The 112688-nt window shown below is 66.3% G+C and carries 92 protein-coding genes, 1 tRNA gene, 2 rRNA genes and 5 pseudogenes (2 of these 100 running past the window's edge); 43 read left to right on the forward strand and 57 right to left on the reverse strand.

What is annotated here, in order from left to right:
• The 13 genes from NBE95_RS00545 to NBE95_RS00605 all read left to right on the forward strand — a co-directional run.
• Nucleotides 1–49: the 3' end of a PLP-dependent aminotransferase family protein gene (locus tag NBE95_RS00545; protein ID WP_289893978.1), read on the forward strand. The gene continues 1337 nt to the left of window position 1, outside the view; 49 of the gene's 1386 nt are visible here — the last part of the coding sequence; its start codon lies beyond the left edge, outside the window; it ends in the stop codon at nucleotides 47–49.
• A gap of 96 nt (nucleotides 50–145) precedes the next feature.
• Nucleotides 146–931 (forward strand): ectoine/hydroxyectoine ABC transporter ATP-binding protein EhuA, encoded by a 786-nt coding sequence (gene ehuA / locus NBE95_RS00550; RefSeq protein ID WP_289893979.1) that lies wholly within the window; start codon nucleotides 146–148, stop codon nucleotides 929–931.
• A gap of 23 nt (nucleotides 932–954) precedes the next feature.
• Nucleotides 955–1776 (forward strand): ectoine/hydroxyectoine ABC transporter substrate-binding protein EhuB, encoded by an 822-nt coding sequence (gene ehuB / locus NBE95_RS00555; protein WP_289893980.1) that lies wholly within the window; start codon nucleotides 955–957, stop codon nucleotides 1774–1776.
• A 58-nt stretch (nucleotides 1777–1834) separates the two neighbouring features.
• Nucleotides 1835–2491: an ectoine/hydroxyectoine ABC transporter permease subunit EhuC gene (gene ehuC, locus NBE95_RS00560; protein WP_289893981.1), complete on the forward strand. Its 657-nt coding sequence runs from the start codon at nucleotides 1835–1837 to the stop codon at nucleotides 2489–2491.
• Nucleotide 2492: 1 nt separating this feature from the next.
• A complete protein-coding gene (gene ehuD / locus NBE95_RS00565) occupies nucleotides 2493–3152 on the forward strand; it encodes an ectoine/hydroxyectoine ABC transporter permease subunit EhuD (RefSeq protein ID WP_289893982.1) in 660 nt (219 codons plus the stop codon).
• The gene (locus NBE95_RS00570) at nucleotides 3149–3892 is read left to right on the forward strand and encodes an ectoine utilization protein EutA (protein WP_289893983.1); all 744 of its coding nucleotides are present in this window, start codon (nucleotides 3149–3151) and stop codon (nucleotides 3890–3892) included. The genes ehuD and NBE95_RS00570 overlap by 4 nt, the downstream gene beginning before the upstream one ends.
• Nucleotides 3889–4839, forward strand: a complete 951-nt coding sequence (gene eutB / locus NBE95_RS00575) for a hydroxyectoine utilization dehydratase EutB (protein ID WP_289893984.1) — start codon at nucleotides 3889–3891, stop codon at nucleotides 4837–4839. The genes NBE95_RS00570 and eutB overlap by 4 nt, the downstream gene beginning before the upstream one ends.
• Complete coding sequence (locus tag NBE95_RS00580) at nucleotides 4836–5813, forward strand: cyclodeaminase (RefSeq protein WP_289893986.1); 978 nt, start codon at nucleotides 4836–4838, stop codon at nucleotides 5811–5813. Before eutB ends, NBE95_RS00580 begins: the two co-directional genes overlap by 4 nt.
• 11 nt (nucleotides 5814–5824) lie before the next feature.
• The gene (gene doeA / locus NBE95_RS00585) at nucleotides 5825–7006 is read left to right on the forward strand and encodes an ectoine hydrolase DoeA (RefSeq protein ID WP_289893987.1); all 1182 of its coding nucleotides are present in this window, start codon (nucleotides 5825–5827) and stop codon (nucleotides 7004–7006) included.
• A gap of 4 nt (nucleotides 7007–7010) precedes the next feature.
• Nucleotides 7011–8021, forward strand: coding sequence for a N(2)-acetyl-L-2,4-diaminobutanoate deacetylase DoeB (gene doeB / locus NBE95_RS00590; protein WP_289893988.1), 1011 nt, complete (start codon nucleotides 7011–7013; stop codon nucleotides 8019–8021).
• Nucleotides 8018–9469 carry an NAD-dependent succinate-semialdehyde dehydrogenase gene (locus NBE95_RS00595; RefSeq protein WP_289893989.1) on the forward strand — a complete coding sequence of 484 codons (1452 nt, stop codon included), beginning with the start codon at nucleotides 8018–8020 and terminating at the stop codon, nucleotides 9467–9469. Before doeB ends, NBE95_RS00595 begins: the two co-directional genes overlap by 4 nt.
• The gene (locus NBE95_RS00600) at nucleotides 9469–10839 is read left to right on the forward strand and encodes an aspartate aminotransferase family protein (RefSeq protein ID WP_289893990.1); all 1371 of its coding nucleotides are present in this window, start codon (nucleotides 9469–9471) and stop codon (nucleotides 10837–10839) included. The genes NBE95_RS00595 and NBE95_RS00600 overlap by 1 nt, the downstream gene beginning before the upstream one ends.
• 33 nt (nucleotides 10840–10872) lie before the next feature.
• The gene (locus tag NBE95_RS00605; RefSeq protein WP_289893991.1) at nucleotides 10873–11985 is read left to right on the forward strand and encodes a zinc-binding dehydrogenase; all 1113 of its coding nucleotides are present in this window, start codon (nucleotides 10873–10875) and stop codon (nucleotides 11983–11985) included.
• A gap of 25 nt (nucleotides 11986–12010) precedes the next feature.
• On the opposite strand, the gene NBE95_RS00610 is transcribed toward NBE95_RS00605, so the two are convergent.
• The 7 genes from NBE95_RS00610 to NBE95_RS00640 form a co-directional block, all read right to left on the reverse strand.
• Nucleotides 12011–12457 carry a VOC family protein gene (locus NBE95_RS00610; RefSeq protein ID WP_289893992.1) on the reverse strand — a complete coding sequence of 149 codons (447 nt, stop codon included), beginning with the start codon at nucleotides 12455–12457 and terminating at the stop codon, nucleotides 12011–12013.
• Between the two features lie 361 nt (nucleotides 12458–12818).
• The gene (gene glyA, locus NBE95_RS00615; RefSeq protein ID WP_289893993.1) at nucleotides 12819–14114 is read right to left on the reverse strand and encodes a serine hydroxymethyltransferase; all 1296 of its coding nucleotides are present in this window, start codon (nucleotides 14112–14114) and stop codon (nucleotides 12819–12821) included.
• Between the two features lie 22 nt (nucleotides 14115–14136).
• Nucleotides 14137–16788, reverse strand: coding sequence for a phosphoenolpyruvate carboxylase (locus NBE95_RS00620; protein WP_289893994.1), 2652 nt, complete (start codon nucleotides 16786–16788; stop codon nucleotides 14137–14139).
• A gap of 1 nt (nucleotide 16789) precedes the next feature.
• Nucleotides 16790–17761: a D-glycerate dehydrogenase gene (locus NBE95_RS00625; RefSeq protein WP_289893995.1), complete on the reverse strand. Its 972-nt coding sequence runs from the start codon at nucleotides 17759–17761 to the stop codon at nucleotides 16790–16792.
• A gap of 10 nt (nucleotides 17762–17771) precedes the next feature.
• On the reverse strand, nucleotides 17772–18653 hold the full coding sequence (gene sucD / locus NBE95_RS00630; protein WP_289893996.1) for a succinate--CoA ligase subunit alpha: 882 nt from the start codon (nucleotides 18651–18653) through the stop codon (nucleotides 17772–17774).
• Nucleotides 18653–19849 carry a malate--CoA ligase subunit beta gene (locus tag NBE95_RS00635; protein ID WP_289893997.1) on the reverse strand — a complete coding sequence of 399 codons (1197 nt, stop codon included), beginning with the start codon at nucleotides 19847–19849 and terminating at the stop codon, nucleotides 18653–18655. Before NBE95_RS00635 ends, sucD (NBE95_RS00630) begins: the two co-directional genes overlap by 1 nt.
• A gap of 25 nt (nucleotides 19850–19874) precedes the next feature.
• Nucleotides 19875–21122: an aminotransferase class V-fold PLP-dependent enzyme gene (locus NBE95_RS00640; protein ID WP_289893998.1), complete on the reverse strand. Its 1248-nt coding sequence runs from the start codon at nucleotides 21120–21122 to the stop codon at nucleotides 19875–19877.
• Nucleotides 21123–21309: 187 nt separating this feature from the next.
• Between NBE95_RS00640 and NBE95_RS00645 the strand changes: the two genes are divergently transcribed.
• The 3 genes from NBE95_RS00645 to NBE95_RS00655 all read left to right on the forward strand — a co-directional run bounded on the left by NBE95_RS00645 (nucleotide 21310) and on the right by NBE95_RS00655 (nucleotide 24293).
• Nucleotides 21310–21951, forward strand: a complete 642-nt coding sequence (locus tag NBE95_RS00645) for a response regulator transcription factor (protein WP_289894875.1) — start codon at nucleotides 21310–21312, stop codon at nucleotides 21949–21951.
• A gap of 108 nt (nucleotides 21952–22059) precedes the next feature.
• The gene (locus NBE95_RS00650; RefSeq protein WP_289893999.1) at nucleotides 22060–23034 is read left to right on the forward strand and encodes a CoA ester lyase; all 975 of its coding nucleotides are present in this window, start codon (nucleotides 22060–22062) and stop codon (nucleotides 23032–23034) included.
• On the forward strand, nucleotides 23031–24293 hold the full coding sequence (locus NBE95_RS00655) for a DUF4147 domain-containing protein (RefSeq protein ID WP_289894000.1): 1263 nt from the start codon (nucleotides 23031–23033) through the stop codon (nucleotides 24291–24293). The genes NBE95_RS00650 and NBE95_RS00655 overlap by 4 nt, the downstream gene beginning before the upstream one ends.
• A gap of 93 nt (nucleotides 24294–24386) precedes the next feature.
• Here NBE95_RS00655 and NBE95_RS00660 read toward each other — a convergent pair whose 3' ends face one another.
• The 11 genes from NBE95_RS00660 to NBE95_RS00710 form a co-directional block, all read right to left on the reverse strand.
• Nucleotides 24387–26177 (reverse strand): APC family permease, encoded by a 1791-nt coding sequence (locus NBE95_RS00660; protein ID WP_289894001.1) that lies wholly within the window; start codon nucleotides 26175–26177, stop codon nucleotides 24387–24389.
• Nucleotides 26178–26361: 184 nt separating this feature from the next.
• The gene (locus tag NBE95_RS00665) at nucleotides 26362–27408 is read right to left on the reverse strand and encodes a DUF3445 domain-containing protein (RefSeq protein ID WP_019352493.1); all 1047 of its coding nucleotides are present in this window, start codon (nucleotides 27406–27408) and stop codon (nucleotides 26362–26364) included.
• Between the two features lie 10 nt (nucleotides 27409–27418).
• Nucleotides 27419–28366, reverse strand: a complete 948-nt coding sequence (locus tag NBE95_RS00670; protein WP_289894002.1) for a PDR/VanB family oxidoreductase — start codon at nucleotides 28364–28366, stop codon at nucleotides 27419–27421.
• Complete coding sequence (locus NBE95_RS00675) at nucleotides 28363–28977, reverse strand: dimethylamine monooxygenase subunit DmmA family protein (protein ID WP_289894003.1); 615 nt, start codon at nucleotides 28975–28977, stop codon at nucleotides 28363–28365. The genes NBE95_RS00670 and NBE95_RS00675 overlap by 4 nt, the downstream gene beginning before the upstream one ends.
• Nucleotides 28978–29051: 74 nt before the next feature.
• Nucleotides 29052–30185 (reverse strand): aminomethyltransferase family protein, encoded by a 1134-nt coding sequence (locus tag NBE95_RS00680; protein WP_289894004.1) that lies wholly within the window; start codon nucleotides 30183–30185, stop codon nucleotides 29052–29054.
• A 659-nt stretch (nucleotides 30186–30844) separates the two neighbouring features.
• Entirely contained in the window at nucleotides 30845–31729 is an 885-nt protein-coding gene (gene purU / locus NBE95_RS00685) for a formyltetrahydrofolate deformylase (protein WP_289894005.1), read from the reverse strand.
• 83 nt (nucleotides 31730–31812) lie between these two features.
• Nucleotides 31813–32715, reverse strand: a complete 903-nt coding sequence (folD, locus tag NBE95_RS00690; RefSeq protein WP_289894006.1) for a bifunctional methylenetetrahydrofolate dehydrogenase/methenyltetrahydrofolate cyclohydrolase FolD — start codon at nucleotides 32713–32715, stop codon at nucleotides 31813–31815.
• 2 nt (nucleotides 32716–32717) lie between these two features.
• Entirely contained in the window at nucleotides 32718–33284 is a 567-nt protein-coding gene (locus NBE95_RS00695) for a sarcosine oxidase subunit gamma (protein ID WP_289894007.1), read from the reverse strand.
• Entirely contained in the window at nucleotides 33277–36207 is a 2931-nt protein-coding gene (locus NBE95_RS00700; protein ID WP_289894008.1) for a sarcosine oxidase subunit alpha family protein, read from the reverse strand. Before NBE95_RS00700 ends, NBE95_RS00695 begins: the two co-directional genes overlap by 8 nt.
• Complete coding sequence (locus NBE95_RS00705; protein WP_289894009.1) at nucleotides 36204–36488, reverse strand: sarcosine oxidase subunit delta; 285 nt, start codon at nucleotides 36486–36488, stop codon at nucleotides 36204–36206. Before NBE95_RS00705 ends, NBE95_RS00700 begins: the two co-directional genes overlap by 4 nt.
• Before the next feature lie 7 nt (nucleotides 36489–36495).
• On the reverse strand, nucleotides 36496–37746 hold the full coding sequence (locus NBE95_RS00710) for a sarcosine oxidase subunit beta family protein (RefSeq protein ID WP_289894010.1): 1251 nt from the start codon (nucleotides 37744–37746) through the stop codon (nucleotides 36496–36498).
• Between the two features lie 126 nt (nucleotides 37747–37872).
• Between NBE95_RS00710 and NBE95_RS00715 the strand changes: the two genes are divergently transcribed.
• Nucleotides 37873–38856 carry a GlxA family transcriptional regulator gene (locus tag NBE95_RS00715; RefSeq protein ID WP_289894011.1) on the forward strand — a complete coding sequence of 328 codons (984 nt, stop codon included), beginning with the start codon at nucleotides 37873–37875 and terminating at the stop codon, nucleotides 38854–38856.
• 41 nt (nucleotides 38857–38897) lie between these two features.
• Here NBE95_RS00715 and glnT read toward each other — a convergent pair whose 3' ends face one another.
• From glnT to NBE95_RS00740, 5 genes are all read right to left on the reverse strand, one after another.
• The gene (gene glnT, locus NBE95_RS00720) at nucleotides 38898–40154 is read right to left on the reverse strand and encodes a type III glutamate--ammonia ligase (protein WP_289894876.1); all 1257 of its coding nucleotides are present in this window, start codon (nucleotides 40152–40154) and stop codon (nucleotides 38898–38900) included.
• A gap of 219 nt (nucleotides 40155–40373) precedes the next feature.
• On the reverse strand, nucleotides 40374–41699 hold the full coding sequence (locus NBE95_RS00725; RefSeq protein ID WP_289894012.1) for an FMN-binding glutamate synthase family protein: 1326 nt from the start codon (nucleotides 41697–41699) through the stop codon (nucleotides 40374–40376).
• Between the two features lie 10 nt (nucleotides 41700–41709).
• Nucleotides 41710–42366 (reverse strand): protein GlxC, encoded by a 657-nt coding sequence (locus NBE95_RS00730; protein ID WP_289894878.1) that lies wholly within the window; start codon nucleotides 42364–42366, stop codon nucleotides 41710–41712.
• 70 nt (nucleotides 42367–42436) lie between these two features.
• Nucleotides 42437–43324: a glutamine amidotransferase family protein gene (locus tag NBE95_RS00735; protein WP_289894013.1), complete on the reverse strand. Its 888-nt coding sequence runs from the start codon at nucleotides 43322–43324 to the stop codon at nucleotides 42437–42439.
• 152 nt (nucleotides 43325–43476) lie between these two features.
• Entirely contained in the window at nucleotides 43477–44124 is a 648-nt protein-coding gene (locus NBE95_RS00740) for an XRE family transcriptional regulator (RefSeq protein WP_289894014.1), read from the reverse strand.
• A 260-nt stretch (nucleotides 44125–44384) separates the two neighbouring features.
• Here NBE95_RS00740 and NBE95_RS00745 point away from each other — a divergent pair, with 260 nt between their 5' ends.
• A complete protein-coding gene (locus NBE95_RS00745) occupies nucleotides 44385–44789 on the forward strand; it encodes a group II truncated hemoglobin (protein ID WP_019352359.1) in 405 nt (134 codons plus the stop codon).
• 55 nt (nucleotides 44790–44844) lie between these two features.
• Nucleotides 44845–45201 (forward strand): cupin domain-containing protein, encoded by a 357-nt coding sequence (locus NBE95_RS00750; protein WP_019352360.1) that lies wholly within the window; start codon nucleotides 44845–44847, stop codon nucleotides 45199–45201.
• Nucleotides 45202–45303: 102 nt separating this feature from the next.
• Here the strand turns inward: NBE95_RS00750 and NBE95_RS00755 are convergent, their stop codons facing one another.
• Together NBE95_RS00755 and NBE95_RS00760 are read right to left on the reverse strand one after the other, a co-directional pair.
• Nucleotides 45304–46671 carry an ammonium transporter gene (locus NBE95_RS00755; RefSeq protein ID WP_289894015.1) on the reverse strand — a complete coding sequence of 456 codons (1368 nt, stop codon included), beginning with the start codon at nucleotides 46669–46671 and terminating at the stop codon, nucleotides 45304–45306.
• A 700-nt stretch (nucleotides 46672–47371) separates the two neighbouring features.
• Entirely contained in the window at nucleotides 47372–49285 is a 1914-nt protein-coding gene (locus NBE95_RS00760) for an aminomethyltransferase family protein (protein ID WP_289894879.1), read from the reverse strand.
• Here NBE95_RS00760 and NBE95_RS00765 point away from each other — a divergent pair.
• On the forward strand, nucleotides 49284–49991 hold the full coding sequence (locus NBE95_RS00765; RefSeq protein WP_354670352.1) for a hypothetical protein: 708 nt from the start codon (nucleotides 49284–49286) through the stop codon (nucleotides 49989–49991). The genes NBE95_RS00760 and NBE95_RS00765 overlap by 2 nt on opposite strands.
• Here NBE95_RS00765 and NBE95_RS00770 read toward each other — a convergent pair.
• Nucleotides 49954–50685, reverse strand: coding sequence for an FCD domain-containing protein (locus tag NBE95_RS00770; RefSeq protein ID WP_289894016.1), 732 nt, complete (start codon nucleotides 50683–50685; stop codon nucleotides 49954–49956). The genes NBE95_RS00765 and NBE95_RS00770 overlap by 38 nt on opposite strands.
• A 173-nt stretch (nucleotides 50686–50858) precedes the next feature.
• Here NBE95_RS00770 and NBE95_RS00775 point away from each other — a divergent pair, with 173 nt between their 5' ends.
• From NBE95_RS00775 to NBE95_RS00840, 14 genes are all read left to right on the forward strand, one after another.
• On the forward strand, nucleotides 50859–52325 hold the full coding sequence (locus NBE95_RS00775) for a sodium:alanine symporter family protein (protein WP_289894017.1): 1467 nt from the start codon (nucleotides 50859–50861) through the stop codon (nucleotides 52323–52325).
• Nucleotides 52326–53115: 790 nt separating this feature from the next.
• Nucleotides 53116–54792: a formate--tetrahydrofolate ligase gene (locus NBE95_RS00780; protein WP_289894018.1), complete on the forward strand. Its 1677-nt coding sequence runs from the start codon at nucleotides 53116–53118 to the stop codon at nucleotides 54790–54792.
• Nucleotides 54793–54898: 106 nt separating this feature from the next.
• Nucleotides 54899–55798 (forward strand): bifunctional methylenetetrahydrofolate dehydrogenase/methenyltetrahydrofolate cyclohydrolase FolD, encoded by a 900-nt coding sequence (folD, locus tag NBE95_RS00785; protein ID WP_289894019.1) that lies wholly within the window; start codon nucleotides 54899–54901, stop codon nucleotides 55796–55798.
• Nucleotides 55799–55839: 41 nt separating this feature from the next.
• Entirely contained in the window at nucleotides 55840–56820 is a 981-nt protein-coding gene (locus NBE95_RS00790) for a CoA ester lyase (RefSeq protein ID WP_289894020.1), read from the forward strand.
• On the forward strand, nucleotides 56820–58085 hold the full coding sequence (locus NBE95_RS00795; protein ID WP_289894021.1) for a DUF4147 domain-containing protein: 1266 nt from the start codon (nucleotides 56820–56822) through the stop codon (nucleotides 58083–58085). The genes NBE95_RS00790 and NBE95_RS00795 overlap by 1 nt, the downstream gene beginning before the upstream one ends.
• Before the next feature lie 129 nt (nucleotides 58086–58214).
• The gene (locus NBE95_RS00800; protein WP_289894022.1) at nucleotides 58215–59456 is read left to right on the forward strand and encodes an aminotransferase; all 1242 of its coding nucleotides are present in this window, start codon (nucleotides 58215–58217) and stop codon (nucleotides 59454–59456) included.
• A gap of 19 nt (nucleotides 59457–59475) precedes the next feature.
• Nucleotides 59476–60672: a malate--CoA ligase subunit beta gene (locus NBE95_RS00805; protein ID WP_289894023.1), complete on the forward strand. Its 1197-nt coding sequence runs from the start codon at nucleotides 59476–59478 to the stop codon at nucleotides 60670–60672.
• Nucleotides 60672–61562: a succinate--CoA ligase subunit alpha gene (gene sucD, locus NBE95_RS00810; RefSeq protein WP_289894024.1), complete on the forward strand. Its 891-nt coding sequence runs from the start codon at nucleotides 60672–60674 to the stop codon at nucleotides 61560–61562. The genes NBE95_RS00805 and sucD (NBE95_RS00810) overlap by 1 nt, the downstream gene beginning before the upstream one ends.
• Before the next feature lie 9 nt (nucleotides 61563–61571).
• A complete protein-coding gene (locus NBE95_RS00815) occupies nucleotides 61572–62543 on the forward strand; it encodes a D-glycerate dehydrogenase (protein WP_289894025.1) in 972 nt (323 codons plus the stop codon).
• A complete protein-coding gene (locus tag NBE95_RS00820) occupies nucleotides 62543–65176 on the forward strand; it encodes a phosphoenolpyruvate carboxylase (RefSeq protein WP_289894026.1) in 2634 nt (877 codons plus the stop codon). The genes NBE95_RS00815 and NBE95_RS00820 overlap by 1 nt, the downstream gene beginning before the upstream one ends.
• Before the next feature lie 22 nt (nucleotides 65177–65198).
• On the forward strand, nucleotides 65199–66494 hold the full coding sequence (gene glyA, locus NBE95_RS00825; protein ID WP_289894027.1) for a serine hydroxymethyltransferase: 1296 nt from the start codon (nucleotides 65199–65201) through the stop codon (nucleotides 66492–66494).
• A gap of 69 nt (nucleotides 66495–66563) precedes the next feature.
• The gene (locus NBE95_RS00830) at nucleotides 66564–68138 is read left to right on the forward strand and encodes a Re/Si-specific NAD(P)(+) transhydrogenase subunit alpha (RefSeq protein WP_289894028.1); all 1575 of its coding nucleotides are present in this window, start codon (nucleotides 66564–66566) and stop codon (nucleotides 68136–68138) included.
• 13 nt (nucleotides 68139–68151) lie between these two features.
• Nucleotides 68152–69591, forward strand: a complete 1440-nt coding sequence (locus NBE95_RS00835) for an NAD(P)(+) transhydrogenase (Re/Si-specific) subunit beta (RefSeq protein ID WP_289894029.1) — start codon at nucleotides 68152–68154, stop codon at nucleotides 69589–69591.
• 192 nt (nucleotides 69592–69783) lie between these two features.
• A complete protein-coding gene (locus NBE95_RS00840) occupies nucleotides 69784–71088 on the forward strand; it encodes a sigma-54 dependent transcriptional regulator (RefSeq protein ID WP_289894030.1) in 1305 nt (434 codons plus the stop codon).
• Nucleotides 71089–71106: 18 nt separating this feature from the next.
• Here the strand turns inward: NBE95_RS00840 and NBE95_RS00845 are convergent, their stop codons facing one another.
• Together NBE95_RS00845 and NBE95_RS00850 are read right to left on the reverse strand one after the other, a co-directional pair.
• Nucleotides 71107–73080 carry an ATP-binding protein gene (locus tag NBE95_RS00845; RefSeq protein WP_289894031.1) on the reverse strand — a complete coding sequence of 658 codons (1974 nt, stop codon included), beginning with the start codon at nucleotides 73078–73080 and terminating at the stop codon, nucleotides 71107–71109.
• Entirely contained in the window at nucleotides 73073–74443 is a 1371-nt protein-coding gene (locus tag NBE95_RS00850; RefSeq protein WP_289894032.1) for a sigma-54 dependent transcriptional regulator, read from the reverse strand. Before NBE95_RS00850 ends, NBE95_RS00845 begins: the two co-directional genes overlap by 8 nt.
• Nucleotides 74444–74821: 378 nt before the next feature.
• Here NBE95_RS00850 and NBE95_RS00855 point away from each other — a divergent pair, with 378 nt between their 5' ends.
• A complete protein-coding gene (locus tag NBE95_RS00855; protein WP_289894033.1) occupies nucleotides 74822–76483 on the forward strand; it encodes an OFA family MFS transporter in 1662 nt (553 codons plus the stop codon).
• Nucleotides 76484–76567: 84 nt separating this feature from the next.
• Here the strand turns inward: NBE95_RS00855 and NBE95_RS00860 are convergent, their stop codons facing one another.
• The 15 genes and pseudogenes from NBE95_RS00860 to NBE95_RS00930 all read right to left on the reverse strand — a co-directional run bounded on the left by NBE95_RS00860 (nucleotide 76568) and on the right by NBE95_RS00930 (nucleotide 91412).
• Nucleotides 76568–77425 carry a DUF2189 domain-containing protein gene (locus tag NBE95_RS00860; RefSeq protein ID WP_289894034.1) on the reverse strand — a complete coding sequence of 286 codons (858 nt, stop codon included), beginning with the start codon at nucleotides 77423–77425 and terminating at the stop codon, nucleotides 76568–76570.
• A 259-nt stretch (nucleotides 77426–77684) separates the two neighbouring features.
• A pseudogene (locus NBE95_RS00865) lies at nucleotides 77685–77786 on the reverse strand (electron transfer flavoprotein subunit alpha/FixB family protein); the annotation flags it as partial.
• Between the two features lie 8 nt (nucleotides 77787–77794).
• Nucleotides 77795–80239: an FAD-dependent oxidoreductase gene (locus NBE95_RS00870; protein ID WP_289894035.1), complete on the reverse strand. Its 2445-nt coding sequence runs from the start codon at nucleotides 80237–80239 to the stop codon at nucleotides 77795–77797.
• A gap of 23 nt (nucleotides 80240–80262) precedes the next feature.
• A complete protein-coding gene (locus NBE95_RS00875) occupies nucleotides 80263–82704 on the reverse strand; it encodes an FAD-dependent oxidoreductase (protein WP_289894036.1) in 2442 nt (813 codons plus the stop codon).
• A gap of 227 nt (nucleotides 82705–82931) precedes the next feature.
• On the reverse strand, nucleotides 82932–83300 hold the full coding sequence (locus tag NBE95_RS00880) for a cupin domain-containing protein (protein ID WP_289894038.1): 369 nt from the start codon (nucleotides 83298–83300) through the stop codon (nucleotides 82932–82934).
• 41 nt (nucleotides 83301–83341) lie between these two features.
• A complete protein-coding gene (locus NBE95_RS00885; RefSeq protein ID WP_289894039.1) occupies nucleotides 83342–84568 on the reverse strand; it encodes an ABC transporter permease subunit in 1227 nt (408 codons plus the stop codon).
• On the reverse strand, nucleotides 84565–85371 hold the full coding sequence (locus NBE95_RS00890) for an ABC transporter ATP-binding protein (RefSeq protein ID WP_289894040.1): 807 nt from the start codon (nucleotides 85369–85371) through the stop codon (nucleotides 84565–84567). Before NBE95_RS00890 ends, NBE95_RS00885 begins: the two co-directional genes overlap by 4 nt.
• 58 nt (nucleotides 85372–85429) lie before the next feature.
• Nucleotides 85430–86419 carry an ABC transporter substrate-binding protein gene (locus tag NBE95_RS00895; protein ID WP_289894041.1) on the reverse strand — a complete coding sequence of 330 codons (990 nt, stop codon included), beginning with the start codon at nucleotides 86417–86419 and terminating at the stop codon, nucleotides 85430–85432.
• Nucleotides 86420–86688: 269 nt separating this feature from the next.
• Nucleotides 86689–87234, reverse strand: a complete 546-nt coding sequence (locus tag NBE95_RS00900) for an XRE family transcriptional regulator (RefSeq protein WP_019352231.1) — start codon at nucleotides 87232–87234, stop codon at nucleotides 86689–86691.
• Nucleotides 87235–87504: 270 nt separating this feature from the next.
• A complete protein-coding gene (locus NBE95_RS00905) occupies nucleotides 87505–87747 on the reverse strand; it encodes a hypothetical protein (RefSeq protein ID WP_289894042.1) in 243 nt (80 codons plus the stop codon).
• Nucleotides 87748–87772: 25 nt separating this feature from the next.
• A complete protein-coding gene (locus NBE95_RS00910) occupies nucleotides 87773–88630 on the reverse strand; it encodes a DUF364 domain-containing protein (protein ID WP_289894043.1) in 858 nt (285 codons plus the stop codon).
• Complete coding sequence (locus tag NBE95_RS00915; RefSeq protein WP_289894044.1) at nucleotides 88627–89634, reverse strand: ABC transporter substrate-binding protein; 1008 nt, start codon at nucleotides 89632–89634, stop codon at nucleotides 88627–88629. The genes NBE95_RS00910 and NBE95_RS00915 overlap by 4 nt, the downstream gene beginning before the upstream one ends.
• Complete coding sequence (locus tag NBE95_RS00920) at nucleotides 89624–90061, reverse strand: ABC transporter ATP-binding protein (RefSeq protein ID WP_354670357.1); 438 nt, start codon at nucleotides 90059–90061, stop codon at nucleotides 89624–89626. Before NBE95_RS00920 ends, NBE95_RS00915 begins: the two co-directional genes overlap by 11 nt.
• Complete coding sequence (locus tag NBE95_RS00925; protein WP_289894046.1) at nucleotides 89944–90426, reverse strand: ABC transporter ATP-binding protein; 483 nt, start codon at nucleotides 90424–90426, stop codon at nucleotides 89944–89946. The genes NBE95_RS00920 and NBE95_RS00925 overlap by 118 nt, the downstream gene beginning before the upstream one ends.
• The gene (locus NBE95_RS00930) at nucleotides 90423–91412 is read right to left on the reverse strand and encodes an iron ABC transporter permease (RefSeq protein ID WP_289894047.1); all 990 of its coding nucleotides are present in this window, start codon (nucleotides 91410–91412) and stop codon (nucleotides 90423–90425) included. Before NBE95_RS00930 ends, NBE95_RS00925 begins: the two co-directional genes overlap by 4 nt.
• A 745-nt stretch (nucleotides 91413–92157) precedes the next feature.
• Here NBE95_RS00930 and NBE95_RS00935 point away from each other — a divergent pair.
• Complete coding sequence (locus tag NBE95_RS00935) at nucleotides 92158–92955, forward strand: YggS family pyridoxal phosphate-dependent enzyme (protein ID WP_289894048.1); 798 nt, start codon at nucleotides 92158–92160, stop codon at nucleotides 92953–92955.
• Nucleotides 92956–93063: 108 nt separating this feature from the next.
• Complete coding sequence (gene modD, locus NBE95_RS00940; RefSeq protein WP_289894049.1) at nucleotides 93064–93930, forward strand: ModD protein; 867 nt, start codon at nucleotides 93064–93066, stop codon at nucleotides 93928–93930.
• Here the strand turns inward: modD and NBE95_RS00945 are convergent.
• Nucleotides 93911–94774 (reverse strand): ABC transporter ATP-binding protein, encoded by an 864-nt coding sequence (locus NBE95_RS00945; RefSeq protein ID WP_289894050.1) that lies wholly within the window; start codon nucleotides 94772–94774, stop codon nucleotides 93911–93913. The genes modD and NBE95_RS00945 overlap by 20 nt on opposite strands.
• 42 nt (nucleotides 94775–94816) lie before the next feature.
• Between NBE95_RS00945 and modA the strand changes: the two genes are divergently transcribed.
• Nucleotides 94817–95539: a molybdate ABC transporter substrate-binding protein gene (gene modA / locus NBE95_RS00950; protein WP_289894051.1), complete on the forward strand. Its 723-nt coding sequence runs from the start codon at nucleotides 94817–94819 to the stop codon at nucleotides 95537–95539.
• Nucleotides 95536–96228: a molybdate ABC transporter permease subunit gene (gene modB, locus NBE95_RS00955; protein ID WP_289894052.1), complete on the forward strand. Its 693-nt coding sequence runs from the start codon at nucleotides 95536–95538 to the stop codon at nucleotides 96226–96228. The genes modA and modB overlap by 4 nt, the downstream gene beginning before the upstream one ends.
• Nucleotides 96229–96252: 24 nt before the next feature.
• Here modB and NBE95_RS00960 read toward each other — a convergent pair whose 3' ends face one another.
• From NBE95_RS00960 to NBE95_RS00985, 6 genes and pseudogenes are all read right to left on the reverse strand, one after another.
• Nucleotides 96253–97293, reverse strand: coding sequence for a glycine betaine/L-proline ABC transporter ATP-binding protein (locus NBE95_RS00960; RefSeq protein WP_289894053.1), 1041 nt, complete (start codon nucleotides 97291–97293; stop codon nucleotides 96253–96255).
• Nucleotides 97294–97304: 11 nt separating this feature from the next.
• A complete protein-coding gene (locus NBE95_RS00965) occupies nucleotides 97305–98354 on the reverse strand; it encodes an ABC transporter permease subunit (RefSeq protein WP_289894054.1) in 1050 nt (349 codons plus the stop codon).
• A gap of 40 nt (nucleotides 98355–98394) precedes the next feature.
• Entirely contained in the window at nucleotides 98395–99381 is a 987-nt protein-coding gene (locus tag NBE95_RS00970; RefSeq protein WP_289894055.1) for a glycine betaine ABC transporter substrate-binding protein, read from the reverse strand.
• A gap of 54 nt (nucleotides 99382–99435) precedes the next feature.
• Entirely contained in the window at nucleotides 99436–100425 is a 990-nt protein-coding gene (locus NBE95_RS00975) for an MDR family oxidoreductase (protein ID WP_289894880.1), read from the reverse strand.
• Between the two features lie 237 nt (nucleotides 100426–100662).
• Nucleotides 100663–101253, reverse strand: a pseudogene (locus NBE95_RS00980) (enoyl-CoA hydratase/isomerase family protein); the annotation flags it as partial.
• Nucleotides 101243–103390, reverse strand: a complete 2148-nt coding sequence (locus NBE95_RS00985; protein WP_289894056.1) for an acetate--CoA ligase family protein — start codon at nucleotides 103388–103390, stop codon at nucleotides 101243–101245. The pseudogene NBE95_RS00980 and the gene NBE95_RS00985, both read right to left, overlap by 11 nt.
• Between NBE95_RS00985 and NBE95_RS00990 the strand changes: the two genes are divergently transcribed.
• Both NBE95_RS00990 and NBE95_RS00995 read left to right on the forward strand, forming a co-directional pair.
• A complete protein-coding gene (locus tag NBE95_RS00990) occupies nucleotides 103379–104404 on the forward strand; it encodes a LysR substrate-binding domain-containing protein (protein WP_289894057.1) in 1026 nt (341 codons plus the stop codon). The two genes, NBE95_RS00985 and NBE95_RS00990, sit on opposite strands and share 12 nt — an antisense overlap.
• Before the next feature lie 141 nt (nucleotides 104405–104545).
• Nucleotides 104546–105298 (forward strand): annotated as a pseudogene (locus NBE95_RS00995) (IS5 family transposase).
• Between the two features lie 667 nt (nucleotides 105299–105965).
• On the opposite strand, the gene NBE95_RS01000 reads toward NBE95_RS00995, so the two are convergent.
• Nucleotides 105966–106283 (reverse strand): hypothetical protein, encoded by a 318-nt coding sequence (locus tag NBE95_RS01000; RefSeq protein WP_289894058.1) that lies wholly within the window; start codon nucleotides 106281–106283, stop codon nucleotides 105966–105968.
• A 13-nt stretch (nucleotides 106284–106296) separates the two neighbouring features.
• Here NBE95_RS01000 and NBE95_RS01005 point away from each other — a divergent pair, with 13 nt between their 5' ends.
• Together NBE95_RS01005 and NBE95_RS01010 are read left to right on the forward strand one after the other, a co-directional pair.
• A complete protein-coding gene (locus NBE95_RS01005) occupies nucleotides 106297–106953 on the forward strand; it encodes a hypothetical protein (RefSeq protein WP_289894059.1) in 657 nt (218 codons plus the stop codon).
• Nucleotides 106943–107686 carry an ATP-binding protein gene (locus NBE95_RS01010; protein WP_289894060.1) on the forward strand — a complete coding sequence of 248 codons (744 nt, stop codon included), beginning with the start codon at nucleotides 106943–106945 and terminating at the stop codon, nucleotides 107684–107686. The genes NBE95_RS01005 and NBE95_RS01010 overlap by 11 nt, the downstream gene beginning before the upstream one ends.
• Before the next feature lie 347 nt (nucleotides 107687–108033).
• Here NBE95_RS01010 and NBE95_RS01015 read toward each other — a convergent pair whose 3' ends face one another.
• The 6 genes and pseudogenes from NBE95_RS01015 to NBE95_RS01040 form a co-directional block, all read right to left on the reverse strand.
• Nucleotides 108034–108321, reverse strand: a complete 288-nt coding sequence (locus tag NBE95_RS01015) for a hypothetical protein (RefSeq protein WP_289894061.1) — start codon at nucleotides 108319–108321, stop codon at nucleotides 108034–108036.
• 205 nt (nucleotides 108322–108526) lie between these two features.
• Nucleotides 108527–109242: pseudogene (locus NBE95_RS01020) on the reverse strand (ATP-binding protein).
• Nucleotides 109232–110194 (reverse strand): annotated as a pseudogene (locus NBE95_RS01025) (IS21 family transposase); the annotation flags it as partial. The pseudogenes NBE95_RS01020 and NBE95_RS01025, both read right to left, overlap by 11 nt.
• Nucleotides 110195–110420: 226 nt before the next feature.
• A tRNA-Met gene (locus NBE95_RS01030) sits at nucleotides 110421–110497 on the reverse strand.
• A 53-nt stretch (nucleotides 110498–110550) separates the two neighbouring features.
• Nucleotides 110551–110665: ribosomal RNA gene (gene rrf, locus NBE95_RS01035) — 5S ribosomal RNA — on the reverse strand.
• An 88-nt stretch (nucleotides 110666–110753) separates the two neighbouring features.
• A 23S ribosomal RNA gene (locus NBE95_RS01040) occupies nucleotides 110754–112688 on the reverse strand; it runs 897 nt beyond the window's last position.

Here is a 112688-nt window from a genome sequence, read left to right on the forward strand (position 1 = left end):
GGCCGAGACCCTGGGCAGCACGGCGGAACCGCTGCTGCCGCTGATCTGACGGGCAGGACAAAGTAAAAATTGTCATGATATTATTTTAATATTGACCTGATTTATTCGGGCTGCAAAAGTTCACCCATCAGCAAGGGGGACGCCTTTGGACCAGCCGATCATCCGCATCCAGGACCTGCGCAAATCCTTCGGGACGCTGACCGTCATCGACGGGCTGAACTTCGACGTGATGAAGGGCGAGAAGCTGGCGCTGATCGGTCCCTCGGGCTCGGGCAAGACCACCATCCTGCGCATCCTGATGACGCTGGAGGGCATCTCGGGCGGGCGCATCGAGGTTTGCGGCGAGCCGCTTTACCACATGCAAAGACACGGCGCCGAGGTGGCGGCGGACGAGACGCATCTGCACAAGATGCGCCGCCATATCGGCATGGTGTTCCAGCACTTCAACCTGTTCCCGCACAAGTCGGTCTTGCAGAACATCACGCTCGCGCCGATGCTGACCAAGGGCGAGACCCGGGCCGTGGCCGAGAAGCGGGCGCGCGGGCTTTTGGACATGGTGGGACTGGCCGACAAGGCCGATTACATGCCCAGCCAGTTGTCCGGCGGCCAGAAGCAGCGCGTCGCCATCGCCCGCGCGCTGGCGCTGCAGCCGCAGATCATGCTGTTCGACGAGGTGACCTCGGCGCTGGACCCGGAACTGGTCGAGGAGGTGCTGGAGGTGATGAAGCGCCTGGCCGCCGAAACCGACATGACCATGCTGCTGGTCACGCATGAGATGGGCTTCGCCCATGATTTCGCCGATCGCGTGCTGTTCTTCGACAAGGGCCGCATCGTCGAGCAGGGCCCGCCCGCCCAGATCTTCACCGCGCCGCAAGAGGACCGCACGAAGTCCTTCCTGCGCAAGATCATCGCCGCCGGACAGCGCGTGTGATGCCAACCCGACAGGAGAGAATGATGAAGAAATGCCTGATTGTCGCGGCGCTGCTGGCCGCGCCGCTGCCCGCCCTGGCCGACAAGCTCGACGACCTGAAGGAACAGGGCTATGTCCGCATCGCCATCGGCAACGAGCCGCCCTATACCGCCGTCGCCTCGGACGGCAAGGTCTCGGGCGCGGCGCCGGACGTGGCGCGCGCGGTGTTCGAGAAGCTGGGGATCAAGGATCTGGAGGCCTCGATCGCCGAATATGGCGCGATGATCCCCAGCCTGCAGGCCGGCCGCGTCGATGCGATCACCGCCGGCCTGTTCATGAAGCCCGAACGCTGCAACGCCGTCGCCTATTCCGAACCGATCCTGTGCGATGCCGAGGCGCTTCTGGTGCCCAAGGGCAATCCCAAGGGCTTCAAATCCTATTCCGACATCGCGAATGACGCCGCGGCCAAGCTGGGCGCGCCCGGCGGCGGCACCGAGGAAAAGCTGGCGCTGGATGCCGGCGTGCCGCGCGACCGGCTGATCGTGGTGCCCGACCCGCAATCCGGGCTGAAGATGGTGCAGGACGGCCGCATCGACGCCTATTCGCTGCCGGTGCTGTCGCTGAACGACCTGCTGGCGAAGTCGGGCGACGCCAATCTGGAGGTCTTCGCCCCGGTCGAGGGCGCCCCGGTCTATTGCGACGGCGCCGCCTTCAACAAGAACGACACCGCCCTGCGCGACGCCTTCGACGTGGAACTGGCCAAGCTGAAGGAATCCGGCGAATTCGCCAAGATCGTCGAGCCCTATGGTTTCTCGGCCGCCGCGGCGATGTCCACCACGCGCGACAAGCTCTGCGCCGCGCAGTGACCACCCGGGCGGGGCCCGGCCCCGCCCTTCCATCAGCGAAAGAGGCAGGCTTCGGCGCATGGGCGACTGGGCAGGATATCTGACACTCATCCTTCAGGGGGCATGGGTCACCGTCAAGCTGACCCTGATGGGCTCGGCCCTGGCGCTGGTGGTGGCCTTCATCGCCGGGCTGGGCCGCATCTCGCGCCGCGCCCCGGTGCGCTGGCTGGCGACCGCCTATATCGAGTTCTTCCGCGGCACCTCGATCTTCGTGCAGCTGTTCTGGATCTATTTCGTGCTGCCGATGACCGGGGCGGAGCTGACGCCGATGCAGGCCGGGGTGATGGCGCTGGGGCTGAATGTCGGCGCCTATGGGGCCGAGGTGGTGCGCGGCGCCATCCTGGCCGTGCCGCGCGACCAGCTTGAGGCTTGCGTCGCCGTCAACCTGACCCGCTTCCAGCGCATGCGCCATGTCATCCTGCCGCAGGCCCTGCCGCTGATGCTGCCCACCTTCTGCAACAATGCCATCGAGCTTTTGAAGGCCACCTCGGTCGTGTCGCTGATCTCGCTGTCGGACATGACCTTCCAGGCGCAGGTGGTGCGTTCGCAGACCGGCAGCACGCTGATGCCCTTCGTCACCATCCTGCTGCTGTATTTCGCCATGTCCTCGGCGGTTTCCTTCGGCATGCGCCGGCTGGAGCGGCGGGTGACGCGCGGCCTGGACGGGGTGCGCTGAGATGGAATGGGATTGGAATTTCGCCTGGTCGATCATGCCGACCCTGCTGGCCGGCTTTCGCATCACCCTGGTCACCACCGCGCTTGGCGCCATCGTCGCGGCGGTGCTGGGGCTGGTCTTCGCCATCCTGCGCCGCTCGCCGAACCGGCTGGTGGCGCGCGGCACCGGCTTCGTGGTCGAGTTCATCCGCGGCACGCCGCTGCTGGTGCAGCTGTATTTCATCTTCTACGTGCTGCCCGATCTGGGGCTGCGCCTGCCGGCGCTGACCGCAGGCGTGATCGGCATGGGGCTGCATTACGCCACCTATGCCGCCGAGGTCTATCGCGGCGGCATCGAGGCGGTGCCGCGCGGGCAATGGGAGGCCGCGAAGGCCACCAACCTGACCACGCGCCAGACCTGGCTGCATGTGGTGCTGCCGCAGGCGGTGCCGCCGATGATCCCGGCCATGGCGAACTATCTGCTGGCCATGTTCAAGGAAACGCCGCTGCTGTCCGCGATCACCGTGCTGGAGCTGATGAACCAGGCCAAGTCGGTGGCCAACAGCTCTTATCGCTATGTCGAGCCGATGACGCTGGTCGGGGTGATGTTCCTGGTCGTCAGCCTGATCTCGGTGGTGGCGCTGCGCTGGCTGGAACGCCGTTATGGGAGGATTTCGCGGTGACTGTCCTGTCCGTTCCCCTTGCTCTGGACGACCGGCCGCTGCCGCGCCGCGTCGGCCTGGTGACGCTGGCCACCGATCACACGACCGAGGTCGATTTCGCCGCCCTGCCGGCGCATGGCGTCGGCGTCTATGCGACCCGCATCCCCTTCGCCAACCCGGTGACGCCCGAGACGCTGGCCGCCATGGCCCGCGACGTGACGGCGGCGGCGGCGCTGATCCTGCCCGAGGAGGAACTGGACGCGGTGGTCTATAGCTGCACCTCGGCCTCGGTGGTGATCGGCGACCGGGCGGTGCGGGACGCGATCCGGCTGGGCAAGGCTTCGGCGCAGCCGATCACGCCGATCTCGGCCGGTTTCGCGGCGCTCAGGGCGCTGGGGGCGGATCGGATCACCCTCTTGACCCCCTATACGCCGCGCACGACGCAACCGATGGCGGATTGTTTCGAAACCGGCGGCTTCGCGCTGCAAGGCGTCTCCTGCCTGAACCTGACCGACGACCGCGAGATGGCGCGGCTGTCGCACGCCAGCATCGTCGAGGCCGCGCGCACCGCGCTGGCACCGGGCAGCCAGGCGCTGTTCGTCGCCTGCACCGCCCTGCGCGCCTGCGCGATCATCGACCGGATCGAGGATGCGGTGGGCGTGCCGGTGGTCTCGGCCAATTCCGCCACGCTCTGGGCGGCGGCGCGGGCCTGCGGCGTGACCGGGCCGGTGGCGCCCGGCCAGTTGATGGGGCTGGCATGAGCGTGACCCTGAACGATATCCGCGCCGCCGCCCGGCGCATCCGCGGCCATGTGGCGGAAACGCCGCTGCTGCGCGACGAGGTGCTGTCGGCGCGGCTGGGCCAGCCCATCTGGCTGAAATGCGAATACCGCCAGACCACCGGCGCCTTCAAGCTGCGCGGCGCGACCAATGCCATCCTGTCGTTGCCGCCCGAGGCGTTGGCGCGCGGCGTCGTCACCGCCTCGACCGGCAATCACGGCCGGGCGCTGGCCCATGCCGCCCGGGCGCTGGGCGTGCCCGCCACCGTCTGCCTGTCGCGGCTGGTGCCCGAGAACAAGGTGCAGGCGATCCGCGACCTTGCCGCCCAGGTCCGCATCACCGGCGCCAGCCAGGACGAGGCCATGGCCGAGGTCGCCCGCGCCGTGGCGCAGGAGGGCATGACCGAGATCCCGCCCTTCGACCATGAGGCGGTGGTGACGGGCCAGGGCACCATCGGCCTGGAAATCGGCACGCCCGAGGCGGTGCTGGTGCCGCTTTCTGGCGGCGGCCTTGCCGCCGGGGTCGCGGTGGCGATCAAGGCGCTGTCGCCGGCAACCCGCGTCATCGGCCTGACCATGGAAAACGGCGCCGCCATGGCCGCGAGCCTGGCCGCCGGCCATCCGGTGGCGGTCACCGAAAGCCCCAGCCTGGCCGACAGCCTCGGCGGCGGCATCGGCTTGCAGAACCGCGTGACCTTCGCCCTGTGCCGCGACCTGCTGGACGATGTGATCCTGCTGACCGAGGCCGAGATCGCCGCCGGCATCCGCCATCTCGGCCGCGCCGGCCATGTCGTCGAGGGCGCGGCCAGCGTCGGCAGCGCCGCGCTGCTGGCCGGCAGGTTCGTCCCGCGGGGCCCGACCGTCTGCATTCTTTCCGGCGCGAATATCGACCCCGCGCTGCACAGCCGCATCATGGCGGAGGCCGCATGAGACCGCCCGTGACCATCCTGACCGAGACCGAATTGCGCGCCCTGGTGCCGCTGGACGCCCAGGCCGTGGCCTGCATCCGCGAGGGTTTCGTGGCGCTGGCGACGAAACCCGTGGCCATGCCGCCGATCCTGCGCCTGGACATCCCCGAGCACCGGGGCGAGGTCGATGTGAAAACCGCCTATGTCCCGGGGCTTTCGCATTTCGCCATCAAGATCTCGCCCGGCTTCTTCGGCAACCCGGCGCTTGGCCTGCCCTCGACCAACGGCATGATGGTGGTGCTGTCCGCGACGACCGGGCTGGTCGAGGCGCTGCTGCTGGACAACGGCTACCTGACCGATGTGCGCACCGCCGCCGCAGGCGCAGTGGCCGCCGATGCGCTGGCCCGGCCGGATGCGACCACGGCGGCGATCCTGGGCGCCGGGATGCAGGCGCGGATGCAGCTGCAGGCGCTGGCGCTGGTGCGGCCGCTGACCGGGGCGCGGGTCTGGGCCCGCGATCCGGCCAAGGCGCAGGCTTTCGCGGCCGAGATGACCGCCGCCCTGCGCATCCCGGTGATCGCCGCCGGCACCGTGGCCGGCGCCACGCGGGCGGCCGATCTGGTGGTCACCACCACGCCTTCCGAACGGCCCATCCTGACCGCCGCCGACATCGCCCCCGGCACCCATGTCACCGCCATGGGCTCGGATGCCCAGCACAAGAACGAGATCGCGCCGGAGCTGATCGCGCGCGCCCATTACGTCGCCGACCGCCTGTCGCAGACCCGCGAACTGGGCGAGCTGCGCCATTCCCCGCTGGTCGCGCGGGATTTCCCCGAGCTTGGCCAGATCCTTGCCGGGCAGCGCCCCGGCCGCACCGATTCCGAACAGATCACCCTGGCCGACCTGACCGGCACCGGCATCCAGGACACCGCCATCGCCACCCTGGCACTGGCCCGCGCGGGCCAGGCCGGGGCCGGCCGCTCCTTCACCCTGTAAGAGAAACCGCCATGACAGATGTCGCATTGAAATTCACCCGCGAGGAATATGCCGAGCGCCTCGTCAAGACCCGCCGGGCGATGGAACAGAAGGGCGTCGATCTGCTGATCGTCACCGACCCGTCTAACATGAACTGGCTGACCGGCTATGACGGCTGGTCCTTCTATGTGCATCAATGCGTGGTGGTGCCGCCCGAGGGCGAGCCGCTCTGGTTCGGCCGCGGACAGGACGCGAACGGCGCCAGGCTGACCGCCTATCTGCGCCCCGAAAACATCGTCGGCTATCCGGACCATTACGTGCAGAACCCCGAGATGCATCCGATGGATTACCTGTCGGGCATCCTGAAGGACAAGGGCTGGGGCGCGAAGCGCATCGGCGTCGAGATGGACAATTACTGGTTCACCGCCGCCGCCTTCGCCAGCCTGACGCGGAACCTGCCGGATGCGCGCTTCAGCGATTGCACGGCGCTGGTGAACTGGCAGCGCGCGGTGAAATCGCCGCAGGAGATCGCCTATATGCGCAACGCCGCCCGCATCGTCGAGGCGATGCACGCCCGCATTCTCGACAAGGTGCAGGTCGGGATGCGCAAATGCGACCTGGTGGCCGAAATCTATGACGCCGGCACCCGCGGCGTGGACGGCATCGGCGGCGACTATCCGGCCATCGTGCCGCTGCTGCCCTCGGGCCGCGATGCCTCGGCCCCGCACCTGACCTGGGACGACAGGCCGATGAAATCGGGCGAAGGCACCTTCTTCGAGATCGCCGGCTGCTATCACCGCTATCACGTGCCGCTGTCGCGCACGGTGTTCCTGGGCCGGCCGACGCAGGCTTTCCTGGATGCGGAAAAGGCGACGCTGGAGGGGATGGAGGCCGGGCTTGCCGCCGCGAAGCCCGGCAATTCCTGCGAGGACATCGCCAAGGGCTTCTTCGAGGTGCTGGCCAAATACGGCATCGTCAAGGACAACCGCACCGGCTACGGCATCGGCGTCAGCTACCCGCCGGATTGGGGCGAGCGCACCATGTCGCTGCGCCCCGGCGACCGCACCGTGCTGCAGCCCGGCATGACCTTCCATTTCATGACCGGCCTCTGGCTGGAGGACATGGGGCTGGAGATCACCGAGTCGATCCTGATCACCGAGACCGGCGTGGAATGCCTTGCCAATGTCCCGCGTCAGCTGTTCGTGAAGGATTAGCGCCATGTTGCAGATGCAGCTTGCGCCCTCGCCCATCGCGGCGACGGTGGATTTCGCGGCGCCGGGGGTGAGCCACGGCTTCCTGCGCCTGCCGCATTCGCGCGACGATGCGGCCTGGGGCTCGGTCATGACCCCGATCACCGTGGTCAACCACGGCGAGGGCCCGACGGCGCTGCTGACCGGCGCCAACCACGGCGACGAATATGAAGGGCCGATCGCGCTTTTCGACCTGGCCGCAACGGTGCGGGCCGAAGAGGTGACCGGCCGGCTGATCATCGTGCCGGCGATGAACTATCCGGCCTTCGCCGCCGGCACCCGCACCTCGCCCATCGACAGGGGCAACCTGAACCGCAGCTTTCCGGGCCGGCCCGACGGCACGGTGACGCAGAAACTCGCGGATTATTTCCAGCGCGTGCTGCTGCCGATGGCGGATGTGGTGCTGGATTTCCATTCCGGCGGCAAGACCCTGGATTTCCTGCCCTATTGCGCCGCCCATATCCTGCCCGACAAGCGGCAGGAGGCGGCGGCCTTCGATCTTGTGCGCGCCTTCGGGGCGCCCTGGTCGGTCAGGATGCTCGAGATCGACGCGGTCGGCATGTATGACACCGCGGCCGAGGAAATGGGCAAGACCTTCGTCACCACCGAACTGGGCGGCGGCGGCACCGCCAGCGCCCGCACCGCGGGGATCGCCAAGCGGGGCCTGCGCAACCTGCTGGTCGCGGCCGGGGTGCTGCGGGGCGAGGTGGCGGCGCAGCCGACGCGCTGGCTCGACATGCCCGACGCGGATTGCTTCACCTTTGCCGAGGATGGCGGGCTGATCGAGTTCCTGGCCGATCTGGGCGATGCGGTCGAACAGGGCCAGCCCGTCGCCCGCATCTTCCCGGTGACCCGCACCGGCCTGGCCCCGGTCGCGGTCCATGCCCGCCGCGGCGGCCTGATGATGGCGCGGCATTTCCCCGGCATCGTGAAACCCGGCGATTGCGTCGCCGTCATCGGCGTGGAGGTTCAGCCATGATTACCGACAAGACCCTGATGCGCGAGGATGCCTTCGTGAACGGCGCCTGGCTGGGCGGGCCGCGCTTTCCCGTCACCGACCCCGCGACCGGCGAGCCCGTGGCGCAGGTGGCGCGGCTGGACGCCGCGCAGGCCCGCGCGGCGGTGGATGCGGCGCAGGCGGCCTTTGCCGGCTGGTCGGCGCTGCTGCCGCAGGAACGCGCCGCGGTGCTGATGCGCTGGCACCGGCTGATCGTGGAATCGCGCGAGGATCTGGCGCGGATCATGACCGCCGAACAGGGCAAGCCGCTGTCGGAAGCCCGCGGCGAGATCGACTATGCCGCCAGCTTCGTCGAGTTCTATGCCGAGGAAGCCAAGCGCCCGAATATCGAAAGCGTGACCTCGCACCTGTCCACCGCCGAAATGGAGCTGTGGCGCGAGCCGCTGGGCGTTGCGGCGCTGGTCACGCCCTGGAATTTTCCCTGCGCCATGATCACCCGTAAGGCGGCGGCGGCGCTGGCGGCGGGCTGCACCGTAGTGGTGCATCCCTCGGCCGAGACGCCGCTTTCCGCCACCGCGCTGGCGGAACTGGCGGATCGGGCGGGGTTCCCTGCCGGCGTCTTCAACGTGGTGACCGGCGAGGCGCCCGAGATCGTCGCCGAATGGTGCGCCGATCCGCGCGTGCGGGCGCTTTCCTTCACCGGCTCGACCCGTGTCGGCAAGCTGCTCTATCGCCAAAGCGCCGATACGGTAAAGCGGCTGGTGCTGGAACTGGGCGGGCACGCGCCCTTCATCGTCTTCGCCGATTGCGATCTCGATCTGGCGGTGGACGAGGCGATCAAGGCCAAGTTCGCCACCTCGGGCCAGGATTGCCTGGGCGCCAACCGTTTCCTGATCGAGCAGCCGGTCTATGACGAATTCTGCCGCCGCTTCACCGCCGCCGCCGCCGCGCTGACGCTGGGGCCGGGCATCGAGGATCGCGACCTGGGCCCGCTGATGAACGAAGGCGCGGTCCAGAAGCAAGAGGAGCATGTGGCCGACGCGCTGGCCAGGGGCGCGCGCCTTCTGACCGGCGGCGACCGCGACCCGCAGGGGCCGCTGTTCTATCGCCCGACCGTGCTGGCCGACGTGCCCGCCGAGGCGCTGATCTTCCGCGAGGAGACCTTCGGCCCCGTCGCCGCCATCGCCGCCTTCGACACCGAGGACGCGGCGGTGCACATCGCCAATGCCACCGAATACGGCCTTGTCGCCTATGTCCACAGCCGCGACCCGCGCCGCATCTATCGCCTGTCCCGCGCCCTGGAATTCGGCATGGTCGCGGTGAACCGCACCAAGGTCACCGGCGCGCCGATCCCCTTCGGCGGCATGAAGCAATCGGGCCTTGGCCGCGAGGGCAGCCGCCACGGGCTCGAGGCCTTCACCGAAATCAAATACGTCTGCCGCGACTGGGCAGAGACAAGGAGAGCATGATGCTGACCAATGACCAGCTGTCCAAATGGGACCGCGAAAGCCTGTTCCACCCCTCGACCAATCTGGGCCAGTTCGCGCGTGGCGAAGGTGCGCAGCGCATCGTCTCGGGCGCGGAAGGCGTCTACATCACCGACCGCGACGGCAACCGGCTGCTGGACGGCTTCGCCGGGCTTTATTGCGTGAACGTGGGCTATGGCCGGCCCGAGATCGCCGAGGCCATCGCCAAACAGGCGCGCGAACTGGCCTATTACCATGCCTATGCCGGCCATGGCTCGGAAGCCTCGATCACGCTGGCCAAGATGGTCATGGACCGGGCGCCCGGGCACATGGCGCGGGTCTATTTCGGCCTCGGCGGTTCGGATGCCAATGAGACGAACATCAAGCTGGTCTGGTATTACAACAATATCCGTGGCTTGCCGCAGAAAAAGAAGGTCATTTCGAGGTGGCGGGGCTATCACGGCTCGGGGCTGATGACCGGTTCGCTGACCGGGCTGGAGCTTTTCCACAAGAAATTCGACCTGCCGCTGGCGCAGGTGATCCATACCGAGGCGCCCTATTACTATCGCCGCCAGGACGCCGGCATGTCCGAGGAACAGTTCAGCGCCCATTGCGCCGAGGAGCTGGAAAGGCTGATCACGGCCGAGGGCGCCGACACCATCGCCGCCTTCATCGGCGAGCCGGTGCTGGGCACCGGCGGCATCGTGCCACCGCCGAAAGGCTACTGGGACGCCATCCAGAAGGTGCTGGCGCGTCACGACATCCTGCTGATCGCCGATGAGGTGGTGACGGGCTTCGGCCGGCTGGGGTCGATGTTCGGCTCGGACCATTACGGCATGACCCCGGACATCATCACCATCGCCAAGGGCCTGACCTCGGCCTATGCGCCCTTGTCGGGCAGCATCGTCGGGCAGAAGGTCTGGGACGTGCTGATGCAGGGCAGCGACGAATATGGCGTGCTGGGCCATGGCTGGACCTATTCCGCCCATCCCATCGGCGCGGCGGCGGGCATCGCCAATCTGCAACTGATCGACAAGCTGGGGCTGGTCGAGAATGCCGGCCGGGTCGGCCGCTATCTGAACGACCGCATGCGCGCCGCCCTGGGCGATTATCCGAACGTGGGCGAGATCCGCGGCGAGGGCATGCTCTGCGCCGTCGAGCTGGTGCGCGACCGCGACAGCCGCGGCTTCTTCGATGCGGCCGAGGGCATCGGCGGCAAGGCGGTCGCGGCCATGCTCAAGCGCGGCGTGATCGCGCGGGCCATGCCGCAAGGCGACATCATCGGCCTGGCCCCGCCGCTCTGCCTGACCGAGGCCGAGGCCGACGCGATCGTCGACGCCACCGCCGACGCGCTGCGCGAAACCCTGGGCTGACCCGTGGCGGCGGTTCCCGAAACCATGTGCGCCATGGTCCTGACCGGCCATGGCGGTCCCGAGCGGTTGGAATGGCGCCGGGACTGGCCGGTGCCCCGCCCCGGCCCGGGCGAGGTGCTGGTGCGCATCACCGCCTGCGCCAAGAACAACACCGACCGCAAGGTGCGCGAGGGGCTTTACTCCACCGCCGATGACGGCGCCGTCACTTCTTTCGCCATGGCCGGGAACACGCTGGCCTTTCCGCGCATCCAGGGTGCGGACGTGGTCGGCCATGTCGTCGCGGTGGGCGCGGGCGTCGCGCCGCAGCGCATCGGCGAACGGGGGCTGCTGGATTTCAACATCTATCCCGACGCCCGCGACGACCTGAACCTGGCGCCCGATTATTTCGGCCATGGCGCCGATGGCGGCTTCGCGGAATATGGCTGCTTTCCCGCCGACCAGTTCCACGCCATCGCCAACCCGGCGCTGAGCGATGCCGAGCTGGCGACGCTGGGCATGTGTTCCTGGCAGACGGGTTACCGGATGCTGACCGCGGCCGGGGTAAAGGCGGGCGAGCATGTGCTGGTCACCGGCGCCTCGGGCGGGGTCGGCACCGCGCTTTTGCAGCTCTGCCGGGTGATCGGCGCGGTTCCCCATGCCATCGCCAGCGCCGGCAAGGCCGAGGCGCTGCGCGCGCTCGGCGCCGAGACGGTGATCGACCGCGGCGGCGTCGCCGACTGGCCGCAAGCCATCGAGCGCGCGACCGGCGGCGCCCGCATCGACGCGGTGATGGATCTGGTCGGCGGCGGGATGACCGTGCCGCTGATCCAGGCCATGTGCCGCGACATGCGCGGCCGCAGCACCCTGCCCCGCCTGTCCATCGCCGGGGCCAGCGCCGGCAATGTGACCGCCCTGCCCTGGACGCTGATCTATCTGAACCAGGTGCAGATCTTCGGCGTCTCGCACGGCACCCGCGCCGAGGCCCGGCAACTGATCGGCTGGATCCGCGACAACCGGCTGAGGCCGGTTCTGGCCGGGATCATGCCGCTGTCCCGCCTGCGCGAGGCCGAACGCCTGTTCGTCGAGCGCGGCCGCGATTTCATCGGCAAGCTGGTCATCGTGCCGGACCGGGTGATCGCCGAACAGGCGCTGCGGGCGATGGCCTGAAACCACCCGCCCGGCAATCGGCGCCCTAGCCCTGCGTGGACTGCCAGCCGGCGGCGGGGATGGTGTTGATCATCCAGGGCACCCCGAACCTGTCCACCAGCGAGCCGAAGCCGGGCGACCAGAAGGTCTCGCCGAAGGGCATGACCGGCTTGCCGCCTTCGGCCAGCCGCTCGAACCAGCGCCGGCCCTGCTCGGCATCCTCGGTATGCAGGGTGACGTCGAAGCCGTTCTTCGGCTTGTCGATATTGGGTGCCCAGGCCACGTCCATATCGGCGCCCATCAACGCCTGGTCGCCGACCTCGAGCCAGCAATGCATCAGCCAGGTCTTGTATTTCTCGTCGGTGATCGGCATGCCGGGCGGCGCATCGCCATAGGGCATGGCGGCGGTGATCTTGCCGCCCAGCACCTCGGCGTAGAATTCGAACGCCTCGCGGCACTGGCCTTGAAAGCTCAGGCTGGTCACGATCTTCATCATCCCCTCCCTTTTCGTCGGGTTCCGGCCGCAGGCCCGGATCGGGCCGGCCGAGGATGGTCGCGGGTCGGCAGGAAGCCTGCGGGCAGTCATGCCGGTGCCGGTCGACTCATCGTCATGAGCGCCGATGTCACCGTATCCGGCCCCCGCCTGTCAAGCCTGCCGGTGCAGACAGGATGCGCGGCGCCCGCCTTGCCTTCCCGAACAGGGGGCGTCGTGGTGGTGATCGCCTGGTCATTGCTGCCGGGGCTTTCCCCGATCCGGGGCGTCGCCGATCCGCTGGTTCCGGGGCTGTTCCGGCAAGCATCCCGCCCGGCGGTTGGGCGGCGCGCGGGCTTATGCCCCGCGCGCCGCCCTCGGCTCACATGCCGCTGTAGAGCGGGAACTTCGCGCAGAGCGCTTCGACCTCGGCCTTGACCTTGGCCTCAACCTCGGCATTGCCCGCCTCGCCATGCGCGGCCAGACCGTCCACCACCTCGACGATCCAGCGGGCGATCTGGCGGAACTCCGCCTCGCCGAAGCCGCGGGTGGTGCCGGCCGGGGCGCCCAGCCGGATCCCCGAGGTCACGAAGGGCTTCTCGGGGTCGAAGGGCACGCCGTTCTTGTTGCAGGTGATATGGGCTCGGCCCAGCGCCGCCTCGGTCGCCTTGCCGGTCACGCCCTTCGGCCGCAGGTCGGCCAGGCACAGGTGGTTGTCGGTGCCGCCCGAGACGATGTCGATGCCGCCCTTCATCAGCTCGTCCGCCATGGCGCGGGCGTTCCTGACCACCTGCGCGGCATAGTCCTTGAACTCGGGGCGCAGCGCCTCGCCGAAGGCCACCGCCTTGGCGGCGATCACATGCATCAGCGGGCCGCCCTGCAGGCCGGGGAACACCGCCGAGTTGATCTTCTTGGCGATCTCGGCATCGTTGGTCAGCACCATGCCGCCGCGCGGGCCGCGCAGCGATTTGTGCGTGGTGGTGGTCACCACATGGGCATGCGGCAGCGGCGAGGGGTGCTGGCCGCCGGCGACCAGCCCGGCGATATGGGCCATGTCGACCATCAGGTAGGCGCCCACCTCGTCGGCGATCTTGCGGAACTCGGCCCAGTCCCAGATCCGGCTATAGGCGGTGCCGCCGGCCAGGATCAGCTTGGGCTTGTGCTCATGCGCCGATCTGCGGATCTCCTCCATGTCCAGAAGCTGGTCCTGCTGGCGCACGCCGTAGCTGACGACGTTGAACCACTTGCCCGACATGTTGACCGGCGAGCCATGCGTCAGGTGGCCGCCCGAATTCAGGTCGAGCCCCATGAAGGTGTCGCCCGGCTGCAGAAGCGCCAGGAACACCGCCTGGTTCATCTGCGACCCCGAGTTCGGCTGCACGTTGGCAAAGCCGCAGTCGAACAGCTGCTTGGCGCGCTCGATCGCCAGATCCTCGACGATGTCGACATACTGGCAGCCGCCGTAATAGCGCTTGCCGGGATAGCCCTCGGCATATTTGTTGGTCAGCACCGAGCCCTGCGCCTCAAGCACCGCCTTCGAGACGATGTTCTCGGACGCGATCAGCTCGATCTCGTCGCGCTGACGACCAAGCTCCTGCCGGATCGCCCCGAAAATGGCGGGGTCGCGGGTGGCGAGCGTTTCGGTGAAAAAGCCCGCCCGGGATGGGTGTTCGTTCATATCCTCTCTCTCCTTATTGCAGCTATCCGGTCCAGCCCAGCGCGGTCGAGATGCTGTTCATGGCCTGCATCAGCGGTATGGAAATCCCCGGCCCCGGCCGGTGGCGATTGTCGTCGAGCAGCCTGACCTGCAGCCCGTGCACCCGCTCCAGATCGGCGCGGACGCGGCCGAACCGGCCGGCCATGTTGGGAAAACGCTCGCCGATGCCGGCCTGGCCGGTCAGGAACACCACCGCCGCGCAGCTGCGCTGATATTCCTGGCCGATGCGGCCGAAGATGTCCTGCCGCACTGCCGGATCCCGGACCAGCGCCGCATAGGTTTCGGCGATCCGCATATCCGCGTGAAACAGCGATTTCTCGACCTCGTCCACGATCAGCCGGAAGATGCGCGAGTCGCGGAACATCCGCCGCAGCAGCGCGTCGCCCTCCTCGCGGTGGAAGCGCCGGAAGGTCTCGACCGCCGAGCCGAAGCCATACCAGCCGGTGATCAGGTGGCGGTTCTGCGACCAGGCGAAGACCCATGGGATCGCCCGCAGATCCTCGAGCCCGCCGGCGCCGAAGCGCCGGGTGGGCCGCGAGCCCATCTTCAGCAGCGCCAGTTCCTCGACCGGGCTGGCCTGGCGGAAATAGTCGATGAAGCCGGGCCGGTGCAGCAGCGCGCGATAGGCGGTGCAGGACATGTCCGCCAGCGCTTCCAGCGTGTCGTTGAATTCGGGCCGCACCGGCTCGGGCGCGGTCTGCAGCGACTGCGCCATGACCGAGGAGACCAGCAGCTCCAGCTCATACTCGGCGGTGCTGCGATTGGCGAATTTCGACGACACGACCTCGCCCTGTTCGGTGGTGCGCAGCTGGCCGTTGATGGTGCCGCGCGGCAGGGCGGCGATGGCGCGTTCGGTGGGCGCGCCGCCGCGGCTGACCGAGCCGCCCCGGCCGTGGAAGAAGACCGGCACCAGCCCGTGCCGCGCCAGCACCGCCATGATGCTGCGCTGCGCCTTTTCCAGTTCCCAAGTGGAACACAGGAAGCCGCCGTCCTTGTTGCTGTCCGAATAGCCCAGCATGACCTCGACCCGGTTGTCCTCGGTCACCAGGCTGCGGCGGGCCAGCGGCACCCGCAGCAGCTCGTCCAGGATCCGCGGCGCGGCGCACAGGTCGTCGATGGTCTCGAACAGCGGCACCACGCGCAGGTCCAGCCGCTCGGCGCCGAAGCCGGCATGGCGGGCCAGCAGGAACACCGCCAGCAGGTCGTCGCAGGACCGGGTCATCGACAGGATGAAGGTGCCGATGGCCAGCGGATCGGCGCCGAACCGGGCGCGATGCAGCAGCGCCAGAAGGTCCAGCAGTTCCCGCGCCTCGTCGCCAAGCCCGTCACGGTCGAGCCGGGGCAGTTCCTCTTGCCCCAGTTCGCTGCGCAGCCGCTGCGACCAGGCGGCGCTGCCGAATTCCGGCACCGCGCCGGCCTGCGCCCAGATCTCGGTCAGAACCCGCGTGGTGACCGAGGAATTCTGCCGCACGTCCAGCGTCACGGTGCGGAAGCCGAAGACCTCGGCCTGCCAGCGCAGCGGCCGCACCAGCCGGTGCGCCAGCGTCTCGGCGCCGATCTCGGCCAGCGCCGTCTCGACCCGGCGCAGGTCGGCGATGAAATCGCGCAGATGCGGATAGGCCGGTCCCGGCCCGCCGGCCAGCGCGGCGATGCGGCGCTGCATGGCGCTGGCCGCCTGGCGGAACAGCTCGCCCGGATTGCGCTGCCGGTCGGCCGCGGGCAGGTCGGCCGCGTCGATCACCGCCGCCAGCCGCGCGCGGGTCTCGGGCCGCAGGCCGGCGATCTCGCTGCTGATGCTCAGGTGCCGGGCGGCCAGGGTCAGACCCTGCAGATAGCGGTCGAGGATGGCGTCGCGTCCCAACTCCAGCGCGGCGCGGGTGGTCTCGACGGTGACATGCGGATTGCCGTCGCGGTCGCCGCCGATCCAGGAATGGAAACGCAGCGGCGCGCCGGTTTCCTCGCCGGGACCGTAGCGGCCGGCAACGGCATCCTGGAATTGCCGCACCAGGTTCGGCACCGCGTCGAACAGGCTGTCGCGGAAGAATTGCAGCCCCCATTCGATCTCGTTCAGGGGCGAGGGCCTTTGCCGGCGCAGCTCTCCGGTCAGCCAGAGCAGGTCGATCTCGCTTTCGATTTCGGCCATCAGCGCCGCCCGCTCCTGCGGGGTCCAGCGCTGGCTTTCCAGCCGGACCAGCGCGCGATAGATGCGGCGGTGGATCTCCAGCACGGTGACGCGCTTGGCCTCGGTCGGATGGGCGGTCACGGTAGGGCCGACGCGCAGCTGGCGCAGGTTGCGCGCCAGGCTTTCGCGCGGCATGTCGGGGGCGGATTGCAGGGTCCGGGCCAGGCTGCCCTCGATCGCGGCGCGGCCCGAGCGGGACTCGACCGTGCGACGCAGCCGCATGGCGGCATGTTCGTCGATGATCCGCAACAGCTGGAACCAGATGTCGAGCCCCTGCAGATAGACGCTCATGTCCGCTTCCTGCGGCTCGGCCGCCTCGCCGGTCAGCAGCGGCAGCGCCTGCGGCGCGTGGCGCTGGATGACCCGGTGCCAAAGGCCGCGCAATTCGCCGCGCAGCCGGTCGGCCTGGCCCGCCGACGGCTCGGCGCTGATATCCGCCGCCCCCGCCCGCATCTCAGTTCACCCGATCGCGGGGCTCGCGGCCCGCAAAGAAGTCTTCGAGATTCTCGATGACGCGGAAGCCCATGGCCTCGCGCGCCTCGCGGGTGGCGCTGCCCAGATGCGGCAGCATCACCAACCGGTCGCTGTTCTTGAGCTGCGGATTGATGTTTGGCTCTCCGTCGAAGACATCCAGGGCCGCGCCGCCGATCGAGTCGAACCACAGCGCATGGGACAGCGCCGCCTCGTCGATCACCTCGCCGCGGGCGGTGTTGATCAGGAACGCGTCCGGCCGCATCAGGTCCAGCCGGCGCGCGTCGATCAGGTGGCGGTTCGCCCCGCCGCCCGGGCAATGCAACGAGATGAAGTCGCAAAGCGGCATCAGCTCGTCCAGGCTGTCCACCTGCGCGGCGTTGCACTGGGCCAGTACCTCGGGCGCGACCGGGCTGCGGTTGTAGACCAGGATGGTCATGCCGAAGCCGTGATGGGCGCGCCGGGCCATTTCCTGGCCGATGCGGCCATAGCCGACGATGCCCAGCGTCTTGCCCGAGACCTTGGTGCCGACCAGATGCGTCGGCCGCCAGCCGGTCCATTGCCCGGCGCGCAGCTCGCGCTCGCCCTCGCCGGCGCGGCGGGCAACCATCAAGAGCAGCGTCATCGCCAGGTCGGCGGTGCATTCGCTCAGCACGTCCGGGGTGTTGGTCACCACGATGCCATGCTCGTTCACGCGGTTCAGGTCGATATGGCTGTAGCCCACCCCGTAATTGGCCAGGATGCGGGTGTGGGGCCTGTCCAGCTCCAGCGCCGGGGCGCCGATCTTGTCGGTCACCGTCGGCAGGATCGCGTCATACTCCTGCATGGCCGCCCGAAAATCCTCGGGCGCCAAGGGTTTGTCCGCAAGGTTCAGCTGCACGTCGAAGATTTCGGACAGCCGCGCCTCGACCGCTGCAGGCCAGCGGCGGGTGACAAGAACTCGGGGTTTCGCCATCACCGCCCCCTTACTGCATGACGCTGGCGATGGTCTCGCCGATCACGGCCGGGTTCTCGGCCATGGTGACGCCCGCCGCCGCCAGGATCTCGACCTTCTCGCTGGCGCTTTCGCCGAAGGCCGAGATGATCGCGCCGGCATGGCCCATGGTGCGGCCCTTGGGCGCGGTCAGGCCGGCGACATAGGCGACCACCGGCTTGCTGACATGGTTGCGGATGTATTCCGCCGCCTCGGCCTCCTGCGGGCCGCCGATCTCGCCGATCATGCAGATCACATGGGTCTCGTCGTCCTGCTCGAAATGCTCGAGCACGTCCCGGAAGGACGAGCCGTTGATCGGGTCGCCGCCGATGCCGACCGAGGTCGAGACGCCCAGCCCGCGTTCTTTCAATTGCGCCGCCGCCTCGTAGCCCAGCGTGCCCGAGCGGCCGATGATGCCGACATTGCCCGGCAGGTAGATATGGCCCGGCATGATGCCCAGCATGGCCTTGCCGGGGCTGATGGTGCCGGCGCAGTTCGGCCCGGTCAGGATCATCCGGCGTTCCTTGGGATAGCGGTACATGTAGCGCTTGACGCGGATCATGTCCTGGGCCGGGATGCCGTCGGTGATGCAGACGCAGTAGCGGATGCCGGCATCCGCCGCCTCCATGATGCTGTCGGCCGCGGCGGGCGGCGGCACGAAGACCAGCGTGGCCTCGGCCCCGGTCTCGGCCACCGCCTCCTTGACGGTGTTGAAGACCGGCACGCCCTCGCAGGTCTCGCCGCCCTTGCCGGGCACGACGCCGCCCACGACATTGGTGCCGTAGTCGATCATCTCGCGGGCGTGGAAACGGGCCATCTTGCCGGTGATGCCCTGAACGATGACGCGGGTTTCGCGATCCAGAAAAATGCTCATCAGACGGCCCTCAGGTTGGGATTGCGCTGGGTATCGGCGCGCCATGCGGCGACGGCGCGCTCGGCGGCTTCCATCAGGGTGGTGGCGCGGATCAGCGGCAGGCCGCTTTGCGCCAGGATCTTCTGGCCTTCCTCGACATTGGTGCCGGCCAGCCGGACCACGACGGGCACCGGCACCGGGTTCTCGCGCAGGGCGCGGACCACGCCCTCGGCCACCCAGTCGCAGCGGTTGATGCCGGCGAAGATGTTGACCAGGATGGCCTGGACGTTCTTGTCCGACATCACCAGGTTGAAGGCCCGTGCCACCCGCTCGGGCGTGGCGCCACCGCCGATGTCAAGGAAGTTCGCGGGTTCGCCCCCGGCCAGCTTGATGGTGTCCATCGTCGCCATGGCCAGGCCGGCGCCGTTGACGATGCAGCCGATATTGCCGTCCAGTCCGACATAGGACAGGCCGTGGTCGGCGGCGCGGGATTCGCGCGGGTCTTCCTGCGACTTGTCGCGCAGCTCGAGGATCTGCGAGTGGCGGAACAGCGCGTTGTTGTCGAAGGTCATCTTGGCGTCCAGCGCCAGGATGCGGTCGTCGCTGGTGATGACCAGCGGATTGACCTCGACCATGGTGGCGTCAAGCTCGCGGAAGGCGCGGTAGCAGCCGCGCAGGGTGCGCACCATCTGCTGGACCATGCCCGGCTTGATGCCCAGCGCGAAAGCGATCTCGCGGCACTGGAATTCCTGCAGGCCCACGGCCGGCTCGACGGTGGCGCGCACGATGCTGTCGGGACGCTGGGCCGAGATTTCCTCGATCTCCATGCCGCCCTCGCCGCTGGCGACGATCATCACCCGCTGGGTGGCGCGGTCCAGAACGAAGCCCAGATAGATCTCGCGGGCGATGGGCACGGCCGCCTCGACATAGACGCGGTAGATGCCCTTGCCCTCGGGCCCGGTCTGGTGCGTCACCAGCTTCTGGCCGAACATGGCCTCGGTCGCCGCCTGGATCTCAAGATCGCTGTCGCAGACCTTGACGCCGCCGGCCTTGCCGCGGCCGCCGGCATGGACTTGGGCCTTGACGACCCAGCGGTCGCCGCCCATCTCGCGGGCCCGATAGGCCGCCTGTTCGGGGCTGTAGGCCAGGGCGCCGGGCGGGATGCCGACCCCGAAGCGGTTGAGTATTTCCTTGGCCTGATATTCGTGAATGTCCATTTTTCGCCTCCTCCCTCGGGCGCCGTTATTCGGCCGCGACCGTCGTCTGGTAATGATCCTCGAGCCGTTCGCTGACGGCAGCCGTGTCGATATTCGCGCCCATCTCGTTCATCGCCGCAGCAAAGCGGGTGACGATGTCGGTGATCGCCTTCTGGTTCAGCAGGTTCAGGATGCCGATGCGGACCTGCACCGGTTCGGACAGCGTCGGCCAGATGCCGAAGCCCTTGGCGCGGCAGTTCTGCACCAGCTCCATCTCGCGGCCCTTCAGGATCTCGGGCAGGTTCAGCACCACCAGCGAGGTCATGTCCGAGGTCACCTTGCAGCCCATCGCCGTCACCGCATCGCGCAGCGCCGCCTCGTGGAAGACATAGTCCTTGGCCCGACCGGCCACCGTCTGCTGCAGCAGGATGCGCAGCGCCTCGTGGAAGGCGGCGACGGCATAGGCGCTGTGGGTGCGGTGATAGGCGCCCTTCTCGACATCCTTGCCGTCGATGACGCCCCAGTGCCGCGCCTCGAGAACCGGGTTATGCACGAAGGTCCGGCAGCCGGTCCGGCGCAGTTCGGCGATATAGCGGTCGCTGAAGCTGACCGGCGCATAGGTCAGCGGCAGGCAGCAGATGCCCTTTTGCGGGCAGGACGCCCAGCCATGCACGCCGGGATAGTCGTCGATGCGGAAATCGCCGACGCCCAGCGACGAGACCGCGTCCACCAGCCCCATGGCGCCATGCCGTTCGCAGGCATCCGAGAAGCCGCGCATGTCGTTGATGCGGCCCGAACCGGTTTCCCAATGCGCCATCGCGGCCCATTTCGGCTTGTGCTCGGCCAGCGCCGCCTCGACGATCTCGCCGGTGACGGACTGGCCATGCGGCACGGTCACGATCTTGACCGAGGCCGGCTGCGGGTCCATCGGGTTGGCGGCCAGCTCCTCGGCGGTGGCGGCCTTCATGCGCAGCGTCAGCCCGTCGATGCCCGAGAAGGTGCCGTTGACGAAAACCACCACCTTGTCGCCGGGCAGCACGGCGCTGAACAGGCAGTCGAGCCCGCTCCAGCCGGTGCCGGCGACGCCGAAGGTGTGGATGTTCGCGGTCCCCATGACCTGGCGCAGCATCTGCTTGCACTCGATCATGCCGCGCAGCACGTCGGCCTGCATGTGGTCCGCGACCCCGGCGCTGGCAAAGCGCTGCAACACCCGCAGATCGGTGTTGCCCGGCCCTGGTCCGGCCGCGAGTGTGTTGGGAATTTCAAGCTGCGGGAAGATCGCCACTTCGGACATGGTGTTTCCTTCAGATCAAGTTTCTTTAACCGAAAGAAAGCTCCTCTCGACAATTGCCGCAACGTAAGATTAACCTGCCTTCAGGTATCCATTTGGGTGGGGCTGCCCCCCCCCAAAGGAATGGGAGAAACAGGATGTCGCTAAATTCACAAGGTTTTTCAGCCTGGCAACGCCGGTGGGACTGCTGATGCGCACCGTCAGCAGCGTCGAAAAGGCCGTCACGATCATTCTGGGCGACAGCAATCCGCTGGTTCTGTCGGCCATGTCCGAGGTTTTCCAGCGCGACACGCGCTTCTCGCTTCTGGCGACCTCGGCCACGGCCGAAGGGTTCCTGACCACGGTTCTGCGGATTCCCGCCCAGGTTGGAATCATCGACTGGGCCCTGCCGGAGATGGGCGGCGCCAAGCTGCTGGAACAGCTGCGCGAGCAGCAGGGGGCGCCGCGCATCGTCGTCTATGGCGACCAGGCCGGCGAGGCGCATCTGGGCGCGCTGGGGGCGGGCGCCGCCGGATTCGTCGCCCGCAGCGACCCGGCCGGCACGCTGCTGGACACCTGTCTGGCCGTGGCCGCCGGCAAGATGGTGTTTCCCTATCTGGACGTGCGGGCGCTGCAGGGAAATCCGCTGCAAACGCTTTCTCCGCGCGAAATGGACATGCTCGAGGCGCTGTCGCGGGGACTGACCAATCGGGAATTGTCGCGCGAGTTGGGCATCTCGGGGAACACGGTCAAATTCCACCTGTCGAACCTTTACGACAAGCTCTCGGTGCGCAGCCGCGCGCAGGCCATCGCCTTTTACTATTCTAACCGTCAGAGTGGCGGAAAAGCATGATCTGCGACTTCTGTCGGAGGCAAAGTGAAATTTTATTTCTTGACTGGAAAATATCAATCTGCCTTCTCTTGTCGCATTCCCCCCAACATGTCGCAGGAGCATCCCGCAATGAGCTTTCATCCCATCGAACAAGCCCCCGCACGCCTGAATCGCAGCGAGCTTGCCGTGCCCGGCAGCCAGCCGCAAATGTTTCAAAAGGCGGCGGATTCCGACGTCGACGTGATCTTCCTCGACCTCGAGGACGCGGTCGCGCCGGACGAGAAACCGCAGGCCCGCAAGAACATCATCAAGGCCCTGAACGAGATCGACTGGGGCAAGAAGACCATGTCGATCCGAATCAACGGGCTCGACACGCATTACATGTATCGCGACGTGGTGGACGTGGTCGAACAGGCCGGCGAGCGGCTGGACCTGATCATGATCCCCAAGGTCGGCACCGCCGCCGATGTCTATGCCGTGGACATGCTGGTCACCCAGATCGAGGACGCCAAGGGCCTGAAGAAGCGCATCGGCTTCGAGCATATCATCGAGACGGCGCTGGGGATGCAGAACATCAACGAGATCGCCGCCGCCTCGAAGCGCAATGAAAGCCTGCATTTCGGCGTCGCCGACTACGCCGCCTCGACCCGGGCGCGCACGACGGTGATCGGCGGCGTGAACGAGCATTACTCGGTGCTGACCGACAAGCTGGACGACGGCTCGCGTCAGATCCATTGGGGCGACATGTGGCATTATGCGCTGTCGCGCATGGTGGTCGCGGCGCGCGCCAACGGCTTGCGCCCGATCGACGGCCCCTTCGGCGATTTCTCGGACCCCGAGGGCTACAAGGCCGCCGCCTATCGCGCCGCGGTGCTGGGCTGCGAGGGGAAATGGGCCATCCATCCCAGCCAGATCGCGCTGGCCAACGAGGTGATGAGCCCCTCGGCCGCCGAGGTCGAGCGGGCGCAGAAGATCCTCGACGCCATGGCCAAGGCCGAGGCCGAGGGCAAGGGCGCGGTGTCGCTGGACGGCCGGCTGATCGACTATGCCTCGATCCGGCAGGCCGAGGTGCTGGTCCAGAAAGCCCGCCAGATCGCGGCATGACGGAAAGGATTGCCGAGATGCGGGCCCTGGCGCGAAAGCTCTATGACGCGGCCGTGCGCGCGGCCGACCCTGCCCTGGCCGTGCGCCGGCATTTCCAAAGCCATCCCCCTGCCGCGCCCGCGGCGGGGGGACAGACCATCCTGATCGCCATCGGCAAGGCCGCACCCGCCATGCTGGCCGAGGCCATGGTCCATGTCCCCGGCCCGGTGACGGCGCTGGCGGTGACGCATTACGGCAATGGCCGCGAGATTCCCGGCGCCCGCGTGCTGACCGCCAGCCACCCCGAGCCCGACGAGGCCGGGCTGCAGGCCGGCCGGGACATCATCGCGCTTCTGGACCGGGCCGGACCGCAGGACCGGGTGATCGCACTGATTTCGGGCGGCGGCTCGGCGCTGGTTCCGGCGCCGCTGCCGCCGCTGACCCTGGCCGACAAGCAACAGGTGAACCGGCTGCTGCTGGCCAGCGGGCTGGAGATCGGGCAGGTGAACCTGATCCGCCAGCAGCTTTCCGACCTGAAGGGCGGCGGCTTTCTGCGCCATGCCGCCCCTGCCCCGGTGACGGCGCTGATCCTCTCGGACGTCATCGGCAACGACCTGGGCGCCATCGCCAGCGGCCCGACGGTGGCGCCGCTCGGCACCCGCCGCGAGGCGCTGGAGCTGCTGGCCGGGCGGAATCTGCTTGAGAAATTGCCCGCCAAGGTGCGCGAACTGCTGGAAAGCGATGCGGCCCCCGCCGCCTTGCCCAAGGCCGAAAACCACCTGATCGGCAGCAACGAGATCTCGCTCGACGCGATGCGCGCCGCGGTGCCCGAGGGCTGGACGGCCCGCATCGTCAGCGACCGGCTGACCGGCGACGTGGCCGAGGCCGCCGCCTACATCGCCGAGGCGGCGGGCGCACGCCGCCCGGACCGGCCCGAGGCGCTGATCTTCGGCGGCGAGACCACGGTGGCGCTGCGCGGCACCGGCAAGGGCGGTCGCAACCAGGAGCTGGCGCTGCGCATCGCCCTGATGGGCCGGGGCTGGCCGGGATATTGGGCCTTCCTCAGCGGCGGCACCGACGGGCGCGACGGGCCGACCGACGCGGCGGGCGGCATCGTCGACGGCAGCACCGCCGAGCGCATCCGCGCCGCCGGCCGCGACGGCGCGGCGCTGCTGGCCAACAATGACAGCCACGCGGCGCTGCAGGCGGCGGGCGACCTGCTGCTGACCGGCGCGACCGGCACCAATGTCGCCGATGTCCAGGTGCTGCTGCTGTCCTGACCGACCCGCCCGCCCCATCGCAAACGGACCATCGCAAACGGAAATGAAAACGGCCGCCCCTTGGGGCGGCCGCAGCATTTGCGCGACGGGGCCTTAGCCCGGCAGTTGGAAGACCCGGTTGGCGACCACCACCACGGCCACACCCGCCGCCAGCGCCAGATAGGGCAGGATGCCGGCGCGCCGGGGCCCGAAGCTGGTCGCGTCGTGATCCAGCCCCAGATCCTGCATCGCCTCGGCCGGGAAGCGGCCCTTGTCGGTGACATAATGGCGCCACAGGAAGATCGGCACGACGAGCGCCGCGAAGATCGCCCCCGAAAGCAAAGCGTTGGAATAGCCCCAGACCTTGGCGCCGGCGCCGAGGAACAGCGCATTGGCGAAGGCCAGCAGCGTGTTCAGCCCGATCAGCCAGGTCGGCGCGCGCCAGGGCCGCTCGACATGCGGCGAGTCGATGCGGTGGATCCAGCCGGCATTCAGGTTCAGGAAGTTGAAGGTCAGGTAGCCCACGTTCGAGATGGCCAGGACGTAGAAATAGCCGTTGGCATCCGAGGCCAGCGCCAGCAGGAACAGGTTGATGACGAAATTCGTCCAGATCGCGTTGACCGGGGCGCCCTGCTCGTTCACATGGCCCAGGAATTTCGGCAGCAGGCCGTCGCGCGAGCCCTGGTAGAGCGTGCGCGCCGAACCGGCGCAGGCGGTCATGATCGCCATGAACAGCGCCAGCAGCATCAGCACGGTGAAGAATTGCGCCACCACCGGCCCGGCGCCGATCATGCCGCCAAGCGCCTGGGCGATGCCGGTGCCGTCGACGATGCCGGGCGCCAGCATACCCTCGATGCCCAGAACGCCCTGGAAGGCGAAGGGGATCAGGCAGAAGAACGCCATGCAGAGCAGGCCCGAGAAGAAGATGGCCCGGAAGGTGTCGCGCTTGGGGTTCTTCAGTTCGCGGGTGTAGCAGACCGCCGTCTCGAAGGCATAGGTCGACCAGGCGGCGATGTAGAGCCCGCCCAGCACCAGCGTCCAGCCGCCCAGGTTCCAGCTGCCCGGCTCGGCCGAATAGGCGGTGGCCGGCGGCACGATGTTCGAGACATTGCCATAGTCGATCGCGCCGGTGAAGATCGGCACCAGCCCGACCAGGATCAGCGGCACCAGCACGATGATTGCCATCCATTTCTGCGCCGTCGCCGTCGAGGAGACGCCGCGATACTGGATCGCGATCAGGATCAGCATCAGCACCGCGCCGATGACGAAGGTGGTGTTGAAGTAAAGCGTGAACAGGCCGGGGATTTCCAGATTGAAAGCCGTCCAGCTGCGGATCGCCGGGGTCAGAGCCGACACCGCGTCGCCGGTCAGCAGGGCCTGGATCGCCTGGGCGCTGCCAAGGCCGGGATTGGCCGCCAGGTATTCCGCCACCCGCGGACTGTCGGCGGTGATCGAGTTCGCATGGGCGGCGATCCAGTCCAGCACCGGCTGCGAGCCGGCCAGCGGCACCGGGAACAGCGCGTTCAGGATGTAGCCGGCCGCGATGGCGCAACCCAGGGACAGCACCGGCGACCAGGCGAACCAGTTGCACCAGATCGACAGCGGCGCCACCGGCTTGGCATAGCGCAGCCAGGCCATGGCGCCATAGACCGAGGCGCCGCCGGATTTGTTGCCGAACATGCCCGCCATCTCGGCATAGGTGAAGGACTGCGCAAAGCCCATCATCATCGAGACGATCCAGACGACGAAGGCGACCTTGCCGGTGGTCCCGGCGATGCCGCCCAGCGAGAACAGCACCAGCGGCGGCACGCCGGCGGCGATCCAGAACGCCCCCGTCCAGCTGAGCGAACGGACCATATGGCCGGTCTCTTGCGGCGTTTCCGCCGTTGTGGTCGTATATGTCATTGCAAAACTCCCCTGCCGGCTTTTCTGTCGGGCCGCCCCCGCCGGCGGGACCGCGGCCCGTGATCCGGGATGCCCGCCATCCGGGGAACGGCGGCATCACGATGCCCTTCCGGCAGCCGCATGGCGCCGGTTGTTCTTCAGCCCCACCCGGGGTTGGTTGTCCTGCGATGGCCGTCCGCCGGCCTCAGTCGTCGGCGAAGATCCCCGGCGATGTCGGCTTTCCGTCGTCGAACTGGGCCAGATAGTCGGTGATGATCTGGCGGTTGACGGTGAAGCCCTTGTATTCTGCCAGCTCGTCGGGCAGGTCGCGGATCACCCGGTGCAGGCGGCGCCCCCATTTCGGCACCGTCACCAGGTCTTGCAGCGCGATCATGTAGCAGCGGATCGGGAAGGCCAGCGCGTTCGAGCGCGGCAGCCGCCAGAAACTTTGCAGCTCGACCCGCAGATATTGCTTGGCGCCGACATTCTCGGGGGTGATGGTGCGTTTCTCGGGCCCCCAGAGGTGATAGTTCTCGGGGCTGGTATCCAGCCGCGGGTTCACCGTCATGGTCCAGTTCAGCCGCCGCGAGGGCGAACCCTGCGGGATTGCCAGCAGGAATTTCAGCGCCCGCTGGAAGATGCCCATCTCGGCGGCCTTCGGCACCGGCGCATGCCATTCGAAGAAGTTCATGCCGATGTCGAAATCCAGCGACCAGTCGGCCTGGCTGGTCACCATGCCGGCATCCATCCACAGGTTGTTCTCGCGCTGGTCCAGCACCGCGAAATCGCCCTGGGCCTGCCGGGTGATGTATTCCATCGGCCCGCAGGGCAACGTCGTCGAGTCAAGGAAGGTGAAGCGCTGCTCGATCCCCAGCGGCCGGTTGACCCAGTGCCAGCGGTCGCCGTCGCGATGCAGCTGGAACAGCTCGGGGTAATCCTCGGCCTTGCACTGCATGATCAGTTCCAGTAGATCCCAGCCGGCCAGTTCCATATGCGGCAGGGATTGGCAGCGCAGCGGATCGCCGGCCAGGGTGATGGCGCGGTCGCGCATCTCGGCCACGTAATGTTCGTCCACGTCGAAGCGCTTCTCGAAGACGCTGCCGGCGCGCCCCCCCGTGCCATGCGGCTCCATGTTGACGGAGTACATGTAATCGTCCTTGTCGAACGGGAACGGGAAGCGCCGGATGGCTTCGGCGGAATTGTGATAGCTGTAATCGTCGCGGAAGGTCTCGTCGTTGAACCGGATGGTCATGGCCGGGCTCCTATCGGTCGATGATCAGCGACTCGCCACGGAAGCGCGAGACGCAGGGCATGATGCGGGTCTGTTCGGACTGCTCGTCCTCGGACAGCCAATGGTCGTGATGCTCGATCCGGCCGTGGCACGAGACCACGCGCGTCTCGCAGCGCCCGCAGGCGCCGCCGCGGCAGGACCAGTCGATCTCGACCTCGGCCGCCTCCAGCGCCTCGAGCAGGCTCTGATGCGCCCCGACCTCGATGGTCCGGCCCGAACGGGCCAGAACCACCTCGAAGGGCCGGCCCGGCGGCGGCGCCTGGAAAACCTCGGAATGCAGCGCGGTTTTCGGCCAGCCCAGCCGGGCGCCGGTTTGCGCGACCGCATTGATCAGGCCTTCGGGGCCGCAGGTATAGACATGGGTGCCCAGCGGTTGCGCCGACAGGAAGGCCCCCAGATCCATGCGGTTGCTCTCATCCGAGATATGGAAATGGATATGCGGCACATCCGGCAGCAGGTCCAGCCCGGCCGCTTCGTCGCGCGAGCGGGCACCGTAATGCAACTCGAAAGGCAACTGCATGCGCAGAAGCTGTCGGATCTGGGCGATGAAAGGCGTGATGCCGATGCCGCCGGCGATCAGCACATGCTTCTTCGCCCGCAGGTCCAGCGCGAACAGGTTCAGCGGCAGCGAGACGCGCAGCAGGTCGCCGGGCCGCACCTGGCCATGCATGAAGCGCGACCCGCCGCGTCCGCCATCCTCGCGCCGCACCGCGATCTCGTAGCCCGAGCCGTCCTGCGGGTCCGAAATCAGCGAATAGGCATTGCGGCGCAGCACGTCGCCGTCCGGCATCTCGACCACGACATGCGCGCCGCCGGAAAACAGCGGCAGCAATTCGCCCTGCGGATGTTGGAAACGGAAGCGCTTGACCAGCGGCGTCAGCAATTCGGCCTCTGTCACGCGCAGCATCAGGGACGTCATGGCTTGATCTCCTGCGGCTCGGGCACGATGCCCGGGGTCTCGGCATCGATGCAGACCCCCTGGAAGGCGCCGATGCGGCGTGAGTAATGGTCGCGCACGAACAGGTTCAGCCCGCAATGCGCGCAGGTGAACGGGTCGGTGGTGACGTTTTCGGTGATGCCCTTGCAATGCACGCATTGCATCCGCCGGGCGATGCCGCCGTGATGTTCGGCGTCGATCGCCTCGAGCGGCAGGCCGGCGGCCAGCGCATCGGCCATGGCCTGACCGATCAGCCCCTCGCTGCCGGCCAGGTAAAGCCGGATGCCCATATGCGCGTCGGCCAAAGCCCGCGCGAAGCGCGGCCGCAGCGCCGCCCAGCTCGGCCCCTCGACATAGCTGGCCGGGCCCAGCCCCCGCAGCCGCGCCGCGAGCTCGGGGCCGGCCGGGGCGCCGGAGGAGATGTAGAACAGCTGGGCATGACGCATGACCGAGGAGTCGGCCTTGGCCAGCTCGGCCAGCGCCTCGCCGCCCGCGCCCTCGGCCAGCATCAGCGCGGGCAGCGCCCCGTGCGGTCGCAATCCGCCATAGACCGGGCGGCTGGGGATTGAAGGTGAAAATTCCGTGGCTCGCATTGGCTGCGTTCTCCCTGTCGCGAAGGGGACGAGGCGGCCTTGGGCGTCCTGGCGCCGCCTCGTCCCCGGTCGGCTCAGCCCTTGGCGGTGCGACGCTTCTTCTCGGGATCGTGGAAGGGCATCGGCTGGGCGGTGGCGGCAATATCGCCGCCCGGGTTGCGGATGGTCAGCGGCGTGCCGGGCACCGCGCAATCGACCGGCATCCGGGCGATGCCGATATTGTGCTTGTTCAGCGGGCTGTAGAAGCCGACGGTGACCACGCCGACTTCCTTGCCGTCCTTGATGATCGGCGCGCCCTCGGCCGCGGCCTCGGTGCCCTCCAGCTTGACGCCGTAGATCTTGAAGCGCTCCTTGCCGCGCAGCCGGTAATGCTCCTCGGCGCCGCGGAAGCCGGTCTTGCCGGGCGAGACGGTGAAGTCCAGCCCCAGCTCCCACAGCGTGTCGCCGCAGGGCTCGTTCTCGAACGGGTACTTCTCGGAGTTGTCATAGGGGAAGAACAGCAGGTAGCTTTCCGCCCGCAGCAGGTCCAGCGTGGTGAAGCGGGTCGGGATGATGCCCATCGCCGCGCCCTCGGCCACGATCGTGTCCCAGATCTCGGGCGCGTCCTGACGGCGGCAGAAGATCTCGTAGCCGCGCTCGCCGGTATAGCCGGTGCGCGAGATGGTCACCGGCTTGCCGAACAGCGTCGTGTGGATATGGCTGAAATAGGCCAGGTCGCGGATGCCCGCCACGTGCTTTTCCAGGTAATCCACCGCCAGCGGCCCCTGCAGCGAGATGTCGTGCAGGTCGTCGTCGAACATCACGCTGACATTGCGGCCGGTCGCCGCCATGGTCAGCTGCTCGTGCCCCTGGCCCGAGCCGTGCACCACCATGAAGCTGTGCGGACCCATGCGGTAGATCACGCAGTCGTCGACGAACTTGCCGCCGTCGTTCAGCATGCTGGCATAGGCCGAGCGGCCGGGCTTGATCTTCTCGACCGAGCGGGTCGTGGCGCGGTCGATGACATGGCTGGCATGCGGGCCGATCACATGCACCTTCTTCAGCCCCGAGACGTCCATCACCCCGGCCTTGGTGCGGATCGCCATGTATTCCTCGAGCTGGTCCTTGTCATAGGTCCATGCCGTTCCCATCCCGCTCCAATCCTCAAGCCCCGAGCCCAGGGCCCGGTGCCGGTCTGCCAGAGCAGAAAATCGCCAACTCGCCGTCATCTCAATTCCTCCTATTCGGTATCCGTTCCACGATCCGCAACCGGACCAGGGCTTCCATGGCAACGAAGGGCGGGGGCAAGCGGCCCGATCAGGTCATGGGCGGCAGACAGGGCGCCGGGCCGGCGGCATGTCTGGCAAGGTCGGAACGAACAGGATCGAGGCCTGCCCCTCCTTCGGGTCCGAGCCCCGCGCGGGGCGGCGACCCATGAACCGCCTGTTGTTGATCGGACCGGTTTTTGCATCCGCTCGCTTGTTGAAACCATTCAACACATATCTCGCCTAAAAAGCAATTATTTTTCTTAACAGGAATGTTTTGCACATCTTTCTGCCTATACCCCGGCCAGGAGCCGGGTTTTTGGCAGAAAAACCCGGAAGAATGGCCCGTGGGAAGGCCGAACGGAGCGCCGCGGCCAGCGCCCAAACTGGCCGCAGTTCCGCGCCGTGGCAGGGGCGGGAATCAGCGAAACGCAAGGCCGGCGAATCATTTGCTCGATATCCGTCCGGCCACCGACCGGGTCGTCGCCGCACCGCCGATTCTGCAACCGTCCGCGAAAATATCATGCCGGCGCAGCGACTTGCGAAGTCGACGCGCCGGCATGACTGGCTTGGCACGGCGCGCGTCGGGCGCACCATGCAGGAAAAAAGCGGTGTAGAGGCGGTCAGCCCATGCGCTCGCTGGAATAGCTTCCGGGCGATGCCGGGAAGACGACGGTCTTGTTGCCGTTCAGGAACACCCGGCGGTGGATATGGGCGTGGATGGCCCGCGCCAGCACCTGGCTTTCCACGTCGCGGCCCAGCGAGACATAATCCTCGGGCGATTGCGCATGGGTCACCCGGATGATGTCCTGCTCGATGATCGGGCCCTCGTCGCGATCCGCGGTCACGTAATGGCTGGTGGCGCCGATCAGCTTCACCCCGCGCTCGAAGGCCTGCTTGTAGGGGTTGGCGCCCTTGAAGCTCGGCAGGAACGAGTGGTGGATGTTGATGATCCGCCCCGACATTTCCTTGCACATCTCGTCCGACAGCACCTGCATGTAGCGCGCCAGCACGATCAGCTCGGCCCCGGTCTCGCGCACGATGCGCATCTGCTCGGCCTCGGCCTGCGGCTTGTTCTCCTTGGTGACCTTGATGCAGTGGAAGGGCAGGTCGTGGTTCACCACCACCTTCTGATAGTCCATGTGGTTCGAGATCACCGCCACGATCTCGATCGGCAAGGCGCCGATGCGCCAGCGATACAAGAGATCGTTCAGGCAATGCCCGAAGCGGCTGACCATGATCACCACCTTCATCTTCTCGGATTCGTCGTGGATGGCGTATTGCATGGCGAAGGGCGCCGCCACTTCGGCCAGGCCCGCGCGCAGATCCTCCAGCCCCACGCCCTCTTCCGAGACGAAGCTGACGCGCATGAAGAACTTGCCGGTCTGCGGGTCGTCGAACTGGCTGGAATCGGTGATGTTGCAGCCGTTCTCGGCCAGAAAGCCCGAGATGGCGGCCACGATGCCGCGCGTGGATTCGCAGGCAACGGTCAGGCAGAACTTGTTCATCGGTTTCTCCACTTGTCTTGATGGGCAAAGCCCGTTGTTCTTCGGTTTCATCGGATCCGGGGACACCCGGCCCTGCGCATGTCTCAGGCGGTCAGGCCCTCGGGCTCGGGCCAGCCATGGGCCCGGCAGCAGGCGGTCAGCGTGTTGGCCAGCAGGCAGGCGATGGTCATCGGTCCGACCCCGCCCGGCACCGGGGTGATGGCCCCGGCGACCTGGGCCGCGCTGTCGAAATCGACGTCGCCCACCAGCCGGGTGCGGCCGTCCTCCTCGATGCGGTTGATGCCGACGTCGATCACCGTCGCCCCGGGCTTGACCCAGTCGCCGCGGATCATCCGCGGCCGGCCGACCGCCGCGACCAGGATGTCGGCGGTGCGGCAGAGCCCGGCCAGATCCTTGGTCCGCGAATGCGCGATGGTCACCGTGCAGCTGTCGCCCAGCAAAAGCTGCGCCATCGGCTTGCCGACGATGTTCGAGCGCCCCACCACCACCGCGTTCAGCCCGGAAAGATCGCCAAGCCGGTCGCGCAACAGCATCAGGCAGCCCAAGGGCGTGCAGGGCACCATGCTTTTCTGCCCGGTCCCCAGCAGCCCGACATTCGAGATGTGGAACCCGTCCACGTCCTTTGCCGGGTCGATGGCGTTGATCACCCGCTCGGCATCCATGTGCCCGGGCAGCGGCAGCTGCACCAGGATGCCATGCACCGCCGGATCGGCGTTCAGCCGGCCGATCAGCGCCAGAAGATCCTCTTGCGGGGTCTCGGCCGGCAGCTTGTGCTCGAAGCTCGCCATGCCGGCCTCGCGGGTCTGGATGCCCTTGTTGCGGACATAGACCTCGCTGGCCGGATCCTCGCCCACCAGCACCACCGCAAGACCGGGAACCACCCCATGCGCCGCCTTCAGCCGCCCCACATGCTCGGCAACCCGCGCCCGAACCCCGGAAGCAAAGCCCTTGCCGTCGATGATTGCGCCGCCATTCCTTGCAGCCATGTTCATGTCCTTTCTCCCTTCAGGCGCCCGGCGGATTCCTCGAGCGTGTGCCAGAGCGCGGCGGCCAGAGACCGCATGCCGATCACCGCCAGCCGATCCTCGGCCCGGCGGATCAGGAAGACGCTCATATGATGCAAGCCGGTGCGCGTGGCCGAGCCCGACCCGAAGGCCGCGGCGTCGATGTTCACCAGCTTTTCCATCAGTGCCCGGATCGGGGCGCCGCCCCGGTCCGAAACGATTTCGAATACGGTCCAGCCGTCGGTCTGTTCGGTGACCGAGCAGCCCGGCGCCTCGACGGCCAGCGCGGCGGCGAAATCCTCGGCGGCGCGCCCCTCGGCCTCGATCATCCATTGGCCGGGCCCGGTCCAGAAGGCGCCAACGCCCTGCCCGGCCCGCCATGCCCCCGGCCCCGGCAGCGCCAGACCCAGCGGCGCGGGCTCGGCCGCGCCTTGGCGCAGCGCCAGCGAGGCCAGCGCCAGGCCGGCATTCTCGGTGATGGTCAGCGCACCAAAGGCGTGCCAGGCGGGCGCCCGCGCACCCAGAGCGGTGATGGGAGTCAGGTCAGTCACGCAGGCGCCCTCCTTCGGGGTCGACGAAATGCGGCGAGACGACGCGCAGCGCCACCTTCTGCCCCTGAAGCGGATTGGCGGCGATCACCGTCTCGCCCAGGCGGGCGCCGCCATTGGCCAGGAAGCCCAGGCCGATGCTGGATCCCACATGCGGCGAATGGCAGGCCGAGGTGATCCAGCCCTGGTCGGTCTCGGTCCGGTGCTCGGCGCCTTCGGCGAAAAGATGCATCCCGGCCAGCACCGGCTGCGCCGGATCGACCGGCTGCAGCCCGACCAGCACCCGGGTTTCGGCTGCCAGCCCCTCGCGCCGGGACATCACCGCGCCGATGCCGTCCTTTTTGCTGCTGACCATGCGGCCCAGCCCCAGCATCTGCGCCGTGGTCTGGCCGTTCAGCTCGTTGCCGGCGGCATGGCCCTTTTCGATGCGCATCACGCCAAGCGCTTCGGTGCCATAGGGGGTGGCGCCCAGATCGGCGCCCTGTTCCATCAGCCGCTCGACCAACGCCTGGCCATAGCGGGACGGAACCGCAAGCTCATAGGCCAGCTCGCCCGAGAAGCTGATGCGGAACAGCCGCGCCCGCAGCCCGCCGCAGACCGTCAGCCCGGCGCAGGCCATGAAGGGGAAAGCCTCGTTCGACAGGTCGAACCCGTCCACGATCCGCTCCAGCAACCGGCGGGCATTGGGGCCGGCCACCGCGATCTGCGCCCAGGCGTCGGTGGTCGAGATCAACTGCACGTCCAGCTCGGGCCAAAGGCACTGCCGTGCGAATTCCATCTGCCGGTAGACCGGTCCCGCCTGGGCGGTGGTGGTGGTGACGACGTAATGGTCCTCGGCCAGCCGGGCGCAGGTGCCGTCGTCCCAGGCCGAGCCGTCCTCGCGCAGCATCAAGCCATAGCGGACCATGCCGACCTTGAGGCTTTTCATGGCATTGGCATAGATCCGGTCGAGGAACTCTCCGGCATCCGCGCCCTGCACATCCACCTTGCCCAGCGTGGTCACGTCGCAGATGCCAACGCCCTTGCGGGTGGCCAGCACCTCGCGGTCCACGGTCTGGCGCCAATGCGTCTCGCCCGGACGGGGGAAGTATTGCGCCCGCATCCAGGGGCCGACCTCGATGAACACGGCGCCCTGCGCGCGCGCCCATTCATGCGTGGGCGTCAGGCGGCGCGGGCGGAAATGCGCCCCCGTATCGCCGCCGCCCAGCACCGACAGCGACACGCCGCTATAGGGCGGGCGAAAGATCGTCGTGCCGGTTTCCGGGATCGGCTTGCCGGTCAGTTCCGACATGACCGCCAGGGCGGTGACGTTGGCGGTCTTGCCCTGGTCGGTGGCCATGCCCAGCGTGGTCCAGCGCTTCAGATGCTCGACCGGGCGCATGTTTTCCTGATGCGCCAGCTTGATGTCCTTGACGGTCACGTCGTTCTGGAAATCGACCCAGGCGCGGCCCTTGCCCGGCACATGCCAGAGCGGGCGCAGACCGGCCGGCGCATCCTCGGCCGCCGGCAGCTCGGCGGGCCGGGCCTCGATGCCGAGCTGGGCCAGCGCCTCGACCGCCGCGTCGGCGCCCGAGCGCAGCGCGGCAGCGGTGCTGCCCTGCCCCGTCGCGGCGCCGGCGACGATCAGCCCGCGCGGTCCGTTCTCGCCGGGGACGAAGGCTTGCAGCGTCTCGTCCCAGACCGGCCGACCGCGGTGGTGCGAGGCCAGATGCACGTTCGGGTTCCAGCCGCCGGCGACGCCGAGCGCGCCGCAAGCCAGCCATTCCCTGCGTCCGTTGCTGTCGATCTCGATACCGCGCAGACCCAGGCGGCCCTTGGCATTGCTGACCATGCCATGGACCAGCCGGTAATCGCCCTGGGCGCGCGCGTCCTGGCGGCTGTCGATCACCGCCGCGACATCGACCCCCTTGGCGGCCAGGTCCAGCGCCGTGCGGTGGCCGTCGTCGTTATTGGTAAAGATCGCCACCCGTTTCGCCGGGCTGACCGCCCAGCGGTTGGCATAGGCGCGCATCGCGCCGGCCAGCATGATGCCGGGGCGGTCGTTGTTCTGGAACGGAATGTGCCGCTCGATGGCGCCGGCGGCCAGCACGGCGCGGTGGGCGGTGATCCGCCAGAGCGTTTGGCGCACCTGCCGGCCCGGCTCGGGCAGGTGATCGGCGACCCGCTCGACCGCGCCATAGACGCCGTGGTCGAAGGCGCCGAACACCGTGGTGCGGCGCAGGATGCGGACATTGGGCAGCGCCGCCAGCTCGGCCTCGGCCCGCGCGATCCATTCGGCCGCCGGGGCATCGTCCAGCGCATGGGATTCCGCCAGCAGCCGGCCGCCCAGGCGGAAATCCTCGTCGGCCAGGATGACCCGCGCCCCGGCGCGGCCGGCGGTCAGCGCCGCCGAAAGCCCCGCCGCGCCGCCGCCGATGACCAGCAGGTCGCAATGCAGGAAGCCCTTGTCATAGGCGTCGGGATCGGGCTGCATCGACAGGCTGCCCAAGCCCGCCGCCCGGCGGATCGCCGGCTCGTAGAGCTTTTCCCAGAAGGCGCGCGGCCACATGAAGGTCTTGTAATAGAAGCCCGCGGCAAAGAACGAGGAGAACAGGTCGTTCATCGCCAGCAGGTCGAAGCCCAGAGGCCCGACATGGTTCTGGCTGGCGGCTTCCAGCCCGTCGTAAAGCTCGGCCACGGTGGCGCGGGTATTGGGCTCTTTCCGGGCGCCGCCGCGCAGTTCCACCAGCGCATTCGGCTCTTCGGACCCGGCCGAGAAGACGCCGCGCGGCCGGTGATACTTGAAGCTGCGGCCCATCAGCCGCACGCCGTTCGCCAGCAGCGCCGAAGCCAGCGTGTCGCCGGGATGGCCGGAATAGGTCCGGCCGTCGAAGGTGAATTTCAGGTCGCGGGCGCGGTCGATCAGCCCTCCGCTCAGGCGGGTCATGCGGCACCGCCTTTCAGCTTCGCGTCACGCGCCAGCTCGGCGCCCAGGATCTCGTGCGTGGTGGTGTCTCGGGTCACGACCAGCCAGGAGCGGTCGCCCTGCTCGTGGAACCACAATTCGCGATGCACCCCGGCCGGGTTGTCGCGCAGATAGACGTATTCGGCAAAGGCGGCCTCGGCGCCTTCGGCCATGCCGTCGGGGCGGTCGATCAGGCGCGCATCGCCCAGATAGGTGAATTCCTGTGCGTCGCGCAGGCCAAGAAGGGGATGGGGGATCAGCATGGCGGCCTCAATGCAGGTTCGGTTGGGCGCCCACGCCCTTTTCGTCGATGACATAGCCGCGCGCGAAACGGTCCAGGCGATAGGCGCCGGCGGTTTCGTGCGGGCGGTCGGTGGCCAGCAGATGGGCAAAGGCATAGCCGCTGGCGGGCGTCGCCTTGAAGCCGCCATAGCACCAGCCCGCATTCAGATAGAGCCCCTCGACGGGCGTGCGGTCGATGATCGGGCTGCCATCCATGGACATGTCCATGATGCCGCCCCAGACGCGCAGCAGCCGCGCCCGGCCGATCATCGGCATCAGCGCCATGCCGCCCTCGGTCACGTCCTCGATCACCGGCAGGTTGCCGCGTTGGGCATAGGAGTTGTAGCCGTCGATATCGCCGCCGAAGACCAGCCCGCCCTTGTCGGACTGGCTGACATAGAAATGCCCGGCGCCGAAGGTGATGACCCCGGGGATGGTCGGCTTCAGCCCCTCCGAGACGAAGGCCTGCAGCACATGGCTTTCGATCGGCAGCCGCATCCCCGCCATCGCCATCACCCGGCCGGACGAGCCCGCCACCGCCACGCCGACCTTGCCGGCGGCGATATAGCCGCGCGTCGTCTCGACCCCGCTGATGCGGCCGCCGTCGATCCGGAAGCCGGTGACCTCGCAATTCTGGATCAGGTCGACGCCGCGCATGTCGGCGCCGCGGGCATAGCCCCAGGCCACGCCGTCATGGCGCGCGGTCCCGGCCCGGCGCTGCAACAGCCCGCCCTTGATCGGGAAACGGGCATTGTCGAAGTTCAGGAACGGCGCCATGGCCCGCACCTGCTGGGGGTCCAGCAGTTCGGCATCGGCGCCGGCCAGCAGCATGGCATTGCCGCGCCGGCGGAAGGCATCGCGCTGCGCATCGGTATGGCACAGGTTCAGGATGCCGCGCTGGCTGACCATGGCGTTGAAGTTGAACTCCTGCTCCAGCCCCTCCCAGAGCTTCATCGAGAATTCGTAGAAGGGCTCGTTGCCCGGCAGCAGGTAGTTCGAGCGGATGATCGTGGTGTTGCGGCCGATATTGCCCGAACCGAGCCAGCTTTTCTCCAGCACGGCGATGCGCGCCCGGCCGAAGGTCTTGGCGAGATAATAGGCCGTCGCCAGCCCATGCCCGCCGCCGCCGACGATGATGTAGTCATAGGCCGGCTGCGGTTCGGGATTGCGCCATAGCGGCTTCCATCCCTTGTGACCGGTCAGCGCCTCTCTGATGACCCGCAAGCCCGAGAAATGCATGGCGATAATCTCCTTCGTCGATTCGAATCTGGCACAGCTCGGCCCCGGCAATGCGCCCGACAAGGACATTGCCTTGCCTATTCCGGACATGGGTGGCAGGCTGAGGCGGAAAGCCAAAGGTCTGCCATGCGCCCCGATTCCCGCCCCCGCCGCTACGGCTTCCTGCTGCTGCCGGGTTACGCACTGATGTCCACCGCCTCGGCGGTCGAACCGCTGCGCGCGGCGAACCTGCTGAGCGGCCGGCCGCTCTACGAGCTGCAATTCGTCTCGACCGAGGGCGGCTTCGCGCCCAGCTCGGTCGCCGGCGGATTCGAGACCATCGCCCTGGCCGAGGCCGACGAGAATCTGGACATCCTGTTCGTGGTGGCGGGGGGCGATCCGCTGGCGCAGCGCGATCCGCGGGTGCTGGCCTTCGTGCGCCGGCTGGCGCGGCGCGGGGTGGCGCTTGGCGGCATCTCGGGCGGGGCGGCGATCCTGGCGGCGGCCGGGGTGATGGCGGCGCGGCGCTTCACCATCCACTGGCAGCATCTGGACGCCATGCGCGAGACCTGGCCCGACGCGCTGATCGAAAGGCGGCTGTTCGTCATCGACCGCGACCGCTTCACCTGCGCCGGCGGCATGGCGCCCCTGGACATGATGCATGCGCTGATCGCCTCGGCGCATGGGGCGGGGCTGGCGCGGGCGGTCAGCGACTGGTTCATCCATACTGGCATCCGCGAGGCCGAGGCGCCGCAGCAGCTGGACCCGGCGCGCAAATACGACCTGCATCACCCGGCGCTGGTCGCCATGGTCGAGCTGATGACCAGCCATATCGCCGATCCGCTGGGGCTCGAGGATCTGGGCCAGCTTTGCGACATGACGCCCCGGCACCTGGAACGGCTGGCGCAGGCGCAACTGGGCGAAAGCGTGATGCAGTTCTATCGCCGGCTGCGGCTGGACAAGGCCCGGGAACTGCTGAGCCAGTCCGGCCTGCCGCTGGCCGAGATCGCGCTGGCGACCGGCTTCGCCAGCCGCAGCCATTTCAGCCGCAGCTTCCGCGCGCAGTTCGGCACCAGCCCCTCGGCCCGCCGGCCGCTGCGGGCGGAGGCAATGGAAAACCCCGGCGGCTAGATGCCACCGGGGTTTCGCGGTGCCTGGGAGGGAGCAGCCGCTTAGATGTCCAGGGTGTTGTCCCGCTCCCATTGCGACAGATGCGCGCAATAGTGGTTCCACTCCCGGTTCTTGAGCTTGATATAGGCGGCAGAGAATTCATGCCCCATCGCGGCCTTGAGCCCCTCGTCCGCGTCGAAGGCGCGGATCGCGTCCAGGAGGTTCAGCGGCAGTTTCGGCGCGCCGGTGATGGTATGGCCCTCGGCATACATGTCGATGTCGGAACGCGGGCCGGGATCGGCCTTCGCGCGCAGCCCCGACAGCCCGGCCGCCATGATCGCCGCCTGCACCAGATAGGGGTTGGCGGCGCCGTCGGGCAGGCGGAACTCGAACCGGCCGGGGCCGGGCACGCGCACCATATGGGTGCGGTTGTTGCCGGTCCAGGTGACGCTGTTCGGCGCCCAGGTCGCGCCCGAGGTGGTGCGCGGCGCGTTGATGCGCTTGTAGCTGTTCACCGTCGGGCAGCTCAGCAGCGCCAGCGCCGAGGCATGTTTCATGATGCCGCCGACGAAGTGATAGCCCTGCTGGGACAGGCCCAGCTCGTCCCGGTCGTCGGCAAAGGCGTTGGTGCCGTCGGCGTTCCAGACCGAGATATGCAGGTGGCAGCCGTTCCCGGTCAGCCCCATGATCGGCTTGGGCATGAAGGTGGCGCGCAGCCCGTGCTTTTCGGCGATGGCCCTGGTCATGAACTTGAAGAACGAATGCTTGTCGGCGGTCGCCAGCGCATTGTCGTATTTCCAGTTCATCTCCCACTGGCCGTTGGCGTCCTCGTGGTCGCTCTGATAGGGCTCCCAGCCCAGTTCGAGCATGTAGTCCGAGATCTCGGCGATCACGTCCAGGCGGCGGAACATCGCCTGCTGGTCGTAGCAGGGCTTCATCGCGGTGTCGGCCGGGTCGCCGATGGCCAGCCCGTCGGGCGTCATCAGGAAGAATTCCGGCTCGACCCCGGTCTTGACGGTCAGGCCCATATCGGCGGCCTCGCGGCACAGCCGGGTCAGCACGTTGCGCGGCGCCTGCGCCAGGTCGATGCCGCCGCTCATCACGCAGTTCGAGGCGACCCAGGCCACCTCTTTCTTCCAGGGAAGCTGGATCACCGAGGAGGCGTCGGGCAGCCCCAGCATGTCGGGATGGGCCGGCGTCAGGTCAAGCCAGGTGGCGAAACCGGCAAAGCCCGCGCCGCCGGCCTGCATGTCGGCGATACCCTCGGCCGGGACCAGTTTGGCGCGCTGGCTGCCGAACAGATCGGTGAAGGAGACCATGAAATGCTTGATGCCCCGGTCGCGCGCATAGGCGGCCAGGTCCAGCGGTTCGGCGGATTTCTGTTGCGGGTTCGCGGCGCCCTGGCGGGGCTTGTCCCGCTTCTGCACCATGTCGGATTCGCGGGCAAAGGTGGCCATGTCGGTCATTCGATAATCTCCCTGTTGAAGGATGTCTGACCCAGGGCGGGATACTTCGTCCCGCCCTTTGGCTTCATGTTGTCAGTATGCGGCCTGCCCGGGAACCCAGCTCGTGCCGGCCAGCGGGACGCCCGCCATGGCGGCGGCCTCGACGGTCAGGGCGCAAAGATCCTCGGGTTCGAGATTGTGGACGTGGCTCTTGCCGCAGGCGCGGGCGATGGTCTGGCATTCCAGCGTCATCACCGCCAGGTAGTTGCGCAGCCGGCGGCCGGCCTCGACCGGGTTCAGCCGCATCATCAGCTCGGCATCCTGGGTGGTGATGCCCGCCGGGTCGCGACCCTCGTGCCAGTCGTCATAGGCGCCGGCGGTGGCGCCGAGCTTCTGGTACTCCTCTTCCCAGCGCGGGTCGTTGTCGCCAAGCGCGACCAGGGCCGCGGTGCCGATGGCCACCGCGTCGGCCCCCAGCGCCAGCGCCTTGGCCACGTCGGCGCCGCCGCGAATGCCGCCCGAGACGATCAGCTGCACCTTGCGATGCATCCCCAGATCCTGCAGCGCCTTCACCGCCGGACGGATGCAGGCCAGCGTCGGCTGACCGACATGCTCGATGAAAACGTCCTGCGTGGCCGCGGTGCCGCCCTGCATGCCGTCCAGCACCACCACGTCGGCGCCCGCCTTCACCGCCAGCGCGGTGTCGTAATAGGGCCGTGCGCCGCCGATCTTGATGTAGATCGGCTTCTCCCAGCCGGTGATCTCGCGCAGCTCGAGGATCTTGATCTCCAGGTCGTCGGGGCCGGTCCAGTCGGGATGGCGGCAGGCGGACCGCTGGTCGATGCCCATGGGCAGGTTGCGCATCCTGGCGACCCGCTCGGTGATCTTCTGGCCCAGCAGCATGCCGCCGCCACCGGGCTTGGCGCCCTGCCCGACCACGACCTCGATCGCGTCGGCGCGGCGCAGGTCGTCCGGATTCATGCCATAGCGCGAGGGCAGATACTGGTAGACCAGCTTTTCGGAATGGCCGCGTTCCTCGTTGGTCATGCCGCCGTCGCCGGTGGTGGTCGAGGTGCCCGCCATGGTCGCGCCGCGACCCAGCGCCTCTTTCGCATGGGCCGAAAGCGCGCCGAAGGACATGCCGGCGATGGTGATCGGGATCTTCAGCTCGATCGGCTTCTTGGCGAAGCGGGTGCCCAGCACGACCGAGGTGTCGCATTTCTCGCGATAGCCTTCCAGCGGATAGCGGCTGATCGAGGCGCCGAGAAACAGCAGGTCGTCGAAATGCGGCACGCGGCGCTTGGCCCCGCCACCGCGGATGTCATAGATGCCCGTGGCGGCGGCGCGGCGGATCTCCGAATTGATCTCGTTCGAGAAGGTCCAGCTCTGGCGCGGCAGGGTGCGAGGGGTTTGGTCCATCGTATGATCCTCAGTAATCGCCGGCGTGATCGACGTGGAAGTTATAGAGCTTGCGGGCCGAGCCATAGCGGCGGAACTCGGACGGGTCGGCATCGGCGCCGGCGCGCTGAAGCAGGTCGGCCAGGATCTCCAGATGCTCGGGCCGCATCTCTTTTTCGATGCAATCCGCGCCCAGCGACTTGACCTTGCCGCGCACGAACAGCCGCGCCTCGTAAAGGCTGTCGCCCAGCGCATCGCCCGCGTCGCCCAGCACCACCAGATTGCCCGATTGCGCCATGAAGGCCGACATGTGGCCGATATTGCCATGCACGACGATGTTGATGCCCTTCATCGAGATGCCGCAGCGCGAGCTGGCATTGCCCTTGACGACCAGAAGCCCGCCATGGCCGGTGGCGCCGGCATACTGACTGGCATCGCCCTCGACCACGACGCTGCCCGAGATCATGTTCTCGGCGACCCCCGGCCCGACCGAACCGGTCACATGCACTTGCGCCTCCTTGTTCATGCCGGCGCAGTAATAGCCGGTGGAGCCCTTGATCGTCACCTCCAGCGGCGCCTGCAACCCGACCGCCAGCGCATGGGCGCCGCGCGGGTTTTCGATCACCCATTCGCCGCCGGTCTGCGCCTGAAGCGTGCTGTTGAGATCGCGCAACTCGGTCCAGGCCATGTCAATGGTCCGGGGCTGCACGCCGATGTCAAGGTCTTCGCGGATTTGCGTATTGGCCATGGTGGTCATGTCAGCGCTCCCAGAAATACACGGTGGCGGGTTCCGGTTCCCAGATGCGGGCATCCTCGATGCCCGGCAGGTTCGCGAAGGCCCGGTATTCCGAACCGAAGGCGACGTAGCTGTCGGTCTCGGCCATCACCGCGGGCTTGCAGGCGATGGGATCGCGCACCACGCCGAAGCCGTTCTTGGTGCCGACGACGAAGGTGAAGAACCCGTCCAGATCCTCGAGCGTGCCTTCCAGCGCCTCGCCCAGGTTGGCGCCCTCGGCCAGCCGCGAGGAGATGTAGCAGGCGGCGACCTCGGTATCGTTCTGGGTCTGCGGGACGAAGCCCTTGCGGGCCAGTTCGCGCCGCATCCGGTTGTGATTCGAGAGCGAACCGTTATGCACCAGGCACTGGTCGTCATCGGTCGAGAACGGATGCGCGCCCAGCGTGGTCACGGCGCTTTCGGTCGCCATCCGGGTATGGCCGATGCCGTGGCTGCCGGCCATCTGCCGGATGCCGAAGCGCGAGGCCACGTCCTTCGGCAGGCCGACCTCCTTGAAGATCTCCATCGACTGGCCGGCGCCCATGACGCGGATGCCCTTTTCGGACATATAGGCCCGCACCTCGGCCTCGGAGCCTTCGGGCAGGCTCAGCACGGCATGGGTGTCGACCACCCGCATCCGCACCGGCGCACCCAGCAGCGCGTTCAGATTGTCCTCGAGCCCCTTGAACGCCTCGTCGGGCGTATCGGACTGGATCGTCATCTTGAGTCCCTGAGACTCGTCCCCATAGATCGCGATCCCCGCGCTGTCGGGCCCGCGATCCGTCATGGAAATCAACATGTCGGTCAGCAGGTCCCCCAAGCGGGGCCGCAGATCATCTTTTTTCAGGAACAGGCCAACGATGCCACACATTAGCAACCTCCGTTCAGCTGGCGTTGAAGCCGTCACGGATCAGCTAAGAGTAAAAATCATTGCCTAGCAAGATATTTTTTTTACCCGACAGAAAATTATGCGGGCGGGAAGCAAGTCGAAGGCGTCAGAAAATGGTGTTTCTTCTCAGGAATTTACTTTGACTGGGGATAGCATATCACCGACAGGTAGCGGGCCGGAAGATCGCGCAGAACTTCGGGCCCATGCGGGGCGTCGGCGTCGAAAATCAGGCTGTCGCCGGGCTCCAGATCATAGATCTGCTCGCCATGGCGATAACCGATTCTGCCCTCGAGCATGTAGAGCAGCTCGATCCCTTCATGCTGGAAGGTGGGGAAGTGGTCGCTTTCGGTGCTGAGCACGATCAGATAGGGTTCGACCACCACGCCGCTGTTGTTCGAGCCGATATGGCCCAGCAGATGATACTGGTGGCCGGCACGGGTGCCGGCGCGCTCGACCTCGACGGCGGTGCCGGACTTGACATGCATGGCGCCGCGCGGTTCCTCATAGCCCGAGAAAAGCTGGATCAGCGGCACGCGCAACGCATCGGCCAGGGTCTGCAGCGTGGTCAACGAAGGCGAGATCACCCCATTCTCGATCTTCGACAGCATGCCGACCGACAGGCCGGCCTGGCTGGCCAGTTTCGAGCCGGTCATCCGTTGCCGCTTGCGCAATTCCCGCACTTGCCGGCCGATGGCAACCTCAAGATTCTTCTCGCGGCTGTCGCGAATCGCATGGGGATTCTGCGTCAGCGAGCCATCTATCTTTGCCGTCTGGCTTACCATTTCACGTCATTCCTTTGTTGTTCCGATCAAACAGCTTGGCGGATTTTCACAGCAAAGCCTATATGATAGCTCGCATGGCGTGGAAGCTCCATGCGGTTTGCCGCCGCGTCGGCCATGCCGCCCCGAACGCCGCCGCCCCCGGCCGCGGTTCCCGGCGGGTTGTCCCGCGGCAGCGCCAGCCCGGTCGTCAGGGGATAATTTTTCTTGAGAGAATAATTTATTTCCTGCTAGTCTGGGAGAAGTTTCCGAGGAGGCACGCCATGTATTTTGCTGCGCAACGAAAACAGTCGATTTACGAGCAGCTGGGAGGGGACGAGGGCATCCGCGCCCTCGTCAAGGAATTCTACGACATCGTCGAACAGGACGAGGACGCGAAAGAGCTGCATCTGCTGCATCTGCAGGGCGCCGGCGTCGCGCATTCGCGCGAGGAACAGTTCAACTACCTGTGCGGCTTCTTCGGCGGGCCACAATATTACGTCATGAAACACCGTCACGCGCGGCTGAAAGAAATCCACGCCCATGTTCCCATCGGCCCGCAGATGCGCGACCTGTGGCTGCAATGCATGGCCAAGGCCGTCGACAGGCGGGGTATCGAGGCCGAGCTGGCGACGGTGCTGATGCGGCATTTCACCACCGCCGCCGAAAGCAGCCGCAACATGGACTGACGCGGTGCGTCCGTCCGCCCCATTACCACATCCCATCAACAAAGAGGAGACGTTCATGGCGATCAAGAAATTCGGTACCTACCAGACCCCCTCGGTCCAACCGATCACCGAGGATCTGGACTGGTGGCATCCCGTCGAGGGCTCGCCCAGCATGAAGACATGGATCGAGAACCAGTCCGAGGACGGCAAGTTCCTGACCGGCTATTGGGAAGCCACGCCCGGCAGCTATCGCGTGCGCTACGACGTGGACGAGTACATCCGGATCTTCGAGGGCAAGGTGACGCTGACCGACAACGGCCAAGAGCCGCGCAGCTTCGGAGCCGGCGACACCTTCGTCATCGAGGCCGGCTTCGACGGCATCTGGAAGACCGAGGAAACCGTACGCAAGGCCTTCGCCATCCGCGTCCGCTAGACGGGGCGATGCCGCCGCGGCGGCGCGCCATCCGCGCCTTGCGACCGCTGCAGAACTGAAAAGGCCCCGGCGCTATGCCGGGGCCTGCTCTTTTGCCGGGGTTCAGATCGGCCGGTCCGGCAGCGAGGCCGGATTGGGCTTCATCCCCCAATAGATCTCGTCGAGGCCGGTCGCCTGGTCCTCCTCGTCCACGCGCAGGCCCACCGTCTGCTTCAGGATGAAGGTCAGGACCGCCGCGGTCAGCATGCCGGCGCCGACGCAGACCAGGGCACCGACCACCTGCATGGTCACGCCGATCCGGTTGTGCTGGAAGGCATAGGGCCCCTCCTCGATGCCGAAATAGCCGCCATGCGGGGTGCCGGCCTTGATCAGCCCGACCATGATCAGCCCGTAGACGCCGGCGCCCAGGAACAGCGGAAACAGCTTGTGCTCGTCGATGCCGCGCTTTTGCGTGAACTCGTAGACGAGCCAGGCGATCACCGGCGCCGTCAGGCCGACCAGGAAGGTCTGCCAGGGCGCATAGACGTCGAAGCCCGGCGCACCGGCCACATAGCCGGACAGCGGCCCCAGCAGCAGATAGGCGTAAGAGCGCTTGCGGTAGCCGATGATCGCGCCGGTGACCGCGCCGCCCGCCCAGGCCAGGCCGTAATTGTTGAAGACGATGCCCACGCTGGTATCGGCCATGGTGACGCTGACCGCCAGCGCCTGCGGCTCGAAGAAAAACAGGCAGGACAGGATCACCAGCGGCAGGCCGGAAAAGATCGTCATCAGCCCGGTCGCGGCCAGGCCGATGCTGGGCGCGTCATAGGAGTTCACCTTGGGATGCGGCTCGAACATGCCGGGCCGCCGGCCCAGCATCGGCACCAGCACCAGCGCCATGCCGGCCGGAAACAGATAGACGAAGCCGACGCCGAAGAAGTCGTGGAAGCCGGCATTGGTCAGCGGCCCGACCGAGCCCCAGACCGCGAAGCTGAGCGCCGAGGACACCACCGACGCCACGACCGAGGTGATGTAATAGGCCAGCGGCTTCATCCGCTCGGACACGGCGAAATGCAGCAGCACGTTGATGATGCCGGAAAAGCAGGCCAGGAAGAACACGAAGATCTGGAAGGTGTTCAGCCCCGGGAACACCGCCGGATCGACATGCTGCGCCACGCCATTGGCCAGCGCACCACCCAGCCACCAGTCCTTGAGCGAATCCGCCAGGCTCGCGCCGCCCATGACGTAATATTGCCCGGCCCAGAAGCCGAAGCCGATGACGAAATAGGCGGCGAAGCCCAGGAAAAAGCCGATGGTCTTTTCGATCGTCGAGTTGAACAGGCTGCCGTTGCGGGTGGTGCCTGCGTCGATCATCAGCAGCCCCACCACCACGAGGATCGCCCCCGCGGTGCCCGAGCCATAGATCAGGTTCTGCACCAGCGAACTGAGCGTCACCTGATCCGGATAAAGCATGGTCGTCGTTGGTTCCATTGTCGTTCTCCCTGTTTTTGTCACTGCTCCGGGACTTTTCGGCCCGGAAAACGCCTTGCGGCGCTGGTCGCGCGTCATGACAGGCGGAAATGTCCTGTCGGTCGGAGAGGTGAGAAGGCCCTTGTCTGAAATGGATCTTGCAATGGCTGATGGAGCGACGGCTTCGGCTTTCCGGCGGCCTCGACCGGCCGGCGCAGCGCGAAGGAACGCATCAAGGAATGGCGTGGATCGGATGCAGGGCTTGCGCCGCCCCGGTTCGCGCCCCGAACCGGCGGGGCAGGTTCCGCCGACCGATCCGGGACGGCCGGGCGGTGGTCGGCGATGCCCTTGCATGCGAGACAGGGGCTGGCGCTCGCCCCCGGAACTGCTTCAAAGACAGCAAAAGGGCGCGCAATCGCGCGCCCAATGCCTGTTTGCCGGTCTGATGGATACGGCAAGCGGCTTTCCGATGCGAGCCCTCCGTCCCGCAAGGCAGAAGACGGGTGCGGCGCGGGGCGGCTTGATCGCCCAGGATCGGCGCAAGCGCGATCCCACGGGCGCCCGCCCCTGGTTGCCGTCCGGTTTTGGTCGCAAGATCCTGTTCCACCTGTCAGATCCCTGTCGGTTGTGGAAGGGGCGGTGATGTTCCGTTGTTCTTGCTGTTCCGCCGGGGGATTCCGGCGCCTTCTCCTGGCTGCGTTTTCGGCTGCCGGCCCGCGCCTCAGGCGCGGGGGCGTTCCTTCTTCGGGTCGTAATGCGGGAATGCCACGACCTTCGCGGCGATGCGCTTGATATGCCCGTCCAGCCGCCCGACCTCGACCTCGGTGCCGGGTTCGGCATGGGCGATGTCGATCCGCGCCAGCGCGATCCGCTGGTTGCTGCGCGGCGAATGCATCGCCGAGCAGATCTCGCCGACCTGCGCCCGGCCGATGCGGATGCAATCGCCATGGCCCACCGCGTCCTGGCCGTCGATCTCCAGCCCGACGAATTTCCGGGTGGGATGCTCCTTGCGCCGGATCAGCGCCTCGCGGCCGACGAAATCGGCGTTCTTGGACTTGAGCGGCACCGTGAAGCCCACGCCCGCCTCGAACGGGTCGGTCTGATCGCTGAAATCGTAGCCGGCAAAGACCAGCCCGGACTCGATGCGCACCAGGTCCAGCCCGGCAAGGCCCATCGGCTTGATGCCGCGCGGCTGGCCGGCGTTCCAGACCGCCTCGAAGACCACATCGCCATGTTTGGGATGGCAGAAGATCTCGTAGCCCAGCTCGCCGGTGTAGCCGGTGCGCGACACCACCACCGGCACGCCGCGTTCGCCGCCGATGCGGCCGACGGTGAAGCGGAACCAGCCCAGATCGGCCACGGCGGGCTGATGCGGCGGCGTCCAGATGATCTCGGCCATCAGCTCGCGCGATTTCGGTCCCTGCACCGCCAGGTTGTGCATCTGGTCGGTCGAGGAGCGGATCATCACGTTCAGACCCAGCTTCTCGGCCTGCTCGCGCATCCAGACCCCGCCCTCGTCGCTGCCGCCGATCCAGCGGAAGTTCTGGTCGCCCAGCCGGAACAGCGTGCCGTCGTCGATCATGCCGCCATGCGGATAGCACATCGCCGAATAGACCACCTGGCCGTGGCCCAGCTTGGCCACGTCGCGGGTCAGCACCCAGTTCATCAGCGCCTCGGCGTCGGGGCCGGTCACCTCGAACTTGCGCAGGGCGGACAGGTCCATCACCACCACGCCTTCGCGGCAGGCCCAATAGCTTTCGACCGGGTCGCATTCGGGGAAGGAATTCGGCAACCAGAAGCCCCGATATTCGACGAAGTCGCGGGTCAGGGCGGCGAAATTCTTGTGGAAGGCGGTCTCACGGGTCATGGTCGGCTCCGCGTCGGGGGTGGCGCGCCAGGCGGTCGCGCGGCTGAACCGCTCCTGCGCGCCATAGCTGCGGACGTGAATATCGGTCAGGTGCCAGCCATTGGCGGCGGTGGTGTCGTCGGGACAGGCCGAGGAGACGCAGACCAGATCGGTCAGCGCCCGCAGCAGCACATAGTCGCCGGGGCGCGACCAGGGCTCATCGGCATACATCACGCCATGGGCGTCGATGCCGGTGTTGAAGAAGAAGTTCGCCGCCATCCAGCCGGCGCGGCCATCGACCCCATAAGAGGCCAGCGCGGCGTTGAAATTGTCCGTGCAGTTGGCGTGGCCGGGATAGCCGATATCGTCGTAATACTTCGCCGAGCAGGCCAGGGCGAAGGCATCGTGGCGCCCGCAGGTGTCCTGCACCACCTCGACCAGCGGCGTCAGGTCGTGGTCGTAATATTTCGCGTGCAGGCCCGGCATCGGATAGGCATGGCCCTGGATGGTGCGGGTCGTGGTCACGTCCAGCGGCTGGACGATGCCGCGGTCCAGCTTGCGCGCATCGAAGCACTGGAAATCCGTGCATTGCCGGCCGTCCACGTCGATGATCTGGATGAAATCCCCTGCCTTGACGGTATAGGCCTCGGCAGTGGCGGATTTCACCCGCAGGTCCAAGAGCGGATCGGCCAGCGGCACCGGCAGGGCGAACTGGCCCTTGCGGCGCGGATCAGCGCGGGTGATGCGCAGGGTCAGCGGCGTCGCGGTGTCCTGCGCCTCGAAATCCATGATCCCGCCCGGCGCGGCGGCGATCAGCCAGCCGGGGGCGGCGGCGGTCAGCGCCACGGCCTCGCCCGACCGGGATTCCGCCCCGAACAGGCCGATGACCCGCGCCCTGACCGAGGCGGCGCACGAACTGGGCTGGCGCGGCCCGATCCTGGCCTGCACCGGCGACGACTATCCCCGGCTGATCGCCGCCACCTCGGCCGAGTTCATGTCGCGCTATGTCTTCCAGTTTCCGGATTTCGACGACCCGCTGCTGGCCGACAAGGCCTTCTTCTTTCGCCGCCCCAAGGCGTTCTTCGACGCCTACAACGCCCGCTTCCCCGGCGAGTGGAGCGCGGTGAGCTGGGAATACGCCTCGATCCTGGACCTGTGGCAGAACGCGGTGGAAAGCGCCGACACGGTGGCGCCGATCACCGTGCTGGCGGCGATGAAGCGCCACCAGCAGATGCCGCATGTCTTCGGCACCGCGCGCTGGTGGGGCAGCGCGCTGTTCGGCATCGACAATGCGCTGGTCGGCGACTGGCCGGTGGTCGGCATCCGCGACGGCCGGGCGCGGATCATCGAATTCGGCTCGGTGCTGAACTGGCTGGAGCGCCACGCCCCGCTGCTGCGCCATCATCTCGAACAGCTCGGGCAGATGTGGCACCAGCGCCTCGATCCGGCAGTGGAGCTCAATCCTCCTGCAACAGAAGCCGCTGGTCCTCGATGAGCGCGAGTTTCATGAACTCGGTCGCCTCCTCGATGTCACGGGCGGCGATGGCATTGAACAGGGCATTGTAGCTGCGCTGATAGATGGCGATGCGGTTGGGCGTCAGATGCCGGCGATACATCGCGGCGCGGAAGGCCTGCCGGCGGGCGTCGATGACCAGGTTGTAGCAGGCGATCAGCAGGGGATTGTCGGTGCCGCTGGCGATCTGGCGGTGGAACTCCTCCTCCAGCCGCACGAAGGCGTTGGCATCGGTCTGCACCGCCTCCATCTGCGACAGGGTCTCGCCCAGCGCCTCGATCCGGCGCGGCGACATGTTGATGATCGCCAGTCGCACCATCTCGGGTTCAAGGATGCTGCGCACCACCTGCAGGTGCAGCGGCCCGGTTTCCGCCGCGACCGGGCTCAGCGATTCGCTGCTGCCGCCGGCATCATAGGTGACGAACGAGCCCGACCCGGCGCGGCGCCGGATCATCCCCCGCGCCTCGAGCTGGTCCAGCGCCTCGCGCACCGTGTTGCGCGCCACCCCCAGATCCTGCGCCAGCTGCCGCTCGGAGGGCAGGCGCTCGTCCGTGCCGTATTCCTGCGCCACGATGCGCATGGCCAGCGTGTCGATGACATATTGCACCGTCGAGCCGACGACGGGCTCGGCCGAAGCGCCGGTCGGGCGGCGGGTGGGAATGGTCACGTCTTGCATTTCCTTTGGAGGCGACAGCCGGCCGGTACAGGATAGCGCGTCCGGCCGGCAAGGTCGATCTGGCCCGCGCCCGGCGTCTTGCGTGACCAATCGACGCAGGCCGCCGGACCGCAGAACTTGACATTCCGTGCCCAAGGCCGCCGTTTGGGAGCATTGCAATAACGAAAGACGGAATGATGGGACTCGACAAGATAGAAGAGGTCTTGGGAACGATCGGCGGTGTCGTCTGGGGGCCGTATCTTCTGATCCCGCTGTTGCTGGGAACCGGGCTTTACCTGACCATTCGGCTGCAGGGCATCCAGCTTGTCCGGCTGGGCGCGGCGCTGCGGCTTGGCCTGCTGAAGCGCAAGGATGACGATGCCGAGGGCGACATCTCGCAATTCCAGGCGCTGACCACCGCCATGGCTGCCACCGTCGGCACCGGCAACATCGTCGGCGTGGCAACGGCCATCGCCACCGGGGGGCCGGGAGCGCTGTTCTGGATGTGGATCACCGCGATCCTGGGCATGGCGTCGAAATATGCCGAGGCCTTCCTGGGCGTGCGCTTCCGCACCACCGACGAGGTCGGCGAGAAGAACGGCGGCCCGCAATATTACCTCGAACGCGGCATCCCGAACGCCCTTGGAAAGGTGCTGGCGCTGTGTTTCGCGATTTTCGCGGTCTGCGCCTGCTTCGGCATCGGCAACATGACCCAGGGCAATTCCATCGCCTCGAACCTGGAACGCAGCTTCATGATCCCGACCTGGATCACCGGGGCGGCGCTGGCCGGCCTGACGCTGGTGGTGCTGGTCGGCGGCATCAAGTCCATCGGCAAGGTGACGGCGGGCCTGGTGCCGGCGATGATCCTGTTCTACGTGCTGGGCGCGCTCTACATCCTGCTGGCCAATGTCCAGTCGCTGCCCGACGCCCTGGGCGAGATCTTTTCGCAGGCCTTCACCGGCACGGCGGCGACCGGCGGCTTCCTGGGCTCGACGATCATGATCGCGGTGCAGTTCGGCGTGGCGCGCGGCATCTTCTCGAACGAATCCGGCATGGGCTCGGCGGCGATCGCGGCGGCTTCGGCGCAGACCACGCATCCGGTGCGGCAGGGGCTGGTCTCGATGACCCAGACCTTCATCGACACCATCATCGTGGTGTCCTGCACCGGCCTCGTCATCATCACCACCGGGGTCTGGAACGAGATCGACCCGCAGACCGGGCTGCAGATCTCGCCCTCGATCATGACCGGACAGGCCTTCACCCACGGCTTGCCGGGGCAATGGGGGCATTGGATCGTCACCATCGGCCTGGTGCTTTTCGCCTATTCGACCATCCTGGGCTGGGCCTATTATGGCGAGCGCAATCTTGAGCGTCTGGTCGGCCATCGCGGCGTCATGCCCTTCCGCATCCTGTTCTCGCTGGTGGTGCTGCTGGGCTGCACCGTGCAGCTGAACGTGGTCTGGAGCTTCTCGGACGTGATGAACGGGCTGATGGCGATTCCCAACCTGATCGGCCTGCTGATCCTGTCGGGCCTGATCGCGCGCGAGACCCGCTTCTACCTGCGGCACGATCCGCGGCTCGAAGCCAACCGCCAGCAGATCGAGACCTTCATGAAAGGCCAGCCCGGCTGGGAGGAATGGAAAGCCAGCGAACGGTCCTGATCCGTCCCGGCATGGCCCTGGGACCGCCCGGCGACGGGCGGTCTGCCAAAAAGGGCAACTCGCATCGCGGCGGGCATTGTGTTAATTGATGAGTCAATCAATTGGTGCTGCGTTAGCGAGTCGTAAATAGCCGGGCCTACGGGTCCGGCATTTTGTTTTCCGGACCGCCGGGCCTGCGGCTTCCCGGGGTGCGTGCCTTGGACGGCTCGGCTGATTCGCCCGCTCAGGCCGCGCCAGGCGCCTTTCCCCGGGACGAAATGGCGCGTCCGCCAGGCCGCCGGAAAAAGCGCCGATCCGGACAGAATGTCTCAATTTTGCCGCCCGTACCGCCTGTCCGATGGCCAGGATGTCCGGAACCTTGACCGATCCGGGCCGCCCAGCGGACAATATGTCCAGTCAAGATATTGATATAAAACAATAAATAATTGACAGCCGGGCGCAATATGTCGTTTCTGTATCTGGGGGGTGTCGTCGGGACCGCTGAACGCGGGCACCGGCAGTCAGGTGAGGGAGGAAACGATGCATCATTCCAGGATGCCGGAAAGGCCGCAACCGGCGGCACCGGGCGCGCAGCAGGACACGGTCCGCGGCACCGAGCGGCGACAGCCGTTCCCGCCCTATCCAGGGCTTTGAACCGCGGCGCGGCCAAAGGCGTGCAGCGGCTTCTGCCGTCCCGCACCCCGGACCGCGCAAGAACCTCCGAAATCTGACGGGAACCGCTCGAGCCGGCGCGCGAAGCCGGCTTGCGGATGATCGTTTCGGCACAACCTTCAGCACCAAGAACATCATCATGACACAGAAGAGCGACTCGGAAATCGCCTCGGGGGCGGCCAAGCTGCCGATCCGGGACGTGGCGGCAAAGCTCGGCATCGCGATCGAGGACCTGCTGCCCTACGGCCACGACAAGGCCAAGATCAGCCAGCAGTTCATCGACCGGCTGCGGGACCGGCCCTCGGGCAGGCTGATCCTGGTCACCGCCATCAACCCGACCCCGGCCGGCGAGGGCAAGACCACCACCACCGTCGGCTTGGGCGACGCGCTGAACCGCATCGGCAAGCGCGCCACCCTCTGCATCCGCGAGGCCAGCCTGGGGCCGAATTTCGGCATGAAGGGCGGCGCGGCGGGCGGCGGCCATGCGCAGGTGATCCCGATGGAGGACATGAACCTGCACTTCACCGGCGATTTCCACGCCATCACCAGCGCCCACAACCTGCTGTCGGCGATGATCGACAACCACATCTATTGGGGGAACGAACAGCAGATCGACCTGCGCCGCGTGGTCTGGCGCCGCGTGCTGGACATGAACGATCGCGCCCTGCGCCAGATCACCTGCTCGCTGGGCGGCGTGACCAACGGTTTCCCGCGCGAGACCGGCTTCGACATCACCGTCGCCTCCGAGGTGATGGCGATCCTGTGCCTGGCGACCGATCTCGACGATCTGGGACAGCGGCTGGGCGACATGATCGTCGCCTATCGCCGCGACAGGACGCCGGTCTATTGCCGCGACATCAAGGCGGACGGCGCGATGACCGTGCTGCTGAAGGACGCGATGCAGCCCAACCTGGTGCAGACGCTGGAGAACAACCCGGCCTTCGTGCATGGCGGGCCCTTCGCCAATATCGCCCATGGCTGCAATTCGGTGATCGCTACCACCACGGCGCTGAAACTGGCCGATTACGTGGTGACCGAGGCCGGCTTCGGCGCCGATCTGGGGGCCGAGAAGTTCTTCGACATCAAATGCCGCAAGGCCGGGCTGCAGCCGGACGTGGCGGTGATCGTCGCCACGGTCCGCGCGCTGAAGATGAACGGCGGCGTCGCCAAGGCGGATCTGGCGGCCGAGAATGTCGAGGCGCTGCGCAAGGGTTGCGCCAATCTGGGACGCCACATCGTCAACATGAAGTCCTTCGGCGTGCCGGTGGTCGTCGCGGTCAACCACTTCTCGGGCGATACCGAGGCCGAGATCCGGGCGCTGCAGGACTATGCCAAGACGCGCGGGGTCGAGGCGATCCTGTGCAGGCACTGGGCGGACGGCTCGGAAGGCGCGGTCGAGCTGGCGCGGAAGGTCGTGCAGATCGCCGAGGCGGGCGGCGCGGAATTCGCCCCGCTCTATCCCGACGAGCTGCCGCTGTTCGCCAAGATCGAGACCATCGCCAAGCGGATCTACCATGCCGACGAGGTGCTGGCCGACACCGCGATCCGCAACCAGCTTAAGGAATGGGAAGCCCAGGGCTACGGCCACCTGCCGATCTGCATGGCCAAGACCCAATACAGCTTCACCACCGATCCCAATCGGCGCGGCGCACCCGAGGGTCATTCCGTGCCGATCCGCGAGGTGCGGCTGGCCGCCGGCGCCGGCTTCATCGTCGCCATCTGCGGCGAGATCATGACCATGCCCGGTCTGCCCCGGCAGCCTGCCGCCGAGGTGATCGGGCTGAACCGGGCGCGCGAGGTCGAAGGTCTGTTCTGACCGCCCGGCCCGTCGCCAGCCAAGCGACCCAAGGACCCAACGACGCTGCGGCGGCGGCGGCCCATGGCTGCCCCGGGACCGGGCGCATTATCAGGAAGCCAAGACAATGAATGCCAAGATCATCGACGGCAAGGCCTTTGCGGCGACGGTCCGGGACCGGGTGGCCGGGACCGTGGAACGGCTGAAGGCGGAAGCCGGCATCACCCCGGGACTGGCGGTCGTGCTGGTGGGCGAGGATCCCGCCAGCGAGGTCTATGTCCGCTCCAAGGGCAAGGCGACGCTGGAAGCCGGAATGAACTCCTATGAGCACAAGCTGGATGCGCACACACCAGAGCCGGAGCTGCTGGCGCTGATCGCCCGGCTGAACGCCGACCCGGCGGTGCATGGCATCCTGGTGCAGCTGCCGCTGCCGCCGCATCTGGACCCGGACGTGGTCATCAACGCCATCGACCCGGCAAAGGACGTGGACGGGTTCCACATCTCGAATGTCGGGCTGCTGGGGACCGGGCAGACAAGCATGGTGCCCTGCACGCCCTTGGGCTGCCTGCTGATGCTGCGCGAGCATCACGGCTCGCTCTCGGGCCTGAACGCGGTCATCGTCGGCCGCTCGAACATCGTCGGCAAGCCGATGGCGCAGCTTTTGCTGGGCGACAGCTGCACGGTGACCATCGCCCACAGCCGGACCCGGAACCTGGCCGAGATCTGCCGCAACGCCGACATCCTGGTCGCGGCGGTCGGCCGGCCCGAGATGATCCCCGGCGACTGGGTCAAACCGGGCGCGACGGTGATCGACGTCGGCATCAACCGCATCCCGCATCCCCGGGACGAGGGCAAGACCCGGCTGGTCGGCGACGTGGATTTCGACAGCGCCGCGGCGGTCGCAGGCGCCGTCACCCCGGTGCCGGGCGGCGTGGGGCCGATGACCATCGCCTGCCTGCTGGCCAATACCGTCACCGCCTGTTCGCGGGCGCATGGCCTGCCCGAACCGCAAGGGCTGACCTCCTGACGGGGGCGGCGAACTGGAACCGAAGGAAGAAGGAACCCGATATGAGCTTTCACGTCATCGAACAGGCCCCCGCGCGACTGAACCGAAGCGAGCTTGCCGTGCCCGGCAGCGCCCCGCAGATGTTCCAGAAGGCCGCCGAATCCGAGGCCGACGTCATCTTCCTGGATCTCGAGGACGCGGTCGCCCCGGATGAAAAGGCCGAGGCCCGCAAGAACATCATCAAGGCCCTGAACGAGATCGACTGGGGCAGCAAGACCATGTCGGTGCGCATCAACGGCCTGGATACGCATTACATGTATCGCGACGTCGTGGACGTGGTCGAACAGGCCGGCGAGCGGCTGGACCTGATCATGATCCCCAAGGTCGGCACCGCCGCCGATGTCTATGCCGTGGACATGCTGGTCACCCAGATCGAGGACGCCAAGGGCCTGAAGAAGCGCATCGGCTTCGAGCATATCATCGAGACGGCGCTGGGGATGCAAAATGTCAGCGCCATCGCCGCCGCCTCGAAACGCAATGAAAGCCTGCATTTCGGCGTCGCCGACTATGCCGCCTCGACCCGGGCGCGGACCACGATCATCGGCGGCGTGAATCCCGATTACGCCGTGCTGACCGATCCCGACGAGAATGGCGGCCGGCAGCGCCACTGGGGCGACATGTGGCATTATGCCCTCGCGAAGATGGTGGTCGCCGCACGGGCGAACGGCTTGCGGCCGATCGACGGGCCCTTCGGCGATTTCAGCGACAAGGACGGCTATCTGGCAGCCGCCTATCGCGCCGCGGTGCTGGGCTGCGAGGGGAAATGGGCCATCCATCCCAGCCAGATCGCGCTGGCCAATGCGGTGATGAGCCCCTCGGACGCCGAGGTGACCAAGGCGCAGCGCATCCTGACGGCGATGGCCGAGGCCGAGGCCGAGGGCAAGGGCGCGGTGTCGCTGGACGGCCGGCTGATCGACTATGCCTCGATCCGCCAGGCCGAGGTGCTGGTCGAAAAGGCCCGGCAGATCGCCGGCGCCGCATGATGTCCGTCGCGCTCAGATCCCGGGCCGAGACGCTGTTCCGGGCGGCCTGCGCCGCCGCCGACCCGGCGCAGGCCCTGCGCGCCGCGCTGCGGAAGCATCCGGTGCCGGACCTGGGCGCGGACGGCCGCTACATCCTTGTCGCGGTCGGCAAGGCCGCGACCGCGATGGCCGAGGCCATGCTGGACGCGCTGGGTCCGGTGCCGGTGCAGGCGCTGGTGGTGACCAATCGCGAAAACCGGCGCGACCTGCCCGGCGCAACGGTCATGACCGCCGGCCACCCGGTCCCGGATCGGGACGGCGCCGCGGCGGCCCAGGCGGTGATCGCCCTGCTGGGCGCGTCCGGTGCGCAGGACCGGGTGATCGCGCTGATCTCCGGCGGCGGTTCCGCCATGCTGCCGGCGCCGGTCGGAGACCTGACCCTGGCGGACGAGATCGCGGTCGGCCGGCTGCTGTTGGAGCGCGGCTTCGACATCCGCGCCGCCAACCTGATTCGCCAGCAGCTGTCGCGGCTGAAGGGCGGGGGCATGCTGCATTTCGCCGCCCCGGCGCCGGTGACGGCCTATATCCTGTCGGACGTGATCGGCGACGATCTGGCGGTGGTGGCCTCGGGGCCGACGGTGGCGCCGATCGGCAGCGTCGAGGAGGCCCGGTCGCTGATCGAGGCGCGGGGCCTGTGGCTGCTGCTGCCCGAGGAGGTCCGCGCGCATCTGGGCCGCGGCAAGGCGGCCGCTCCCGCGGCGGCCCCGGCCGAGGCGCGGAACCACCTGATCGGCTCGAACCGCAAGAGCCTTGAAGCGATTGCCGCGGCGGCGGCAGAGCTGAACCCGACGATCCTGTGCGACGCCCTGGTGGGCGAGGTGGCCGAAGCCGCGGCGCGCATCGTCGCGGCGGCGCAGGACGCGCCGGGCGACCGGCCGGCCTGCCTGATCTTCGGCGGCGAGACGGTGGTGAACGTCGTCGGAACCGGATCGGGCGGGCGCAACCAGGAACTGGCGCTGCGCGTGGCGCTGGCAATGCCGGCGCTTGGCCGGGACTGGGTGTTCCTCAGCGGCGGTACCGATGGCCGCGACGGCCCGACCGAAGCCGCCGGCGGCATCGTGGACGCCGGAACCGCGCAGCGCATCCGCGCCGCCGGCTGCGACGGCGCGGCGCTGCTGGCCAACAACGACAGCCACGCGGCGCTGAAGGCCGCGGGCGACCTGCTGGTCACCGGCGGAACCGGAACCAATGTCGCCGATGTGCAGATCCTGCTGCTCGGCGCCTGAACAAAAGGAGGAAACCGTGAACACCCCCCTGCCCCCGCCCCCGTCCACACCGGGTTCGGCACCGGGCGCGGCACCGGACCGCGGCACGGTCCACACCCAGGCAAACATTCTTTCCGAAAGGTTGACGCGATGAAGGACACGATCATTTTCCCGCCCCTCGAGATCCCCGAGACGCTGGCGGCGGGGCCGGGCCCGGGCAATACCGATGCGCGGGTGCTGCAACGCTTTTGCCAGTCGGGACTGGCCGACCATATGCAGGCCGACGTGCTGCGCGGCATGGCCGAATGCAAGATCATGCTGCGCGAGCTGTGGGGCACCTGCAACGTCCATACCTTCGGCGTCGCCGGCACCGGCTTTTCCGGGCTCGACTGCATGCTGAGCGCGATCCTGCCCGGCGACGGCGTGGTGGTCTTCACCAACGGCACCTTCTCGGGCATCGACGGGCTGTCGATCCGCATGAAGGCCTCGACCCGCGAGGAATTGCGGGCCGATCCGCTGAATCCCCAACCCGCCTCGGTCACCACCGTCGAGGTGCCGCATGGCCAATCCGTCTCGGCCGAGGTGATCGAGGCGGCGCTGGCCCGGCACAAGCCGAAATGGGCCTTCATGGCGCATTGGGAAACCGGCGCCGGCCGGGTCAACGACCTGCGCGGCTTCTCGGACGCCTGCGCGCGGCACGGCGCGCTGGGGCTGGTCGATGCGGTCTCGTCGCTGGGAATCGCGGATTTCTCGATCGACGACTATCCCGGCGTGGTCGGCTGGGCCTCCTGCCCGCAAAAGGGCGTGCTGTGCCTGCCGCTGACCTATGCGCCGGTCAGCTTCAGCGACCGCTATATCGCCGAGCTGCGCGAGAACGGCTGCCACAGCTATGTGCATCACCCGATCCTGGAAGCGCGGCATTGGGGCATCATCGGCGGCAAGGATGTCGAGAAGGGCGCCTATCACCGCACCCATTCCGGCTATGCGGTGGCGGCCTTCCATGAGGCGCTGCGCATCATCCTGCAAATGGGTCGCGCCGAACGCGCCCGGGACTATGCCTTCCACGAGAAGGTTCTGCGCGAGGCGGTCGAGGCGATGGGGTGCGAGGTCACCTCGGACATGACCTCGCTGGTGGTGCTGAACCTGCCCGGCACGCTGGCCGGGCGCGAGATGGAGCTGGTGCAGAACTGCCGCGCCAGGGGCTTCGGCATCTGGCCGACGCTGTCCGAGCCGGTGCAGGTCCGGATCGGCATCCTGAACCAGCTTTCCCAGCCCGCGATCACCGAGATCGTCACCCGCTTCGCCGATGCCATGGCCGATCTGGGCGCGAATATCGACATGGCCCGGGTCCGGGCGGTGCTGAGCGCCCATTACGACCACGCCGACGCCTAATCCAGGAAGGGATTGTCAGATGGATATTCACGAATACCAGGCCAAGGAAATCCTGGCGAGCTTCGGCGTCGCCATTCCGCCCGGCGCCCTGGCCTACAGCCCCGAACAGGCGGCCTATCGGGCCCGCGAACTGGGCGGCGACCGCTGGATCGTCAAGGCGCAGGTCCATGCCGGCGGCCGCGGCAAGGCCGGGGGCGTCAAGCTCTGCGACAGCGACCACGAGATCATGGAGGCGACCGAGGCCATGTTCGGCCAGAAGCTGGTCACGCATCAGACCGGGGCCGAAGGCAAGGGCATCTATCGCGTCTATGTCGAAGGCGCGGTGCCCATCGCGCGCGAGATCTATCTGGGCTTCGTCCTCGACCGCGGCTCGCAGCGGGTCATGATCGTCGCCTCGTCCGAGGGCGGCATGGATATCGAGGACATCTCGGCCCAGAAACCCGAGACCATCGTCCGCTCGGCCGTCGAGCCGGCGGTCGGGCTGCGCGAGTTCCAGGCCCGCGAGATCGCCTTCGCGCTCGGGATCCCCGCGCCGCTGGTCCAGCAGATGGTGCGCACGCTGATGGGTTGCTACCGCGCGTTCCGCGACCTCGACGCCACCATGGTCGAAATCAACCCGCTGGTGGTCACCGGCGACAGCCGCATCATGGCGCTGGACGCGAAGATGACCTTCGACGACAACGCGCTGTTCCGCCATCCGCAGGTCTCGGAACTGCGCGACAAGTCGCAAGAAGACCCGCGCGAATCCCGCGCCGCCGACCGGGGCCTGTCCTATGTCGGTCTGGACGGCAATATCGGCTGCATCGTCAACGGCGCCGGCCTGGCCATGGCGACGATGGACACCATCAAGCTGGCCGGGGGCGAGCCGGCGAATTTCCTCGACATCGGCGGCGGCGCCACACCCGAGCGGGTGGCCAAGGCGTTCCGGCTGGTCATGTCGGACAAGAATGTCCGCGCCGTGCTGGTCAACATCTTCGCCGGCATCAACCGCTGCGACTGGGTGGCCGAAGGCGTGGTCCAGGCCCTGACCGCCCACCCGGTCGAGGTGCCGGTCGTGGTGCGCCTGGCCGGCACCAATGTCGAGGAGGGCCGCAGGATCCTCGAACGATCCGGCCTGCCGGTCATCGCCGCCGGATCCCTGATGGACGCGGCGCAGAAGGCGGTCAGCGCGCTGGCGGACAAGACACCCATTCTGGAAAAGGCGGAGGCGATCTGATGAGCATCTATCTGGACAATGAAAGCCGCGTGATCGTGCAGGGCATCACCGGGCGCCTGGCCCGGTTCCACACCAGGGAGATGATCGACTACGGCACCAATGTCGTGGGCGGCGTCGTGCCCGGCAAGGGCGGCGAGACCTGCGAGGGCGTGCCGGTCTTCGACACCGTCAAGGAAGCGGTGGCGGCGACCGGCGCCAATGCCAGCCTGGTGATCGTGCCGCCGCCCTTCGCCGCGGATTCGATCATGGAGGCGGCCGATGCCGGCATCGGCTATTGCGTCTGCGTGACCGACGGCATCCCGGCCCAGGACATGATCCGGGTCAAGCGCTACATGTATCGCTATCCCAGGGACCGCCGCATGGTGCTGACCGGGCCGAACTGCGCCGGCACCATCAGCCCCGGCAAGGCGCTGCTGGGGATCATGCCCGGCCATATCTACCTGCCGGGCAATGTCGGCATCGTCGGCCGCTCGGGCACGCTGGGTTACGAGGCGGCGCAGCAGCTGAAGGATCTGGGCATCGGCGTCTCGACCTCGGTCGGCATCGGCGGCGACCCGATCAACGGCTCGTCCTTCAAGGACATCCTGATGGCCTTCGAGCAGGACGACCAGACCGATCTGGTCTGCCTGATCGGCGAGATCGGCGGCCCGCAAGAGGCGGATGCCGCCGGCTATATCCGCGACCACATGAAGAAGCCGGTGGTCGCCTATATCGCCGGCCTGACCGCGCCCAAGGGCCGCACCATGGGTCATGCCGGCGCGATCATCTCGGCCTTCGGCGAAAGCGCCAGCGAGAAGGTCGAGATCCTGACCGCCGCCGGCGTCACCGTCGCCGAGCATCCCTCGATGATCGGCGAGACCATCGCCCGGTCGATGAAACAATTTGCCTGAGAGGTCGAGATGGCACAGCCCAAGGTACTTCTGACCCGGCGGTGGCCCGAGGCGATCGAAGCGCGGCTCGGTGAGGTCTTCGACCTCACCGTCAGCCGGGACGATCTGCCGCTGGACGCCGAGCAATTGAAAGCTGCGCTCCGCGATTACGACGCGGTGCTTCCCACGGTGACCGACCGGCTGTCGGCCCCGATCTTCGATCTGACGAATCCGCGCACGAAGATCCTTGGCAATTTCGGCGTCGGCTTCAGCCATATCGACCTGACCGCCGCCAGCGCCTGCGGGATCGCCGTGACCAACACGCCCGACGTGCTGAGCGAATGCACCGCCGACCTTGCCATGACCCTGCTGCTGATGGTCGCGCGCCGCGCCGGCGAGGGCGAGCGCGAATTGCGCAACGGGAAATGGACCGGCTGGCGCCCGACCCACATGATCGGCAAGAAGGTCTCGGGCGCGACGCTGGGCATCGTCGGCTTCGGCCGCATCGGGCAGGCCATGGCCCGGCGCGCGCATTTCGGCTTCGGCATGAAGATCGTGGTGCAGAACATCCCCGCCGTCGCGCCCGAGATCCTGGCCGAGTTCGGGGCCGAACAGGTCGACAGCATCGACGAATTGCTGCCGCGCTGCGATTTCGTGTCGCTGCATTGCCCGGGCGGGACCGAGAACCACCACCTGATCGACGCCCGCCGGCTGGGGCTGATGAAGCCGGACGGCTGCCTGATCAACACCGCCCGCGGCGAGGTGATCGACCAGCAGGCGCTGGCGCAGGCGCTGTGGTTCGGCACCATCGGCGGTGCCGGGCTGGACGTGTTCGAGGGCGAGCCGGACATCCCCTATGCGCTGCTGGGCGCCGACAGCCTCGTCATGCTGCCGCATCTCGGCTCTGCCACGCGCGAGACGCGCGACGCCATGGGCCTCCGGGTGATGGAGAACCTGGTGGCCTTCTTCGAGGGCCGCGAACCGCGCGACCGTGTGAACTGATGGCGCGCGCGCGGGAGTTTCAGCCCGGACCGGATGGCGGTGCCGATGCCTATGCCGAGACGCTGAGGCACATGCTGCGCCAGCATTGGCGCGACGTGCTTCTGCGCCGGGCGCCGCAGGTGGCCGCCAGCCTCGATTCCGGCGCGCCGGTCGCGATCCCCCGCGACAATGCGGCGGTGCCCTATCTGCAGGCGCTGAACATCTGGTTCCAGCTGCTGCGCATCGCCGACGAGAACGCGGCCATGCGCGAGCGGCGGCGGGCCGAGACCGAGTTGGGTCCGGCGACCGTGCCCGGCAGCTTCGCCAAGGCGCAGGCCGAGCTGGGCGACGCGGTCCGGCCCGGCGCCGGGGACGGCATCTGCGTGGGACCGACCCTGACCGCGCATCCGACCGAGGCCAAGCGCGTCACCGTGCTGGAGATCCATCGCCGCATCTATCGCAGCCTCGTGGCGCTGGAGACGCAACGCTGGACGCCCCGGGAACGGGCGCAGCTGACCGACGACCTGCGCAGCGAGATCGACCTGCTCTGGATGACCGGCGAGCTGCGGCTGGAACGCCCGCGGCTGTCGGACGAGATCGAATGGGGGCTGCAATTCTTTCGCGACAGCATCTACGACGCGGTGCCGCTGCTCTATGACCGCTACCTGGCCGCCGGTTTCGACCCCGGCACCCTGCCCGAGATCCGCTTTCACAGCTGGATCGGCGGCGACCGGGACGGCAATCCGAACGTGACGACCCAGGCGACCCGCGACGCGCTGGCGCGCGGCCGGCAGGCGATCCTGGACCGCTATCTGGACGGGCTGCGCGAGGCCGGGGCCCGCATCAGCATCAGTTCCTCCATCGTGGCCGTCCCGGGGGCCGAGGGCATCGCGCTGGACGCGCTGATCGCCGAACAGCCCGACTGCCGCAGCCGCAACCCAGGCGAGATCTTCCGCCAGGCGCTGACGGTCATCGGCAACCAGATCCGGGCGCTGCGCGACCAGACCGGCGGCTACCGCTTCGTGGGCGACTTCATCGCCGACCTGAAGGTGGTCGAGGACGGGTTGCAGGCGATCGGCGCCGCGCATCTGGCGCATCGCCATGTCCGCCCGATCCGCTGGCAGGCGCAGACCTTCGGCTTTCGCACCGCGACGCTGGACATCCGCCAGAACTCGACGGTGACGACCGGGGTGCTGGCCGAGATCTGGGCCGGCGACGACGGCCCCGCGCCGCCCTACGGCTCGGATGCCTGGTCCGAGCGGCTGCGCGCCGATCTGTCCAGCCCGGTCCTGCCAGAGGTCGATCCCGCCCGGCTGGGCGATGCCGGTCAGGAGTTGCTGGCGCTGCTGCGGCTGATGCGCGACATGCGCGAGGGTGCGGACCCCGACGCGCTTGGCCCCTTCATCCTGTCGATGACGCGCTCGACCGACGACCTGCTGGGGGTTTATCTGCTGGCCCGCCATGCCGGCTTCGGCGCCGAGACCTTGGACCTGCGCGTGGTGCCGCTGTTCGAGACCATCGCCGACCTTCGGGCCGCGCCGGCGATCCTGTCCGAACTGCTGCAGGTGCCGCTGGCCCGCCGCAGCCTGAAGGCGCGGGGCGGCAACCGGCTCGAGGTGATGCTGGGCTATTCCGACAGCAACAAAGACGGCGGCTTCGTCAGCTCGACCTGGGAACTGGAGCGGGCGCAGCGCAGCATCTCGCGCGCGCTGGCCGCCTATGCGATGCGGCCGGTCTTCTTCCACGGCCGCGGCGGCTCGGTCAGCCGCGGCGGCGCGCCGACCGAACGCGCCATCGCGGCGCAGCCGCCCGGCACGGTGTCCGGCCGGATGCGGATCACCGAACAGGGCGAGGTGGTATCGTCGAAATACGCCAATCGCGGCACGGCGCTGAACACGCTCGAGGGGCTGACATCGGCGGTGCTGCTGCACAGCGCCGCAGCGGCGCGGACCACCGCCACGCCCGAATTCGACGATGCGCTCGAGGGGCTGGCGGGAATGTCGCAGACCGCCTATGCCACCCTGCTGGGCCAGCCCGGCTTCGTGAGCTATTTCCAGCAGGCAAGCCCGGTCGAGGAGCTGGCGATGCTGAAGATCGGCTCGCGCCCGGCCCGCCGCTTCGGGGCGAAGTCGCTCAATGACCTGCGGGCGATCCCCTGGGTCTTTGCCTGGTCGCAGAACCGCCACCTGATCACCGGCTGGTACGGCTTCGGCACCGCCATCGACAGCTTTCGCAAGGTGCGCGAGGCCGCGGGCGATGACCTGCTGCGGCGGATGCTGCGCGGCTCGGCGCTGTTCCAGCTGATCGTGGACGAGGTCGAGAAATCGCTGTTCCAGGCGGATATGCAGATTGCCGCCCTTTACGCCTCGCTGGTCGAGGATGCCGGGGTGCGCGACGCGATCCTGGGGGCGGTGCAGGCCGAATACCGCCGCAGCGAACAGGCCCTACTCTGGCTGACCGGCGAGGCGCTGCTGGCCGAGCGCTTCCCCTTGATGCGCGAACGCTTCGAGCGGGTCCGCGCCCCGATGGGCGACATCCATGCGCTGCAGGTCGACCTGCTGCGCGAACTGCGCGGCCGCACGACGGGCAAGCTGTCGGTGCCGCTGCTTCAGACCATGAACTGCATAGCCACCGGCCTGGGCTGGACCGGCTGAACCAAGGAACGGGGAGAGGACGATGAACCACCAACCGATCAACACCACCATGGCCACCAAGCCGCTGGCCGACAGCGATCCCTATATCTGTCGCGCCATCCGCATGGAGCTGGGCCGCCAGCGCGACGAGATCGAGCTGATCGCCTCGGAGAACATCGTCTCGCCTGCGGTGCTCGAGGTGCAGGGCTCGGTCCTGACCAACAAATATGCCGAGGGCTATCCGGGCAGGCGTTACTATGGCGGCTGCGAGCATGTCGACATCGTCGAGGATCTGGCGATCCAGCGGGCGAAATGGCTGTTCGGTTGCGAATATGCCAATGTGCAGCCCAATTCCGGCAGCCAGGCCAATCAGGGCGTGTTCACCGCCCTGATGAAGCCCGGCGATACCTTCCTGGGCATGAATCTGGCCTCGGGCGGTCACCTGACCCATGGCGCGGCGCCCAACCAGTCCGGCAAATGGTTCAATGCGGTGCAATATGGCGTGCGCCAGCAGGATTGCCTGATCGACTTCGACGAGGTGGCGGAACTGGCCCGGCAGCATCGGCCGAAGCTGATCGTCGCCGGCGGCTCGGCCATCCCGCGGGTCATCGACTTTCGGCGGTTCCGCCAGATCGCCGACAGCGTCGGGGCCTATCTGATGGTCGACATGGCCCATATCGCCGGACTGGTCGCGGGCGGCGCGCATCCCTCGCCCTTCCCCCATGCCGATGTGGTCACCACCACCACCCACAAGACCCTGCGCGGCCCGCGCGGCGGCATGATCCTGACCAATGACGCCGAGATCGCCAAGAAGGTCAATTCGGCGATCTTCCCCGGCATCCAGGGCGGGCCGCTGATGCATGTCATCGCCGGCAAGGCCGTGGCCTTCGGCGAGGCGCTGCAGCCCGAGTTCAAATCCTATGCCGTGGCGGTGGTGAAGAACGCGCAGGTGCTGGCCGAGGGCCTGATCGAGGGCGGGCTGGACATCGTCACCGGCGGCACCGACACCCATGTGATGCTGGTCGACCTGCGGCCGAAAAAGGTGACCGGCAACGAGACCGAGAAGGCGCTCGGCCGGGCGAACATCACCTGCAACAAGAACGGCATCCCCTTCGATCCGGAAAAGCCCACGGTGACCTCGGGCATCCGGCTGGGCAGCCCGGCCGCCACCACGCGCGGCTTCGGCGAGCCGGAGTTCCGCCAGGTCGCCCGCTGGATCATCGAGGTGGTGGACGGGCTGGCCGAGAACGGCCCCGAGGGCAATGCGGCGGTCGAAGCCCGGGTCAAGGCCGATGTCCAGGCGCTGTGCGCGCGCTTCCCGCTTTATCCCGAACTCTGAAAGACATTCGCCGGCCTCCCCGGAGGCCGGTGAGTTTTGGCGCATGAGGATTACGGAAAGGATCGCCTGGTGAAGATCGGCGGATTGAGAGAGCGTTTTGATGGGGAGGCCCGGGTTTCTGTGACGCCGTCCTCTGCGGCGCATCTGCGCAAGCTGGGGCACTCGGTGTTCGTGGAAGCCGGCGCGGGGGTTCGTGCGGGGTTTTCCGATGCGGCCTATGAGGCGGCCGGGGTGACGGTTCTGCCGGACGCCGCGGCGCTGATCGGCGCGGTCGAGGTGGTGACCAAGGTGCGGCCGCCCGAGCCGGCGGAGCTGCGGCAGATGCGGCGCGGCCAGACGCTCATCAGCCATTTCTGGCCGGCGCAGAACGCCGAGCTGCTGGAACTGGCGCGCGAACAGGGCGTCACCGCCATCGCCATGGACATGGTGCCGCGGATCTCGCGCGCGCAGAAGATGGATGCGCTCAGCTCGATGGCCAATATCGCCGGCTACCGGGCGGTGATCGAGGCGGCGAACAATTTCGGCCGCTTCTTCACCGGCCAGGTCACCGCGGCGGGCAAGGTGCCGCCGGCCAAGGTGCTGGTGGTCGGCGCCGGCGTCGCCGGGCTGGCGGCCATCGGCGCCGCGGTCAGCCTGGGCGCGCAGGTCTATGCCTTCGACGTGCGCCCGGAAGTGGCCGAGCAGATCGAATCCATGGGCGCCGAATTCGTCTATCTGGACTTCCAGGACCAGGTGCAGGACGGCGCCGCCACCGGCGGCTATGCCGCGCCCTCCTCGCCCGAGTTCCGCGAAAAGCAGCTCGAGAAGTTCCGCGAACTGGCGCCGCAGATGGACATCGTCATCACCACGGCGCTGATCCCCGGCCGCGACGCGCCGAAGCTGTGGACCGCCGACATGGTCGCGGCGATGAAGACCGGCTCGGTCATCGTCGATCTGGCGGCCGAGCGCGGCGGCAATTGCGACCTGACCGTCCCGGACGAGCGCATCGTCACCGAAAACGGCGTGGTGATCGTCGGCTATACCGATTTCCCGTCGAGGATGGGCGCGCAAGCCTCGGAACTTTATGGAAACAACATCCGCCACATGCTGGCCGACCTGACGCCGGGCAAGGACGGCGTCATCGTGCAGAACATGGAGGACGACGTGATCCGCGGCGCCACCGTCGCCTTTGACGGCGACGTGACCTGGCCGCCGCCGCCGCCCAAGGTCGCGGCCATCGCCGCCCAGAAGCCGCGCGAGAAGCCGAAGGAGCTGACCCCCGAGGAGCGGCGCGAGAAGGAGGCGGCCGCGTTCCGCGCCCAGACCCGGTCGCAGGTGACGCTGCTTGGCGCGGGCGCGGCGCTGATGCTGCTGGTCGGGCTGTTCGCCCCGGCATCGTTCCTGTCGCATTTCATCGTCTTCGTGCTGGCGGTCTTCGTCGGCTTCCAGGTGATCTGGAACGTCAGCCATTCGCTGCACACGCCCTTGATGGCGATCACCAACGCCATCTCCTCGATCATCATCGTCGGCGCGCTCTTGCAGATCGGCTCGGGCGGCTGGCTGGTGGTGGCTCTGGCGGCGCTGTCGGTGCTGATGGCGGGCGTCAACATCTTCGGCGGCTTCCTGGTCACGCGCCGGATGCTCGCCATGTTCCAGAAGTCGTAAGGGGAGAGGGCGCATGGAATACGGATTCACCACCGCCGCCTATGTGGTCGCGGCCGTGCTGTTCATCCTGTCCCTGGGCGGGCTCTCGGGTCAGGAAAGCGCCAAGCGCGCGGTCTGGTACGGCATCGCGGCCATGGCGCTGGCCGTGGTCGCGACGCTGATCGGGCCGGGCTACGGCAATTGGGGGCTGACGCTGATCATGCTGGCCATCGGCGGCGCCGTGGGCTGGGTCGTGGCCAAGCGGGTGCAGATGACCGAGATGCCGCAGCTGGTCGCGGCCATGCACAGCCTGGTCGGCCTGGCCGCGGTGCTGATCGGCTTCAACGCCCAGTTCGAGCTCTCGCGGGTGCTGCGCGCCCGCGCCGCCGACGCGGCGGCCGAGTTCCACGGCTTCGCCGCGGTGCTGGCGCACAAGACCCCGGCCGAGATCGCCATGCTCAAGGTCGAGGTGGCGCTGGGGATCTTCATCGGCGCGGTGACCTTCACCGGCTCGATCGTGGCCTTCGGCAAGCTGGCCGGCAGGATCGACGGCAAGCCCCGCAAGCTGCCCGGCGGGCACGCGCTGAATGCCGGCGCGGCGGCTCTGTCGCTGCTGGCGGTCGTCCTTTACTGCACCACCGGGGCGCCGGTGCTGTGGCTGGTGCTGATCACGCTGCTGGCCTTCTTCATCGGCTATCACCTGATCATGGGCATCGGCGGCGCCGACATGCCGGTGGTGGTGTCGATGCTGAACAGCTATTCCGGCTGGGCGGCGGCGGCGATCGGCTTCACGCTGGGCAACGACCTGCTGATCGTGGTGGGCGCGCTGGTCGGCTCCTCGGGTGCGATCCTGAGCTACATCATGTGCAAGGCGATGAACCGCAACTTCGTCAGCGTGATCCTGGGCGGCTTCGGCGGCGAGACCGGCCCGGCGATGGAGATCGAGGGCGAGCAGGTGGCGATCGACGCCGACGGCGTGGCGGCGGCCTTGAACGAGGCCGACGAGATCATCATCGTGCCGGGCTATGGCATGGCGGTGGCGCAGGCGCAGCAATCGGTGTCGGAGCTGACCCGCAAGCTGCGCGCCCAGGGCAAGAGCGTGCGCTTCGCCATCCACCCGGTGGCGGGGCGGCTGCCCGGGCACATGAACGTGCTTCTGGCCGAGGCCAAGGTGCCCTATGACATCGTGCTGGAGATGGACGAGATCAACGAGGATTTCCCGAATACCGACGTGGTGATCGTGATCGGCTCGAACGACATCGTGAACCCGGCGGCGCAGGAGGACCCGAACAGCCCCATCGCCGGCATGCCGGTGCTGGAGGTCTGGAAGGCGAAACAGGTGTTCGTCAGCAAGCGCGGCCAGGGCACCGGCTATTCCGGCATCGAGAACCCGCTGTTCTACAAGGAGAACACCCGCATGTTCTATGGCGACGCCAAAAAGTCCCTCGACCAGCTCCTGCCCATGATCGAGTGAACCCAGCACGGCAAAAAAACAGCAAAGCGGGCCGGAAGGCCGGTGACTTCACGGTCGCGCCCGCGACTCCTGCTCGTTTCGGCGGACATCTTGCTGTATCACGGAAGCAATCGTCCGCAGGGAACGACGGAACGGGAGGTTGCATTGGAAAGCCAGGCGACGGCGCCCGCCGCCGACAGATCCGACCCGCTGATGCGCCAGGCAAGCGTGCTGGTCGTCGACGACGAACCGGGGATGCGCAATTTCCTGGTCAAGACGCTGCAACCCCATTGCCGCAGCGTGCTGGAGGCGGCGGATGTCGAGAGCGCCAGCGCCCTGCTGAAACAGCAGCGTTTCGACATCGTGCTGCTGGACAACCGGATGCCCGGACTGCGCGGCATCGACTGGCTGGCGCAGCAGCGCAAGCAGGGCTGGCGGTTCGAGGCGATCATGATCACCGCCTTTCCCGACCTGGATACCGCCATCGAGGCGATGCGGGCCGGCGCGGCGGATTTCCTGTTCAAGCCCTGCCGTGCCAACCAGGTGCTGAACGCGGTGCGGCGCAGCATGGAACTGGCCTCGTTGCGGCGCGAGAACCTGCTGTTGCGCCATGAGCTGGACCGGGCGCGGCTGAGCCAGCGCAGCCAGCTTCTGGGCAACTCGCCCGCCATCGAGGCGGTGCGCGAAAGGCTGCGCCGCGTGGCCGGGCTGCCGACGCCAGTGCTGATCTCGGGCGGCTCGGGCACCGGCAAGGAAGAGGCGGCGCGTTTCCTGCATTCGCTCTCGGGCCGCGCCGACCGGCCTTTCGTCGCGATCAATTGCGCGACCATCCCCGCCGACATGCTGGAGATGGAGCTGTTCGGCCATGCTTCGCACGGCACGGACCAGGGGCGGTCGGGTCTGTTCGTGTCGGCCGAAGGCGGCACCGTCTTCTTCGACGAGATCGCCGAACTGCCGAGGCCGGCGCAGGCGGCGCTGCTGCGGGTGCTCGACAAGCAGACCATCCGCCCCGTCGGCTCGGAACGCGAGATCGCGCTGGACCTGCGCTTCGTCTTCGCCACCGGCAAGGCCCTTGCCGCCGAGGTCGAGGCCGGCCGGTTCCGCGAGGATCTGTTCTTCCGGGTCAACGTCCTGCAGATCGAGATGCCGCCGCTGAGGCTGCGCGGCACCGACACCATCGACCTGGCCGGGTTCTTCATGGCCGGGCTTGCCGCGGAACTGGGGCTGGAGCCGCTGCAGATCGATTCGCGGGTGCGCGCGGCGCTGCTGCGCCACGCCTGGCCGGGCAATATCCGCGAGCTTCGCAACTTCATCGAGCGGTCGCTGATCTTCGGCCGCTTCCCGCTGGAGACGCTGGCGCCGGCCACGCCCCAGGACATCGAGCCGCTGGATGCGGTGCAGCGCCGGCACATCCTGCAGGCGCTGGAACTGGCCGGCGGCAACCGCTCGCGCGCCGCAGACTGGCTTGGCGTATCCCGCAAGACCATCGAACGGAAATGTGCAAGCTGGGGGTTGTGAACGGCGCCCGCGGCGCGATCACCCAGCCGGCAGCCAGATGCGGAAGCGGCTGCCGGTCGGGTCGCTGTCCACCGTGATGCTGCCACCCTGGCGCTCGATCAGCCGGCGGCAGATCGACAGCCCCAGCCCGGTGCCGCCCTTGCGGCCGCGGCTGGTGATGAAAGGCTCGAAGATCTGTCCCAGGATCGCCGGCGGGATGCCGGTGCCGGTGTCGGAAAGCTCCAGCGACACGCCGGGCGCGCCGTCGCAAGGCTCGTCGCGGCTGGCGATGCGGATCTCGCCGCCCTCGGGCATGGCGTGGATGGCGTTGGCGATCAGGTTCACCAGCACCTGCTGCAGGGCGACGCGGCCGATCCGCACCATCTGCGTCGAGCGCAGGTCGTGGCGCATGGTGACGGCGCCGCGCGCCAGCATGTGCCGGACCAGCGGCTCGCATTCCGCGACCGCCTGCACCGGATCGGTTGCGGGATCGACATCCCCGGGCTCGTCCGTCCGGGCGAAATCCAGCAACCGCGTCACGATCTGCGAGATGCGGTGGATCTGTTCGTCGATCAGCCGCAGCTCGGTCTCGGCCGGCAGGGCGGCCGGGCCCAGGATCTCGCGCAGAACGTCCAGATTGCCCTGGATCACCGCCAGCGGGTTGTTGATCTCATGCGCGATCCCGGCCGAGATCTCGCCCAGGGCGGCCAGCTTTTCCGATTGCACCAGCTGATGCGTGGCCGCCTCGAGTTCGCGCACCGCCTGGCGCAGGGCGGCGGTGCGTTCCTCGACCCGCAGGTTCAGCGCGTCGTTCCAGGCGCAAAGCTGACGGTCGCGGTCCTGCAACTGCGCCAGCAGCGTGTCCAGCAGCATGGCGAGCCCGGCGATCTCGTCCGCGCCGCGGGTGACGCCGGTGCGGGCGGACAGGTCGCCGCCGCGCAGCCGGGCGAAGGTCTCGGCGATCTTCTCGAGCGGGCGGAAGATGCTGCCCGCCCAGCGCAGGAACACCGGCACCGTGACCAGCGCCACCAGCAGGAACGCGGCCAGGACCAGCAGCACCGCGCGGCGCTTGGCCTCGGCGAAGGGGCGGTCGAGGATGCCGACATAGATCATGCCGATGCGCCGGTTCGCGCTGTCCTCGACCGGCGCATAGGCCGAGATGTAGCGGTCCTGCAGCACCTGCGCGCGAGCCAGCCAGATCTGGCCCTGACCGAGCACCCGGTCGCGCACGATGGCCGAGGCGCGCGTGCCTAGCGCCCGCGCGCCGCCGGCCACCGTCACATTGGTCGAGATGCGCATGTCGCCCAGAAACAGCGAGACCGTGGCATGGGCGCCGGGCGGCAGGGTGTCGGGCCGATAGATCAGCTCGTTGATGCGGTCGATGATGGAAAGGTTGCGGTTCAGCAGGATGCCGCCCACCATGATTGCCGGCGCGCCGGTATCGGGATGGCTGGCCGAAACGACCGATTGGGCGACCATGCCGCGGGTTTCCGTCTGCCGCGGCGGCGGCTGGGCAGCGGCAGAGACCAGGGCGATCTCGGCCCGGGCGGCAAGGCCGGGCGAGATGGCACGAAGCTCGGCCTGGTCGAAGACCTCGAGGACGTTGCGCGCGCCCCGCACCGGGGCCGAAGCCGGCACATGCATCGGACGCGCCCCCCGCGGGCTGGCCGCGACCAGCCCGCCGGCCGGGGTGGCGAGATAGAGATAATCCAGCCCCAGCCGCACCCGGTAAAGGTCCAGCAACCCCGGCAGGTCGGCGCTATGGGCAAATTCCTCGGAGCGCGCCAGCATCTCGATCCGTTCGCCGGCGGTTCCGAGGATGTTTTGCAGATATTGCTGGGCGACGGTCAGGTCGCTGTTGACCTTGGCGATCAGCAGCCGGTCGAACCTGAGCGACCATTGATGCATGGTGATGCCCAGGAAAACCGGCAGGATCACCAGGACCGGCAAAAGCGCGATGGCGAGCAGGCGATAGCGGACCGAATGACGCAAGGGGCGGGCCGCCTCAGCCATTCCAGTCCGCCAGCCGCCGGTCGATGGTCTTGCGCGAGATGCCCAGCCGCGCCGCGGCCGCCTCGCGGTCGCCGTCCAGTGCCGCCAGCGTGCCCAGAATCGCCCGCCGTTCGATCTCGGCCAGGGTCTGGCCGTCGCGGCGGCCAAGCTGGGCGGTCAGCGGCGGGAAGCGGCCCAGGATCAGCGCACGCTCGACCACGTTGCGCAGTTCGCGCACATTGCCGGGCCAGTCATAGGTGGCCAGGTTCGCCCGCACCTCGGCGCCGATCGGCACGGGCCGCGTGCCGAACTGCCGGGACAGGATGTCCATGAACAGATGGGCCAGATCGAACAGATCCGGGCCGCGCTCGACCAGCGTCGGCATGGCGATGTGCAGCACGTTGATGCGATAGAGCAGGTCGGCCCGCAGCCGCCCCTCGGCCACCGCCTTGTCGAGATCGGCATTGGCGGCAAAGATCAGCCGCACATCCACCGAGATCTCGCGTTCGGACCCCAACGGCCGGATGCGGCGATCCTCGATGGCGCGCAGAAGTTTGGCCTGAAGCCCGACTGAAAGCTCGGCGATCTCGTCCAGGAACAGCGTGCCGCCGCGCGCTGACATGAACAGGCCCTCGCGGTTCTGCTCGGCGCCGGGAAAGGCGCCGCGGATATGGCCGAACAATTCGGTCTCCAGCATGTCCTGCGGGATGGCGGCGCAATTGACCGGCACGAAAGCGCGGCCGGCGCGGTCCGACAGGGCATGGATCATCCGCGCCGCCACCTCCTTGCCGGTGCCCGACGCCCCGGTGATCAGCACCGACGAGGGCGTGGCGGCGACCCGGGCGATCACCTGCCGCACGGCCTCGATGGCCGGAGAACTGCCGATCAGCTCGCTGCGCAGCCGGTCCTGGTCGACGCTGTTGCGCAGCTCCTGGCGCAGCACCAGGTTTTCCCGCCGCAACCTCTCGCCCTCCAGGCAGCGGCCGATGCCGTTCAGCAACTGGTTGGTGCGAAACGGCTTCAGCAGGAAGTCCGAGGCCCCGGCCTGCAGGGCCTGGATGGCGGTTTCCATGTCGGCATAGGCGGTCATCAGGATGGCGGGCGGAAAGAAGCCCAGCCGCCGCTGGTCGGAAAGCCAGTCGACGCCGCGCTGGCCCTCCATCAGATTGTCCAGGATGACCAGGTCGAAATCGGTCTCGGCCATCAGGGCGCTGGCTTCGGCAGCATTGGCGGCCAGGTGCACGGCACGGCATTTCGGGGCCAGGATGCGCTCGAGGAAATTCCGCATGCCCGGCTCGTCCTCGACCACCAGGATCGTGGTCTGGGCCAGCGCCTCGCCGAACGCGCCTTGCGGTCCGGGCCTTGGATCGCTCCCTGCCTGCATCGCCCCCTCCCCTTCGGCAAGCACAGTCGCATTGCCCCGCCGGGCTTGGCAAGCGCCCGGCTCTCTTGCCGGATGGGCGCAGCCGGGGCAAAGGTCAACCGACAGCCTGACTGTCGCGGCGGACAGACTGTCCGTTGAACGCGATCCGCTGTTGTGACGCGATCGGGCGCGAGCCGCCCCGCCCCGATGGCGGCCCTGCCTGGCGCGCGGCCGCCCGGACAGGTTGTCCATTCAGATCGGACATATTGTCCATTGAAATCAATGTATTGATCTGGCCTGATCCCCGGCCATGACGCATCCGCGACTGCGACCGCACGCCGGAAGAGGAGCCGGCGGCATCGCACCTCAGGTCGCATGCCCAGGGAGGAAAACAGACACATGACGGATCTTCAGGAAAGCTGGACAGGAGACGGCGCTTCCGCCGGCCTGCTGTCCCGAGAGCGCACCATCGCCAAACCCGGCTTCAACCGCTGGCTGGTCCCACCGGCGGCATTGGCCGTGCATCTGTGCATCGGCATGGCCTATGGCTTCTCGGTGTTCTGGCTGCCGCTGTCGCGCGCCATCGGCGTCACCGAGCCGGTGGTCTGCGAGGGGATGGGCCTCGCCACGGCGCTGTTCACCACCAGTTGCGACTGGCGGGTGGCCGATCTGGGCTGGATCTACACGCTGTTCTTCGTGCTGCTGGGCTCCTCGGCCGCGATCTGGGGCGGCTGGCTCGAGACGGCCGGGCCGCGCAAGGCCGGCGTGGTGGCGGCCTGCTGCTGGTGCGGCGGCATGGTGCTGGCCGGCCTGGGGGTGATGACGCATCAGCTTTGGCTGATGTGGATTGGCTCGGGCTTCATCGGCGGCATCGGGCTGGGGCTTGGCTACATCTCGCCGGTTTCGACGCTGATCAAGTGGTTTCCCGACCGGCGCGGGCTGGCGACCGGCATGGCCATCATGGGCTTCGGCGGCGGGGCGATGATCGGCGCCCCCTTGGCCGATCGGCTGATGAACCATTTCCAGACCCCGACCGATATCGGCGTCTGGCAGACCTTCCTGACGCTGGCGGCGGTGTATTTCGTCTTCATGCTGGCCGGCGCCTTCGGCTATCGCGTGCCGCCGAACGGCTGGAAACCCACCGGCTTCCAGCCCAAGGTCTCGGCCAAGCAGGCGGCGATGATCACCCATCACCACGTGCATCTGCGGGATGCCCACAAGACCCGGCAGTTCTGGCTGATCTGGCTGGTGCTGTGCCTGAACGTCTCGGCCGGGATCGGGGTGATCGGCATGGCCTCGCCGATGCTGCAGGAGATCTTCGCCGGCCGGTTGCTGGGCCTGCCCGAGCTGGGCTTCACCGACCTGGATGCCGGGCAGAAGGCCGCCATCGCCGCCATCGCCGCCGGGTTCGCCGGCCTTCTGTCGCTGTTCAACATCGGCGGCCGGATCTGCTGGGCCTCGGCCTCGGACAAATTCGGGCGCAAGAACACCTATTTCATCTTCTTCATCCTGGGCATTGCGCTTTACATCCTGGCGCCCAGCGTGGCGCATTCCGGCAACCAGGTGCTGTTCGTGGCGATGGTCTGCATCATCATCTCGATGTATGGCGGCGGGTTCTCGACGGTGCCGGCCTATCTGGCGGATGTGTTCGGCACGCAGTTCGTCGGCGCCATCCATGGCCGGCTGCTGACCGCCTGGGCGACGGCCGGGATCGTCGGCCCGGTGGTGGTGAACTATCTGCGCGAGGCGCAGATCGCCGCCGGCGTGCCGCGCGCCCAGGTCTATGACTACACGATGTACACGCTTGCCGGGTTCCTGGCGCTGGGGCTGCTCTGCAATGCGCTGGTTCGGCCGCTGGACGAGAAATGGTTCATGAAGCCCGAGGAAGTCGCCGCCTTGCAGGCCGGCGGCAAGGGTGCCGCGCCGGTCGAGGAGGGTTCCTTCGGCATCGGCCGCGGCCGCTTCGACCTGCCGGCGCTGCTGGCCTGGGCCGCGGTGGGCATCCCGCTGGCCTGGGGCGTGTGGATGACCGCCCGCAAGACCGTCGCGCTGTTCGGCTAAGACATCGCCGCCCCTTCCCCAGTCGGGGGGAGGGGCTTTGCCATGGCTGGTGCCGCGCGACCGTCCGATGGCCCGGCCGGGCAGCTACCCTACCGCCCTGCGATAAAGATGCCATGTCGCGTGGCCGAGGATGGGCAGCACGACGATCAGCCCGGCAAACAGCGGGATCATCCCCAGAACCAGCGAGACGACGACGATCAGCCCCCAAAGCGCCGTCGTCCCCGGATTGCGGCGGGCAACGGCAAGCGAGGTCGCCAGCGCCACCGGCACGCCTACCGGCCGGTCGATCAGCATCGGAAATGACACCAGGCTGATGCAAAGCACCACGGCGGCGAACAGGAAGCCGACACCGAACCCGGCCAGCATCATCGTCCAGCCCAGACTGGTGGTCACGGCGTCCCGCAGAAAGACCAGCAGACTGTCATAGGGCTGCGGCCCCAGGGTGGCGGCCCAGATCGCATGTGCGGCCATGAGCCAGAATGCGAAGATCACCGCAAGCAGGGCGCCCAGCGCCAGCACCGGCCCCAGCACCCGGCCGGTCAGCGTGGCCAGAACCGCGCTCCAGTCCGTCACCTCGCCGCGTTCGCGCCGGCGGCTCATCTCGTAAAGGCCGATGGCCGCGACCGGCCCGACCAGCGGAAAGCCCGCCGCCAGCGGAAAGAGCAGGTGCACCTGCCCGGCGTTGAACGCCCAGGCGGCAAGGACGAAGCCGATCACCGGATAGAGTGCCACCGCGGTGATGACGTCGGTGCGCAGCGCCGCGAAGTCCTCGACGCCCTTGCGCAACGCGGCGCGGATATCGCGCGCGCCGATCTGCCTGACCTCGGGCACGGTCTTCTCATGGCTGCCGATCCCGTCCACCGCCGCGCCGGCGCTGCGGCCCATGCCGGCCAGCCGCTGTGCGCTCCAGCTCAGCGGGTTTCCAATCGTTTCTCGGTGCATGGCTGCATCCTCCCTTCCTGGAGGGCCCGAAACCAGGGCGAGGCGTCAGCCGGAGAAACCCGGCCCCCGCCCGCGAACAAGCCGGGCCGAACCGTCCTCGGTTGGCAGTCTAGCAGATTCAGCGTGCGGTTGCACGCTGGAATCGCGAGAGGTCCAAGGCCTTTGCCCCGGGGACCGGCACCACCGCCAGGCGGGCGCGGACTGTCGCGGCAGGGGTTTTGCCGTCAGTCCGCCGTGCCGTTGCCGGCTGAAGCGCCCTGGTCAGTTCGGGGACGGCCTCGAACAGCGCGGCGACAAGGCCGAGATCTGCCGCTTGAAAGATCGGCGCTCCCTCGTCCTGGTCGATCGCGACGATGACCTTGCCGGGAATCAGACCTTGGTCCGTTCCGATTTCGGATCGTAGAAGGGACTCAGTGAGGCCTTCGCCGAGATCCGGCGCCCTGCAATCTCGATCTGGTAATCGGATGCCAGCAGGTCCTGCGCGCTCTCGCCCATGCAAGGGACATAGCCCATGCCCAGAGCCGCGCCCAGATGGTGGCCATAGCCGCCCGAACTGAGATAGCCGACAATGCGCCCGTCGCGCAGGATCGGCTCGGCGTGATAAAGCAGCGGCTCCGGATCGGTGAGCATGAACTGGACCAGCCGCTTCTGCAGGCCCGCCTCGCGCTTGCGCAGCACGGCGTCGCGCCCAATGTAATCCGCATCTGTCTTTTTCAGCGCAAAACCCAGCCCCGCCTCAAGGATATGATCCTCGGCCGAGATGTCGTGCCCGAAATGGCGGAAACCCTTTTCCAAGCGGCAACTGTCCATCATATGCAGCCCGCAGAGCTTGGCGCCCAGATCGCGGCCCGCGTCGCGCAACACCTCGAAGACATGGGCGGCCATATCCGAGGAGACATAGATTTCCCAGCCAAGCTCTCCGACATAGGTGACGCGATGGACGCGGGCGATGGCCATGCCGATCTCGATATCCTGCCAGGTGCCGAAGGGATTCGCGGTATTCGAGAAATCGTTCGGCGACACACGCTGCAGCAGGGCGCGCGCGTTCGGCCCCATGACGCAGATCACGGCCTCGGCCGCGGTGATGTCGGTCAGGACGACCCGCCGCTCGCCGATATGGCGCCGCATCCAGGCCTGGTCCGCCAATCGGGTCGCGGCCGGCGTCACCACCAGGAAGGCGGTTTCAGACAGGCGGCTGATGGTCACATCGGCCTCGATCCCTGCGGATGCGTTCAGAAACTGGCTATAGACGATCTTGCCCACCGGCACCGACAGATCGCTGCCCGAGATATGGTTCAGGAAGCGTTCGGCATCAGGGCCCTCGACCCGGATCTTGCCAAAGGACGACATGTCATAGATTCCGACATTCTCGCGGATCGCCTTGTGTTCGCGGCCGGCATTGTCGAACCAGTTCTGGCGCTTCCACGAATATTCGTACTCGGCCGGCTGCCCCGGATCGGCGAACCAGTTCGGGCGCTCCCACCCGGCCAGCTCGCCCATGACCGCGCCTTCGGCCTTCAGCGCTTCGTGCAACGGGGAACGCCTGATGCCCCGTGCCGTCGCCTTTTGGCGATAGGGGAAATGATCGGCGTAAAGCAGTCCGAGAGTTTCCTTGGAGCGCTCGAACAGATAGGTCTTGTTGCCCTGGAAGGGCTGCATCCGCGCGATATCGACATCGCCCAGATCAAAGGGCTTTTCGCCCGTCTCCATCCATGAGGCCAGCGCCATGCCCGCCCCCCCCGCAGACTGGATGCCGATGGAATTGAAACCCGCCGCGACCCAGACATTGTCCATCTCGGGCGCAAGGCCAAGGTGATAGGCGTCGTCAGGCGTGAAGCTCTCGGGCCCGTTGAAGAAGGTATGGATGCCGGTTTCCGCAAGGATCGGCAGGCGGTTGACGGCCATTTCCAGAATCGGCTCGAAATGGTCGAAATCCTCGGGCAGCTGGTCGAACTCGAAATCCTCGGGAATGCCTTTCATCGCCCAGGGCTTGGCCACGGGCTCGAACGCACCGAGCAGGATCTTGCCCGCGTCTTCCTTGTAATAGGCGCATTCCTCGGGGACGCGCAGGGTCGGCAATTGCTGCAGGCCGGGAACGGCGTCGGTGACGATGTAGAAATGCTCGCAGGCATGCAGCGGCACGTTGACGCCCATCTGGCGTCCGACCTCATGCCCCCACATGCCCGAGCAGTTCACCACATGCTCGCAGGCGATGGTGCCCTCGGCGCCCTCGGCCTGCCAGCGGACACCGGTGATGCGCCGTCCGTCGCGAACGAAGCCGGTGACCTTGGTGCGTTCGATGATCTGCGCGCCGCGCTGCCTTGCCCCCTTCGCCATGGCCAGTGCGATATTGGCCGGATCGCCCTGCCCGTCCTTGGCCAGATAGACCGCCGTTTTAACCCCGTCGACATTCACATGCGGATAGCGGGCAAGCAGTTCCGTCGGGCTGATTTCTTCGACCTCGACGCCGAAGGCCCGTGCCATGGAGGCTTGCCGCAGGATCTCCTCCCGACGCTCGTCAGACAGCGCCAAGGTGATCGAGCCGTTGCGCCGAAAGCCCGTCGCGACGCCGGTTTCGGCCTCGAGGTTTCCATAGAGTTCCTGGCTGTATTTCGCCAGCCGCGTCATGTTCTGCGAGGCGCGAAGCTGGGCGATCAGCCCCGCCGCATGCCATGTCGTCCCCGAGGTCAACTGCTTGCGTTCCAGCAGCACCACGTCGGTCCATCCCAGCTTTGTCAGGTGATAGGCCACCGAGCACCCGATCACCCCGCCGCCGACGATGACGACCCGGGCCTTTTGAGCAGGCAGATTCATGTATTTCACTCCTTCATTCACGCTCAGGCGCGGATATGGCTGTTATCGGCGTCCCAAAGGCAGGCGGTTTCCTGAACCGTGGCTTTCAGGCGCTGACCATAGACCTCGATTTCGACTTGCGTTCCGAGTGCAGCGGCCTCTGCATTCAGCATCGCGATCGCGATGGCGGCGTCGACGCGGTGGCCATAAGCCGCCGACAGGACCTCTCCGGCGCGGCGTCCATCCACAAACACCGCCGCCATAGAGGGCGCGTCCTGCCGGCCAGTTTCCACGATCAGCGTGGACAGGCGCTTTCTCGGGCCAGCCTGCGCCTCGGCCTGAAGAATGGCCTTGCCGGGAAAGTCCTGCGGCTTGTCCAATCGGACAAAGCGGTCAAGGCCGGTTTCCAGAAGGCTGTAATCGCTGGACAGATCGCCCTTCCAGGTCAGGTAGCCTTTCTCGATGCGCATGGAGTTCAGCGCATACATGCCGAAGGGCGCGGCCCCCCCGTCGCGAATTGCGGCATAGATGTCGGCAGCATCCGCGGAATCCGCGTGAACCTCCCATCCCAGCTCGCCCGCAAAGGACACGCGGGCCAGAAGCGCAGGCTTGCCCGCGACGATGGCTTGCTGATGGCTTAGCCAGTCCAGCGACAGATCCGCATCCGACAACCCCGCCAGCAGGTCGCGCGATTTCGGTCCCGTCACCAGCATCGCAGTCACGGCGGCGGTGTGATCGGTCAAGGTCACAGCCGCGGGCAATTCGCGCGACAGCAGATCGAGGTCATGCCATTGCGCAACGGCGGCGGTCATCAATGTAAAGCTGTCATCGCCATGCCGGATGCAGGACATCTCGGTCAGCACGCGGCCGCGCGCATCCGGGAAATAGATCAGGTTCAGCCGCCCGACCCTGGGCAGCCCGCCTGCAATCATGCGGCGCAGCCATGCGGCCGCGCCCGGTCCTTCCAGGTCGAAACGCGAAAAGCCGCAAAGGTCGATCACCCCGACCCCGTCGCGGACGGCCTGAACCTCGGCGCGGACGCGGGCCTGCCAGGGGCCGCTGCGATCCCAGGTCAGCGTCGCTTCCTCGGATGTGTCATCGCCCGCTGCCGCGAACCAGTTGGCGCGTTCCCATCCGTTATAGGCACCCATCTGTGCGCCATCCGCGATCAGACGGCCATGGTTCGGCGACAGCTTGCGGTTCCGCCCGGCGGGCCATTCGTGCTGCGGGAAATGCATCGCGTATTCATGGCCATAGGTCTCCAACGCCTTGGCAAGCGAATATTGCGCGTCGGCATGGCCGGTGAAGCGGCGCGGATCGACCGACCACATGTCCCATTCGGTATGGCCATGCATGATCCATTCCGACAGGATCTTGCCCGCCCCGCCCCCCTGCGCGATCCCGAAGGTGAAGCTGTGGGCCTCGAAAGCATTGGGCACACCAGGCATCGGACCGATCATCGGCAGTCCGTCCGGCGCATAGGGGATCGGACCGTTGATATTGCGCTGCACGCCCTGCGTGCCCAACAGCGGCACCCGCGCCATCGCATCCTCGATATACCATTCCAACCGGTCCAGATCGTCGGGATAAAGCTGGAAGCTGAAATCCTCCGGCATCCGGTCGCCTTCGGTCACCCATGCCGCCCGGCAGTCGCGTTCGTAGGGGCCCAGGTTCAGCGAATGCGTATCCTGCCGCAGATAGTAAGAGCTGTCGACATCGCGCAGCATCGGCAGCTTGCGCCCGTGTTCCTTGGTCCAGGCCGCGATCTCGGGAATGGCCTCGGTCAGGAAATACTGATGGCTCATCACGGTCAGGGGCACCGGACGCCCGCCATGCGGCAGGAACCATTCCCCGACCCGCCCGGCATAATAGCCCGCCGCGTTCACCACATATTCGCAGCGGATGTCGCCCTTTGCGGTATGGACGATCCATTCGCCGTCCTTGCGGCTGACGCCCGTGGCGGGGGTGAAGCGCGCGATGGTGCCGCCATGCGCCCGCGCGCCCTTGGCCAGCGCCTGGGTCACCTGACTCGGGTCGATATCGCCGTCCAGCGGATCCCAGAGGCCACCTTCCAGATCATGCGTCTCCATGAAGGGGAAGTGCCGCTGCAATTCGTCGGGCGTGCACATGTCCATGGTCAACCCCATATGGGCCGCCATGCCGCGCACGCGTTCGAATTCCATCATCCGCTTATGGCTATGGGCCAGACGGATCGCGCCGGTAACGTGATAGTTGATCGGGTAATCCACTTCCGTCGCCAGCCCACGGTAAAGCGCAAGGCCATAGCGCTGCATGTTCATGACGCCGTAGTTCGCGGCGAAGTTCGGGCAGTTCCCCGCCGCGTGCCATGTCGAGCCCGCCGTCAGCTCGTTCTTTTCAAGCAGGACGCAATCGGTCCAACCCGCCCTGGCCAGATGATACAGCGCCGAGACGCCGACCACCCCACCACCGATGATGACAACGCGGGTCGAGGAAGGAAGAGCCATATCTGAACCTCAGAAGCAGAAAGATGGATGGCACGGTGCGCAGCACCGGTTCATTACGGAGAGCGGCGGAACAGGCCAAACCCTGCAGCGCGCCCAAGGCGTTCCTGTCCTGACTGTGAAATTATTCGCATAATCTTCACGGCAGGACGGAACTTTACCCATGGAAGCGTTCAGACGTCTCACTCAATCGCATATCGTCGACGTCGGTCATTCCAGACCTGCAGCCGCTACTGGCCTGAGGTCTCATGCTCGCGAATGACGAAATGCTTGGTCGTGGTTTCGATGATCTCCCAATAGCCTCTGAAGCCATTCGGGATCAGAAAGGACTGGCCCGCCGTGAATTCCCAACGCTGCCCGTCGCTGGATATCAGCGCACAACGGCCCGCGATGATGTGGCAGAACTCATCGCGGTCGGTGAAGGCGTGCCATTTCCCCGGGCTCGAGGTCCAGGTGCCTGCGACAAGGGCGCCATCCGGGCTGCGAAAATGCAGATGCGTCTCGTGCCGGGGGTCGCCTGCAACGACTCGTCCGGGAAGATCGGCAAGGCGGCGCTGCGTGCTGTCTTGCGGTTTGGCGGAAAAATCGACGATATCCATTTCGTTCCTCTTGGTCCTGTTTCGGCCGTCCGGCACTGCCGTCAGCTGCGCCCTTTCCACGGCACCAGCCTGCGTTCTGCAAGGCGCATCAGCACGTCGATCCCGTATCCGATGATGCCGATCAGGATGATTCCCATCAGAACGATGTCGGTCAGCTGGAATTTCGACGCGGCGATGATCATCATGCCTGCCCCTTTCTGCGCGGCGACCAGTTCGGCCGCGACCACCGTGCCCCAGCATACGCCCATCGCGACGCGCGCACCGGTGAATATCTCGGGCAGTGAGTTGGGCAGGATCACATGCCGCAGCACCTGCCATTTCGACGCCCCCAGCGAATAGGCCGCGTGCACCTTGGTGATATTCACCCCCGAGACGCCAGCCCGCGCCGCAATGGTCATCACCCACAGCGCGGCCAGGAACAGCAGCACGATCTTGCCTGTCTCCCAGATGCCGAACCAGATGATGACCAGCGGGATCAGCGCCAGCGGGGGCACGGGGCGCATGAACTCGACAATCGGGTCGAACCAACCGCGAAACCATCCAGACAGGCCCATGGCATAGCCAAGAGGAATGCCGACCAGCGATCCCAGTGCGAATCCCGCCAACACCCGCATCAGCGATGCGCCGAGATGCTGCCAGAGAGTGAAGTTCTGGTAACCGGACTGCGCGATCTCGACAAAGCGACTGGCCACGGCTTCGGGGGATGGCAACCAGATCGGCTCCATCTGCAAACCCTTGTCGGCCGCGAAGCTCAGCGTGCCTTTGCCGGTCATCGTCACCGTGCCATGGGCGACGCGGACCCGGCCCTCGGGGGCGATCGCCATGCCGTCCACCGCCGTCGCCCGCGCCCCGTCAGGCAGATGGATCAACTGCTCGCGCCCGCGCGGCACGTCTGCCACGACCGTGGCCTCGGCGGTCGCTTCGCCGGGGGCATCGATCCCCGCAAAGACCTGCACCACGCCCGAGCCGGCCTTGCCATCGCTGCCCTTTGCCTCATAGGTGAAGGTCGTCTCACCGACAAACGGGCCGGGAACGTGAAAGGGCACCAGTTTCGATCCCGTGAAAGCGCCCCAAAGCAGAAACACCACAAGGATCGAGATGACGGATGCCATCCGATCAGGGCGGATCGCACTTTCATCGCCGAATGTCACCGTTTTCAGGCTGGTGAAATCGGTGCGACGGCCGATGGCGCGGCGGATCAGCCTCAACGCAAGGGCCGAACCGGCAAACAGGCCCGCATAGACCACAAAAATCGCAAGCCCGATCATGCCGCAGCCCCCGCGCGGCCCATGATTTCTTCCTCCATACCCCAGATCATCGACAGGATTTCTTCCCGCCGCGCCGCAAAATCCGGCAGTTTCTTGATCTGCCGCAGATCCTGTCCGACGCCTTGATCGGCGAAGGGAAGCCGATACTCCTTGTAGATGCGCCCCGGACGCGGGGCCATGACGATCAGCCTTTCGCCCAACAGCAAAGCCTCTTCGACGGAATGGGTGATCAGGATGACGGTCTTGCCGGTTTCCTTCCACAGGTTCAGAACCATGGCCTGCATCTTTTCGCGCGTCAGCGCATCCAGCGCGCCAAGCGGTTCGTCCATCAGGATAACATCGGGATCATTGGCCAGGCACCGGGCCAGCGCGACCCGCTGCTGCATGCCGCCCGACAGCTCATAGATCGCCTTTTCGCGAAAATCCTGCAGCCCGACGATCTCGATCAGATGATCCACATGGGCGCCGTATTGGGCTTCGCGCTGTCCGGCCATCCGCGGTCCGAAGGACACGTTGTCGCGCACATTCATCCATTCGAACAGCGCGCCCTTCTGGAACACCACCCCCCGTTCGGCATCGGGGCCGGTCACCGCATGGCCATTCAGGGTGATCTGCCCGCCGGTCGGGGCCAGAAACCCCGCCACGATATTCAGCAAGGTCGACTTTCCGCAGCCCGACGGCCCCAGGACCGACAGCAGCTGCCCAGGCTTCAGATCAAGCGAGACATCCTGCAAGGCCTGCACATATACGCCGTTGGCCAGATCGAAACGCATCGAGATATTCTTCAGCAACAGGCCGGACATTGGGCCATCTCCTTCTTTCCCGTGAAGCGACAGGCGCCTGCCGCGCCCGTCGGCAGAATCAGCGGCTGACGACATCCTGAAGAGGGGTCGTGTCGATGAATTCGGCATAGCTGGGCAGAACAGAGGGAATATTGCCAAGTTCGCGGAACATCGCGGCCACACCGTCGAAATAGGTTGCCACACGACCGCCAAGCCACGCTTCCGAAAGCTGCTCGTCCGGCGCAAGGAACTTGAAATTGTCGATTACGGCCGCCGCATCGGCCTCGTCCATGCCGGCATCCCGCGCGATGACCGGCAGCATCTCTTCTCGTTGATCCCCGGCGTTCCACATCGCATTCATATCGGCGGTCACGCCAAGAAAATCGGCCAGAAGTTTCGGATGTTCGGTCGCAAATTTCGCAGAGGTCGTCGTCAGGTCGAACGCCAGAATACCGGCCTCTTCCTTCTCTGCCCCGCTGATCAGCACATTCCCGGTTTTCTTCATCCGGTTCAGCGCGCCGCCCCAGCCGCAAGCCATGTCGATACTGCCCTGATCGAACGCCACAGCGGCTTCGGCGGGAGCCATATCGACGATGGCCATGGATTCCGGATCGACCCCGAAATGTGCCATCTGCTGCAAGAAACCATAATGGGCAATGGATCCCACGGGCAGAGCCACGCGCTTGCCTTGCAGCTCGGCCGCGTTTTCCTTGTCGATTTCCAGCCGCGCGGCCACGACACAATTGTCATTGTCGGAATAGGACGCCGCGATGTCGACGACCTTCAGATCCTGACCGGCCGATATCGCCACGATGAAAGGCGGCACGCCTTGGCTCAGCGCGATCTGCACGTCACCCGCAGCCATGGCGGCCGACATCGCAGTGCCGGAATCGAACGCCACCCAATTGATCGGCACGCCCAGCTTTTCATCATACAGGCCTTTCGCCTTGGCATATTGGAAAGGCATCGGCCATTCTTGAAAATATGCCACCGTCACAGCCTCCTGAGCGAAAGCAGGAGTCACGGCAGCCAACAAGGGCAGGAGCAAAATCCCGCCGACAGCTTTCATTCGCATGGTTGTCTTCTCTCCTCTGTTGGCATGGATCATCAATGCCGCAGGCGCAGCCTGCGGTCGTTGACTCGCCGCCGGTTGGTCCGGCGGTCGACTTTCTGGGAAAATCCCGCTTCGCCTTATGCGACGGGCGGATTGAACCTTCCGCCGTTCGCGAACGGGGTCGCCAAGGGCTTCAGCAAGCCTCCGGCATTCGACCGGTGGCCGGCAACTCGATCATCGCTACACGTACCTGTCTTGGCAGATTGCGAATTCGGGTGTCCTTCTCAGTAGATTGGTGGCGAAATCACCCACAGGGCGACCGCAGATTCAGCATAGGGGTTGGCCCAGAGATAGGGCTCGTTGCGGATCCGAAAACTATCGCCCGGACCCACCGAGAATTTCTGGTCGCCAAAGCTCAGATCCAGTCGGCCCGACAGCATGAAGCCGATCTCTTGCGTTTCACGGCGCAACGGCTCTGCCAACGACTTGCCTGGCAGGAAAGTCGAGTGGACGATCTCGAAACTGTCGGTCAGATCCGGAGAGATCAGCGCCTCGATCAGGCCATCCCGGCGATGCCCGACCGAGCGGCGCCGATCGGCCCTTACGATACGCCCCTCTTCCCCAGGCGCCACGGCTTGAGGCTGCCTCAGCAGCGACGGCGCCACGTCAAGTATCTTCGCCAGCTTGCCAAGATCCTCGGAATTGATCCGCGACACATCGCGTTCGACTTGCGACATCCAGCCCAGCGACCGGCCCATCGCCTCAGCAAGCTGGGCCAACGTCAAGGCGCGGCTTTTTCTCAATGTGCGAAGATCGGCCCCAGAGGTCACGAATCACTCCCTTCTTTCAGATGATCCTGCCACCTGCCGTGAAATTATCAACCAATTTTTCATTTTCGCTGGGAAAGAGCAAAAGACCTTGGCAAGCCGGACGGGCCGTGGCGGCAAAATGGCCCGGCTGCACGGTGTTCAGGATCGCAGATCGGGGTGCCCTAGCGCTGCCGCTTGCGACCTGCCCGGCCGTCGATGCCGGGCAAGGCGCGGCGGCTGTCGCCCGTCCCGGCTGATTTCTATGCGGGCTCGATCGGCACGGCCGGCCGCTCAGCACTTGTCGACATGGACCACAGCGACCCCGCTTTCGGCAAAGAACGCCTCGAGCCGGGCGTTGGATTCGGCAAAGCCGCCTTTCTTCCATTCCATGCGCCATTCGCCGGCCTCGTCGTCGTAATGCGCCGTCGGAAAGGCGGCCTGAAAACCCGCCGCCAACGCACCCGCGCGCGGGATGGCGATGCCATGCTTCAGGCACATCTTGGTCAGTGTCACAGTCCTTGCATCGTCGCTCATCTGCTTGTCCTTTCGAGTGTTGCTGTCAATCCTGCGCCAGAACGATCTTGGGCGCGTATTTTCCGAAGAAGTGATAGCCCGAGCCGCCTTGCGCCAGCACCTCATGCAGCGCATCGGCATCGGTGACGCGCACGGTGCCCAGAATCATGCCGCGGCGGGCAAGAAAGGCATCGGGCAGCATCGGCACGGTCGGGCCGACCAGCACCACCCGCGCTTCGGGACGGGCGCAGGCGATCAACCCGGGCAGGCTGTCGTTGATGAGCGTGGTGCCGGTGATCAGCACCACATCCGCCCGGGGCACGATCCGGGGATAGCTTTCGGCGGGACGAAAATGCTCCAACTCGTTGGGGCGCAGGGTGGCCGGGTCCTTTTCCAGCACGAAATGCCGTGCGCCGATGCCGCGCAGCGCCTTGAGGAACGGACCGAAGGCGCCGACCACGACCGCCGTCTCCTCGGGCCGGATGCGGGCGACGTCGAAGGCGTCGGCGTCCTCGACGACGCGATAACCCCGCGGTCCGCGGCGCTCGGCCGCCAAATGGGCCAATGCGTTCAGCGCAGCGATGCCGAGCGCGCGGCGCAATCCGGTATGCGACAGCGCCTCATGCGCCAGCCGCAGCGCGCCCATGCCCCGCAGCTTGCCCGGAAAAGGCATCGCCATGGCCGAGGAAGGGCAGCACACCGCCTCGGGGATCTCTTTCAGCGGCGTGGCGCACAGTCCGGTATGGCCGCTGTCCAGCGTGACGGCGATGAAGAACAGCCCCAGCGTGGCACGGCCGACGGTCCGCGCCTCTGCCTCGGCGCCGATTGTTCCGGTCACGGCATCGTAGGTCCGTTCAAGATAGGATGCGCTTTCGCCGCCGTCCTTCGGACGGGGGATGCTCATGCCCCGCCCCCAAGGATGGTGCGGATCTGCCCGTCGTCGAGGTCCGTCCCGAAGAAGCTCTTGTAGAAGTCCCGCACCGTCGCGATCAGCTCGGCCTCGGGGAAAAGTCCGGGATGGAACTGCGCGGCCGCCCACAGCACGGTCAGCGGCTGCTCGACCGTGCGATTGGCCCAGATATGCGCCCCGATCGGCGCGACCAGGATCCGTCCCTCGCGCACCGCGCGCAGTTGCGACAGGTTGGCGTCCTCGTCCAGCCGGGCGACATGGGCCGGGTCGCCGACGATGATGATGTCGGGATCGGCGGCCAGCACCACCTCGGTGGTCAGCGCCAGGGTCTCCTCGCTGCGGCCGTCGTCGGTGACGGAATCCCCGCCGGCAGCCGAGATCCACCATTCCGCCACCAGATGCGGCTGGGTCATGTTGACCGGGTTGAGATAAAGCACCGAAGGCCGCTCGGCGACACCGTCGACCCGCGCCGCGATATCGGCCAGCGTGCCGTCGAACCACCCGGCATAGTCCGCGCCGATGCGGGCATTGCCCAGCAGGTCGCCGACCAGCGCCACGCCGGCCTTGACATCCTCGGGCGTCTGGATGCGCAGCACCACGGTCGGGATGGCATGCTGGTCCAGAAGGTCCGCCGTGTCCCGGGCGAAGGTCAGCGTCACGTCCGGATCCAGCGTCAGCAACGCCTCCAGCGCCAGGTTGCGCTCGGCATCCTCGATGCGCGGGCTTTGGGCAAGCTGCGGCGCGAAAACGTCCTGCCAGGCCCAGCGGCCCGATTGCCGCGCCCATGGCGGCAGGTCGTTGGCGATCAGCGCGCCTTGGCCGGCGGCAAAGACGAAGCTGTTAATCACCGGCACCGAGCCCAGCGTGGCGACGCTGTCGATCCGGTCCGGCACGGTGACGGTACGGCCGGCCATATCGGTGATGTCGCGGGCCAGCACGGCGCCCGACAGGCCAAGGACCAGCATCCCTGACAGGATGGGGACGGCTTTAAGGAACATGGTTGCTCTCCGGTTGCGGGGAATGGAAATGCGGGGCACAGGCCAGCGTGCCATCGGCATCGCGGATGATGCGGATGCCGCGGCCGTAAAGCGCGCTCAGATAGCCGGGCCGCGCCAGATCGGCGACCGGCCCCGCGCCATGCACCCGCCCCCCGCGCAGCGCGAGAAAGCGGTTGCCGACATGCAGGGCATGGTCGGGGTGATGGGTGACCATCAGGATGCCCAGCCCGTCCCGCGCCAGCCCGGCGACGATGTCCAGCAGCCGAAGCTGATTGCCGAAATCCAGACTGGCGGCCGGCTCGTCCAGAATCAGCAATCGCGCCTGCTGCGCCAGCGCCCGCGCCAGCAGGCAAAGCTGCCGCTCGCCGCCGCTGATGGCGGCAAAGGGGCGTTCGGACAGATGGGCAGCCCGACCCGATCCAGGCAGTCCATGGCGATGGCGTGATCCGCGCGGCCCGGTATGTCCAGCCGCCCCAGATGCGGCGAGCGGCCCATGACCACCATCTCGCGCACCAGATGGCCAAAGGCCGGTTGCGTCGCCTGCGGCACATAGGCCATGCCGCGGGCAAGCGCGCGCGGCGACAGACCGGCCGCCGGCCGGCCATCCAGCAGGATCGCGCCGCCCGATGGCGCCAGCGCCCCGATCAGGCAGCGCAGCAGCGTCGTCTTGCCTGCGCCGTTCGGCCCCAGCACGCAAAGCACCTCGCCCGGATCCAGCACGAGGCCGATATTCTCCAGCCGCTGCGCGCCGGCGCCATGGGCGAAGGACAGGGCGGATACCGACAGCCTCATGCCCAGCCCGCCCTTGCGCGCAACAGCAGCAGCAGAAACAACGGTGCGCCGATAACGCTGGTGGTGATGCCCAGCGGGATCTCCATCGTTGTGGCACCGCGCGACAGGTTGTCCACCAGCAGCAGGAACAGCGCGCCGGTCAGGGCCGAAGCGGGCAGCAGCCGGTCGAAGGACGAGCCGACGAGCAGCCGCGCGATATGCGGCACCACCAGCCCGACCCAGCCGACGATCCCAGCGATCGAGACCGCCGCCGCCGTCATCAGCGTGGCCGACAGGATCAGCGCGATGCGGATCATGCCGGTGTCGACGCCGAGCATGCGCGCCTCTTCGCTGCCGACGCTCATCACGTTGACCTGCCATCGCAGGGCGTAAAGCACCGCCAGCGCCAGCCCGATCAGCGACGCCACCAGCGGCAGGTCGCCGGGCGTGACCCGGTTCAGCCCGCCCAGCAGCCAGAACGTGATCGCGGGCAGCACATCGACGGGGTCCGCCACGATCTTCAGCACCGAGATCAGCGCCTGAAAGAACGCCGCGATCACCACGCCGACCAGCACCAGCACGATCAGCGAATGGCGGTTGATGGCCTGGCCCACGGCGAAGACCAGCCCCACGGCGCAAAGCCCCATGGCGAATGCCCCCGCCTGAATCGCCCAGGCGCCAAGATTCAGCGTCACGGCAAGCGAGGCCCCGAAGCCCGCCCCGGCCGAGACCCCCAGGACATCGGGCGCCACGATGGGATTGCGAAACAGCGTCTGATAGGCCGCGCCGGCCGCGGCCAGCCCCGCCCCCACCAGCATCGCGGCCAGAATGCGCGGCAGGCGCACATGGGTCACGATCTGCTCGACCGCCGGCGTCCAGTCGGCCCGAACCTCCCAGAATTGCGAGGCCAGAACCGCCAGAACCGTGCCCGGCGGAATGGGCACCCGCCCCAATCCCAAGAAAAGCACCGCTAGCCCCAGCAGGGCCAGCCCCAGCGCGGGTATCACCGCCAGGCGCCGGCGCCGCGGTCGTGCGGCCGGTTGCGTGGCTGCGGAAAAGGGCGGCCCGTTCATCTGCATCGCCTCAGCCGCCGGAGGGACCGGAGCGATCCGTTCCGGTCGGGCCCTGCACCAGCGCCTGCGCACCGGTCGGGACAGGCGTGACCGCCGCCAATGCGGCCGGCCCTTTGCCGATACGAACCACCACCACCCGTCTCCTCCTCGCATCCCGATGAATCGTTGTATCTGTATAAACATAACGAAAGGAAGCCAAAGGGAATATTGCGGCATATTGCCCGATGCGTCGAAACGCTGTCTCGCAACCGGGGAAGCAGACCAAGCAGGACAGCCGGCCTGCGAAATCGGGGGATCCCCGGGACATTTCGGCGCTCATGCGCAGGCGCGGCTGGCGGCTTGCCCCCGTTGTGCTTGAGTTGATATAACGAATCCCCGAAGGCGCCGCCGCATCGGCACGGAGGCCGGCGGATTACCGGAAACGATCATGGCCCACGATGTCATCCATACCCGTCTCTGCCCTGACGATCAGCGCCGCGGCGATGCAGGCCTTGCCCCGCCGGATCGCGCGACATCGGGTCTTTCCTGTTCGCACTGGGGTCGGAGAGGATGTGCCGCCCCGGCCTTGCGATCGCGAAACGGGCCGGAAGGGCCCTGCGAGAAACGGCACGAAGTTCTGGCGCCCAGCCCAGGCACAGACACTCGGCCATGGACATAACCGGTGATCAAGGACAGAAACATGACCGCCCATCAGCCCCCCGCCCCCAGTCTTTCACCCGAAGACATCGCGCGCTTCGGCACCGATCCCCTGGCGATCTTTCGCGACAATCTTGCCATGGTCGAGCAGCGGATTGCCGCAGCCTGTGCCAAGGCCGGCCGGGATCGCGCCGAAGTGCGGCTGCTGCCGATCACCAAGACCGTTCCCGCCCAGATCCTGCGCCTTGCCTTCGCCGCCGGCATCCGCAGCTTCGGCGAGAACAAGATCCAGGAGGCGATGGGCAAGCACGAGGCGCTGTCGGATCTTGACATCGACTGGTCCATCGTCGGTCATCTTCAGACCAACAAGGTCAAGTACCTGACTCGTTTTGCACATGAATTCCATGCGCTCGACAGCCTGCGGCTGGCCGAGGCGCTGAACCGGCGGCTGGACCAGGAAGGCCGCATCCTCGCGGTCCATGTGCAGGTGAACACCTCGGGCGAGGACAGCAAGTTCGGCCTGCATCCCGACGCCCTGCTGCCCTTTGTCGAGGCGCTTCAGCAGTATCCGCGCCTGCGCCCGCAGGGGTTGATGACGCTGGCGCTGTTCAGCACCGACATGGACCGGGTGCGTCCCTGCTTCGAACTGTTGCGAACCTTGCGTGACCAGGCGCTGACAGTCGATCCGGCCATGACTGGCCTGTCCATGGGCATGTCCGGCGATTACGAGCTGGCCATCGCCGAGGGCGCCACCGTGGTGCGCGTGGGTCAGGCGATTTTCGGCGCACGGCCCACGCCCGACAGCCTTTACTGGCCGGGCCTCGCGTCCAATCCGAGTTGAGGCGCCGGCCGGCGGAACAGCGACGCCGCCCCGCCCTGCCCGCCTGTTCGCCTTGCGCGCCCGATATGCATGATGCGATACAAGGGGTCGCAGCAGACCGGAAAGCCCATGCCCCAGTTCAGCGATACCGAACTCGACCGCATCTTGCGCGACGACTGTCCCTATGCGGACCCGACGACCGAGGGACTCGGCATCGCCGGGGTCGCGGCAAAAGCCACGCTGACCGCGCGGGACGACATGGTGGTTTGCGCCGTGGAGGATGCCGCGCGAATGTTCGAACTCGGCGGCGCCCGGGCGCGTCCTCGGGTCGTTACCGGGCAGAAAGTCCGCGCCGGCGCCCTGCTGCTGGAGGTCGAGGGACCGGCAGGCGCAATCCACCGCAGCTACAAGATGGCGCAGACGCTGATGGAGCTGCTGTCGGGCATCGCCACTGCCGCCCGGACGATGGTGGAGGCCGCACAGGCGGCCAACCCCCGCACCCGCGTAGCCTGCACGCGCAAACATATGCCCGGCATGAAGCATCACGCTTTGCGCGCCATCGAGGCCGGCGGCGCAGTGCCGCATCGGCTGGGGCTTTCCGATTACCTCCTCGTCTTCGAGGAGCATCGCACCCTGCTGGACCCTGCCCTGCCCTTGGCCGATCACCTCGCGCGACTGAAAGCCCATGCGCCCGAGCGGCGCCTGGCGGTCGAGGCGGCCGGTATCGCCGAGGCCATCGCCTTCGCGCAGGCCGGGGCCGAGATCGTCCAGGTCGACAAGGCCTCGCCCGAGGATATCGCCGCCATCGCGCAAGCGCTGGACGGGATCGCCCCCCGGCCGCTTCTGGCGGCGGCGGGCGGTGTCAATCCGTCGAACGCGGCGGCCTATGCCGCAGCGGGGGCGGATATCCTCGTGACCTCGGCGCCCTATTACGCGCCCCCCCGCGACGTGAAGGTGCGGATCTTTCCGGCGCCGGCTACAGAGGCGCGGCACTGAGCGCGTCCAGACCGACCATCGTGCCGGGCGCCAGGCCGCCGGGCGGGACGGCATAGCGCAACCGGCAGAGATGTCCGTTCACCAGCGCCTCGCACCATCCCTCGGCATCCGGCCCGGAAATATGTTGCGCCCTGAGCCCCTGGCCCCGCCGCACCGGACCATCCGCCACCACCCGGCCGTTTTCCAGCCGGATCACCCGATCCGCCAGCCGGGCGATCTCCAGCGGGTCGTGGCTGACCATCAGCGTGGTGGTGCCGAACGCGCGATGCAGCCGCAGCAGTTCGTCCTGCAATTGCTGGCGCAAGTCGGGGTCCAGCGCCGAGAGCGGCTCGTCCAGCATCAACAATTGGGGCCGTCGCGCCAGCGCCCGGATCAGCGCCAGCCGTTGCTTTTGCCCGCCCGAAAGCGTCGCCGGATAGCATCGGGAAAGATTTCCCAGTTCCGCCAGGGCCAGCAGCCGCTCAGCCTCGCCCCGAGCGGCGTGACGGCCGAGCGCATAGTCCAGATTGCCCCGCACCGTCATGTTCGGAAACAGCGCGTAATCCTGGAAAACGAACCCGATGGGGCGACGATGGACCGCCATCTGGGTGCGCCGGCCGCTATCGGCCCATGTCACGCGATCGACCAGCACACGCCCCCGGTCGGGCCGCTGGAACCCGGCCAGAATCCGCAGCAGCGTGGTCTTTCCCGCCCCTGAAGGCCCGGCCAGCACAACGAACGCACCGCGGCTTATCGCCAGGTCGGCCACCAGGTCGAAGCCGCCCGCCGGGCCGTGCAGCCGGTGGACGATGTCGATCCGCAGCCATGGGCTTGGCGATTGACCTTCTTCGTTATAACCGTTCATACATATCCGACTAACCGATCCCCTTCGCCGATGGAAGCCGCCATGCCGAAACCCGCCCTTGCCATCCTGACCCTTGCGCTGGTCCTGACCGGCCCCGCCTTCGCCGACGAGACCACATTGGCGGCGGGCGCGGGATTCCGCCGCCCCCTGAGCGAACTGGCCCAGGTTTATTCGGCCCAAAGCGGTCACGACATCCTGCAGATCTATGGCCATGTCGGGCAGGTTCTGGCCCAGGCGCGCGAAAGCGACGAGATCGCGCTGGTCTGCGGCGACAAGGCCGTCATGGCCAATGCCGAAGGGATAGAGTTCGACCGCTGGATCCCGCTTGGCACCGGAAAGCTGGTCGTCGCCTTCCGCAAGGGGGTGGCGCTGGAAGGTGCCAGGGACGTGGCCGACCCGGCGCTGCAACGCATCGGCATCCCCGATCAGGCCGCCGCGATCTACGGCAGGGCCGGGCGGCAATTCCTCGAGCGCTCGGGCTTGGCCGGGGCGGTCGAGGACCGCCTGGTGCCGGTCGCGACGGTACCGCAGGTCACGTCCTATGTCGCCAGCGGCGAGGTGGACGCGGGCTTCGTCAATGCCACCGACGCCATAGGCGCCGGCGACGGTATCGGCGGCTTCGTCGCGGTTCCCGCCGATCTCTACGACCCGGTCGAGGTCGCCTGCGGCATCCGCGCCGACGCCGGAGGCGATGCGCTGGCGGGCTTCACCGCCTATCTGGAAACGCCCCAAGCCCGCACGATCCTCGACCGTTACGGATTGTGAGCGCGATCTGGCAGGCGCTGGCGGACCCGGCGCTGGCCTATCCGGCATGGCTGACATTGAAGGTCGTCGCGGTGACGCTGGCGGCGCATCTGCTGCTGGGACTGGGCCTTGGCTGGGCTTTGGCGCGACCCGGTTGGCCCGGCCGCGGGCTGCTGGACATCCTGGTGACCTTGCCGCTGGTCTTTCCGCCGCTGGCCTTGGGGTTCCTGCTGCTGATGCTGCTGGGCCGCCGCAGCATGATCGGCGGCTGGCTGGACGCCCTGTTCGGCCTCTCGTTCATCTTCACGGTCGAGAGCGTGATGCTGGCTTCGATCATCGCCGGGCTGCCCCTGGTCGTGAAGCCCGTCGAAGCAGCCATCGCCGGGGTCTCGCGCTCATTGGGCGAGGCTTCGCGCAGCCTGGGCCGTTCCGAATGGCAGACTTTCCTGTTCGTCACCCTGCCCAACATCAGGGGCGCGTTGGTCGTCGGGCTGGTTCTGGGCACGGCGCGGGCCCTGGGCGAGGTCGGCATCACCCTGATGCTGGGCGGCAATATCGTCGGACGCACCAACACCATGTCGCTCGAGATCTACAATGCGGTTTTCAACGGCGAATACGACCGTGCCCTGGTGCTGTCCGCCCTGCTGGGGCTGGTTTCGGTCGCCGTCTATGCCGTCATCCGCCGCAATGCCCGACCCGCGGCGGGGTAAGCCCGTTCTGCCGAAGCGGCCGGCTTAATGGATGAACCGACCCGGCTTCGATGCAAATGCCTTTATAATCATTGACATGTCTATGCTTCCTGTCGGCGTGCCATTCTCGGTCACAAGGTAGCGCTTGTTTATATTCCCTTCCGACATGGCAAGGGCGCATTCCAGACTGGAATTGTGCTCAATTTCCCCATCCAGGGCGTCAGACAAGATCCTTCTCTCCATCACGGAGTGAACTTTCAGGACACGCGCAAGATTCACATCTGATATGAAATCCTCAACATACGGTTCGGCAGGTGCCAACAGAATCTCCTGGGGCTCGCCTTGCTGCACCACCACGCCGTCCTTCAGGATGACCAGGTGATCGGCCAGCTTAAGTGCCTCATCGAGATCATGCGTGATGAAGACGATGGTCTTGTGCAGCTCGTTCTGCAGCTCGACCAGCAGATCCTGCATATCCGTCCGGATCAACGGATCCAGCGCCGAGAAGGCTTCATCCATCAGCATGATGCTTGCATTGGATGTCAGCGCACGGGCGATTCCGACGCGCTGCTGCATGCCGCCGGACAGTTGGTGCGGGTAATGTCCGGCATATCCATCAAGACCCACTCGGCTCAGCCATTGAATCGCCTCGGATTCCCATTCCGCGCGTGCCATGCCTTGAGTCGCCAAGGGAAGCCCGACATTGTCCAGCACCGTGCGATGAGGCAAAAGCCCGAACTTCTGAAACACCATAGACAGCGTCTTGCGTTGCAACGCTCGCAGTCCGGCCTCGTCGAGGCCCAGGATATTCCGGCCGTCGATCAGAACCTCGCCGGCGGTCGGCTCGATCAAGCGGTTGAGATGGCGGATCAGGGTCGACTTGCCCGAGCCGGACAGGCCCATGATCACAGTGATCTCGCCCTCGCGCATGTCGATATTGATGTCGTTCAGCCCCAGAACATGCCCGGTTTCCTTCAAAAGCTGCGTCTTGTGCATACCGGCATGGACATGGGCCAGCGCCTGCCGCGGCGCCCCGCCGAAGATCTTGTACAAATGGCGGATCGAGACCTTTATGCTTTTGCTCATGGCATTGCTCCTCAATGGCCTGACTGGCTGGCGTCGATGCGGATCAATGCCGCCTTGGTCACACGGTCGAGCAGAATCGCCAGCAGCACGATCCCCAGCCCGGCAACAAGCCCGGTGCCCAGTTCCAGGTTGCGGATGCCGCGCAGAACCAGCACGCCAAGACCGGGAGCCGAGACCAGCGAGGCGATCACGACCATGGCAAGGCTCATCATGATGGTCTGGTTCACGCCGGCCATGATATTGGGCAGGGCCAGCGGAATCTGGACGTTCATCAACTTTTGCCGTTCGGTCAGGCCGAAGGCGTCGGCGGCCTCGATCACGTCGCGGTCGACCAGACGGATCCCCAGATCGGTCATGCGGACCACCGGGACGATGGCGTAAAGGATGATCGCGATCCCGTAAAGTTTAGGCTCGGTCACCGAGAACAGGAAGATCAGCGGGATCAGATAGACGAATGTCGGCAGGGTCTGAAGCATGTCGAGGACGGGTGTCATCGTTCGCTGCAGGCGCGCGTTGCGGGCCATGGCGATGCCGATGGGCACGCCGAACAACACGCAGATGAAGGCACAGACAAAGATAATCGCCAGCGTTTGCATCGCCTCGCTATAGTGGTCGACAAAGGCAAGGATGCCGATGATCACCGCGACCATGGCGACCACCCGCCAGGACCGCGACACGCCCCACGCAACCAGCATCAGCAGCGGGATCATGATCCACCAGGGCGTGGTGGTCATCAGCCACAGCATCTCGCGCAGCATCCAGCTGAGCGGTTGGGTCAGGGGATCGACCACCACGCGCAGCACATCGCGGATATCCAGAAAGCCGCGCTCGAGCCCGACGGTCAGATCGCGGGTGCGTGGGATTGCAGGGCAGGCATCTGCCAGGGCGTTCAGGGAGGGAAAGGGCAGATCCCAAAGCGATTTTCCCGACGCCTCCGCGCCCGCACCGCCGCCCTGCGTCCGGGCCAGCAGGTCCGCCATCGACATCGTTCCCGGGCCATCGCCGCCGCTGCACCAGCCGCGCAGACCAAGCCCGTCGATCAGCCCATCATAGGTTGCCATTTACCCTCTCCCTTGCCTGTCCCGCGCCAAATCGCCGAACTCAGTTCGCGATCAGCGCCGACAGCTTCTGCCGTGCATCGTCATTCAGCCAGCTGGACCACTGGTCAGGTCGGGAGGTCAGGAAATGAACAGCCGTTTCCTGCGCCGATGCGCCCTGCTGCTCCTTCCAGGCCAGCAGTTCGCTCATCGCGTCGGTGGGGAACGACATGTGCCGCAGGAATTCCGTCTCGGCCGGGTGGGATTTGGTGAATTCCGCCGTGACCGAGGTCAGCACCGGCGCGACGGGAAACTCGGACGATTGCGGGTTGACGGTGCCGGGTTCCTGAAGGTCGGCAAAGGCCGCTTCGTCATGTTCGCCCAGGCTGACGCGGGTCATAGGGTATTTGCCCATCACCACCGTGGGCGTCCAATAATAGCCGAACCAGGGTTGAGAGCTTTCGACCGCAGTGCCGATGGACGAGGCAAGCGTTTCGCCAGAGCCGTGGCTGAAGATCTTTAGCCCGTGACCCTCGAAATCCAGCGCCTTGACGAGGTTGTCCAGAACGACGCGGCAGCCCCAGCCGTCGGGACAGGTGTTGAAGACACCGCCGACCAGTTCGGGATTCTTCAGGATGCCATCGATGGTGGTCAGCTCAGGGTTCGCCTCGGCCAGCGAGGTCGGAATCCACAGCCCTTCGACCCCACCCGGATCAAGCACGCTTGCCAGCCGCACCATGCGGCCGCTTTCCTCCAGCTTGCGATAGGGATCGCCGGCGGAGTTAAGCCACAGGTCGGTGACGATCTCGGGCCGGCCATTCTCGGTGACCGAGGTGATGGCCGCGATGGTGTCCGAGGCAACCAGCGTCACCTTGCAGCCATAGCCCTGTTCCAGCAGGAATTTGGCGACCTCGGTGATGACCTCGGCCGAGGTCCAGCCCATCTGTGCGATGGAGATCTCGCCGCATGTGCTGTCCTGGGCCTTGGCCTCGGCCATCGAGACGGGCGCGATCAGAAGCGCGGCCGCCGCCGCGTGAAGATAGGCTTTCATGTCATTATTCCCTGTTGTTCATGTTCTGGGCGCGGTTTGGCGCGTTTTTGTGAGTTACCCCTGGACGGCGACGACGGTGCGGCCGGTCAGTGCGCCGCGCAGGATCTGCGGGCCAAGCGCAGCGACCTCGGCGAGCGGCACCTCACGCGTGGTTTTTTCCAGCAGATCGCGCGGCAGGTGTTTCGCAAGGCGTTGCCATGCGGCTTCGCGGGCGGGAATGGGCTGCATGACGGAATCGATCCCCAGCAGGTTCACACCGCGCAGCAGGAAAGGAATGACCGTGGCCGGCAGCGACGCGCCCCCGGCAAGGCCGACAGCAGCGACCGAGGCGCCATATTTCATCTGCCCAAGGGTCCGCGCCAACATCGCACCACCCACGGCATCGACACAGCCCGCCCAGTTTTCCGATTCCAGCGGACGCTTGGTCACCTCGGCCAGTTCGGCCCGGTCAACGATGGTGGCCGCACCCAGATCGCGCAGATAGTCCGAGTTTTCGGGGCGCCCGGTCACGGCGGCGACCTGGTAGCCAAGGGCATGCAGCAAGGCCACGGCGACCGAGCCGACACCGCCGGACGCGCCGGTCACCAGAATGTTCCCATCGGCCGGGGTCAGACCGTGGCGCTCCAGCGCATCAATGGCCAGCATCGCGGTCAGCCCCGCCGTGCCTATCGCCATGGATTGCCGGGTGGTCAGATCGGCGGGCAGCGGCACCAGCCAGTCGCCGCTGATCCGAGTCCGGGTCGCATAGCCGCCCCACCGCACCTCTCCGACGCGCCAGCCGGTCAGGACCACCTTGTCGCCGGTCTTGAAACGCGGGTGCTGCGACGTGACCACCGTGCCGGCAAAGTCGATCCCCGGCACATGCGGATAGTTGCGCACCAGGCCGCCCTGCCCGGTCAGGCACAGCCCGTCCTTGTAGTTGATGGTGGAATATTCGATGTCGACCGTCACATCGCCTTCGGGAAGCTGGCTTTCGTCAATGTTCTCGATAGCTTGCGAAACGGTGTCGCCGTCCTTGCGGACGACCAGCGCGGAAATGGTCATGCTCGGTTCCTTGTGGGCTTGTTGGGGGGTGAAACGCGCCTCGCGCCAGGCGATGGCGGGCTTGACGCCCTGTTCGGCCAGGATGCGGCGGAAGGTGACGGATTCCTCATCCTGGGAAAGTTCGATTTCCAGATCCAGGGCCAGCGCCTGTCTCAGCGCCCCTTCCATCCCCATCGCCTGATAGCTGCCGTTGATCGCCTGCTTCGTCAGACGCACCGCGCTGGCATCCAGCAGCGTCGCATTCCGGGCCAGGGCACGAGCCTCGTCATCCAGCAAGCCGCGTGGGACGACGGCGTTGACCAGCCCCCAAGACAGGGCACGCAGGGCGTCAATCCGGTCATTGCCGAACAGCAGCATTTCCTTTGCCTGCTTGGGGCCGGTCAGCCAGGGCAACAGCAGGGCGACGATGCCGGAACCGAACTTGGGTTCGGGCTCGCCGAAACAGGCATCCTCGGAAGCAATGCTGGCGTCGCAGGCCATGGCCAATTCGAAACCGCCGCCAAGCGCATAGCCCTGGATCGCGGAGATCGTCGGTTTCGGCGAATGCCAGAAACGCATGATGATGTCGTAATCCGCTTGCAACACCGCACGCATGGCCGGCCGTGAGGGGTTGGAATCCATCTCGCCCAGATCGAAGCCGGCGGAAAAGGATTTGCCCTCGGCGCGCAACAGGATGGCGCGGACGGCTGGGTCGCTTTCGGCCCTGTCCATGCATAGATGCAGCGCCTCGACCATGTTCCCGGTGATCGAGTTAAGCTTTGCCGGCCGGTTCAGAGTGATTTCGGCGATGGCCCCGTTAATGGCGTAACGGACATGATCAGTGGACATGCTGGGCCTCGACGGCGGGGGCAGGAACGATGAGGCTGTCTACAGCGATGACGCCGTCCTCGCCGACCAAGACCGGGTTGATATCAAGCTCGGCGATCTGGGCGCCAAGATCGCGCGCCAGAGCGCCCAGATTGACATAGGCGTCGATCAGCGCCGCCGTATCGCAGGGCGGCGCACCGCGGACGCCATTCAGGACATCGCTCATCTTGAGACTGGCGATCCGGCGCGCCGCGACCGCGCGATCGACCGGAGCCATGGCAAGCTGGCTGTCCTTCAGGATCTCGATCCAGATGCCGCCGAAGGCAATCATGGCAAAGCTGCCGAACTGCGCATCGCTGACCAGGCCGAACGCCATCTCGGCCTGGCCGCGGGCCATCTCGGTCAGCAATACGCGAGGTCCAAGACGGGCCGACAGATCATCATAGGCGCGACCCGCCGCATCCGCATCCGCGATCCCCAGCATGACGCCGCCGACATCGCTTTTGTGCAGGATGCCCGGCATCGCGGTCTTGGCGACCAGGGGAAACCCGATTTCCGACGCTGCGATGATCGCCTCTTGCCGCGAATTGACGATGCGGTAGGCCGGCACCCGGATGCCGTAATCCGAGAGCAGGGCGTAGCCCTCATCCTCGCTGAGCGCGCTGGTGCGGCTGGCGAGGAGCGCGCGCCAATGAGCGGCCCGCGGATTTTCGCAATGCTCGTCCTGCTGTATCGGCGCGCGGGCGGCAAAGTCGCGGTAGTCCATGGCGTGACGGACCGCGCGCAAGGCGGTCGTGGTGCCATCCAGCACCGCGACGCCTTCGCGCGACAGGCGCAACGCATGTTTCCGATGGCTCCAGGCACTGTAATTCGTCATGAGAACCAGAGGCTTGTCGCTGGTCCGCGCCACCGACTGGCAGATGTCGATATAGGCGTCATGCAGGTCCAGTTCCTCAGCCAGATCGGCGACGAACATGCCGATGCCGGTGTCGGGATCCGCCATCAACGCGGTCAGGCAGTTTTCAAAGATCGCCTCGAAATCCTTGCCGGTTCCCCAGGCATCGACCGGGTTGACGGGGCTGAGCCCGAGATCCAGATTCTCGGCCAGCACCTGCGTGGTCGCGGCGCTGATTTGCGCAAAGGGGACATTCAGATCCGAGGCGACATCCACGATCAGTTCGCGCTCCCCCCCGGAATCAAGAATGGCAGCCAACCCGCCCGGCCGAAGCGGCTTGCGGATGGTGCTGAGCAGGATCGCGGTCTGCGCCAGCTCGTTCAGATCGCGCACGCTGATGACACCGTAGCGGCGGAACAGTGCCTCATAGACCTCGGCGTTGCCGGCGATGGCGCCGGTGTGACTCAGCGCGAATTGGGCCCCAGCCTCGGTCCGGCCCAGCTTCAGCACGATGACCGGAATACCGCGACGATTGGCCTTTTCAAGCGCAGCGACAAAGGTGCGGGGATCGCGGATCGCCTCCAGCACCAGGGCGACGCATCTGGTTTCCGGCTGATCCAGCGCATAATCCATGAAATCGGCGGCCGTGGTGACCAATTCCTGCCCGGCTGACACCGCAAGGTTGAACTTCAGCCGCTCATCATTGAACAGAAGTGCTTGGAGCAGCGAACCGGACTGGGCAATGCAGGTCAGCCCTCCGGCCGTCAGCGGATCCGCGTGGAATGCCGAGAACGCCCGGACCGGATGCGACAGGTTGAAGAATCCCATGCAGTTCGCGCCACAAAGCGGCACGCCCGCCTCACGGGCCTTGTGGGCGATGCGGTCGCGCAGCAAATCGTCCCGCTCGCCCTCAAGCTCGGCGCTGGCAAAGATGACCAGAGCGCGGGCACCTGCGGCAATCGCCTCGTCCACCACATTTTCCAGAACTCGGTTGGGCACCGACAGGATCGCCAGATCGACGGGTTCGGGCAGAGCCGTCAAACCGGCGTAGCAGCGAAAGCCGTAAAGTGTCGCATAACCGGGGTTCACCGGATAAACCGCGCCATCATAACCGCTGGCGATGATGTTACGAACCATGTCGTTTCCAACAGTGTTCCGTCTACGCGATGCCCCGACCAAAGCGATGGAGCGCGGCGCAAGCAGGGGCGCCAGCCGATGTTGATCAACATCGTGCAAGGATAACAAGTTGGCATGCGCGAGCACTTCGTTCCATCTCCGTTTCATAGCCTGCGCCTTAATGATTGCTTGCAGATTAGGTTTCCGTTAAGCCCGAAAAAACGCATACTATCATTCTTCTGGGTAATGATTATGGCCGCTCTACCGCCCTTTTCCGACCTGCTCGCATTCAATGCTGCAGCGCGTCATGGCTCCTTTACCCGGGCGGCCCGCGAACTGAACGTAACCCAGCCCGCGATCAGCCGCCGCGTTGCAGCATTAGAGGCGGATCTGCGCCTGAAACTGTTCGACCGCACGACGAAACCGACGACGCTGACACCGGCCGGAAAACAGTTGATGGATGCGCTGTGCATCAGCCTGTCGCAGCTTGAAACGGTCGTCCTCGACCTTCGTCGACAAAGCGATTCGGGCCGAATTTCCATCTCTGCGGCGCCCGGCTTCCTGTCATTCTGGCTGGTGCCGCGGTTGACAGCCCTGCGCCAGGCCTTTCCCGATCTCGAGTTCAGCTTGATGACCGGGGATCACGGCAGCGGCGACATGCTGACCGATATCGATATCCGCTTCGGTGCCGGCGATTGGCCGGGACGGCAGTCAAACATGGTCCTGAGCGAGACGGTCTTTGCCGTGTGCAGTCCACTTTTTCTGGCCTCCCGAGATGCCCCACTGGACATGGCGGCGATATTGCAAGGGCCTCTGTTGGATCTGTCCGATCCATTCAATCGCTGGTATCGGTGGTCGACATGGCTGGCCGCGCTCAAAGAGGCTCCCTCCGGCAAGCTCAACACGCTTGAATTCGACAGCTACAGCACCTTGATCAGCGCTGCGCTTGCCGGACACGGAATCGCCCTGTGCTGGTCTGGTCTGCTGGATCAGTATCTCGAAACTGGATCGTTGCTGCGTGTATCCGAACAGTCTGTGATCTCGGATCGCGGCTATTATGTTACCGTCCCATACAGCGCAGCGCGCAACGCAAAGCTCGGACAAGTCATCGCTTGGCTTATCCGTGAAAGCAACCGCCAGATACAAATGATCGAGCGGTAGCGGAGTTGCTTGGGCTGGCCGATGCTGCGTGATTCAAGCCGCCGCATTGAGGGGGGCATGAGCAGCCTTTTCTAGGCCGTGTGGACAACAGGGATTCCGCTGGTCGGCGATCCATGATTCAAGCTCATCTCTACGTCGGAGATGATCTTGGCGCGCAACCTGATATCCGACGATGAGTGGGCGTTCTTCGAGGGCTTCATTCGTGCTGTCCGGCACCCGAATGGGCGGAAGCCTGCGGATCATCGTGTTGTTCTGGATGGGATTCTCCGGATCGCGCGAACCGGTGCGCCTTGGCGCGACCTGGCCGTCGGTCTACTGTCCGCTCCGCCGCTGGCCCTTGGCGGGGCTGTGGGAAGGTATCCTGGATGCGCTGAACCACGCGGGGATTGCGCCGGACAAGTTGCAGATGGTCGACAGCACAGGGATCCGGGCGCACCATCATGCGGCGGGCGCAACAGGGGGACTCCGAAAGAGGCTCTTGGCCGGTCGAGAGGTGGGCGCTCGACCAAGATCCATCGCCGCGTCAACGGCGCGGGCTTCCCGATAAGGTCCGAAATCACACCGGGGCAGGATTCAGACTACACCGGCTACGATCTGGTGATGGCCGACACCCTGCCGCAGCCCGCCGTTCTGGTCGCCGGCAAGGGCCATGGCCCTGAGAAAGTTCGGGAAGATATCGAGAGCCTGCCGATGATCCCGATGCGCAAGAACCGGAAGGTTCGCCAGGGCGTCGACATGGCCATCTCCGCCTTGCGCAACATGGTCGAGCGTTGCTTCAACGAGCTGAAGAACACCCGGCGGCTGACAACCCGCTATGACAAAACCGCAGACAGCTTCCTCGGCTTCGTCGACATAGCCTGCATCAGGATATGGCTTCGAAATTTGTCAACATGACCTAGTGAGTTCGTTCTCAAACTGCCATTGACATTTGATCGTGAGGAAATCATCAAAGGTTATTCGGATGATGACTTGTCGACCACACTCGCCCCCATCGGCGAGGTACTCGACAAAATCAAGGATGCTCACCCGATCTTGGACAGGGTCGCACAAGCCGTGCGGCAATTCCCCGCTTAGTTTCTCGCATCTTGGGTGACGTCTGCAACCCTCACCCTGCCGATATTCCCACCACGTAGTAGGGTGAGCACATCGAACCTGCGACAGTTTTTCCACTCTGCGGTCGTTACCCGCTTTTCACTCCCTTCCCTCCACCATCCGCTGCAAGCTGCTAGTTCTCACTCGGTTCGGCACTCGGTTGCGTACAGCTTCGGCACCCAGTTGCATGACATTCGGTGCCAGTAGCTCCAGCGGTGCCGGTCTCAGAGCCAGCGAAGGCGAGAAGCGCGGAGACCTGAACTATCGCAGCGGTTCTCGCCTTCGCTGTTACTGCCAGTGACGGAGACAAAAAGGGCGGAAAGCAGTCGTTCGTTGCATCTGGCGCGAAGACCCGTTTTGGTTGGGGGGCGGGTTGTGGTCAGCCTTCAACGCGAGCCGGCCCAAAACAGATTTCAGATTACCGTGGAGCGGACTCCAATCGTAGATGAAGACAAAATCTCGTGCCAAGTCACATTCGCTCTCTGACCATCAAGAGCCAACATTTATCGAGCGCCGATTGGGCTTTGTCCCTTTGATATCCTGAGGCAAGCACGCCGATTCGCTTGCGGGCATAGATTACGAGCTGATCCAGCCAGTTATCGATCAGTGCTTTAAGCCCATCGTCCAAGTGGTGACCCACCACGCCATACGTTCGCACGATCTCTGCAAGAGTCTCGAAAGGATAGTGCTGCGGGTCGTTCTGGCGCAGGTTCAGACAGCCGCGTTCGATAGCCGAATTGAATGACCTGCTGCATCTGGCGTTGGATCGGTTGAACCGGAAGGTCATGCGGCGTTGGAAAATGTCGCGAACCGAACGGTTCGAGGCCCGTGAAGCCGCCGAACTCCGACCGCTGCCGGAAGCATCCTATGATTACGGCACCTGGAAAGCCGGCATCAAGGTCCAGCGCCATTACCATGTGAATGTCGATGGCCGTGACTACAGCGTGCCTTACCGCCTCATCGGCGAGACCGTGAACATCAAGACGACCGCCGCGACTGTCGAAATCTATCACGATTCATCGCTCGTCGCCGTCCACACCCGGCGAATCGTCACGCCGCAGGATGATGCCCCGGTCATCGATCCCGCGCATATGCCTGAAAACCACCGGGCCATGTGGCGCCAGAACCCGGATGCCCTGATCGAGCGAGCGACCAGCTATAGCCCGACGCTGGGCCGCTTCGTATCTCTCCATCTGGAGATCAATGGCAATCCACGCGCAACCCATAACATGCTGGGTCGGCTCCTTGAGGTCGGGTCGGTCCATGGAAAGGCAGCCATCGATGCCGCCTGCGTCGAAGCCATCCGGCGCAATCAGATCAATGCCAACACCCTGCGCCAGATTCTCGACCGCGGGCCGCGCAAGCCATCCCGACACGAGCCGGGGCCGTCACAACCGCCCAGTGATAACATCCGTGGCGCAGGCTATTATGCGGAGGACGATGACGATGCAGCATGACCATGTCGTTGCGCTTGCGCGCGAGCTTTCGCTGGCAGGTTTCGCCGATACCCTCGACCGCCAGTCAGGCAACCCGATCTACACCGAGATGGCCTTTATCGAACGGGTCGCCTCGCTGTTGATTGCCGAGAAGGAGCGGGGCGCGTCTAGCAGGCTGGCGCGGATGCTGAGCGAGGCCAAATTGCCAATGAAAGCGGCGCCTGAGGAGTTGATCAACACTGAAGCTCGCGGCCTCAAGCCGGCGATCATGCACGAGCTGCTGCAATGCGCCTGGATTCCGCATGCCTGGAACATCCTGATCAGCGGCGAGACTGGCACCGGCAAAAGCTGGGTTGCCTCCTGCATTGCCACGGCGGCCATTCGCGCAGGTCATAAGACCCGATACTTCAAGGTGTCGGACCTGCTCTACAGCCTGTCGATGACGTTGGAGGACGGGGTGTATCTGCGCGAGCGCGAGAAACTGGCGAAGTTCAAGCTGCTGATCCTCGACGACTTCGGCAAGGTCGCGATGAGCGAGGGGGAGAAATCGATCCTGTTCGACATCATCGAGGACCGCGCCGGAACGCTGTCCACCATCATCGTCGGGCAGCGTCCTTATAACGACTGGCATTCGTTTATCGACAATCCCGTCATTGCCGATGCCGTGCTCGACCGCCTGTCGCGGGATCGCCACCATATCAAGCTGCGCGGCGAGTCTCTCCGCCGCCGCGAGGCCAGCTTCGACGATCTCTGACGGCACCCTTCTATCCTTCGGTGCCGAATCCTCACGCGATCAGGCGCCGAAGGATCACGCGATCGGGTGCGGAATCTTGCCGCAACCGGGTGCCGAAAACCGCAAGAGCATGCAAAGCGCGACGGCGGCAGCATCAGGGCCTCCAACTCGACCTGATCCGGGGTGACGGGTGTGAAATCCCATTGATCGACGCCGACATTGACCTGCCCCTCGGCACCGCGCCAGCGGGTGTGGACATGGCCGAACAGCTGCACCGCCCCCGCCCGCGCGCCATTCCAAGTGATCAGCGGATAGTGGCACAGGACGAAGCGGCGATCCCCGACGGCGATCTCGACCAGATCGTGAACCTAGGCCCAGGGCAGCGTCCGCACCAGCCAGTCCGGGTCGTGGTTGCCGCGCACCAGGTGCTTCCGCCCCGGCAGCGCCGCGAAGGCCGCCGGCGCGGCCATGCGTCCCGCCTCGGTCTCGCAAGCCGCGAAATCGCCGACGATCCACAGGTCGTCCTCGGCGCCGACCACCCCGGCGCGGGCGATCATCGCGGCATCCATCGCCTCGGACGAGGCGAAGGGCCGACCGAAGAACCACCGCACCGGGTCATCGGCGAAATGGGTATCGGCAGTGAAGAAATGGGCCATGCACAAACCTCTCGACTGAAATGCAACCAATATCGCGGCACGGCGCGGCATTAAAAGCCCCTCGGCTTCCACGACACATCCGAAAATCTCGCGGAACTTCATTACATACGACGCCGAATATGAGGAGATGACTGTTGATTTCCACCCAGAACTGACCCGGGTTTTCCATCGAGAATTGACCCACCTTGAGATTATGTTTTTCGGGTCATGACTGGGTCAAGACATTGGTGTTCCCCTTTTTCTTACGGGTCGCGGCGGCCGAGCTAGCCTTGAAGCGGAAGCTGTCATTGCCGGTTTCAAGGATGTGACAGCGGTCGGTCAGGCGATCGAGCAGCGCGGTGGTCATTTTGGCGGCAGGTGGAAGAGCAAGGCGCCGCCTGAGGCGCTGAACGGCAGGTATCCCAACTCATCCAGGATCACGAGATCCAGCCGCATCAGGATCTCTGCGAGTTGGCCGGCCTTTCCTCGTGTTCTTTCCTGCTCGAGCGTATTGACCAGCTCTATGGTCGAGAAGAACCGGACCTTGCGGCGATGGTGCTCGATAGCCTGGATGCCAAGGGCGGTGGCAACTTGGGTCTTTCCGGTGCCGGGGCCACCGATCAGCACGACGTTCTGCGCCCCGTCCATGAACTCACAGCGATGCAACTGGCGCACCGTCGCCTCATTCACCTCGCTGGCTGAGAAGTCGAAACCGGACAGATCCTTGCAGGCGGGGAAGCGGGCAATCTCCATGTCATAGGCAATGGAGCGGACTTCTCGCTCGGCCATCTCGGCCTTCAGGAGCTGGGTCAGAATCGGCATAGCACTCTCGAAAGCCGGTGCGCCTTGCTCGATCAGGTCGGTGACGGCCTGCGACATGCCATGCATCTTGAGGCTGCGGAGCATGATCACGATGGCGCCGCTGGCAGGATCATGACGCATGGCGGCCTCCGCTCATATGAGCCCGCAGACCATCGTAACGCTCGACATTGGCCTTGGGCTCGCGACGCAGGTGCAGCGCCTGGGGGGTGTCGATGGGTGGGCCTTCGGTCTTACCATCGATCAGGCGATGCAAAATGTTCAGGACATGGGTTTTGGTCGCGACACCTTCCGCCAAGGCCAACTCAACCGCGGTCAGCACCGCCTGCTCATCGTGATGAAGAACCAGGGCCAGGATATCGACCATCTCGCGATCGCCGCCGGTGCGGCGCAGCATCTGCTCCTGCAGGCGCTTGAAGGCGGGTGGCAATTCCACGAAGGGCGCCCCGTTGCGCAGGGCGCCGGGCTTGCGCTGGATGACCGCCAGGTAGTGCCGCCAGTCGTAGATGATACGATATGGCAGGTGGTGCGATCGCTGGATTATCCGCTCATGTTCGCACAGGATCTACCCTTCGGCGGCAATGACCAGACCCTCGGGATAGATCCGCAGGCTCACGGGACGATTGGGACGCCGGCACGCTGTAGCGATTGCGCTCGAAGCTGATCAGGCAGGTGGGTGAGACCCGTTTGCTTTGCTCGACAAAGCCGTCGAAGCCGGGCGGCAGGGCTATCAGCGCAGGCTGCTCCTCGGCCCAGACATCGGCGATGCTGCCGGCACAGATTCCATGCGGGATCTCCCGCCACAACTCCATGCAACGTTGCTTCAGCCAGGCATTCAGCGACGCCAGATCGGGGAAGTTCGGCATCGGTTGCCATGGCCGCGGTCGCGCATCCTGGACGTTCTTCTCGACCTGTCCTTTCTCCCAGCCTGCGGCCGGATTGCAGAATTCCGGCTCGAAGCCATAGTGATTGGCCATGGCAAGGAAGCGCATATTGACCTGTCGCTCCTTGCCGCGGCCGACCCCGCAGTTCGCATATTGTCGTAGATGCCGCGTTCCGGAACTCCGCCAAACACGGCTCCGGCAGAGGAAGGCGAGACCGGAAACCCGGCCTGGCGATCCATCTTCACGGCGCCTTGGCCAGCTTGTTGCGCCTGGCACCAGGGCAGCCGGTGCATGAGGTTGTTGAAGCGGCGGAGCAAATGCAAAAAGCCCCGCGGAAAGCGGGGCATGGAGTGTCAAACAGTGCGCATCAAGGAGATGCACAAAGTCAATATACTGATAACATTGAATAATTATGGTTGGTTGCGGGGGCAGGATTTGAACCTGCGGCCTTCAGGTTATGAGCCTGACGAGCTACCGGGCTGCTCTACCCCGCGGCAGGGCATGTTCTGTCGTTGATCGTTTTGAGGGATGTATCGCTTCTTTTCAGGTCTGGCGGTGACCTACTCTCCCACGTCTTTTGACGCAGTACCATTGGCGCGACGGCACTTAACGGCCGAGTTCGGGATGGGATCGGGTGTTTTGCTCGTGCTTTGGCCACCAGACCGGAAAAGAAGCGATCGGCGTTTCCCGTTTGGGAAGTGTTGTCCAAGGATGCTTTTGGAAGCGAGACAGGTCTGTCTTCTTCCGGATCAAATCAAGCCAATCGAGCCATTAGTACCGGTCAACTGAACGCATTGCTGCGCTTACATCTCCGGCCTATCGACGTGGTGGTCTTCCACGGCTCTCAAGGGATACCTTGTTTTGAGGGGGGCTTCACGCTTAGATGCCTTCAGCGTTTATCCTGTCCGTTCATAGCTACCCAGCACTGCCGTTGGCACGACAACTGGTCCACCAGTGGAACGTTCACCCCGGTCCTCTCGTACTAGGGGCAACTCCTCTCAAGTATCCTACACCCACGGCAGATAGGGACCGAACTGTCTCACGACGTTCTAAACCCAGCTCACGTACCTCTTTAAACGGCGAACAGCCGTACCCTTGGGACCTGCTCCAGCCCCAGGATGAGATGAGCCGACATCGAGGTGCCAAACGATGCCGTCGATATGGACTCTTGGGCATCATCAGCCTGTTATCCCCAGCGTACCTTTTATCCGTTGAGCGATGGCCCTTCCACTCGGGACCACCGGATCACTATGGCCGACTTTCGTCTCTGCTCGACTTGTCAGTCTTGCAGTCAGGCTGGCTTCTGCCATTGCACTCAACGAGCGATTTCCGACCGCTCTGAGCCAACCTTCGCGCGCCTCCGTTACTCTTTGGGAGGCGACCGCCCCAGTCAAACTACCCACCACGCAGGGTCCCGGACCCGGATAACGGGCCGCGGTTAGACATCAAGAGTGCGAAGGGTGGTATCTCAAGGATGGCTCCACAGCGACTGGCGTCACTGCTTCGATGCCTACCACCTATCCTGCACATCACAATCCTGATGCCAGTGCGAAGCTATAGTAAAGGTGCATGGGGTCTTTCCGTCTAACCGCGGGAAGTCTGCATCTTCACAGACAATTCAATTTCGCTGAGTCCACATTTGAGACAGCGGGGAAGTCGTTACGCCATTCGTGCAGGTCGGAACTTACCCGACAAGGAATTTCGCTACCTTAGGACCGTTATAGTTACGGCCGCCGTTTACCGGGGCTTCAATTCAAGGCTTGCACCTCTCCTTTTAACCTTCCGGCACCGGGCAGGCGTCAGACCCTATACGTCGCCTTACGGCTTCGCAGAGCCCTGTGTTTTTAGTAAACAGTCGCCACCCCCTGGTTTGTGCCCCCCGCCCATACTTGCGTACAAACGGGGCCTCCTTCTCGCGAACTTACGGAGGTATTTTGCCGAGTTCCTTAAATGTGGTTCTCTCAAGCGCCTTGGTATTCTCTACCAGTCCACCTGTGTCGGTTTAGGGTACGGTCTTGTGGAGGGCTATTTCCAGGAACCGCTCACCAGCCCTTCCAATCCGATAAGGAAGAACTAGCTCTGCGATCCGTCACCATCTCCTGGCCCAGGAATATTAACCTGGTTCCCATCGACTACGCCTTTCGGCCTCGCCTTAGGGGCCGGCTTACCCTGCTCAGATTAGCTTTAAGCAGGAACCCTTGGACTTTCGGCGACAGGGTCTCTCACCCTGTTTGTCGCTACTCATGTCAACATTCTCGCTTCTGATCACTCCACCGGATGCCTTACAGCCCGGCTTCACAGTCAGAACATTGCCTCCGTTGCTTGCGAACAAGCAAAAGAGGCAGCGTTCTATATCACAGAACGCTCCGCTACCGCGTGCATAAATGCACACCCAAAGCTTCGGCTCGTGGCTTGAGCCCCGTTACATCTTCGCCGCAAGACCTCTTGATTAGACCAGTGAGCTGTTACGCTATCTTTAAAGGATGGCTGCTTCTAAGCCAACCTCCTGGTTGTTTTGGAAGTCTCACATGCTTTCCCACTTAGCCACGAATTGGGGGCCTTAGCTGTTGGTCAGGGTTGTTTCCCTCTCCACGACGGACGTTAGCACCCGCCGTGTGTCTGCCAGATAGTTCTTCCCGGTATTCGGAGTTTGCTTAGACTCAGTAAGGCTGTGGGCCCCCATCA

Origin of the sequence: Paracoccus sp. TOH (genome assembly GCF_030388245.1) — a bacterium.
GTDB classification, from domain to species: Bacteria; Pseudomonadota; Alphaproteobacteria; order Rhodobacterales; family Rhodobacteraceae; genus Paracoccus; species Paracoccus simplex.

Bases quoted from the DNA above. Each gene is read 5' to 3' on its own strand.
- NBE95_RS00660 (WP_289894001.1), bottom strand. From the start codon at position 26,177: ATGACATATACGACCACAACGGCGGAAACGCCGCAAGAGACCGGCCAT.
- NBE95_RS01010 (WP_289894060.1), top strand. From the start codon at position 106,943: ATGCAGCATGACCATGTCGTTGCGCTTGCGCGCGAGCTTTCGCTGGCA.
- glyA (WP_289894027.1), top strand. From the start codon at position 65,199: ATGAACCACCAACCGATCAACACCACCATGGCCACCAAGCCGCTGGCC.
- NBE95_RS00870 (WP_289894035.1), bottom strand. From the start codon at position 80,239: ATGAATCTGCCTGCTCAAAAGGCCCGGGTCGTCATCGTCGGCGGCGGG.
- NBE95_RS01000 (WP_289894058.1), bottom strand. From the start codon at position 106,283: ATGACCTTCCGGTTCAACCGATCCAACGCCAGATGCAGCAGGTCATTC.
- NBE95_RS00890 (WP_289894040.1), bottom strand. From the start codon at position 85,371: ATGTCCGGCCTGTTGCTGAAGAATATCTCGATGCGTTTCGATCTGGCC.
- NBE95_RS00910 (WP_289894043.1), bottom strand. From the start codon at position 88,630: ATGAGCATCCCCCGTCCGAAGGACGGCGGCGAAAGCGCATCCTATCTT.
- NBE95_RS00800 (WP_289894022.1), top strand. From the start codon at position 58,215: ATGAAGGACACGATCATTTTCCCGCCCCTCGAGATCCCCGAGACGCTG.
- NBE95_RS00960 (WP_289894053.1), bottom strand. From the start codon at position 97,293: ATGAGCAAAAGCATAAAGGTCTCGATCCGCCATTTGTACAAGATCTTC.
- NBE95_RS00595 (WP_289893989.1), top strand. From the start codon at position 8,018: ATGATTACCGACAAGACCCTGATGCGCGAGGATGCCTTCGTGAACGGC.
- NBE95_RS00885 (WP_289894039.1), bottom strand. From the start codon at position 84,568: ATGATCGGGCTTGCGATTTTTGTGGTCTATGCGGGCCTGTTTGCCGGT.
- NBE95_RS00655 (WP_289894000.1), top strand. From the start codon at position 23,031: ATGACGGAAAGGATTGCCGAGATGCGGGCCCTGGCGCGAAAGCTCTAT.
- NBE95_RS00875 (WP_289894036.1), bottom strand. From the start codon at position 82,704: ATGGCTCTTCCTTCCTCGACCCGCGTTGTCATCATCGGTGGTGGGGTG.
- NBE95_RS00605 (WP_289893991.1), top strand. From the start codon at position 10,873: ATGGTCCTGACCGGCCATGGCGGTCCCGAGCGGTTGGAATGGCGCCGG.
- NBE95_RS00735 (WP_289894013.1), bottom strand. From the start codon at position 43,324: ATGTGTGGCATCGTTGGCCTGTTCCTGAAAAAAGATGATCTGCGGCCC.
- NBE95_RS00725 (WP_289894012.1), bottom strand. From the start codon at position 41,699: ATGGACCAAACCCCTCGCACCCTGCCGCGCCAGAGCTGGACCTTCTCG.
- NBE95_RS01005 (WP_289894059.1), top strand. From the start codon at position 106,297: ATGTCGCGAACCGAACGGTTCGAGGCCCGTGAAGCCGCCGAACTCCGA.
- NBE95_RS00755 (WP_289894015.1), bottom strand. From the start codon at position 46,671: ATGGAACCAACGACGACCATGCTTTATCCGGATCAGGTGACGCTCAGT.
- modD (WP_289894049.1), top strand. From the start codon at position 93,064: ATGCCCCAGTTCAGCGATACCGAACTCGACCGCATCTTGCGCGACGAC.
- glyA (WP_289893993.1), bottom strand. From the start codon at position 14,114: ATGAACGAACACCCATCCCGGGCGGGCTTTTTCACCGAAACGCTCGCC.
- doeB (WP_289893988.1), top strand. From the start codon at position 7,011: ATGTTGCAGATGCAGCTTGCGCCCTCGCCCATCGCGGCGACGGTGGAT.
- NBE95_RS00845 (WP_289894031.1), bottom strand. From the start codon at position 73,080: ATGGCTGAGGCGGCCCGCCCCTTGCGTCATTCGGTCCGCTATCGCCTG.
- NBE95_RS00965 (WP_289894054.1), bottom strand. From the start codon at position 98,354: ATGGCAACCTATGATGGGCTGATCGACGGGCTTGGTCTGCGCGGCTGG.
- NBE95_RS00675 (WP_289894003.1), bottom strand. From the start codon at position 28,977: ATGCGAGCCACGGAATTTTCACCTTCAATCCCCAGCCGCCCGGTCTAT.
- NBE95_RS00770 (WP_289894016.1), bottom strand. From the start codon at position 50,685: ATGCAAGACGTGACCATTCCCACCCGCCGCCCGACCGGCGCTTCGGCC.
- NBE95_RS00610 (WP_289893992.1), bottom strand. From the start codon at position 12,457: ATGAAGATCGTGACCAGCCTGAGCTTTCAAGGCCAGTGCCGCGAGGCG.
- NBE95_RS00935 (WP_289894048.1), top strand. From the start codon at position 92,158: ATGACCGCCCATCAGCCCCCCGCCCCCAGTCTTTCACCCGAAGACATC.
- NBE95_RS00635 (WP_289893997.1), bottom strand. From the start codon at position 19,849: ATGGACATTCACGAATATCAGGCCAAGGAAATACTCAACCGCTTCGGG.
- NBE95_RS00840 (WP_289894030.1), top strand. From the start codon at position 69,784: ATGCGCCAGGCAAGCGTGCTGGTCGTCGACGACGAACCGGGGATGCGC.
- NBE95_RS00780 (WP_289894018.1), top strand. From the start codon at position 53,116: ATGACACAGAAGAGCGACTCGGAAATCGCCTCGGGGGCGGCCAAGCTG.
- NBE95_RS00760 (WP_289894879.1), bottom strand. From the start codon at position 49,285: ATGGATTTCGAGGCGCAGGACACCGCGACGCCGCTGACCCTGCGCATC.
- NBE95_RS00880 (WP_289894038.1), bottom strand. From the start codon at position 83,300: ATGGATATCGTCGATTTTTCCGCCAAACCGCAAGACAGCACGCAGCGC.
- NBE95_RS00975 (WP_289894880.1), bottom strand. From the start codon at position 100,425: ATGACCATTTCCGCGCTGGTCGTCCGCAAGGACGGCGACACCGTTTCG.
- glnT (WP_289894876.1), bottom strand. From the start codon at position 40,154: ATGGTCTCCTTCACCGATCTGTTCGGCAGCCAGCGCGCCAAACTGGTC.
- NBE95_RS00775 (WP_289894017.1), top strand. From the start codon at position 50,859: ATGATGGGACTCGACAAGATAGAAGAGGTCTTGGGAACGATCGGCGGT.
- NBE95_RS01015 (WP_289894061.1), bottom strand. From the start codon at position 108,321: ATGGCCCATTTCTTCACTGCCGATACCCATTTCGCCGATGACCCGGTG.
- NBE95_RS00625 (WP_289893995.1), bottom strand. From the start codon at position 17,761: ATGGCGAAACCCCGAGTTCTTGTCACCCGCCGCTGGCCTGCAGCGGTC.
- NBE95_RS00855 (WP_289894033.1), top strand. From the start codon at position 74,822: ATGACGGATCTTCAGGAAAGCTGGACAGGAGACGGCGCTTCCGCCGGC.
- NBE95_RS00835 (WP_289894029.1), top strand. From the start codon at position 68,152: ATGGAATACGGATTCACCACCGCCGCCTATGTGGTCGCGGCCGTGCTG.
- NBE95_RS00740 (WP_289894014.1), bottom strand. From the start codon at position 44,124: ATGGTAAGCCAGACGGCAAAGATAGATGGCTCGCTGACGCAGAATCCC.
- NBE95_RS00715 (WP_289894011.1), top strand. From the start codon at position 37,873: ATGCGCCCCGATTCCCGCCCCCGCCGCTACGGCTTCCTGCTGCTGCCG.
- NBE95_RS00705 (WP_289894009.1), bottom strand. From the start codon at position 36,488: ATGCTGATCCCCCATCCCCTTCTTGGCCTGCGCGACGCACAGGAATTC.
- NBE95_RS00895 (WP_289894041.1), bottom strand. From the start codon at position 86,419: ATGAAAGCTGTCGGCGGGATTTTGCTCCTGCCCTTGTTGGCTGCCGTG.
- NBE95_RS00915 (WP_289894044.1), bottom strand. From the start codon at position 89,634: ATGTTCCTTAAAGCCGTCCCCATCCTGTCAGGGATGCTGGTCCTTGGC.
- NBE95_RS00970 (WP_289894055.1), bottom strand. From the start codon at position 99,381: ATGAAAGCCTATCTTCACGCGGCGGCGGCCGCGCTTCTGATCGCGCCC.
- folD (WP_289894006.1), bottom strand. From the start codon at position 32,715: ATGGCTGCAAGGAATGGCGGCGCAATCATCGACGGCAAGGGCTTTGCT.
- NBE95_RS00905 (WP_289894042.1), bottom strand. From the start codon at position 87,747: ATGAGCGACGATGCAAGGACTGTGACACTGACCAAGATGTGCCTGAAG.
- NBE95_RS00745 (WP_019352359.1), top strand. From the start codon at position 44,385: ATGTATTTTGCTGCGCAACGAAAACAGTCGATTTACGAGCAGCTGGGA.
- NBE95_RS00710 (WP_289894010.1), bottom strand. From the start codon at position 37,746: ATGCATTTCTCGGGCTTGCGGGTCATCAGAGAGGCGCTGACCGGTCAC.
- NBE95_RS00815 (WP_289894025.1), top strand. From the start codon at position 61,572: ATGGCACAGCCCAAGGTACTTCTGACCCGGCGGTGGCCCGAGGCGATC.
- purU (WP_289894005.1), bottom strand. From the start codon at position 31,729: ATGAACAAGTTCTGCCTGACCGTTGCCTGCGAATCCACGCGCGGCATC.
- sucD (WP_289893996.1), bottom strand. From the start codon at position 18,653: ATGAGCATTTTTCTGGATCGCGAAACCCGCGTCATCGTTCAGGGCATC.
- NBE95_RS00925 (WP_289894046.1), bottom strand. From the start codon at position 90,426: ATGAGGCTGTCGGTATCCGCCCTGTCCTTCGCCCATGGCGCCGGCGCG.
- NBE95_RS00700 (WP_289894008.1), bottom strand. From the start codon at position 36,207: ATGACCCGCCTGAGCGGAGGGCTGATCGACCGCGCCCGCGACCTGAAA.
- NBE95_RS00670 (WP_289894002.1), bottom strand. From the start codon at position 28,366: ATGACGTCCCTGATGCTGCGCGTGACAGAGGCCGAATTGCTGACGCCG.
- NBE95_RS00820 (WP_289894026.1), top strand. From the start codon at position 62,543: ATGGCGCGCGCGCGGGAGTTTCAGCCCGGACCGGATGGCGGTGCCGAT.
- doeA (WP_289893987.1), top strand. From the start codon at position 5,825: ATGACAGATGTCGCATTGAAATTCACCCGCGAGGAATATGCCGAGCGC.
- NBE95_RS00795 (WP_289894021.1), top strand. From the start codon at position 56,820: ATGTCCGTCGCGCTCAGATCCCGGGCCGAGACGCTGTTCCGGGCGGCC.
- NBE95_RS00860 (WP_289894034.1), bottom strand. From the start codon at position 77,425: ATGCACCGAGAAACGATTGGAAACCCGCTGAGCTGGAGCGCACAGCGG.
- NBE95_RS00665 (WP_019352493.1), bottom strand. From the start codon at position 27,408: ATGACCATCCGGTTCAACGACGAGACCTTCCGCGACGATTACAGCTAT.
- sucD (WP_289894024.1), top strand. From the start codon at position 60,672: ATGAGCATCTATCTGGACAATGAAAGCCGCGTGATCGTGCAGGGCATC.
- NBE95_RS00600 (WP_289893990.1), top strand. From the start codon at position 9,469: ATGCTGACCAATGACCAGCTGTCCAAATGGGACCGCGAAAGCCTGTTC.
- eutB (WP_289893984.1), top strand. From the start codon at position 3,889: ATGAGCGTGACCCTGAACGATATCCGCGCCGCCGCCCGGCGCATCCGC.
- ehuC (WP_289893981.1), top strand. From the start codon at position 1,835: ATGGGCGACTGGGCAGGATATCTGACACTCATCCTTCAGGGGGCATGG.
- NBE95_RS00750 (WP_019352360.1), top strand. From the start codon at position 44,845: ATGGCGATCAAGAAATTCGGTACCTACCAGACCCCCTCGGTCCAACCG.
- NBE95_RS00640 (WP_289893998.1), bottom strand. From the start codon at position 21,122: ATGTCCGAAGTGGCGATCTTCCCGCAGCTTGAAATTCCCAACACACTC.
- NBE95_RS00765 (WP_354670352.1), top strand. From the start codon at position 49,284: ATGATCCCGCCCGGCGCGGCGGCGATCAGCCAGCCGGGGGCGGCGGCG.
- NBE95_RS00945 (WP_289894050.1), bottom strand. From the start codon at position 94,774: ATGAACGGTTATAACGAAGAAGGTCAATCGCCAAGCCCATGGCTGCGG.
- NBE95_RS00790 (WP_289894020.1), top strand. From the start codon at position 55,840: ATGAGCTTTCACGTCATCGAACAGGCCCCCGCGCGACTGAACCGAAGC.
- NBE95_RS00620 (WP_289893994.1), bottom strand. From the start codon at position 16,788: ATGCGGGCGGGGGCGGCGGATATCAGCGCCGAGCCGTCGGCGGGCCAG.
- NBE95_RS00580 (WP_289893986.1), top strand. From the start codon at position 4,836: ATGAGACCGCCCGTGACCATCCTGACCGAGACCGAATTGCGCGCCCTG.
- NBE95_RS00650 (WP_289893999.1), top strand. From the start codon at position 22,060: ATGAGCTTTCATCCCATCGAACAAGCCCCCGCACGCCTGAATCGCAGC.
- NBE95_RS00645 (WP_289894875.1), top strand. From the start codon at position 21,310: ATGCGCACCGTCAGCAGCGTCGAAAAGGCCGTCACGATCATTCTGGGC.
- ehuD (WP_289893982.1), top strand. From the start codon at position 2,493: ATGGAATGGGATTGGAATTTCGCCTGGTCGATCATGCCGACCCTGCTG.
- NBE95_RS00680 (WP_289894004.1), bottom strand. From the start codon at position 30,185: ATGACGGCGAGTTGGCGATTTTCTGCTCTGGCAGACCGGCACCGGGCC.
- NBE95_RS00730 (WP_289894878.1), bottom strand. From the start codon at position 42,366: ATGGCCTGGACCGAGTTGCGCGATCTCAACAGCACGCTTCAGGCGCAG.
- NBE95_RS00805 (WP_289894023.1), top strand. From the start codon at position 59,476: ATGGATATTCACGAATACCAGGCCAAGGAAATCCTGGCGAGCTTCGGC.
- NBE95_RS00850 (WP_289894032.1), bottom strand. From the start codon at position 74,443: ATGCAGGCAGGGAGCGATCCAAGGCCCGGACCGCAAGGCGCGTTCGGC.
- folD (WP_289894019.1), top strand. From the start codon at position 54,899: ATGAATGCCAAGATCATCGACGGCAAGGCCTTTGCGGCGACGGTCCGG.
- NBE95_RS00990 (WP_289894057.1), top strand. From the start codon at position 103,379: ATGCGCGAGCACTTCGTTCCATCTCCGTTTCATAGCCTGCGCCTTAAT.
- ehuB (WP_289893980.1), top strand. From the start codon at position 955: ATGAAGAAATGCCTGATTGTCGCGGCGCTGCTGGCCGCGCCGCTGCCC.
- modA (WP_289894051.1), top strand. From the start codon at position 94,817: ATGCCGAAACCCGCCCTTGCCATCCTGACCCTTGCGCTGGTCCTGACC.